Origin of the sequence: Zobellella endophytica (assembly GCF_003012775.1) — a bacterium.
In the GTDB taxonomy this organism is placed as follows: domain Bacteria; phylum Pseudomonadota; class Gammaproteobacteria; order Enterobacterales; family Aeromonadaceae; genus Oceanimonas; species Oceanimonas endophytica.
Map to the genome: position 1 here is coordinate 340,559 of NZ_PXYG01000001.1, position 113,354 is coordinate 453,912.

At 63.1% G+C, this 113,354-nt stretch carries 104 protein-coding genes, 2 tRNA genes, 3 pseudogenes and 2 riboswitches (2 of these 111 running past the window's edge); of the genes and pseudogenes, 69 read left to right on the top strand and 40 right to left on the bottom strand.

What is annotated here, in order from left to right; translation table 11 throughout:
• Positions 1–108, bottom strand: partial view of an ABC transporter ATP-binding protein gene (locus C7H85_RS01485; protein ID WP_106727950.1) — the 5' end (the start) only. 1,026 nt of this gene lie to the left of the window's left edge; 108 of the gene's 1,134 nt are visible here — the first part of the coding sequence; it begins with the start codon at positions 106–108; the stop codon falls past the left edge of the window.
• A gap of 470 nt (positions 109–578) precedes the next feature.
• Between C7H85_RS01485 and malE the strand changes: the two genes are divergently transcribed.
• The 5 genes from malE (at position 579) to C7H85_RS01510 (ending at position 6,647) form a co-directional block, all read left to right on the top strand.
• Positions 579–1,745 carry a maltose/maltodextrin ABC transporter substrate-binding protein MalE gene (malE, locus tag C7H85_RS01490; protein WP_106727951.1) on the top strand — a complete coding sequence of 389 codons (1,167 nt, stop codon included), beginning with the start codon at positions 579–581 and terminating at the stop codon, positions 1,743–1,745.
• A gap of 63 nt (positions 1,746–1,808) precedes the next feature.
• Positions 1,809–3,383, top strand: a complete 1,575-nt coding sequence (malF, locus tag C7H85_RS01495) for a maltose ABC transporter permease MalF (protein WP_210433534.1) — start codon at positions 1,809–1,811, stop codon at positions 3,381–3,383.
• 1 nt (position 3,384) lies between these two features.
• A complete protein-coding gene (gene malG / locus C7H85_RS01500) occupies positions 3,385–4,275 on the top strand; it encodes a maltose ABC transporter permease MalG (RefSeq protein WP_106727952.1) in 891 nt (296 codons plus the stop codon).
• A gap of 194 nt (positions 4,276–4,469) precedes the next feature.
• Complete coding sequence (locus C7H85_RS01505; protein WP_106727953.1) at positions 4,470–5,702, top strand: maltoporin; 1,233 nt, start codon at positions 4,470–4,472, stop codon at positions 5,700–5,702.
• Positions 5,703–5,816: 114 nt separating this feature from the next.
• Positions 5,817–6,647, top strand: coding sequence for a MalM family protein (locus C7H85_RS01510; protein ID WP_106727954.1), 831 nt, complete (start codon positions 5,817–5,819; stop codon positions 6,645–6,647).
• A gap of 90 nt (positions 6,648–6,737) precedes the next feature.
• On the opposite strand, the gene C7H85_RS01515 is transcribed toward C7H85_RS01510, so the two are convergent.
• Positions 6,738–7,430, bottom strand: coding sequence for an aspartate/glutamate racemase family protein (locus C7H85_RS01515; RefSeq protein ID WP_106727955.1), 693 nt, complete (start codon positions 7,428–7,430; stop codon positions 6,738–6,740).
• 208 nt (positions 7,431–7,638) lie between these two features.
• Between C7H85_RS01515 and ovoA the strand changes: the two genes are divergently transcribed.
• Positions 7,639–9,756: a 5-histidylcysteine sulfoxide synthase gene (gene ovoA, locus C7H85_RS01520; RefSeq protein WP_106727956.1), complete on the top strand. Its 2,118-nt coding sequence runs from the start codon at positions 7,639–7,641 to the stop codon at positions 9,754–9,756.
• A 121-nt stretch (positions 9,757–9,877) separates the two neighbouring features.
• Here ovoA and C7H85_RS01525 read toward each other — a convergent pair whose 3' ends face one another.
• The 3 genes from C7H85_RS01525 to ppsR form a co-directional block, all read right to left on the bottom strand.
• Positions 9,878–11,287, bottom strand: a complete 1,410-nt coding sequence (locus C7H85_RS01525; protein WP_106727957.1) for a uracil-xanthine permease family protein — start codon at positions 11,285–11,287, stop codon at positions 9,878–9,880.
• A gap of 77 nt (positions 11,288–11,364) precedes the next feature.
• Positions 11,365–11,499, bottom strand: coding sequence for a hypothetical protein (locus C7H85_RS20200; RefSeq protein WP_281257552.1), 135 nt, complete (start codon positions 11,497–11,499; stop codon positions 11,365–11,367).
• Positions 11,500–11,648: 149 nt separating this feature from the next.
• Positions 11,649–12,461 (bottom strand): posphoenolpyruvate synthetase regulatory kinase/phosphorylase PpsR, encoded by an 813-nt coding sequence (gene ppsR, locus C7H85_RS01530; RefSeq protein WP_106727958.1) that lies wholly within the window; start codon positions 12,459–12,461, stop codon positions 11,649–11,651.
• A gap of 196 nt (positions 12,462–12,657) precedes the next feature.
• Here ppsR and ppsA point away from each other — a divergent pair, with 196 nt between their 5' ends.
• The 7 genes from ppsA to C7H85_RS01565 all read left to right on the top strand — a co-directional run bounded on the left by ppsA (position 12,658) and on the right by C7H85_RS01565 (position 19,662).
• Positions 12,658–15,036 carry a phosphoenolpyruvate synthase gene (ppsA, locus tag C7H85_RS01535; RefSeq protein WP_106727959.1) on the top strand — a complete coding sequence of 793 codons (2,379 nt, stop codon included), beginning with the start codon at positions 12,658–12,660 and terminating at the stop codon, positions 15,034–15,036.
• Positions 15,037–15,194: 158 nt separating this feature from the next.
• Complete coding sequence (locus tag C7H85_RS01540; RefSeq protein WP_106727960.1) at positions 15,195–16,028, top strand: PhzF family phenazine biosynthesis protein; 834 nt, start codon at positions 15,195–15,197, stop codon at positions 16,026–16,028.
• Positions 16,029–16,133: 105 nt separating this feature from the next.
• Positions 16,134–16,841: a 7-cyano-7-deazaguanine synthase QueC gene (queC, locus tag C7H85_RS01545; protein WP_106727961.1), complete on the top strand. Its 708-nt coding sequence runs from the start codon at positions 16,134–16,136 to the stop codon at positions 16,839–16,841.
• Positions 16,829–17,185 (top strand): 6-pyruvoyl trahydropterin synthase family protein, encoded by a 357-nt coding sequence (locus tag C7H85_RS01550; protein WP_106727962.1) that lies wholly within the window; start codon positions 16,829–16,831, stop codon positions 17,183–17,185. Before queC ends, C7H85_RS01550 begins: the two co-directional genes overlap by 13 nt.
• Positions 17,182–17,901 (top strand): 7-carboxy-7-deazaguanine synthase QueE, encoded by a 720-nt coding sequence (gene queE / locus C7H85_RS01555; RefSeq protein ID WP_106727963.1) that lies wholly within the window; start codon positions 17,182–17,184, stop codon positions 17,899–17,901. The genes C7H85_RS01550 and queE overlap by 4 nt, the downstream gene beginning before the upstream one ends.
• A 94-nt stretch (positions 17,902–17,995) precedes the next feature.
• Positions 17,996–18,802, top strand: a complete 807-nt coding sequence (locus C7H85_RS01560) for a MetQ/NlpA family ABC transporter substrate-binding protein (protein ID WP_106727964.1) — start codon at positions 17,996–17,998, stop codon at positions 18,800–18,802.
• Between the two features lie 14 nt (positions 18,803–18,816).
• Positions 18,817–19,662, top strand: a complete 846-nt coding sequence (locus C7H85_RS01565; protein WP_106727965.1) for an alpha/beta fold hydrolase — start codon at positions 18,817–18,819, stop codon at positions 19,660–19,662.
• Here the strand turns inward: C7H85_RS01565 and C7H85_RS01570 are convergent.
• The 3 genes from C7H85_RS01570 to C7H85_RS01580 are packed head-to-tail and all read right to left on the bottom strand — an operon-like array spanning position 19,659 to position 22,627.
• Complete coding sequence (locus C7H85_RS01570; RefSeq protein ID WP_106727966.1) at positions 19,659–19,919, bottom strand: DUF1289 domain-containing protein; 261 nt, start codon at positions 19,917–19,919, stop codon at positions 19,659–19,661. The two genes, C7H85_RS01565 and C7H85_RS01570, sit on opposite strands and share 4 nt — an antisense overlap.
• A 59-nt stretch (positions 19,920–19,978) precedes the next feature.
• Positions 19,979–21,253, bottom strand: a complete 1,275-nt coding sequence (locus C7H85_RS01575) for an NAD(P)/FAD-dependent oxidoreductase (protein WP_106727967.1) — start codon at positions 21,251–21,253, stop codon at positions 19,979–19,981.
• A 15-nt stretch (positions 21,254–21,268) separates the two neighbouring features.
• Positions 21,269–22,627 carry a glutamine synthetase family protein gene (locus tag C7H85_RS01580; RefSeq protein ID WP_106727968.1) on the bottom strand — a complete coding sequence of 453 codons (1,359 nt, stop codon included), beginning with the start codon at positions 22,625–22,627 and terminating at the stop codon, positions 21,269–21,271.
• Between the two features lie 218 nt (positions 22,628–22,845).
• On the opposite strand from C7H85_RS01580, the gene C7H85_RS01585 reads away from it, so the two are divergent.
• From C7H85_RS01585 to C7H85_RS01615, 7 genes are all read left to right on the top strand, one after another.
• Positions 22,846–24,204 carry a glutamine synthetase family protein gene (locus tag C7H85_RS01585; protein WP_425445056.1) on the top strand — a complete coding sequence of 453 codons (1,359 nt, stop codon included), beginning with the start codon at positions 22,846–22,848 and terminating at the stop codon, positions 24,202–24,204.
• 19 nt (positions 24,205–24,223) lie between these two features.
• On the top strand, positions 24,224–25,594 hold the full coding sequence (locus C7H85_RS01590; protein ID WP_106727969.1) for an aspartate aminotransferase family protein: 1,371 nt from the start codon (positions 24,224–24,226) through the stop codon (positions 25,592–25,594).
• A 17-nt stretch (positions 25,595–25,611) separates the two neighbouring features.
• Positions 25,612–26,724 (top strand): extracellular solute-binding protein, encoded by a 1,113-nt coding sequence (locus C7H85_RS01595; protein ID WP_106727970.1) that lies wholly within the window; start codon positions 25,612–25,614, stop codon positions 26,722–26,724.
• 174 nt (positions 26,725–26,898) lie between these two features.
• The gene (gene potG, locus C7H85_RS01600) at positions 26,899–28,020 is read left to right on the top strand and encodes a putrescine ABC transporter ATP-binding subunit PotG (RefSeq protein ID WP_106727971.1); all 1,122 of its coding nucleotides are present in this window, start codon (positions 26,899–26,901) and stop codon (positions 28,018–28,020) included.
• Between the two features lie 6 nt (positions 28,021–28,026).
• On the top strand, positions 28,027–28,923 hold the full coding sequence (gene potH / locus C7H85_RS01605; protein ID WP_106727972.1) for a putrescine ABC transporter permease PotH: 897 nt from the start codon (positions 28,027–28,029) through the stop codon (positions 28,921–28,923).
• Positions 28,924–28,926: 3 nt separating this feature from the next.
• Entirely contained in the window at positions 28,927–29,772 is an 846-nt protein-coding gene (potI, locus tag C7H85_RS01610; protein ID WP_106727973.1) for a putrescine ABC transporter permease PotI, read from the top strand.
• A gap of 17 nt (positions 29,773–29,789) precedes the next feature.
• On the top strand, positions 29,790–30,332 hold the full coding sequence (locus C7H85_RS01615; protein ID WP_106727974.1) for a cupin domain-containing protein: 543 nt from the start codon (positions 29,790–29,792) through the stop codon (positions 30,330–30,332).
• Here C7H85_RS01615 and C7H85_RS01620 read toward each other — a convergent pair.
• Positions 30,329–30,871, bottom strand: a complete 543-nt coding sequence (locus tag C7H85_RS01620) for a cupin domain-containing protein (RefSeq protein WP_106727975.1) — start codon at positions 30,869–30,871, stop codon at positions 30,329–30,331. The genes C7H85_RS01615 and C7H85_RS01620 overlap by 4 nt on opposite strands.
• Before the next feature lie 147 nt (positions 30,872–31,018).
• Here C7H85_RS01620 and ald point away from each other — a divergent pair, with 147 nt between their 5' ends.
• The 5 genes from ald to C7H85_RS01645 are packed head-to-tail and all read left to right on the top strand — an operon-like array spanning position 31,019 to position 35,251.
• Entirely contained in the window at positions 31,019–32,140 is a 1,122-nt protein-coding gene (ald, locus tag C7H85_RS01625) for an alanine dehydrogenase (RefSeq protein ID WP_106727976.1), read from the top strand.
• 11 nt (positions 32,141–32,151) lie between these two features.
• Entirely contained in the window at positions 32,152–32,871 is a 720-nt protein-coding gene (locus C7H85_RS01630; protein WP_106727977.1) for a glutamine amidotransferase-related protein, read from the top strand.
• Positions 32,872–32,882: 11 nt separating this feature from the next.
• A complete protein-coding gene (locus tag C7H85_RS01635; protein ID WP_106727978.1) occupies positions 32,883–33,581 on the top strand; it encodes a glutathione S-transferase family protein in 699 nt (232 codons plus the stop codon).
• The gene (locus C7H85_RS01640) at positions 33,568–33,975 is read left to right on the top strand and encodes a YkvA family protein (protein WP_106728593.1); all 408 of its coding nucleotides are present in this window, start codon (positions 33,568–33,570) and stop codon (positions 33,973–33,975) included. The genes C7H85_RS01635 and C7H85_RS01640 overlap by 14 nt, the downstream gene beginning before the upstream one ends.
• On the top strand, positions 33,968–35,251 hold the full coding sequence (locus C7H85_RS01645; RefSeq protein ID WP_106727979.1) for an MgtC/SapB family protein: 1,284 nt from the start codon (positions 33,968–33,970) through the stop codon (positions 35,249–35,251). The genes C7H85_RS01640 and C7H85_RS01645 overlap by 8 nt, the downstream gene beginning before the upstream one ends.
• Before the next feature lie 160 nt (positions 35,252–35,411).
• Here the strand turns inward: C7H85_RS01645 and lysC are convergent, their stop codons facing one another.
• Positions 35,412–36,749 carry a lysine-sensitive aspartokinase 3 gene (gene lysC / locus C7H85_RS01650; protein ID WP_106728594.1) on the bottom strand — a complete coding sequence of 446 codons (1,338 nt, stop codon included), beginning with the start codon at positions 36,747–36,749 and terminating at the stop codon, positions 35,412–35,414.
• 69 nt (positions 36,750–36,818) lie between these two features.
• A riboswitch (Lysine riboswitch) is annotated at positions 36,819–36,989 on the bottom strand.
• Between the two features lie 67 nt (positions 36,990–37,056).
• Positions 37,057–38,385 (bottom strand): amino-acid N-acetyltransferase, encoded by a 1,329-nt coding sequence (gene argA, locus C7H85_RS01655; RefSeq protein ID WP_106727980.1) that lies wholly within the window; start codon positions 38,383–38,385, stop codon positions 37,057–37,059.
• Positions 38,386–38,742: 357 nt separating this feature from the next.
• Between argA and nhaD the strand changes: the two genes are divergently transcribed.
• Positions 38,743–40,188 (top strand): sodium:proton antiporter NhaD, encoded by a 1,446-nt coding sequence (nhaD, locus tag C7H85_RS01660; RefSeq protein WP_106727981.1) that lies wholly within the window; start codon positions 38,743–38,745, stop codon positions 40,186–40,188.
• 41 nt (positions 40,189–40,229) lie between these two features.
• On the opposite strand, the gene C7H85_RS01665 is transcribed toward nhaD, so the two are convergent.
• The 5 genes from C7H85_RS01665 to nagB form a co-directional block, all read right to left on the bottom strand.
• Positions 40,230–40,787, bottom strand: coding sequence for a TMEM165/GDT1 family protein (locus C7H85_RS01665; protein WP_106727982.1), 558 nt, complete (start codon positions 40,785–40,787; stop codon positions 40,230–40,232).
• A 227-nt stretch (positions 40,788–41,014) separates the two neighbouring features.
• Complete coding sequence (locus C7H85_RS01670; RefSeq protein WP_106727983.1) at positions 41,015–41,332, bottom strand: translation initiation factor; 318 nt, start codon at positions 41,330–41,332, stop codon at positions 41,015–41,017.
• On the bottom strand, positions 41,329–42,543 hold the full coding sequence (locus tag C7H85_RS01675; protein WP_106727984.1) for an ROK family transcriptional regulator: 1,215 nt from the start codon (positions 42,541–42,543) through the stop codon (positions 41,329–41,331). The genes C7H85_RS01670 and C7H85_RS01675 overlap by 4 nt, the downstream gene beginning before the upstream one ends.
• Positions 42,540–43,685 carry an N-acetylglucosamine-6-phosphate deacetylase gene (nagA, locus tag C7H85_RS01680; protein ID WP_106727985.1) on the bottom strand — a complete coding sequence of 382 codons (1,146 nt, stop codon included), beginning with the start codon at positions 43,683–43,685 and terminating at the stop codon, positions 42,540–42,542. The genes C7H85_RS01675 and nagA overlap by 4 nt, the downstream gene beginning before the upstream one ends.
• 9 nt (positions 43,686–43,694) lie before the next feature.
• Positions 43,695–44,495, bottom strand: coding sequence for a glucosamine-6-phosphate deaminase (gene nagB, locus C7H85_RS01685; RefSeq protein ID WP_106727986.1), 801 nt, complete (start codon positions 44,493–44,495; stop codon positions 43,695–43,697).
• A 224-nt stretch (positions 44,496–44,719) separates the two neighbouring features.
• Between nagB and nagE the strand changes: the two genes are divergently transcribed.
• Positions 44,720–46,222 (top strand): N-acetylglucosamine-specific PTS transporter subunit IIBC, encoded by a 1,503-nt coding sequence (gene nagE, locus C7H85_RS01690; RefSeq protein ID WP_106727987.1) that lies wholly within the window; start codon positions 44,720–44,722, stop codon positions 46,220–46,222.
• A gap of 47 nt (positions 46,223–46,269) precedes the next feature.
• On the top strand, positions 46,270–46,689 hold the full coding sequence (locus tag C7H85_RS19450) for a hypothetical protein (protein ID WP_146140395.1): 420 nt from the start codon (positions 46,270–46,272) through the stop codon (positions 46,687–46,689).
• A 79-nt stretch (positions 46,690–46,768) separates the two neighbouring features.
• Here C7H85_RS19450 and C7H85_RS01695 read toward each other — a convergent pair.
• A tRNA-Asn gene (locus C7H85_RS01695) sits at positions 46,769–46,844 on the bottom strand.
• 154 nt (positions 46,845–46,998) lie between these two features.
• Here C7H85_RS01695 and uvrB point away from each other — a divergent pair.
• Positions 46,999–48,999, top strand: coding sequence for an excinuclease ABC subunit UvrB (gene uvrB, locus C7H85_RS01700; protein WP_106727988.1), 2,001 nt, complete (start codon positions 46,999–47,001; stop codon positions 48,997–48,999).
• Between the two features lie 48 nt (positions 49,000–49,047).
• Here the strand turns inward: uvrB and C7H85_RS01705 are convergent, their stop codons facing one another.
• The gene (locus tag C7H85_RS01705) at positions 49,048–49,509 is read right to left on the bottom strand and encodes a CreA family protein (RefSeq protein ID WP_106727989.1); all 462 of its coding nucleotides are present in this window, start codon (positions 49,507–49,509) and stop codon (positions 49,048–49,050) included.
• 228 nt (positions 49,510–49,737) lie between these two features.
• Between C7H85_RS01705 and nrdG the strand changes: the two genes are divergently transcribed.
• Together nrdG and nrdD are read left to right on the top strand one after the other, a co-directional pair.
• Positions 49,738–50,193 (top strand): anaerobic ribonucleoside-triphosphate reductase activating protein, encoded by a 456-nt coding sequence (gene nrdG / locus C7H85_RS01710; RefSeq protein WP_106727990.1) that lies wholly within the window; start codon positions 49,738–49,740, stop codon positions 50,191–50,193.
• A complete protein-coding gene (gene nrdD, locus C7H85_RS01715) occupies positions 50,190–51,965 on the top strand; it encodes an anaerobic ribonucleoside-triphosphate reductase (RefSeq protein WP_106727991.1) in 1,776 nt (591 codons plus the stop codon). The genes nrdG and nrdD overlap by 4 nt, the downstream gene beginning before the upstream one ends.
• Positions 51,966–52,247: 282 nt before the next feature.
• Here nrdD and corA read toward each other — a convergent pair whose 3' ends face one another.
• Positions 52,248–53,195, bottom strand: coding sequence for a magnesium/cobalt transporter CorA (corA, locus tag C7H85_RS01720; protein WP_106727992.1), 948 nt, complete (start codon positions 53,193–53,195; stop codon positions 52,248–52,250).
• 194 nt (positions 53,196–53,389) lie between these two features.
• Here corA and C7H85_RS01725 point away from each other — a divergent pair, with 194 nt between their 5' ends.
• Positions 53,390–53,884 (top strand): DUF922 domain-containing protein, encoded by a 495-nt coding sequence (locus C7H85_RS01725; protein WP_245879531.1) that lies wholly within the window; start codon positions 53,390–53,392, stop codon positions 53,882–53,884.
• A 1-nt stretch (position 53,885) separates the two neighbouring features.
• On the opposite strand, the gene mnmC is transcribed toward C7H85_RS01725, so the two are convergent.
• Positions 53,886–55,907, bottom strand: a complete 2,022-nt coding sequence (gene mnmC, locus C7H85_RS01730) for a bifunctional tRNA (5-methylaminomethyl-2-thiouridine)(34)-methyltransferase MnmC2/FAD-dependent 5-carboxymethylaminomethyl-2-thiouridine(34) oxidoreductase MnmC1 (protein WP_168388226.1) — start codon at positions 55,905–55,907, stop codon at positions 53,886–53,888.
• 76 nt (positions 55,908–55,983) lie between these two features.
• On the opposite strand from mnmC, the gene fabB reads away from it, so the two are divergent.
• Positions 55,984–57,195 (top strand): beta-ketoacyl-ACP synthase I, encoded by a 1,212-nt coding sequence (gene fabB / locus C7H85_RS01735; protein ID WP_106727994.1) that lies wholly within the window; start codon positions 55,984–55,986, stop codon positions 57,193–57,195.
• Positions 57,196–57,349: 154 nt separating this feature from the next.
• On the opposite strand, the gene C7H85_RS01740 is transcribed toward fabB, so the two are convergent.
• Positions 57,350–58,087 (bottom strand): phosphatase PAP2 family protein, encoded by a 738-nt coding sequence (locus C7H85_RS01740; RefSeq protein WP_106727995.1) that lies wholly within the window; start codon positions 58,085–58,087, stop codon positions 57,350–57,352.
• Positions 58,088–58,199: 112 nt separating this feature from the next.
• Here C7H85_RS01740 and C7H85_RS01745 point away from each other — a divergent pair, with 112 nt between their 5' ends.
• The 6 genes from C7H85_RS01745 to dedD all read left to right on the top strand — a co-directional run bounded on the left by C7H85_RS01745 (position 58,200) and on the right by dedD (position 64,933).
• The gene (locus C7H85_RS01745) at positions 58,200–59,303 is read left to right on the top strand and encodes a 4-phosphoerythronate dehydrogenase (RefSeq protein ID WP_106727996.1); all 1,104 of its coding nucleotides are present in this window, start codon (positions 58,200–58,202) and stop codon (positions 59,301–59,303) included.
• Between the two features lie 144 nt (positions 59,304–59,447).
• Positions 59,448–61,187, top strand: coding sequence for a FimV/HubP family polar landmark protein (locus C7H85_RS01750; protein ID WP_106727997.1), 1,740 nt, complete (start codon positions 59,448–59,450; stop codon positions 61,185–61,187).
• A gap of 90 nt (positions 61,188–61,277) precedes the next feature.
• Complete coding sequence (gene truA, locus C7H85_RS01755; RefSeq protein ID WP_106728596.1) at positions 61,278–62,072, top strand: tRNA pseudouridine(38-40) synthase TruA; 795 nt, start codon at positions 61,278–61,280, stop codon at positions 62,070–62,072.
• A gap of 108 nt (positions 62,073–62,180) precedes the next feature.
• Positions 62,181–63,044 carry an acetyl-CoA carboxylase, carboxyltransferase subunit beta gene (gene accD, locus C7H85_RS01760; RefSeq protein ID WP_106727998.1) on the top strand — a complete coding sequence of 288 codons (864 nt, stop codon included), beginning with the start codon at positions 62,181–62,183 and terminating at the stop codon, positions 63,042–63,044.
• Complete coding sequence (gene folC / locus C7H85_RS01765; RefSeq protein WP_106727999.1) at positions 63,044–64,303, top strand: bifunctional tetrahydrofolate synthase/dihydrofolate synthase; 1,260 nt, start codon at positions 63,044–63,046, stop codon at positions 64,301–64,303. The genes accD and folC overlap by 1 nt, the downstream gene beginning before the upstream one ends.
• 9 nt (positions 64,304–64,312) lie before the next feature.
• On the top strand, positions 64,313–64,933 hold the full coding sequence (dedD, locus tag C7H85_RS01770; RefSeq protein WP_106728000.1) for a cell division protein DedD: 621 nt from the start codon (positions 64,313–64,315) through the stop codon (positions 64,931–64,933).
• Between the two features lie 19 nt (positions 64,934–64,952).
• On the opposite strand, the gene C7H85_RS01775 is transcribed toward dedD, so the two are convergent.
• The 3 genes from C7H85_RS01775 to C7H85_RS01785 form a co-directional block, all read right to left on the bottom strand.
• Complete coding sequence (locus C7H85_RS01775; RefSeq protein WP_106728001.1) at positions 64,953–65,282, bottom strand: TusE/DsrC/DsvC family sulfur relay protein; 330 nt, start codon at positions 65,280–65,282, stop codon at positions 64,953–64,955.
• A 60-nt stretch (positions 65,283–65,342) separates the two neighbouring features.
• Entirely contained in the window at positions 65,343–67,487 is a 2,145-nt protein-coding gene (gene yccS, locus C7H85_RS01780) for a YccS family putative transporter (protein ID WP_106728002.1), read from the bottom strand.
• Positions 67,488–67,607: 120 nt separating this feature from the next.
• The gene (locus C7H85_RS01785) at positions 67,608–68,267 is read right to left on the bottom strand and encodes a Bax inhibitor-1/YccA family protein (RefSeq protein ID WP_106728003.1); all 660 of its coding nucleotides are present in this window, start codon (positions 68,265–68,267) and stop codon (positions 67,608–67,610) included.
• A gap of 219 nt (positions 68,268–68,486) precedes the next feature.
• Here C7H85_RS01785 and C7H85_RS01790 point away from each other — a divergent pair.
• The 4 genes from C7H85_RS01790 (at position 68,487) to C7H85_RS20285 (ending at position 69,912) form a co-directional block, all read left to right on the top strand.
• Positions 68,487–68,577: transfer RNA gene (locus C7H85_RS01790), tRNA-Ser, on the top strand.
• Between the two features lie 69 nt (positions 68,578–68,646).
• Positions 68,647–69,300 carry a TIGR01621 family pseudouridine synthase gene (locus C7H85_RS01795; RefSeq protein WP_106728004.1) on the top strand — a complete coding sequence of 218 codons (654 nt, stop codon included), beginning with the start codon at positions 68,647–68,649 and terminating at the stop codon, positions 69,298–69,300.
• 59 nt (positions 69,301–69,359) lie between these two features.
• Positions 69,360–69,650: a hypothetical protein gene (locus C7H85_RS19670; protein WP_106728005.1), complete on the top strand. Its 291-nt coding sequence runs from the start codon at positions 69,360–69,362 to the stop codon at positions 69,648–69,650.
• Positions 69,559–69,912 carry a cytochrome b/b6 domain-containing protein gene (locus C7H85_RS20285; protein WP_342749321.1) on the top strand — a complete coding sequence of 118 codons (354 nt, stop codon included), beginning with the start codon at positions 69,559–69,561 and terminating at the stop codon, positions 69,910–69,912. Before C7H85_RS19670 ends, C7H85_RS20285 begins: the two co-directional genes overlap by 92 nt.
• Positions 69,913–69,914: 2 nt before the next feature.
• Here the strand turns inward: C7H85_RS20285 and cra are convergent, their stop codons facing one another.
• Positions 69,915–70,892: a catabolite repressor/activator gene (gene cra, locus C7H85_RS01810; RefSeq protein WP_106728007.1), complete on the bottom strand. Its 978-nt coding sequence runs from the start codon at positions 70,890–70,892 to the stop codon at positions 69,915–69,917.
• A 173-nt stretch (positions 70,893–71,065) separates the two neighbouring features.
• Here cra and fruB point away from each other — a divergent pair.
• From fruB to C7H85_RS01825, 5 genes and pseudogenes are all read left to right on the top strand, one after another.
• Positions 71,066–72,145, top strand: a pseudogene (fruB, locus tag C7H85_RS19975) (fused PTS fructose transporter subunit IIA/HPr protein); the annotation flags it as partial.
• A gap of 63 nt (positions 72,146–72,208) precedes the next feature.
• Positions 72,209–72,490: pseudogene (locus tag C7H85_RS19980) on the top strand (HPr family phosphocarrier protein); the annotation flags it as partial.
• A 99-nt stretch (positions 72,491–72,589) separates the two neighbouring features.
• A pseudogene (gene ptsP / locus C7H85_RS19985) lies at positions 72,590–74,236 on the top strand (phosphoenolpyruvate--protein phosphotransferase); the annotation flags it as partial.
• Complete coding sequence (pfkB, locus tag C7H85_RS01820) at positions 74,233–75,168, top strand: 1-phosphofructokinase (RefSeq protein WP_106728009.1); 936 nt, start codon at positions 74,233–74,235, stop codon at positions 75,166–75,168. The pseudogene ptsP and the gene pfkB, both read left to right, overlap by 4 nt.
• A 9-nt stretch (positions 75,169–75,177) precedes the next feature.
• Positions 75,178–76,926 carry a PTS fructose-like transporter subunit IIB gene (locus C7H85_RS01825; RefSeq protein WP_106728010.1) on the top strand — a complete coding sequence of 583 codons (1,749 nt, stop codon included), beginning with the start codon at positions 75,178–75,180 and terminating at the stop codon, positions 76,924–76,926.
• A gap of 71 nt (positions 76,927–76,997) precedes the next feature.
• Here the strand turns inward: C7H85_RS01825 and ribA are convergent, their stop codons facing one another.
• Positions 76,998–77,591: a GTP cyclohydrolase II gene (ribA, locus tag C7H85_RS01830; RefSeq protein WP_106728011.1), complete on the bottom strand. Its 594-nt coding sequence runs from the start codon at positions 77,589–77,591 to the stop codon at positions 76,998–77,000.
• A 194-nt stretch (positions 77,592–77,785) separates the two neighbouring features.
• On the opposite strand from ribA, the gene cmk reads away from it, so the two are divergent.
• The 7 genes from cmk (at position 77,786) to C7H85_RS01865 (ending at position 83,303) form a co-directional block, all read left to right on the top strand.
• Positions 77,786–78,466: a (d)CMP kinase gene (gene cmk / locus C7H85_RS01835; protein ID WP_106728012.1), complete on the top strand. Its 681-nt coding sequence runs from the start codon at positions 77,786–77,788 to the stop codon at positions 78,464–78,466.
• A gap of 108 nt (positions 78,467–78,574) precedes the next feature.
• On the top strand, positions 78,575–80,245 hold the full coding sequence (rpsA, locus tag C7H85_RS01840; RefSeq protein WP_106728013.1) for a 30S ribosomal protein S1: 1,671 nt from the start codon (positions 78,575–78,577) through the stop codon (positions 80,243–80,245).
• 39 nt (positions 80,246–80,284) lie between these two features.
• Positions 80,285–80,593 carry an integration host factor subunit beta gene (ihfB, locus tag C7H85_RS01845; RefSeq protein ID WP_483887913.1) on the top strand — a complete coding sequence of 103 codons (309 nt, stop codon included), beginning with the start codon at positions 80,285–80,287 and terminating at the stop codon, positions 80,591–80,593.
• Positions 80,594–80,703: 110 nt separating this feature from the next.
• A complete protein-coding gene (locus C7H85_RS01850) occupies positions 80,704–80,991 on the top strand; it encodes a LapA family protein (protein WP_106728015.1) in 288 nt (95 codons plus the stop codon).
• A gap of 8 nt (positions 80,992–80,999) precedes the next feature.
• The gene (gene lapB / locus C7H85_RS01855) at positions 81,000–82,169 is read left to right on the top strand and encodes a lipopolysaccharide assembly protein LapB (protein ID WP_106728016.1); all 1,170 of its coding nucleotides are present in this window, start codon (positions 81,000–81,002) and stop codon (positions 82,167–82,169) included.
• Between the two features lie 134 nt (positions 82,170–82,303).
• Complete coding sequence (pyrF, locus tag C7H85_RS01860; protein WP_106728017.1) at positions 82,304–83,017, top strand: orotidine-5'-phosphate decarboxylase; 714 nt, start codon at positions 82,304–82,306, stop codon at positions 83,015–83,017.
• A 73-nt stretch (positions 83,018–83,090) separates the two neighbouring features.
• Complete coding sequence (locus C7H85_RS01865) at positions 83,091–83,303, top strand: DUF3820 family protein (RefSeq protein WP_245879532.1); 213 nt, start codon at positions 83,091–83,093, stop codon at positions 83,301–83,303.
• Between the two features lie 322 nt (positions 83,304–83,625).
• Here the strand turns inward: C7H85_RS01865 and C7H85_RS01870 are convergent, their stop codons facing one another.
• Positions 83,626–84,030 (bottom strand): H-NS family histone-like protein, encoded by a 405-nt coding sequence (locus tag C7H85_RS01870; RefSeq protein ID WP_106728019.1) that lies wholly within the window; start codon positions 84,028–84,030, stop codon positions 83,626–83,628.
• Between the two features lie 406 nt (positions 84,031–84,436).
• Positions 84,437–84,611, top strand: a riboswitch (Lysine riboswitch).
• 73 nt (positions 84,612–84,684) lie between these two features.
• Between C7H85_RS01870 and C7H85_RS01875 the strand changes: the two genes are divergently transcribed.
• A complete protein-coding gene (locus C7H85_RS01875) occupies positions 84,685–86,238 on the top strand; it encodes a Na+/H+ antiporter NhaC family protein (RefSeq protein WP_106728020.1) in 1,554 nt (517 codons plus the stop codon).
• A gap of 6 nt (positions 86,239–86,244) precedes the next feature.
• Positions 86,245–86,826, top strand: a complete 582-nt coding sequence (locus tag C7H85_RS01880; protein ID WP_106728021.1) for a thymidine kinase — start codon at positions 86,245–86,247, stop codon at positions 86,824–86,826.
• A gap of 24 nt (positions 86,827–86,850) precedes the next feature.
• Here the strand turns inward: C7H85_RS01880 and C7H85_RS01885 are convergent, their stop codons facing one another.
• The 10 genes from C7H85_RS01885 to C7H85_RS01930 form a co-directional block, all read right to left on the bottom strand.
• Positions 86,851–88,074, bottom strand: a complete 1,224-nt coding sequence (locus C7H85_RS01885) for an EAL and HDOD domain-containing protein (protein WP_106728022.1) — start codon at positions 88,072–88,074, stop codon at positions 86,851–86,853.
• Between the two features lie 121 nt (positions 88,075–88,195).
• Positions 88,196–89,491, bottom strand: coding sequence for an outer membrane protein transport protein (locus C7H85_RS01890; protein WP_106728023.1), 1,296 nt, complete (start codon positions 89,489–89,491; stop codon positions 88,196–88,198).
• 166 nt (positions 89,492–89,657) lie between these two features.
• The gene (putP, locus tag C7H85_RS01895; protein ID WP_106728024.1) at positions 89,658–91,121 is read right to left on the bottom strand and encodes a sodium/proline symporter PutP; all 1,464 of its coding nucleotides are present in this window, start codon (positions 91,119–91,121) and stop codon (positions 89,658–89,660) included.
• Between the two features lie 209 nt (positions 91,122–91,330).
• Positions 91,331–91,564: a hypothetical protein gene (locus tag C7H85_RS01900; RefSeq protein ID WP_106728025.1), complete on the bottom strand. Its 234-nt coding sequence runs from the start codon at positions 91,562–91,564 to the stop codon at positions 91,331–91,333.
• Between the two features lie 104 nt (positions 91,565–91,668).
• Positions 91,669–92,319 carry a glutaredoxin 2 gene (gene grxB / locus C7H85_RS01905; RefSeq protein ID WP_106728026.1) on the bottom strand — a complete coding sequence of 217 codons (651 nt, stop codon included), beginning with the start codon at positions 92,317–92,319 and terminating at the stop codon, positions 91,669–91,671.
• 18 nt (positions 92,320–92,337) lie between these two features.
• The gene (cdd, locus tag C7H85_RS01910) at positions 92,338–93,174 is read right to left on the bottom strand and encodes a cytidine deaminase (protein WP_158260049.1); all 837 of its coding nucleotides are present in this window, start codon (positions 93,172–93,174) and stop codon (positions 92,338–92,340) included.
• A gap of 19 nt (positions 93,175–93,193) precedes the next feature.
• A complete protein-coding gene (locus C7H85_RS01915) occupies positions 93,194–93,883 on the bottom strand; it encodes an LrgB family protein (protein WP_106728028.1) in 690 nt (229 codons plus the stop codon).
• Positions 93,880–94,218 carry a CidA/LrgA family protein gene (locus C7H85_RS01920; protein WP_106728029.1) on the bottom strand — a complete coding sequence of 113 codons (339 nt, stop codon included), beginning with the start codon at positions 94,216–94,218 and terminating at the stop codon, positions 93,880–93,882. The genes C7H85_RS01915 and C7H85_RS01920 overlap by 4 nt, the downstream gene beginning before the upstream one ends.
• A 9-nt stretch (positions 94,219–94,227) precedes the next feature.
• Positions 94,228–95,649, bottom strand: coding sequence for an exodeoxyribonuclease I (gene sbcB / locus C7H85_RS01925; RefSeq protein ID WP_106728030.1), 1,422 nt, complete (start codon positions 95,647–95,649; stop codon positions 94,228–94,230).
• 99 nt (positions 95,650–95,748) lie between these two features.
• Entirely contained in the window at positions 95,749–96,219 is a 471-nt protein-coding gene (locus C7H85_RS01930; RefSeq protein ID WP_106728031.1) for a MarR family winged helix-turn-helix transcriptional regulator, read from the bottom strand.
• Between the two features lie 81 nt (positions 96,220–96,300).
• Between C7H85_RS01930 and C7H85_RS01935 the strand changes: the two genes are divergently transcribed.
• Complete coding sequence (locus C7H85_RS01935) at positions 96,301–97,080, top strand: siderophore-interacting protein (protein WP_158260050.1); 780 nt, start codon at positions 96,301–96,303, stop codon at positions 97,078–97,080.
• Positions 97,081–97,134: 54 nt separating this feature from the next.
• Here C7H85_RS01935 and C7H85_RS01940 read toward each other — a convergent pair whose 3' ends face one another.
• The 3 genes from C7H85_RS01940 to C7H85_RS01950 all read right to left on the bottom strand — a co-directional run bounded on the left by C7H85_RS01940 (position 97,135) and on the right by C7H85_RS01950 (position 98,811).
• Positions 97,135–97,473 (bottom strand): MaoP family protein, encoded by a 339-nt coding sequence (locus C7H85_RS01940; protein ID WP_106728033.1) that lies wholly within the window; start codon positions 97,471–97,473, stop codon positions 97,135–97,137.
• Positions 97,474–97,572: 99 nt separating this feature from the next.
• Entirely contained in the window at positions 97,573–98,484 is a 912-nt protein-coding gene (locus C7H85_RS01945) for a TPR end-of-group domain-containing protein (RefSeq protein ID WP_168388227.1), read from the bottom strand.
• Between the two features lie 117 nt (positions 98,485–98,601).
• The gene (locus C7H85_RS01950; protein WP_106728034.1) at positions 98,602–98,811 is read right to left on the bottom strand and encodes a cold-shock protein; all 210 of its coding nucleotides are present in this window, start codon (positions 98,809–98,811) and stop codon (positions 98,602–98,604) included.
• A 316-nt stretch (positions 98,812–99,127) separates the two neighbouring features.
• On the opposite strand from C7H85_RS01950, the gene ectA reads away from it, so the two are divergent.
• The 11 genes from ectA to hrpA form a co-directional block, all read left to right on the top strand.
• On the top strand, positions 99,128–99,646 hold the full coding sequence (gene ectA / locus C7H85_RS01955) for a diaminobutyrate acetyltransferase (protein ID WP_106728598.1): 519 nt from the start codon (positions 99,128–99,130) through the stop codon (positions 99,644–99,646).
• Between the two features lie 68 nt (positions 99,647–99,714).
• Positions 99,715–100,986 (top strand): diaminobutyrate--2-oxoglutarate transaminase, encoded by a 1,272-nt coding sequence (gene ectB / locus C7H85_RS01960; protein ID WP_106728035.1) that lies wholly within the window; start codon positions 99,715–99,717, stop codon positions 100,984–100,986.
• A gap of 209 nt (positions 100,987–101,195) precedes the next feature.
• A complete protein-coding gene (locus C7H85_RS01965) occupies positions 101,196–101,603 on the top strand; it encodes an ectoine synthase (protein WP_106728036.1) in 408 nt (135 codons plus the stop codon).
• A 121-nt stretch (positions 101,604–101,724) separates the two neighbouring features.
• Positions 101,725–103,161 carry an aspartate kinase gene (locus C7H85_RS01970; RefSeq protein ID WP_245879533.1) on the top strand — a complete coding sequence of 479 codons (1,437 nt, stop codon included), beginning with the start codon at positions 101,725–101,727 and terminating at the stop codon, positions 103,159–103,161.
• A 291-nt stretch (positions 103,162–103,452) separates the two neighbouring features.
• Positions 103,453–103,734, top strand: a complete 282-nt coding sequence (gene ppiC / locus C7H85_RS01980; RefSeq protein ID WP_106728039.1) for a peptidylprolyl isomerase PpiC — start codon at positions 103,453–103,455, stop codon at positions 103,732–103,734.
• Positions 103,735–103,765: 31 nt separating this feature from the next.
• Complete coding sequence (locus tag C7H85_RS01985) at positions 103,766–105,388, top strand: DUF2813 domain-containing protein (RefSeq protein WP_106728040.1); 1,623 nt, start codon at positions 103,766–103,768, stop codon at positions 105,386–105,388.
• Between the two features lie 36 nt (positions 105,389–105,424).
• A complete protein-coding gene (locus C7H85_RS01990; RefSeq protein ID WP_106728041.1) occupies positions 105,425–106,153 on the top strand; it encodes a hypothetical protein in 729 nt (242 codons plus the stop codon).
• A gap of 92 nt (positions 106,154–106,245) precedes the next feature.
• A complete protein-coding gene (locus C7H85_RS01995) occupies positions 106,246–107,382 on the top strand; it encodes an MFS transporter (RefSeq protein WP_106728042.1) in 1,137 nt (378 codons plus the stop codon).
• Positions 107,383–107,637: 255 nt separating this feature from the next.
• Positions 107,638–108,111, top strand: coding sequence for an outer membrane lipoprotein (locus tag C7H85_RS02000; RefSeq protein WP_106728043.1), 474 nt, complete (start codon positions 107,638–107,640; stop codon positions 108,109–108,111).
• Positions 108,112–108,680: 569 nt separating this feature from the next.
• The gene (locus C7H85_RS02005; RefSeq protein WP_106728044.1) at positions 108,681–109,646 is read left to right on the top strand and encodes a helix-turn-helix transcriptional regulator; all 966 of its coding nucleotides are present in this window, start codon (positions 108,681–108,683) and stop codon (positions 109,644–109,646) included.
• A gap of 95 nt (positions 109,647–109,741) precedes the next feature.
• On the top strand, positions 109,742–113,354 hold the 5' portion of the coding sequence (gene hrpA, locus C7H85_RS02010) for an ATP-dependent RNA helicase HrpA (protein WP_106728599.1). The gene runs 263 nt beyond the window's last position; the window shows 3,613 of its 3,876 coding nt (coding positions 1–3,613); the start codon lies at positions 109,742–109,744; its stop codon lies beyond the right edge, outside the window.

Sequence of the window (113,354 nt, forward strand, 5' to 3'; positions counted from 1 at the left end):
GTCCACCGAGACGGACTTGAGGATGTCGGCCCCGCCGTAGCTTTTAATCAGGGCATTGATCGACAGTACCTTGTGGGCCTGCTCCTGCTGGGTTGCTGTGTTCACCATCTGTCTGTGGGCTCCATTCTGACAAAGGGGGCGCCGAGCGCGTCTCCATACCGTTCGCGACCCGCCGCCGGGTGATCTGCATTTAAAGCGCTTTAAAGCTAGCGGATCCAGGCCTCGACGCAAGCCATAAATCGGAGAGTTGTGAACTGGATCGGATTTGGAGGTCGGAACTGGCCGTTATCACCGGTGTTTAAATCGGTTTATTCTTAATTTATGAAAATAAAGAACAATGCAATATCATGTTGTGTGATTTTTATCACAATCAATGATCTTTAAACGTTATAAATGTAAAATTATGCGTCAGATCACAGATCGATATGCGGGTTTTACAGACGTCTTGCACATCAAATTAAAAGCGCTTTAAATTGAGTGATCCACCCGCTCCGGCGTACTCGATTCCGGCCGGGCGGTGCAGAACCTTGGTCAGCCAGACAGGAGTCTGGGTTAAAACACAATGGGAAGGTACAACCATGATGAAAGCGAACGTGACACTGCTTGCCGGCCTGGTAGCCGGGGTGATATCCGGCCCGGCGCTGTCCTTTGAACAGGACAAACTGGTGATCTGGAGCGGCAGCACCAACAGGGGCGTGGTCGCGGTGGCTCAGCAGTTCACCGACGAGCTGGGTATCGAGGTGGTGGTGGAGCATCCCGAGCCGGTGACCGACAAGTTCCAGCAGTCCGCCGCCAACGGCCAGGGCCCGGACATCATCCTCTGGGCTCACGACCGCTTCGGCGAATGGGGTGCCGGCGGCCTGATCACCCCGGTGGCGCCGAGCCGGGAGGTCAGGGAGCGGATGTTTGATTTCAGTTGGGACGCCCTGACCCTCAATGGCCGTACCTGGGGTTACCCGCTCACCATCGAGGCGGTCGGCCTCATCTACAACAAGGATCTGCTGCCCGAGCCGCCGAGCTCCTTTGAACAGATGTTCGAGCTCAGACTGGCCGACGGTGTCAAGACCATCATGTGGGACTACAACAACGCCTATTTCTCCATGCCGCTGCTGATGGCCAACGGCGGCTATGTGTTCAAGCAGGAGAACGGCGTCTACGATGCGCGGGATCTGGGTGTCAACAACGAGGGCGCGGTCAAGGGTGCCAGCATGATCAAGCGGCTGATCGACGAGCAGGTGATGCCGGTCGGGGCCGACTACAACGTGATGGATACCGCCTTCAACAAGGGCGAGCTGGCCATGATGATCAACGGCCCCTGGGCGTGGGACAATCTCAAGACCACCGGCATCAACTTCGGTGTGGTGCCCCTGCCCACCATCGAGAACCAGTCGCCCAAATCCTTTATCGGGGTGATCGCCGCCGGCATCAACGCCGCCAGTCCGAATCAGGATCTGGCGGTGGAGTTCATCGAGAACTACCTGCTGACCGAAGCCGGCCTGGCCGAGCTGAACCAGGCGGTGGCCATCGGCGCGGTGGCGCACAAGGCCTACTCCGAAGTGCTGTCACAGGATCCCAACGTGGCGGCCACCCAGCAGATCGCGGCCGAGGGCGTACCCATGCCCGGCATACCCGAAACCGGCAAGTTCTGGGCGGCGATGAACCCGGCGCTGCAGAACATTACCGGCGGTCAGCAGACGGTGGAGCAGGCGCTGGACGATGCCGCCGCCCGCATACTGGCGAAATAACGGCCATGGCCGGCGCCCGGGGTGCCGGCAGTGTAGGGTAACAATCTTTATTTGGAGGCTGGCATGAGTTCGCCGACGATCTATGCGGAGCCGGTGCTGGCGGCTGACCAGTCCGCGCGGTTTTCCATGGCCAAGATGGCCAAATTCAGTGTTCTCGGGGTGGTGTCGCTGGCACTGCTGTACGCGGTGTGGAGCCTGTACCTGGCCGGTGAGCCGCTGTTCGCGGTGCTGGTGATGGCGGTGCTGGTGGGCGTTGTCCTGATTTACGGCAACCGGCGCTTCTACACTGCCCGCTTCGTGTTTCCGGCGGTGGTGACGGTGGGGTTGTTCATCGCCTTTCCGGTGATTTACACCAGCTACGTCGGCTTTACCAACTACAGCGCCAGCAACCTGCTGTCCTTTCACCGGGTCAACGAAATTCACCTGTCCCGGGTGACGGTAGACAAGCGCAGCGAGCGGCCCTTCTTCCTGCTGCCCGCCGAGGGCGGTTACCGGCTGGTGCTGCGCAATGCCGACGGCGACCTGATAAGCTCCCCCTTCTTCGCCGATGGAACGCCTTTGCAGCTGCCGATGCAGCCGGCCTACGATGTCGAAGCGTTAGCGGGCGAGTTCCTGGCGCCCCGCGACATGGTGCGCCTGCGTGGCGAGCTGGGCGCCGTCACCGCCCTGCTGCCCGACGGCCAGCGCCTGACCACCTCCGGCATCCGCACCATGGCCGATGTCCAGCCGGTGTTCGAAGAGCTCGAGGACGGCCGGCTGCGCAACCGGCTCGACGGCGACATGCTGGTGGCGGATCATTCGGTGGGTTTCTACCGCGACGAAGCCGGCAACCAGGTGGCACCCGGCTGGCGGGTCAACGTGGGCCTGGACAACTTCAAGCGTATCCTGTTTTCCGAGGGCATCCGCGGCCCCATGCTGGAGATTTTTATCTGGACGGTTACCTTCGCCCTGCTGTCGGTGCTGTGCACCTTCGGGGTGGGGGTGCTGCTGGCGGTGATCCTGCAGTGGGAGCACCTGCGCTTTCGCGGCCTGTACCGCATCCTGCTGATTTTGCCCTATGCGGTGCCGGGCTTTATTTCCATCCTGGTGTTCCGCGGCCTGTTCAACCAGAACTTCGGCGAGATCAACCTGATCCTGGAGGCGGTGTTCGGCATCCGGCCCGAGTGGTTCACCGATCCGACCCTGGCCCGCGCCATGACCGTTATCGTCAACACCTGGCTCGGTTATCCCTACATGATGCTGCTGGCCATGGGCTACCTGCAGTCGGTGCCCGGCGATCACGCCAGGGCCGCGGCCCTGGAAGGGGCCAGCCCGGTGCGCACCTTCTTTTCCATCACCCTGCCGCAGATACTGCCGCCCTTCGCGCCCATGCTGATCTCGGCTTTCGCCTTCAACTTCAACAACCTGGTGCTGATCCTGCTGCTCACCCGGGGCCTGCCGGACATTCCGGGCACCCTGATCCCGGCCGGCTCCACCGATCTGCTGGCGTCCTTCACCTATCGCATCAGCTTTATGGACTCGGGGCAGAACTTTGGCCTGGCCGGCGCCATCGCCACCCTGATCTTCGTTATCGTCGGGGCCATGGCCTACGCCAACTTCGTGGCACTGCGCCGTGCCGTGACCGCCAGGGGGAAATAACATGATTGTCGAATATCCACGCAACCTGCTGCTGCGTAAAATCCTGGCCCACGGCTTCCTGTGGATTTTCCTGCTACTGATCCTGTTTCCGTTCGTGATGATACTGTCCATCTCCTTCCGGGAGGGCAACTTCGCCACCGGCAGCATCTTCCCCGACAACCCCACCCTGGAGCACTGGGCGCTGGCCCTGGGGCTGGACCATGTACGTGCCGACGGCACCCGGGTGACGCCACCCTTTCCGGTGCTGCTGTGGTTGTGGAACTCGGTCAAGATCGGCACCATCGCCTCCCTGGGGGTGCTGTCGGTGTCCACCATCGCCGCCTATTCCTTCTCCCGGATGAAGTTCCGCGGCAAGGGCAGCCTGCTGGACTCGCTGCTGCTGATCCAGATGTTCCCCGGTGCCCTGGCGGTGGTGGCGCTCTACGCCATTTTCGACGCCCTGGGCAAGGTGACGCCCGTGCTCGGTATCGACAGCCACTGGTCGCTGATCCTCTGCTACCTGAGCGGGGTGACCATGAACATCTGGATCATCAAGGGCTATTTCGACGCCATCGATCCGGCCCTGGACAAGGCCGCCCAGATCGACGGCGCCACCCCCTGGCAGACCTTCCGCCATGTGTTCCTGCCGCTGGCGGTGCCCATTCTGGCGGTGGTGTTCGTGCTGGCCTTTATCGGCACCGTCACCGACTATCCCCTGGCCTCGGTGCTGCTGCGCAAGACCGAACAGATGACCCTGGCGGTGGGCGCGCGCCAGTACCTGGTGGATCACAAGTACCTGTGGGGCGATTTCGCCGCCGCCGCCATCCTGTCGGGGCTGCCGATCACCCTGATGTTCCTGCTGGCCCAGCGTTACCTGGTGTCCGGCCTGTCCGACGGCGGGGTCAAGGGCTAGCGCCCGTGCCGGCCCCGCGCCGGGCAAGATAACCCGCTGCCACCGCCTGCCTCCGAGGCTGCCGGTGAAGACACTCTCTGTCTTCCGGCGGCCCGGTGACCTGCGTCGTTTTTTTAATGATGAGAAACCCGGCCTGCCGCCAGGGAGCGAGCCCGCACAGGGAAGTGCCCGGCCAGGTCTACAAGGAGTAGAAAATGAAAACAATGCGTGTTCTTCCCGTTACTGCCGCGGTGGCGGCTGCCCTGATGGCCGGCCAGGCCATGGCGCTGGACTTCCACGGCTATGTGCGTTCCGGCATCGGCGCCACCGCCAGCGGCGGCGACCAGCAATGCTTCACCGCCACCGGCGCCCCGAGCAAGTACCGCCTCGGCAACGAGTGCGAGACCTACGCCGAGCTGAATTTCGGCCAGGAGCTGTGGGCCGAAGAGGGCAAGAGCTTCTACCTCGACACCACCTTCGCCTATGCGGTGGATCAGGAAAACAACTGGGAGCAGACCGAGCCCGCCTTCCGCCAGGCCAATATCCAGGGCAAGAACCTGTTCGAATCCCTGCCCGGGGCTACCCTGTGGGCCGGCAAGCGCTTCTACCAGCGCCACGACGTGCACATGACCGACTTCTACTACTGGGACGTGTCCGGCCCCGGCGCCGGCCTGGAGCACATCGACCTGGGCGTCGGCAAGCTGTCGCTGGCGGTGGTGCGCAACACCGAGGCGGGCGGCGTCGACGGCTTCACCGGCGACACCGATGAAAATGTCTACAACAATATCTTCGACGCCCGCCTGGCCGGCCTGCAGACCAACCGGGACGGCAACCTGGAGCTGGGCCTGGGCTATGGCCGGGCCGACACCAGGGACGGGGTGTCCCTGCCCGACGGTGCCACCAAGGACGGCTACATGGTCACCGCCCAGCACACCCAGGGCAATTTCTTCGGCGGTTTCAACAAGTTCGTGGTGCAGTACGCCACCGACTCCATGACCTCCTGGAACATCGGCCAGTCCCAGGGCGCCAGCACCACCAACCACGGCGACATGCTGCGGCTGATCAACCACGGGGTGGTGCAGTTGGGCAACGACTGGGAAACCATGTATCTGGCCCTGTACCAGGACACGGATCTGGACAACAACCAGGGCAGCACCTGGTACTCCGCCGGCGTGCGCCCCATGTACAAGTGGACCAACACCATGAGCACCTTGTTCGAGGTGGGCTACGACAACATCAAGGATCAGGCCAGCGGCCGGCACAACGACCAGATCAAGTACACCCTGGCCCAGCAGTGGCAGGCCGGCAGCAGCATCTGGGCCCGTCCGGCCATCCGCCTGTTCGCCACCTACGCCGACTGGGACGACGAGTGGGGCGGCCGGGTCGGCACCGAGCAGGCCGATGGCAGCGAATTGACCTTCGGTGCCCAGGTCGAGGCCTGGTGGTAACCGTTCAGGCCGGCTCCCGAGCCGGCCTGAACGACCGGATGGGGGGCGCGGGCGGCTCGCCTGCGCTCCAGAACTCGTTCGACCACCGGGCATTACAACGGAGTAGGAAACATCGTGAACAACACCCTGATGGCACTGTGCCTGGGTAGTGCCTTGCTGGCCGCCCAACCCGTGGCGGCGGCCGAGGTGCCGCCGGCCCTGCCCGCCATCGGCCAGCAGCAACTGGCCGCCCTGCACTGGCAGCCGCTGGCCCCGACGGCACATGAACGCATCGTCCTCGATGCCGCCAGCCCCCGGCTCGACACCGGGCTGGGCGAGGGGCCGGTCGCCGCCTTCGCCCTGCCCGCCGACCGGGGCACCCTGGACATCACCCTGCACAGCCTGGTGAGCGAACGCCACCAGGTGTTCGCCCCCAATGTGCTGATCCTGGACGAGCGGCTGCAGCCGGCGGCGTTCTACCCCAGCGAGGCTTTTCCCTTCGCCTCCGGGCGGCTGTTGCAGGCCGACCGGCTGGAAGGACACATCACCCTGACCCCGATGCCGGGGCAGCAGCGGGTCTACATGCTGGTGTTTACCCGGGCAGAGGATCTGGCCCGGGTGACCCTGATGCCGCATCCCGCCAAGGTACATGCGCGGGCCCTGGGCAACCAGCCGCCGGCCATCGCCGATGTCCCCGTGGTCCACCGGCCGGCCGGCACCCTCGGGCTCAGGCTGGTGGCCGAGCAACGGCAGGGGGTCACTCCTCTCGGCGTGTCTCCTTCGGTTGCCGCAGAACGAGCGGCCGTCGCACCCTTGGCCGAGACCGAGAGCTACTTCCTGCGGGCCATCCGCACCGCCGTCGCCGCTGGCGATATCGACCAGGCCCTGAGCCTGCTGGCGGAAGCCGAGCGGCTGGGCGTCACCCGCGCCCGTGCCGGCTTTGTCGAGGCGGTGCAAGCCCGCTGACGGACCGCGTTCCTTGTGTTTGGGTGTGCCTGGCACGCCCTTTTTTGTACCCGCCGGGCCAGAAAACCAGGCTCCGGCTGAAAGTGGCGTCTAGTCCCCGAGGGCCGTCCTGACCGCCGCCCGGGCGTGAATGCGGGTGGTGTCGAACAGCGGCATCCGGGTATGGGAAGGTTCTACCAGCATGCCGATTTCGGTACAGCCCTCGACGATGCCCTGGGCCCCGGCCTGGCGCAGATCCGCCATCATGTACAGCAGCTCCCGGCGGGAGGCGTCGGTGAAGCGGCCCAGGCACAGCTCCTCGAAGATGATGCGATCCAGCTTGTCGCGGGCGGCGGGGCCGGGCAGCCGGACCTCCAGGCCGTGGGCGCGCAGGCGGTCGGCGTAGAAGGGATCCGTCATGGTGGTGCGGGTGCCGAGCAGTCCCACCGAGTCGATGCCCCGGGCCTTGACCGCGGCGGCGGTGGCGTCGATGAGGTGCAGCAGCGGAATGTCGATGGCGGCGGCGATGTCGTCCGCCACCTTGTGCATGGTATTGGTGCCGAGCAGCAAAAAATCGGCGCCGGCGGCTTCCACCTGGCGGGCCTTGGCCGTCAGGTGGCGGCGGATGGCATCCCAGTCGCCGTCCTTCATCCAGGCGGCGAGCGGCGCGAAGTCGACGCTCACCATGGCGATGGGGGCGGAATGCAGTCCCCCCCTGGCCTGCCTGACCCCTTCGTTGAGCAAACTGTAATAATGACCGGTACTCTCCCAGCTCATGCCGCCGAGCAGTCCTATGGTTTTCATCCCGTCCCCTTGGTTGTTGGCCCGATGCTGCTATAAGCCTTGGGGCTAAAATGGAAAAAACAACCGCAAAGGGGAAATTAATGAAGCAATCCGCGCCTGCGCGGGTCTTCTGCCGAGGGTGGCGGTGCCGGCCGCAGGGGCTTTTTCCTTCTCATTGTGCGCCGGTCACGGTAACGTATTCAAAAAACAAGTGGTCAGGGATAACGCCATGGAACAACTCGCTCAGATAGTCACCAAAACACCGCTGCTTACCGGCGCCTCGGCGGAGCAGAAACGGGAAGAAATCAGAGCCTATTTTCACCAGACCTTCAGCCTTTACGAGACCCTGTTCGATTGCCTTGCCCGCGACCAGGCCTATTACCTGCGTGCCGAGCCGCTGCGCCATCCGCTGATCTTCTATTTCGGGCACACGGCGGTGTTTTTCATCAACAAGCTGGTGCTGGGCAAATATATCCAGCGGCGGCTGGACGAACGGCTGGAGTCGATGTTCGCCATCGGGGTGGACGAGATGTCCTGGGACGATCTGGACAGCACCCACTACGACTGGCCCACGGTGGCGCAGACCCGGGCCTACCGGGATCGGGTGCGGACGCAGGTGGACGAGCTGATAGGCTCGATGCCGCTCAGCCTGCCGATCACCCCCGACTCGCCGGCCTGGGTGGTGCTGATGGGCATCGAGCACGAGCGTATCCATCTGGAAACGTCCTCGGTGATCATGCGCATGCTGCCGCTGGACTGTCTGCGGTCCCATCCGATCTGGTCCGCAACCTGCACCGAATCGGGGCCGGCGCCGGAAAACGGCCTGCTGCCGGTGGCCGGGGAGACGATCACCCTGGGCAAGCCGGACACCGCCGCCAGCTACGGCTGGGACAACGAATACGGCCGCAAGACGGTGGCGGTGCAGCCGTTCCGGGTATCCCGCTTCCTGGTGTCCAACGGCGAATACCTGCAGTTCGTGCAGGCCGGCGGCTACCGGAACCCGGAATACTGGACCGAGGAAGGCCGCCGGTGGCTCGCCTTCAGCCGGGCCGCCATGCCCCGCTTCTGGAGCCGGCGCCACGACGAGTATTACCAGCGCAACCTGCTGCAGGAGGTGCCGCTGCCGCTGGACTGGCCGGCGGAGGTCAACTACCTGGAGGCCAAGGCCTTCTGCAACTGGAAAGCCGGGCAAACCGGCACCCATGTGCGGCTGCCCACCGAGGCGGAATGGACCCTGCTGCGCAACCGGCTCGACGCCGATCAGCCCGACTGGGAACGGGCACCGGGCAACCTCAACCTGGAGCACCATGCCTCGTCCTGCCCGGTGGACCGCTTCGCGGTGGACGGTATCCACGATCTGGTCGGCAATGTCTGGCAGTGGACCGAAACCCCGGTCGACGGCTTTCCCGGCTTCGAGGTGCACCCGCTGTACGACGATTTCTCCACGCCCACCTTCGACAACCGGCACAACCTGATCAAGGGCGGTTCCTGGATCTCCACCGGCAACGAAGCCACCCGCTATTCCCGCTACGCCTTCCGCCGGCATTTTTTCCAGCATGCCGGCTTCCGTTACATCGAATCCGACCATGCCGAGGTGCCCGTGGAGCCCGTGAATACCTATGAAACCGACGATCTGGTGGCCCAGTACCTGGAGTTCCACTACGGGTCCGAATACTTCGGGGTGGCCAACTACCCGGTGGCCTGCGTGCAGACCCTGCTGGCGCGGATCCCCGGGCTCAACAGGGGCAAGGCGCTGGATCTGGGCTGCTCGGTCGGGCGCGCCAGTTTCGAGCTGGCCCGCCACTTCGAGCGGGTGGACGGCATCGATTTTTCCGCCCGTTTTATCCAGCACGGCTTCCAGCTGAAGGAAAGCGGCCAGACCCGCTTCGCCATTCCCGTCGAAGGCGAGCTGGTGGAGTTCAAGGAGACCGGCCTGGCCGAGCTGGGCTACGCCGGCCTGGCGCACAAGGTCGACTTCGTGCAGGGGGATGCCTGCAACCTCAAGCCCCGTTTCAGCGGTTATGATCTGATCTTCTGCGGCAACCTGATCGATCGGCTGTACAACCCGGCCCTGTTTCTTGGTCAGGTGCATGAGCGGCTCAACCCCGGCGGCTACCTGGTGCTGACCTCGCCCTATACCTGGCTGGAAGAGCACACCCCCAGGGCCAAGTGGCTGGGCGGGGTCAAGGTCAACGGCGAGAACTTCACCACCCTGGACGGCCTCAGGGCGGTGCTGGGCGAGCGCTTCGAGCTGGCGGGGCAGGAAGACATCCCCTTCGTGATCCGCGAAACTCGCCGCAAGTTCCAGCATACCCTGGCGGAAATGACCCTGTGGCGGCTGAAGTAGCCAGCACCGGGGCCGGCAACGGCCTCCCCGGATAACCCGGATAACCCGGATAAAGAGAAAGCCGGTCAGTGACCGGCTTGCTGTTATTCGGGGGGAGCGGTTTGCCCCGGGGCTGACCCTTTCAGTTGCTGGCTTCCACCTTCATCTGCTTGTTGTGATAATCGGTGGCCGGCTCGTCGCTGTTCATCTCCCGTTCGATCTGTTCCCGCTCGCGGGCTTCGTCCTGCAGGGATTTCTTCGGCAGCAGCATGTTCAGGGTAAAGGCGACGGTGGCGGCCACGATCACCGGCGAGCCTACCAGCATGCGGGCGGTATCCGGCAACTGGGCGATGGCCTCGGGCACGGTATTGATACCCATGGCCAGGGCCACCGACAACGCCACTATGGTGATATTACGGGACGACAGCTCGTCCTTCACCAGCAGCTGGATGCCGGTCATGGTGATCATGCCGAACACGATGATGGTGGCGCCGCCCAGCACCGGGTAGGGGATGGTGGTCATGGCGGCGCCGAACTTGGGCAGCAGCCCCGCCAGGATCAGGAAGGCGGCGGCGATGCCCAGCACATAACGGCTGATCACCTTGGTCATGGCGACGATACCGACGTTCTGGCTGAAGGAGGCGGTGGGCAGGCCGCCGAAGAAGGCGCCGACCAGGGTACAGACGCCGTTGCCGAGCAGGCCGCCGGACAGCTCCTCGTCCTTCAGCTCGCGGTTCATGCCGCCCACGGCGGTGGCGGACAGATCGCCGATGGTCTGCACCGAGTTGACGATGCAGATCACCACCATGGAGATCACGGCGGAGGCGTGGAATTCGATGCCGAGCGCGAAGGGGGTGGGCACCATCACCCAGGGCGCTTCGTGTAGCCGGGAGAAGTCGACCATGCCGAAGAAAAAGGCCATCGCATAGCCCACCAGGATGCCGACGATGATGGCGGCCAGGCGCAGGTAGCCCCTGGCGAACTGGGAACAGCACAGCACCACCGCCAGGGTGGTCAGGCCCACCAGCCAGTTCTGGCCGCTGCCGAAGCCGTCCGCGGTCACGTTGCCACTGCCGGCCATGTACTTGATGGCGATGTCGTAGAGGGAGAGGCCGATCACCAGTACCACGGTGCCGGCCACCACCGGCGGAAACAGGTGGCGGATCTGCTTGATAAAGATGCCCACCACTATCATGGCGACACCACCGGCGATTTGTGCACCCAGAATGCCGGGGATACCGTATACACTGCCGATGGCAATCAGGCTGGGCACATAGGCGAAACCGACCCCGAAAATGGTCGGCATGCCGGCACCGAGGCGGCCGACCGGGTAGAGCTGCAACAGGGTGGAGATGCCGGAAAACAGCAGGGCGATCTGCACCAGCAACATGGTCTCCTGAGCGTTGGCCCCGGCCACGCCGGCCACGATCAGCGGCGGGGTGACCGCCCCCATGATCATCGCCAGTATGTGCTGGAACGACAGCGGCAGCGCCTTGCCGAACGAGGGCTTGCCATAATAATCGAATACTGACTTGCTTTGACTGTGTTTCATTGCGATAAGTCCCTGAGTGTTGCTCAAGTGAGTTTCTGCTTCCTGCTCACGCGTTATTGTCGGGATCATTGCGTGAGTCAGGCCACACCACCGGTATCGGCAATCATGCCGCCGGTCGCCTTGCTGGAACGAACCGGACCCCGACGCCGGCGGGCCTGGCCGGTCCGTACCGGGTCGGCTCGCCGTGGGTCGAACACTGGCCAGACGTCCATGTTCATCATTGGTCTTCCGGTTCCAAAGAACAGGTTAAACATCGAGTGTAATGTATACATTTATGTAAACACTAAATCAACATTTTGTTCTTTTTTGTGTCCAATGGTGAGCGTGGTTTCTCATTTTAAACAGTCAAAGTTGTATGCAATCAGTAGATGCGACGACGGATGCCGGTGCGCTCCAGGATCTTGACCGAGATCTCTTCCACCGAGTGGTAGGTGGTGTCGATAAAGGGAATGGCCTCCATGCGGAACAGCTTCTCCACCTGGGAGAGCTCGTAACGGCACTGGTCGATGGCCGCGTAGCGGCTGTCCGCCCGGCGGCGCTGGCGGATTTCCTGCAGCCGGCTGATGTCGATGGTCAGCCCGAACAGCTTGTGCCGGTTGGCCTTGAGTGCGGGCGGCAGGGTCAGCCGGCTCATGTCCTGGTCGATAAAGGGGTAGTTGGCCACCCGGATACCGAACTGCAGTGCCAGGTACAGGCTGGTGGGGGTTTTGCCGCAGCGGGACACGCCTACCAGTATGATATCGGCTTCGTCGTACTCCTTGGTGTTGACCCCGTCATCGTTGTCGAGGGCGTAGTTCACCGCATCGATACGAGCATCGTAGTGCTGCTTGTTCTCCATGCCGTGGGTGCGGTGGGTGCGCGGCTCGGCCCTGACCCCCAGTTGCTGCTCGATAGGGGCCACGAAGGTGTTGAGGAAGTCGTAGCACATGGCGTCGCTGCCGGTGATGATGCGGCGCAGCTCGTCGTCCACTATGGTGTGGAACACCAGCGGCTGCTTGCCGCTCTGGTGATAGCTTTCATTGATCCTGGCCTGTACCAACCGCGCCTTGTCTGCGTCTTCCACGAAGGGGATGGTAAGTTGCTCAAAGGGCAGGGGAAACTGGCTCAGCACCGCGTGGCCGAACACTTCGGCTGTGATCGCCGTCCCATCAGAAACATAAAAAACCGTGTGCATGGGACCTCCAGATCTCACTTTTAACATTTGTCCCAGGTAAAACGTTTACCTGCTTTTTGGCGCCATTGTAGAATCATTCCGTGTGCAGGCCCACCGTCGCAATCAAATAATAAAGGGCCGGAACAACGCACACGGTCCACCGCGACATACGGTGAGATACGGAAACCCCGAGAACACAACTTTTGGAGACGTGGCAGTGCAGGATTATGTGATTTGGTACGAACAACTCGGTATGCATGACGTGGACCGGGTCGGCGGCAAAAATGCCTCCCTGGGCGAGATGATCAGTCAACTGGCCGGTGCCGGCGTGTCGGTACCCGGCGGTTTCGCCACCACCGCCTTCGCCTTTAATGAGTTTCTGGAGCAGAGCGGGCTGAATGCAAGGATTCACGACCTGCTGGACCGACTCGACGTGGACAACATCAGTGCCCTGGGCGAAGCCGGCCGCACCATCCGCCAGTGGGTGATCGACACCCCCTTCCAGCCGGCGCTGGAAAGCGCCATCGCCGGCGCCTACGCCGAGCTGGCCGGCCAGGGCGGAGATCAGGCCTCCTTCGCGGTGCGCTCTTCCGCCACCGCCGAGGACATGCCCGACGCCTCCTTCGCCGGCCAGCAGGAAACCTTCCTCAACGTGCGCGGCCTGGACGCGGTGATGGTGGCCATTAAGCATGTGTTCGCCTCCCTGTTCAACGACCGGGCCATTTCCTACCGGGTGCACCAGGGTTACGACCACCGTGGCGTGGCGCTGTCCGCCGGTATCCAGCGCATGGTGCGCTCCGACATCGCCGCCTCCGGCGTGATGTTCACCCTGGACACCGAGTCCGGCTTCGATCAGGTGGTGTTCGTCACCTCCGCCTGGGGCCTGGGCGAAATGGTGGTGCAGGGGGCGGTCAACCCGGATGAATTCTACGTGCACAAGCCCACCCTCAAGGCCGGCCGGCCGGCAGTGGTGCGCAAGACCCTGGGGTCAAAGCTGCAGAAGATGATCTACGCCAATGCCGAGGAGCACGGCAAGCAGGTGGAGATCAGGGAGACCAGCAAGGAAGAACGGCGCCAGTTCTCGCTCACCAACGACGAGGTGATGGAACTGGCCAAGCAGGCGCTGATCATCGAGCAGCACTACGGCCGCCCGATGGACATCGAGTGGGCCAGGGACGGGGTCGACGGCAAGCTCTACATCGTCCAGGCGCGGCCGGAAACCGTGCGCAGCCGCCAGGACGCCAACGTGCTGGAGCGTTTCGCCCTGAACGAACAAGGCCGGGTGGTGGCCGAGGGGCGTGCCATCGGCCACAAGATCGGCGCCGGCGTGGCCAAGGTCATCGACAGCATCGAGCAGATGGACCAGATCAAGGCCGGCGACGTGCTGGTGACCGACATGACCGACCCGGACTGGGAGCCGATCATGAAGCGGGCCGCCGCCATCGTCACCAACCGGGGTGGCCGCACCTGCCATGCCGCCATCATCGCCCGTGAGCTGGGTATTCCCGCCGTGGTGGGCTGTGGCGACGCCACCAGCCGCATCGAGGACGGCCAGGAAGTGACCGTGTCCTGCGCCGAGGGCGACACCGGCTTTATCTATGACGGCAGGCTCGAGTTCAATGTGGCCACCTCCGAAGTGGGCGCCATGCCGTTGTCGCCGGTGAAGGTGATGATGAACGTGGGCAACCCGGACCGGGCCTTCGACTTCGCCCAGCTGCCCAACGCCGGTGTGGGCCTGGCGCGGCTCGAGTTCATCATCAACCGCATGATCGGCGTCCACCCCAAGGCACTGCTGGAGTACGACCGCCAGAGCCCCGAGCTCAAGCTCAAGATCGACGAGATGATCGCTGGCTACGACAGCCCGCGCGAGTTCTTCGTGGCCAAGCTGGCCGAGGGCATCTCGACCCTGGCCGCCGCCTTCTGGCCGGAGCGGGTCATCGTGCGGCTGTCCGACTTCAAGTCCAACGAATACGCCAACCTGCTGGGCGGTGACGCTTACGAGCCGGACGAGGAAAACCCCATGCTGGGCTTCCGCGGCGCCTCCCGCTACATTTCCGAGGACTTCCGCGACTGCTTCGCCATGGAGTGCGAGGCGATGAAGCGGGTACGGGGCGACATGGGCCTGACCAACGTCGAGATCATGATCCCCTTCGTGCGCACCCTGTCCGAGGCGGCTTCGGTCATCGACATCCTGGCCGAGAACGGGCTGAAGCGCGGCGAGAACGGGCTCAAGGTGATCATGATGTGCGAACTGCCCTCCAACGCCCTGTTGGCGGACAAGTTCCTGGCCTACTTCGACGGCTTCTCCATCGGCTCCAACGACATGACCCAGCTCACCCTGGGGCTGGATCGGGACTCGGGCCTGGTGGCCGGCTCCTTCGACGAGCGGGACGAGGCGGTGAAGGCGCTGCTGTCCATGGCCATCCAGGCGGCGCGCAAGGCCGGCAAGTACGTGGGCATCTGCGGCCAGGGGCCCTCGGATCACGCCGACTTCGCCGCCTGGCTGGTGGAGCAGGGCATCGACTCGGTATCCCTCAATCCGGACACCGTGATCGACACCTGGCTGTACCTGGCCGAGCAGTTCGGCGAGCAATAAGCCGGTTCGGTTATCCTATAAAAGGGCGCTGCGGCGCCCTTTTTTCGTTTGGCCGGGAGCGGGATGAGAAAAAAGCCAAGGCCGGAGACAGAAAATATCGGTTGTATCCGGCGGTGACCCTGCCATCATCCGGACAGGAACCGAACGGGAGCAACCGTATGAACAGTACCCTTTATCGTTTGTCGGCCTTCAGCGCGGATCCCGCCGGGGGCAACCCGGCCGGGGTCTGGCTGGGCGAACGGCTGCCCGATGCGGCCACCATGCAGCGCATCGCCGCCGAGGTCGGCTACTCGGAGACGGCCTTTATCGCCCCGCTGACCGGCCCGGCGCGCACCGTCCGCTACTACAGCCCGCGGGCCGAGGTCAGTTTCTGCGGTCACGCCACCATCGCCGCCGGCGTGGTGCTCGGCCAGACCGGCGGCGAGGGCACCTATCGGCTGGCCACCCGGGTGGGCGAGGTGCCGGTCGAGGTCGGGGAGGCCGGCGGCCAGTGGCGGGCCACCCTGACCTCGGTGGGACCCCGCCAGCGGCCGGTGGACGACACGCTGCTGCAGCGGGTGCTGGCGCTGCTCGGCTGGCGGGAAGAACAGCTGGATCCGGCCATTCCCCCCATGCTGGCCTATGCCGGTGCCTGGCACCTGGTGCTGGCGGCGGCCGACGCGGGCCGACTGGCCCGGCTCGACTACGATGTCGAGGCGCTGCGGACGCTGATGCTGACGGCGGATCTGACCACCCTGCAACTGATCTGGCGGGAAACGCCGAACCTGTTCCACGCCCGCAATCCCTTTCCGGTGGGCGGGGTGGTGGAGGATCCGGCGACCGGGGCCGCCGCCGCGGCCCTGGGCGGCTACCTGCGCGACGCGGGGCTGGTCCCGGTGCCGGCCCGGTTGCTGATCCGCCAGGGCGAGGCCATGGGCCGGCCCAGCGAGCTGGCGGTCGCGATCCCTGCCGCGGGCGGCATCCGGGTCAGCGGCACCGCGGTCGCCCTGTAGCCCGGGTGCGTACAGATAACAGTGGACAAGGCGGGTCCGGCCGTTAAAATAGCCCCCGCTTTTTATACCCGGTCGCAGCCTACCCGGACAAAACAAGGACACCATATGAAAGCGTTACTGATCTGCTCCGGCGGATTCGACTCCGTGACCCTGGCCCATCGGCTGGCGGCGGAGCAGTCCCTCGGCGCCCTGCTGACCTTCGACTACGGCCAGCGCCACAAGAAAGAAATCGACGCCGCCCGCCGCTGTGCCGAGCGGCTCGCGGTGCCCCACCTGGTGATGGACATCGGCCATATCGGCCGCCAACTGTCCGGCTCGGCGCTGACCGACGACATCGAGGTGCCCCACGGCCATTACAGTGAAGAGAACATGAAGGTGACGGTGGTGCCCAACCGCAACGCCATCATGCTCACCATCGCCTTCGGCGTGGCCGCCGCCCGCGGCCTCGACACCGTGGCCCTGGCGGTGCACGGCGGCGATCACTTCATCTATCCCGACTGCCGGCCCGACTTTATCCGCCTGTTCGGCGAGATGCAGGCCCGCGCCCTCGAAGGCGTGGCCGAGGTGGCCCTGCTGGCTCCCTATGTGAACAGCGACAAGACCGGGATCGCCCGGGACGCGGCGCGCTTCGCGGTGCCGGTGGCCGACACCTGGTCCTGCTACGAAGGCGGTGACCTCCACTGCGGTCGCTGCGGCACCTGCGTGGAGCGCATCGAGGCCCTGGCCCTGGCCGGGGTGGCCGATCCCACCCCCTACCGGGACGAGCAGTACTGGCGGGAAGCGGTGGCGAGGGTGAAAGCATGTACACCATAAAGAAAGAGTTTCATTTTTCCGCCTCCCACCAGCTCAAGCAGATGCCGGATCATCATCCCTGCTCCCGGCTGCACGGCCACAACTACGTGGTGGTGATCGAGCTGAAAAGCGAACATCTCGACCAGTACGGCTTCGTGCGCGACTACCTGGAGCTGGCGGACTTCAAACGCTTTATCGATCACGAGCTGGATCACCGCCACCTGAACGAGGTGCTGGGCGACGAGTGCACCACCGCCGAGCGGCTGGCCAGGTACCTGTTCGACTGGGCCCACGCCCGCTGGCCCGAGGTGAGCGCGATGTCGGTGTCGGAAACCCCCAAGACCTGGGCCGAGTACCGGCCATGAGCATCGCCATCAGTGAAATCTTCGGCCCCACCATCCAGGGGGAAGGGCGGCTTATCGGCATGCCCACGGTGTTCGTGCGCACCGGCGGCTGCGACTTTCGCTGCAGCTGGTGCGACACCCTCTACGCGGTGGAGCCGCGCTTCAAGGCCGACTGGCGGCCCATGGACGCCGGGGGCGTGCTCGCCGAGGTGAACCGGCTGAGTGGCGGCGAGCCCATACTGGTGACGCTCTCCGGCGGCAACCCGGCGCTGCAGCCGCTGACCGAGCTGCTGCGGCTCGGCCACGGGCAGGGCCATGCCTTCGCCATGGAAACCCAGGGCAGCAAGGCACAGGCCTGGTTCGGGATGCTCGACCACCTGACGCTCAGCCCCAAGCCGCCGTCCTCGGGCATGGCGTTCAACCGGGAGCGGTTCGAGGCCTGCCTCGCCGCCGCCGGGGCCGACACCCAAGTCAGCCTCAAGCTGGTGATCGCCGACGAGGCGGACTACCGCTGGGCCCGGGCGCTGGCCGCCGACTACCCGCAACTGCCGCTGGTGCTGCAGCCCTGCAACCCGACGCCGGCCACCCCCGAGCAGCCGGAGCTGACCACCGATCCCGAGCGGCTCAATGCCCGGCTGCGCTGGCTGGTGGAGAAGGTGACCGCCGACCGCTGGTACCGGGCCCGGGTGCTGCCGCAACTGCATGTGCTGATCTGGAATAACGAGCGCGGGGTCTGAGGTGGCAAAGCCATTGCCTGTTTGACTCCTTCTGTTAATATGGCCGTCTAAACGGCCAAGTCTCTCGCCGCGTCATCCGTCACAAGGAGTTATTATGCCTCGCCCCCTGCTCAAGCTGTCCCTGCTGGCCCTGGCCTGCTGCTCGTTTCCGCTGTTGGCGGTGGACCAGGAGAAAAAGGACATCGTCATCGGCACCACGGTCGGCGACTTCGCCGACATGGTCACCGAGTCGATCAAGCCCCAGCTGGAAGCCCTGGGTTACAGCGTGAAGCTGGTGGAGTTCACCGATTACGTGATGCCCAACCTGGCGCTGGCGGAAGGCGCGCTGGACGTGAACTGCTTCCAGCACCGGCCCTACCTGGAGACCTTCAGCAAGGACAGGGGGCTGGAACTCAGTCCCATCACCCAGGTGCCCACCGGCCCCATGGGGCTCTATTCCGGCCGGCTGGACTCCCTCGACCGGGTCAAACAGGGCAGCACGGTGGCCATTCCCAACGATCCCACCAACCAGGCCCGGGCCCTGTTGATGCTGGAAGACATGGGCTGGATCACCCTGAAAGAGGGGATAGATCCGCTGCGCGCCAGCGAATTCGATGTGGCGGAAAACCCCAAGGGCATCCGGCTGGTGCCGCTGGAGGCGGCGCAGCTGCCGCGCTCGCGCCAGGACGTGGACTTTTCGGTGATCAACGGCAACTACGCCGCCTCCAGCGGCATTCCCTTCGCCGAGGGCCTCTTCCTCGAGCGCAGCTACGATTTCATCAACTGGGTGGTGGTTCGCAGCGAGGACCGGGACCAGGCCTTCGTGCAGGATGTGATCGCCGCCTACAACTCCGACGCCTTCAAGGACTATGCCATCAAGCGCTTCGAGGGCTACAAGTACCCCGAGTCCTGGAACCGCTAAGCGCCCGCCTGCCGATGCATCGTTCATGGCAATTCGGACACCAGGGCCGCCGGCTGGCGGTGATGGAGTGGGGCGACCCGCGGGGCGTGCCGCTGGTGGCGCTGCACGGCTGGCTCGACAACGCGGCGAGTTTCACCCTGCTGGCCAGGTTGTTGCCCGAGGTACGGCTGATCGCCATCGATCTGGCCGGCCACGGTCTTTCCGATCACCGGCCCGCCGGCCAGCCCTACTATATCTGGGACAATGTGGCCGAGGTGCAGGCCCTGCTCGATACCCTTGGGCTGGCGCGGGTGGCCCTGCTCGGCCATTCCATGGGCGCCGGGGTGGCCAGCCTGTTTGCCGGCGCCTTTCCCGAGCGGGTCAGTCAATTGTTCCTGCTCGACGGCCTGGCCCCTCTCGATTATCCGGCCGATGAGCTGCCGGCGCAGATGGCGCAGGCGCTGCTGAAGAGTGGCCGACTGCAACGCCGGGCCCTGCGGCCCTATGCCAGCGTCGAGCAGGCGGTGCGGGCGCGTATGGGCGGGCGCTGGCCGGTGAGCCGGGAGGCGGCCACCTGGCTGCTGGCGCGGGGCCTGCGCGAGGAGGCCGGCGGCTGGTACTGGCGCAGCGATCTGGCGCTGACCCAGCCGTCGGTGGTGCGGTTGTGCGAGGCGCAAATCGCGGCCTTTCTGCGCCGGCTGACCATGCCGGTGCTGCTGGTGATGGCGGAATCGGGTATCGGCCTGGCGCGGGTCGAGCCGTTGTCCGGCCTGGTGCCGCAACTGGAGCTCAAGTTATTGGCCGGCGGCCATCATTTGCACCTGGAAGCAGTGCCGGCGGCGCGCATCGCCCGGTGGATAGGCGAACGGCTGCAGGCCTAAAGCGGCAGTGAGTCCTGGGGCGGAGAGTCCTGCTGGACCAGTTCCAGCTCCAGCTGTTTCTTGCGGGCGGCGGCCAGTACCCGGCGCTTGCGGTCCTGGCACAGGCGAATGACCTCGCGCCGCTGCTGGGCGCTCATCTGCAGCCAGTTGAAGCGTTCTTCCCGGCTGCGCAGGCAGCCCTTGCAATAGCCCCTGTTGTTCACCTGGCAGACGCCGATGCAGGGGCTGGGTACGTCAAAAAACTCCAGTTGCTCCATGGCTCACCCCCTCCTTCACCCTGCTCAATGGAGCATATTTCGCCGCCCTCGGCAAGCGGCTAGAGTCTGTCCCGCAGCCGGTACCAGGCCATGGCCAGCACCAGCGCCGGGGTGCGCAGCAGCCGGCCGCCGGGAAAATCGTGGTGCGGGATGCGGCCGAACAGGTCGAAACGCTCGGCGCTGCCGGCAATGGCCTCGGCCATCAGGGTGCCGGCCATGCCGGTGAGGGCGATACCGTGGCCGGAAAAGCCCTGGGCGAAATAGACATTGCCGTTCAGCCGGCCGAAGTGGGGTGCCCGGTTCATGGTAATACCCACATAGCCGCCCCAGGTGTACTGCTGTTTCACCCCCTGCAACTGGGGGAACACCTGGCGCAGCCGCTGGCCCATGGCGTCCGCCAGGTTGAGCGGATCCAGCCGGGAGTAACTGACCCGGCCGCCGAACAGCAGCCGGTGGTCGGCGCTCAGGCGGAAGTAGTCGAGCACGAAGTTGATGTCGGCCACCGCCATGTTGTTGCGGATAAGTTCGCGGGCGCGTTCCTCGCCGAGCGGCTCGGTGGCGGTGATGTAGGTGCCCACCGGCATGATCTTGCGTTCTATCTCGGGGGCGATACCCTCGAGATAGGCGTTGCCGCACAGCAGCAGGTGCTGGCAGCGCACCCGGCCGCGGGCGGTGTGGGCCACCGGCCTGGTGCCCTGCTCGACGCGCACGACCGGGCTGTGCTCGAAGAAGCGGGCGCCGGCCTCGGCCGCGGCCCTGACCAGGCCCAGGGTGTAGTTGAGCGGGTGCACATGGCCGCTGTTGGGATCGTAGAGCCCGCCCAGGTAGGCGTCGCTGCTCATCTGCTGTTGTACCTGCTGCTTGCTCCACAGCTCGAGGGCGTCGTAGCCGAAGTGGCGGCGCAGATCGGCGGCCCAGCCTTCGAGTTCGGTCAGGTGGCGGGGCTTGACCGCCGCGTGCAGGTGGCCGTCGGCCAGATCGCAGTCGATGCGATGTTCCTCGATGCGCCGGCGCATCAGCGTCATGGCCTCGAGCGAGATGTCCCACAGCGCCTTGCTCGTATCCATCCCCACCAGCTGGGTGAGCCTGGACTGGTCGCAGGCGTAGCCGAAGATCATCTGGCCGCCGCTGCGCCCGGAGGCCCCCCAGCCCACCAGCCGGGCCTCCAGCACTGCTACCTTGTAACCTTTCTGCGCCAGGGCCAGGGCCGCCGAGGCGCCGGTGATGCCGGCACCGACGATGCAGACATCCACCTCCAGATCTTCTTCAAGCGGCGGATAGCTCAGGGCCAGGTTGGCCGAGGCGGCATAGTAGGAATCGGCGTGCTGTTGCATAAGGGCTCCAAATGGCTAAACCAGATGTTGATACCACTGGTACTCCAGCGGGGTCACGTGCTGATCGAACTCGGCCAGCTCGTGGCGCTTGTTGATAAGGTAGGCGCGGTGAAAATCCTTGCCCAGGTACTGGGACAACCGGTGCGACTGGGCGAAGCGGTCGAGCGCATCCTGCCAGCGGTAGGGCAGCAGTTGCAAGTCCAGCTTGTTGGCGTCGCCCTGGATGGGGGCCGGCGGGCGCAATTGTTCGCTGATGCCGTGATCCACCGCCGCCAGTATCGCCGCCACCACCAGGTAGGGGTTGGCGTCGGCGCCGGCCACCCGGTGCTCGAGCCGGGTGTTGCTCTTGTCGCCGGAGGGGATGCGCAGCGCCACGGTGCGGTTGTCGAAGCCCCAGCTGGCGTGCAGCGGCACGAACATCTGCGGCTGCAGCCGGCGGTAGGAATTGGCGTTGGGGGCGAACAGCGCCATGCATTCGGGCAGCATGCTGCAGTTGCCGGCGATGGCCTGACGCAGCAGCTCGTGGTTGTCGGAAAACAGGTTGTTGCCGGCCTCGTCGAGCAGGCTGACGTGGATGTGCATGCCCGAGCCGGCCTGGCCGTTGTAGGGCTTGGCCATGAAGGTGGCGTACATGCCTTCCTTGATGGCGATGGCCTTGATCGCCCGCTTGAGCAGTATCGCCTGGTCGCAGGCGGCGACGGCGTCGTTCTGGTGGGTCAGGTTGATCTCGAACTGGCCCGGGGCGTATTCCGCCACCGCGTTGTCGGCGGGGATGTGCTGCATCTCGCACACTTCCGCCACCCGCACCAGGAAGTCTTCCCAGCTGTCGAGATCGTCGAGGGAGTAGACCTGGGTGTCGTGCATGCGCTCGTCGGTGCCGGGCAGTATCGGCGGCTGGGGCAGGCCGTCGGGGCCGACCTTCTGATCCACCAGGTAGAATTCCAGCTCCACCGCCACGCAGGGGCGCAGGCCCTTGTCCAGCAGCCGCTGCACCACCTTCTGCAGCACGTGGCGCGGATCGGCGAAGAAGGGGCTGCCGTCGCTCTCCTCCATGGTCATCAGGATCTGGCCGGAGGGGGTTCTGTGCCAGGGCACGGGCGCCAGGGTATGGGGCAGCAGCCGGCAGACGCGATCGCTGTCGCCCTGGGCGAAGCCGAGCCCGGTTTCTTCCACCGTCTGGCCGGTGATATCGAGCGCGAACACCGAGGCGGGCAGGCTGATGCCGTCGCGCAGGGCATTTTCCAGGGCGCTGGTCTGGATGCGCTTGCCCCGGAGCACGCCGTTGATGTCGCACAGCATCAGATCGACGGACTGGTAGTCCGACCAGGGGTGTCTGGCGCTATGGCCATGTTTGGCACTATGGGCTTTGTTCATGGGCTCATCCTTAAACTCGCGAGTTCGGTACCACCGGTTCAGCTAATCATGACGCCGGTGTTTAATATATGGATATTTTTGTTAATTTTGGTGCTGATCCCGTTTATCTTTCCGGTACTGGATTTTTCCTGCGAATACTGCTATTTCCTATATCTAGCATATTTTTAGGCAAGTATGGACTATGCTTGCCGATGTGTCCCACACCATGAGCCTGGGTTATGAGTGTTCAAGATCCCGAAAAGCGAGATATGGAATGGTTGCGCATCTGGATGCAGCAGCACGCCATTACCGAAGTGGAATGCCTGTTGCCGGACTTTACCGGCAATGCGCGCGGCAAGATCCTGCCCGCCAGCAAGTTCCTGAAGGAGGGGGGCATGCGCCTGCCGGAAAACATCTTCCTGCAGACCGTCAACGGCGACTGGCCGGAAGACGACAACATCGACTGGACCGAGCGCGACATGGAGCTGCACGCAGACATCAATACCCCGCGGCTGGTGCCCTGGGCCAGCGAGCCCACCGCCCAGGTGATCCACGACTGTTTCGACGCCGAAGGCAAGCCGGTGGACATGGCGCCGCGCAGCGTGCTGCGCCGGGTGCTCAAGCTGTACGAGGAGCAGGGCTGGCGCCCGGTGGTGGCGCCGGAGCTGGAATTCTTTTTGGTGAAGAAGAACGAGGACTGGGACTACCCGCTGGAGCCGCCCATCGGCCGCAACGGCCGGCCGGAGACCGCCCGCCAGTCGTTCAGCATCGACGCGGTCAACGAATTCGATCCCATCTTCGAGGAGATGTACGACTTCTGCGAGGCCCAGGAGCTGGAGGTCGACACCCTGATCCACGAGTCCGGGGCGGCGCAGATGGAAGTCAACTTCATCCATGGCGATGCCCTGGATCTGGCGGATCAGGTGTTCCTGTTCAAGCGCACCATGCGCGAGGCGGCGATGCGCCACCACGTGTACGCCACCTTCATGGCCAAGCCGATGAAGAACGAGCCGGGCAGCGCCATGCACATCCACCAGAGCCTGGTGGACGTCAACGGCAACAACCTGTTCGCCAACGCCGACGGCAGCCACAGCGAGCTGTTCCTGCACTACATCGGCGGCATGCAGCGTTATATCCCGAGCGCGGTGGCCCTGTTCGCCCCCAACGTCAACTCCTACCGCCGGCTGGCGTTCGGGGATTCGGCGCCGCGCAACATGGCCTGGGGCGAGGACAACCGCACCGTGGGCCTGCGGGTGCCGCGCTCGGGGCCGGCGGACCGGCGCGTCGAAAACCGTTTCGCCGGCGCCGACGCCAACCCCTACCTGGCCCTGGCCGCCAGCCTGGCCTGCGGCTACCTGGGCATGATGCAACAGCTCAAGCCCACCGAACAGGTGCAGGGCAGCGCCTACAACATGCCCTTCGGCCTGGCCCGCAGCCTGGAAGAGGCGCTGCTGGAGCTGGAGCAGTGCGACGACTTGCGCCAGATCTTCGGCCAGCGCTTCGTCAACGCCTTCATTTCGGTCAAGCGCAAGGAATACGAGGCATTCTTCACCGTGATCAGCGCCTGGGAGCGGGAATTCCTGCTGCTCAATGTGTAACGGATAACGGAGTTCATCTATGGCAGAGCAACACGGACGCAGCCGCAGCCGCCTGCAGGCACTGGATGCCGCCCACCATCTGCATCCCTTTACCGACAGCCAGGCGCTGCACCAGAAGGGCACCCGCATCATCGAGAAGGGCGAGGGCGTCTACCTGTGGGACGCCGATGGCAACCGCATCCTCGACGGCATGGCCGGTCTGTGGTGCGTCAACCTGGGCTACGGCCGGGAAGAGCTGATCCGCGCGGCCGAGCGGCAGTTGCGCCAGCTGCCTTATTACAACCTGTTCTTCCAGACCACCCATCCGCAGGCCACCGAGCTGGCCGCCACCCTGGCGACCCTGCTGCCCGGTGACATGCAGCACCTGTTCTTCACCGGCTCCGGCTCCGAGTGCAACGACACCGTAGTGCGCATGGTGCGCCATTACTGGGCCACTCAGGGCCGGCCGGAGCGCAAGGTGATCATCAGCCGACACAACGCCTACCACGGCTCCACCCTGGCCGGCGCCGCCCTCGGCGGCATGAAACCGATGCATGCCCAGGGCGGCCTGCCGCTGCCCGACATCGTCCATATCGACCAGCCCTACCACTTCGGTGAAGGGCAGGGCCGGGATGAACACGAATTCGGCCTGGAGCGGGCCCGCCAGCTGGAGCGGAAAATCCTGGAGCTCGGCCCCGAGCGGGTGGCGGCCTTTATCGGCGAACCCATCCAGGGTGCCGGCGGGGTCATCATCCCGCCCGCCAGCTACTGGCCCGAGATTAAGCGCATCTGCCGGCAGTACGACATCCTGCTGGTGGTGGACGAGGTGATCTGCGGCTTCGGCCGCACCGGCCACTGGTTCGCCAGCGAATACTACGATCTGCAGCCCGATCTGCTGTGCATGGCCAAGGGCATCACCTCCGGCTACATGCCGCTGGGGGCGGTGGCGGTGGGGGGCCGGGTGGCCGCGGGGCTGATCGGCGGCGGCGAATTCTTCCACGGCTTCACCTATTCCGGCCATCCGGTGGCCTGCGCCGTGGCGCTGGCCAATATCGCCGTGATGCAGGCGGAAAACATAGTCGAACGGGTCCATACTGATACCGGCCCCTACCTGCAGCGGGCCTGGGCCAGCCTGGGGGAGCACCCCCTGGTGGGCGAAACCCGGGGCCTGGGGCTGGTGGCGGCGCTGGAGCTGGTGGCCGACAGGCAGAGCAAGCGGCGTTTTGCCAGCGGCCTCGGGGCCGGCCTGGTGTGCCGCGAGCACAGTTTCGACCTGGGCCTGGTGATGCGGGCGGTGGGCGATACCATGATCATCTCGCCGCCGCTGGTGATCACCCGGGCCGAGATCGACGAGCTGGTCGGCAAGGCCCGCCAGGCACTGGATTTGACTTACCAGACATTGATGAACTGACACGGACGGAGAACACCATGGCGAACAAACTGCAACACGGTTATCGATTGGGTCTGCTGGCGGCAGGCGTGGGCATGGCGCTGAGCGCCCAGGCCCAGGAGCCGGCCCAGGTCAACTTCTATAACTGGTCCGACTATATCGCGGAAGATACCCTGGCCAGTTTTACCACCGACACCGGTATCCAGGTCACCTACGACGTGTTCGACTCCAACGAGGTGCTGGAGGCCAAGCTGCTGGCGGGCAACACCGGCTTCGACGTGGTGGTGCCCACCGGCGACTTCATGGGCCGGCAGATCCAGGCCGGGGCCTTTATGGAGCTGGACAAGTCCAAGCTGGCCAACTACGGCAACCTGGATCCCAACATCATGGCGTTGCTGGCAGACAAGGATCCGGGCAACAAGTTCGGCGTGCCCTACCTGTGGGGCACCACCGGCATCGGCTACAACGTCGACAAGGTGAAGGAAGCCCTGGGCGAAGCGGCGCCGGTGGATTCCTGGGATCTGGTGATGAAGCCGGAAAACCTGGAGAAACTCAGCCAGTGCGGGGTGGCCTTCCTCGATGCGCCCACCGAGATCTTCGCCGCCGCGCTCAACTACCAGGGGCTGGATCCCAACAGCACCAATACCGAGGACTACGACGGCCCGGCCACCGAGCTGATGCTGAGCCTGCGGCCCCATATCACCTACTTCCATTCCTCCAAGTACATCAACGACCTGGCCAACGGCGACATCTGCGTGGCGGTGGGCTGGTCCGGCGACATCCTGCAGGCGAGGGATCGGGCCGACGAGGCAGAGCAGGGGGTGAACGTGGCCTACAGCATTCCCAAGGAAGGGGCGCTGATGTGGTTCGACATGCTGACCATCCCCAGGGATGCCCGGCACCCGGACAACGCCCACAAGCTTATCGACTACCTGATGAAGCCGGAGGTGATCGCCGGGGTGTCCAACTACGTGGCCTACGCCAACGCCAACAGCGCCGCCAGGGAGTTCGTGGACGAGGAGATCCTGAACGATACCGGCATTTATCCCACCGAGGAAGCGGCGGCCAAGCTCTATACCGCCAAGATATTGCCCCAGAGCGTGAACCGGGTGATCACCCGCGCCTGGACCCGGGTCAAGACCGGACGATAAGAGCTTGTTTACGATCTCTGCGAAGAGGCAACAGAGCCACCTCCACCGACACGCTGCGAGCTCGTCCCTGTGGCGCTCGGCACATGGCATCCCTGGCATGTGACGGTCGGTGGAGTAGTGCGCTTTGGCCGAGGACACAAGATCTCAAACAACGATGTTCTCAAGGAGGTGATAATGCCGGAAAACGGTAAAGAAGATCAGGCCGAGGCCCGGCCTTTCCTGGAGATCCGCGGGGTCAGCAAGCTGTTCGACGGCCAGCCGGCGGTGGATGACGTCAGCCTGCAGATCCGCCGGGGGGAAATCTTCGCCCTGCTCGGCGCCTCGGGCTGCGGCAAGTCCACCCTGCTGCGCATGCTGGCCGGCTTCGAGCAGCCGAGCAAAGGCGAGATCCTGCTCGACGGTGTCGACATCGGCGAGGTGCCGCCCTATGACAGGCCCATCAACATGATGTTCCAGTCATATGCCCTGTTTCCCCATATGACGGTGGAGGCCAATATCGCCTTCGGCCTCAAGCAGGACGGCCTGCCCCGGGCGGAGATCGCCGAGCGGGTGGCCCATATGCTCAAACTGGTGCACATGGAAGAGTTCGCCCGGCGCAAGCCCCACCAGCTGTCCGGCGGCCAGCGCCAGCGGGTGGCGCTGGCGCGCAGCCTGGCCAAGCGGCCCAAGCTGCTGTTGCTGGACGAGCCCATGGGCGCGCTCGACAAGAAGCTCAGGGAAGAAATGCAGCTCGAACTGGTCAACATCATCGAGCAGGTGGGGGTGACCTGCGTCATGGTGACCCATGATCAGGAGGAGGCCATGACCATGGCCGGGCGCATCGCCATCATGAACAAGGGCCGGCTGGTGCAGGTGGGCGATCCGCTCGACGTGTACGAATACCCCAACTGCCGTTACAGCGCCGAGTTCATCGGCTCGGTCAACGTGTTCGACGGCATCCTCGAAAACAACGATACCGACAGCGCCCTGATCCGCTGCCCCGAGCTTGAGCGGCCGCTCTGGATCAACCACGGCGTGTCCATCGCCGAGGGGCTGCCGCTGATGATAGCGGTGCGGCCCGAGAAGATGTACCTGAGCCGCGAGCAGCCCGCCGGGGAGCACAACTGGCTGAGCGGCATCGTCGACGAGATAGCCTATCTCGGCAGCCTGTCCATCTACCATGTGCGGCTGGCCGCGGGCAAGCGCATCCTGGCCACCCTGCCCAACGTGGATCGGCACCGCAAGGGCAACCCCACCTGGGGCGACCGGGTGTATCTGCGCTGGGAGGCGGACAGCTGCGCCGTCTTGCTGATCTAGGGGGTGATGATGTACCGCCGTTCCCGTTCGAGCACCGGCCGCCGGCTGGTGATAGCGCTGCCCTACACCTGGTTGCTGCTGTTTTTTCTGATCCCTTTCCTCATCGTGTTCAAGATCAGCCTGTCCGAGGCGGCGCTGGCCATCCCGCCCTATGGCGAAGTGGTGAGCTTCGCCAACGATCAGCTGCAGATCGTGCTGAACTTCGGCAACTACCTGTTCCTGCTGAGCGACAGCCTCTATATCCAGTCCTACCTGCAGTCGCTGCAGGTGGCGGCGGTGTCGACCCTGCTGTGCCTGCTGATCGGCTACCCCCTGGCCTGGGCCATCGTCCACTCCCGGCCGTCCACCCGCAACGTGCTGCTGATGCTGGTGATACTGCCGTCCTGGACTTCCTTCCTGATCCGGGTCTACGCCTGGATGGGTATCCTCGGCAACAACGGCTTTCTCAACAACCTGCTGCTGTGGCTGGGGGTGACAGAAGCCCCGCTGCAGATCCTCAACACCAACACCGCCGTCTATATCGGCATCGTCTATGCGTACCTGCCGTTCATGGTGTTGCCGCTCTATACCGCCCTGATGCGGCTCGACTATTCCCTGGTGGAGGCGGCGGCGGATCTGGGCGCCCGGCCCTGGAAGACCCTGGCCACGGTGATAGTGCCGCTGACCAGGGGCGGCATCATCGCCGGCTCCATGCTGGTGTTCATCCCGGCGGTGGGGGAGTTCGTGATCCCCGAGCTGCTCGGCGGCCCCGATACCCTGCTGATCGGCCGGGTGCTGTGGCAGGAATTCTTCAACAACCGTGACTGGCCGATAGCGGCGGCGGTGGCCAGCATCATGCTGCTGCTGCTGATGGTACCCATCATGTGGTTCCACCGGACCCAACGCAAAGAGCTGGAGGACTGAGCCATGAATGGTATTCCCGTCAGCCGCTCCCGGTTGAGAGCCCTGATCCTGCTGCTGGGCTTCGGCTTTCTCTACCTGCCGATGCTGTTGCTGATCATCTATTCCTTCAACAGCTCGCGCCTGGTCACGGTGTGGGCCGGCTGGTCCACCCGCTGGTACGGCGAGCTGCTGCAGGATCAGATGATGATGCAGGCGGTGGGGCTGAGCCTGACCATCGCCTTTTTCGCCGCCTCCGCCGCCGTGGTGCTGGGCACGGTGGCGGGCTTCGTGCTCACCCGTATCGGCCGTTTCCGCGGCGAGAACGGCTTCGCCTTTATGATCACCGCCCCGCTGGTGATGCCCGAGGTGATCACCGGACTGTCGCTGCTGCTGCTGTTCGTGGCCATGGGCGACTGGCTGGGCTGGCCGGCCCAGCGGGGCATGGGCACCATCTGGATTGCCCACGTCACCTTCTGCACCGCCTATGTGGCGGTGGTGGTCAGCTCCCGGTTGCGCGAGCTGGACCGCTCGGTGGAGGAGGCGGCGATGGATCTGGGCGCCCGGCCGCTCAAGGTGTTCTTCGTGATCACCCTGCCGATCATCGCCCCGGCGATCATCGCCGGCTGGCTGTTGGCCTTTACCCTGTCCCTCGACGATCTGGTGATCGCCAGCTTCGTCTCCGGGCCCAACGCCACCACCCTGCCGATGGTGGTGTTTTCCAGCGTACGGCTGGGGGTCAGTCCCAAGATCAACGCCCTGGCCACCATCATCATACTGATAGTGTCGCTGGTGACCTTTGTCGGCTGGTGGCTGATGGCCCGGGCCGAGAAGCGGCGGAGTCAGGAAGCGGCCGCGGCCCGCGCCAACTGAGCCGGAGGAGGGAATAGATGGAACTGGCGGAACGACTGAAATGGCTGCGTGGCCGTCACGGCCTGTCCCAGCGCGAGCTGGCCCGGCGGGCGGGGGTGAACAACAGCCTGATCTCGCAGATCGAGCAGGCGGCGGTGAACCCTTCGGTGGCCACCCTGAAGCGGGTGCTGGACGGCTTTCCCATCTCCATGGGCGAGTTCTTCAGCCTGGAGCAGGCGCCGCGCCGGCAGCTGTTCTTCCGTGGCCACGAGCTGGTGCCGATGAGCAGCGGCGAGGTGCAGATGTGGTTGGTGGGGCCGCCGCAGCGGGGGCGCCGGCTGGCGTTGCAGCGGGAAATCTACCCGCCCGGCGCCGATACCGGCCCGGAGATGCTGAGCAACGAAGCGGAGGAGGCCGGTCTTGTTCTGAGCGGTGAAATCGAAATTACCGTGGGGGAGCAGCGTTGCGTATTGCGGGCCGGCGATGCCTACTATTTCGATACCCGGCAGCCGCACCGTTTCCGCAACCTCGGCAGCGAGAGCTGCGAGCTGGTGTCGGCGGCGACGCCGCCGACCTTTTAAAAGGTCGGCGGGCTGTTGGCGGAGATCAGCACCAGCTCCTGCTCGCCGATGCTGACGAAGCGATGCGCCTGGGTGCTGTCGAAGTAGTAGCCGTCGCCCGGGCCCAGCTCGAATTCCTGCTCGCCCACGGTGAGCCGCAGCCGGCCCTGGATCACCACGCCGCATTCCTGGCCGGCGTGGCTGAGCAGGTCGGGGCCGGTGTCGGCGCCCGGGGCCATGGTTTCACGCAGCAGGCTGATGGCGCGGCCGGGAAAGTGGCTGCCGATGAGGCGGTAGCTGATGTCGGCCGAGCCCAGCTCGGGCTGATCGTCGAGGCGATAGACCACCGGGCTGCTGCTCTCCGCGGCGTCGGCGAAGAACTCCGCCAGGGACATGGGCAGGCCGTCGAGCAGTTTTTTCAGGGAGCCGATGGAAGGGCTGACCTGGTTTTTTTCCACCTGGGAAATAAAGCCGTTGGTCACCCCCGAGCGCTTGGCGAGTTCACGCTGGGACAATTGGGCCTGTTGCCGGACGGTTTTCAGACGATTGCCAATGTCCATCAGAGCGATCTCTCCTTAGCTACAATTGAATCTTAAAGTGGATGCGAGCAAGATGACAACCGTCTCTTCCAACACCGAAAAGAGTGGCAATGGTGCCGTCGTGGAGCGCATTCTAACTCACAAACCCGCAGACACACAGAGGTGGATATGGATATAGGGATCCCGAAGGAAATCAAGAACCACGAATACCGGGTGGGCATGACCCCGGGCGGGGTGAAGGAACTGGTCCGGGACGGCCACCGGGTGATGGTGCAGGGCGGCGCCGGGGCGGCCATCGGCCTGACCGACGAGCAGTACGCGGCGGCCGGCGCCGAGCTGGTGGCGGACGTGGCCGAGCTGTTCGAGCGGGCCGAGATGGTGGTCAAGGTCAAGGAGCCCCAGGCGGAGGAATACCGGCGGCTCAAGCCCGGCCAGGTGCTGTTCACCTACCTGCACCTGGCGCCGGACCTGCCCCAGACCCAGGGGCTGCTCAAGTCCGGTTGTACCGCCATCGCCTATGAAACCGTGACCGACAGGGCCGGTGGCCTGCCGCTGCTGGCGCCGATGAGCGAGGTGGCCGGACGCATGGCGATCCAGGCCGGCGCCCATTGCCTGGAGAAAGCCCAGGGCGGGCGCGGCGTGCTGCTGGGCGGGGTGCCCGGGGTGGCCCCGGCCCGGGTGTTGGTGCTGGGCGGCGGCGTGGTCGGCATCAATGCGGCCCGCATGGCCCTGGGGCTGGGCGCCGACGTCACCCTGTTCGACAAGTCCCTGCCCCGGCTGAAGGAGCTGGATGCCCTCTATGGTCCCGGCCTCAAGACCCTGTACTCCACCGCCGACGCCATCGAGGAGGAGCTGCCCCGGGCCGATCTGGTGGTGGGGGCGGTGCTGATCCCCGGGGCGGCGGCGCCCAAGCTGGTGACTCGCGAGATGCTGAAACGGCTGCCCAGGGGCGCCGTGCTGGTGGACGTGGCCATCGATCAGGGCGGCTGCTTCGAAACCAGCCAGGCCACCACCCATCAGCAGCCGACCTATGAAGTGGACGGTATCGTGCATTATTGCGTGGCCAACATGCCGGGCGGGGTGGCGCGCACCGCCACCTTCGCGCTGACCAACGCCACCCTGCCGTTTATCCAGGCCCTGGCCAACAAGGGCTGGCGCCGGGCGCTGCAGGACGATGAACACCTGGCCCGCGGGCTGAATGTGCACGACGGCCGGATCACCTACCGGGCGGTTGCCGAGGCCCACGACCTGCCCTTTACCCCGCCGGAAGACGTGCTGGCGAACGCGTGACGAGGAGCCCCATGCAGTTTGGATTGTTGCTTTGTGATCATATCGATGAGGACTTTCGCCGCCGTGGTGGCGACTATCCCGACCTCTTTTCCGAGCGCATCCGCGAGGTGATGCCCGCCGCCCGGCTACAGGTGTTCGACGCCGAGGCCGGTGAGCTGCCGGAGCCGCAGACCCGGCTGGATGGCTGGATCATCAGCGGTGCCCGCCACGATGCCTTCGGCGACTACCCCTGGCTCGAGCGGCTGAAAGCCCGGGTGCATGAGCTGTTGGCGGCGGGAGAACGGGTGGCGGGGGTTTGCTTCGGCCACCAGCTGCTGGCGTTGATGTATGGCGGCGAGGTCGGCCGGGCGCCGGCCGGCTGGGGCATCGGCAACCACGACTATCGCTGGCAGCCGCCCGGGCAGCCGGATTACCGGCTGCTGGTGAGCCACCAGGATCAGGTGCTGCGGCTGCCGGTGGGGGCACGGCTGCTGGCGGGCTCCGATTTCTGCCCGCATGCCGCCTTTACCCTGGGCGAGCAGGTGATGGGGGTACAGGGCCACCCCGAGTTCACCCCCGACTATGCTCGTTTCCTGATGGCGCTGCGCCGGGAGCAGTTCGGCGAGCGCCTGTATCTCCAGGCGATGGACTCCGTCGAACGGCCCCATCACGGCGCCGAGGTAATGCGCCTGATCCTGGACTTTCTGCGGGGAGGCGACCTGCCTTCGCCGACCATTCACTCCGGACTCTGAAGGAGCGCGCCGTGGAACTCTATATTGCCAACAAGAACTACTCGTCCTGGTCGTTGCGCCCCTGGCTGCTGATGCGCACCCTGGGCATCCCCTTCGAAGAGCGGCTGGTACCCTTTGAAACTGGATCCAACTGGGACGCGTTCCGCCGTTTTTCGCCCAACGGCAAGGTGCCCTGCCTGGTCGACGGCGATAACCGGGTATGGGATTCGCTGGCCATCGTCGAATACCTGGCCGAACGCTGGCCAGCGGTCTGGCCGGCCGACCGGGGAGCCCGGGCCTGGGGCCGCTCGGCGGTGGCCGAAATGCACTCGGGATTTACCGCCCTGCGCAGCCAGTGCCCGATGAACTGTGGCCTGGAAGTGACGCTGACGAAGATTGACGCGGCCCTGGAGCAGGACATCAGCCGCATCGGCGAGCTGTGGGAGCAAGGGCTTGGCCGCTTCGGCGGACCTTTCCTGGCCGGTGGCGCCTTTACCGCGGTGGATGCGTTTTATGCGCCCGTGGTGTTCCGGCTCCGCAACTACCGGTTGCCGTTGCCGCCCGTGGCCGCCGGCTATGTGACGGGGATGCTGGCCCTGCCGGAGCTGCAGGCATGGCGCACGGCGGCCCTGCGGGAGCCCTGGCGCGAGCCGGAGCACGAGCGGGAAGCCCTGCAGGCGGGAACCCTGGTGCGGGATCACCGGGCGGAGGTGGCGGATGGGCCTGAGTAAAGCGCAACAAGAGCAGGCCAGGCGCCGCTTTTTCGGTGGTATGGACGAGGTCGGGGACCTCGATCTGGAATTTGCCGCCGGCGAGGGGGAGAGCAAGCTCGGCCGCTTCGGCGACAGGCCGCCCGGTTCGCTGGCAGAATGGTGGCAGGATCTGCGGCTGATGGTGAGCCTGGTCAACGATTATCGCAAGGGCGACTATCGCACCGTGCCCTGGAAGGTGATCGCCGCCATCACCGGGGCGGTCATTTATTTTGTGTCGCCGCTGGATGTGGTGCCGGACTTCCTGCCGCTGGCGGGTTACCTGGACGATGCGTTGGTGATCAAGCTGGCGCTGGATCTGGCCCGTTCGGATCTGGAGCTGTACGCCAAGTGGAAGCAACGGCAGCATGGATGAACTGGCCGGGGAGCTGCTGGCCGGCCATCAGACCCTGGCGCGCCTGGGGCTGGCCCTGCTGCTGGGCACGCTTATCGGCATTCAGCGCGGCTGGCAGAGTAGGGACACCCGGGCCGGCCTGCGGGTGGCCGGCATCCGCACCCATGCGCTGGTGGGACTGCTTGGCGGCCTGGTGGCGCTGCTGGGTACTCATGTGGGCGAGTGGATCATCGCCGTCGGCCTGCTCGGGGTGGTGGCGGTGGTGCTGGTGGCCTACCGGGTGCACAGCCGGGAGCTGGCGGATTACAGCATCACCGGCAGCATAGGGTTGTTGCTGACTTTCTGCTTCGGGGCCCTGGCACTGGTCGACAACCCGGCCATCGCTGCCACCGCCGCGGTGATCACCGCGGTGATCCTAGACAACAAGCGGGAGATCCACGGCCTGTTGCACAAGCTGCGCGAGCACGAGCTGGATGCTGGGCTCAAGCTGCTGCTGATCACCGTGGTGATGCTGCCCCTGTTGCCCAACAAGGACATGGGGCCGGGCGGCGCTATCAATCCCTACGAGATCTGGTGGATGGTGGTGCTGATCGCCTCCATTTCCTTTCTCGGCTATTTCGCCATCCGGGTCGGCGGCACCGAGAAGGGCATCTTCTTCACCAGCCTGTTCGCCGGCCTGAGTTCTTCCACCGCCCTGACCCTGCATTATGCTCGCCTGTCCCGGGAGACGCCGCAGCTCTCGCCCATGCTGGCCGCCGGCGTGTTGCTGGCTTGCGGTACCATGTTCCCGCGCATCCTGGTGTACTGTGCGCTGATCAATCCGGCGCTGCTGGCGACGCTGTGGCTGCCGGTGCTGGCGATGACGCTGCTGCTGTATGGCCCCGCGGCCTGGATCTGGCGCCGGCATCGTACCCTGGCGAACGTGGATCAGCCGAGCCTGCACATGAACCCGCTGGATCTGAAGTCCGCCTTCCTGTTCGGCGGCCTTATCCTGGTGATCATGCTGCTGGGGGAGTGGCTCAAGGAGTCCATGGGCAACGCGGGCATCCTGTTGCTGGCGCTGGCGTCGGGGGTGACCGACGTGGACGCCATTACCCTGTCGCTGACCCGGATGTCGCTCTCGGGCATAGAGCACGGCACCGCCGTGCTCGGCATCGTGCTGGCGGCCTCGGTCAATAACCTGGTCAAGGCGGGTATGGCGCTGGTGCTGGGGGATGCCGCCCTGGGCCGGCGGGTGGGGCTGGCGATGGCCGCCTCGCTGCTCGGCGGCCTGCTGGTGGCCTGGGGGATGAACTAATGTGGTAAGCCGGAAGTGGTACCGCGTTGCCCGGGTGGATGGAGGATTCTGTGTCGACATCCAGCCTGTCTTCGGTAATAAAAAACGGCGCTGTACCTCACAGCGCCGTTTTTTATCTTGCTTCCAGCTTCCAGCTTCCAGCTTCCAGCTTCCAGCCGGCTTACGCCGGCAGCAGTTCCCGGTGCAGATCGGCGATCACCTGGTTGGCGGTGCCTTCTTCCACCAGGATGCACAGGTTGTGGGGGCTGGCGCCGTAGCAGATCATGCGGATATTGACGTCTTCCAGCGCCTGGAATACCCGGGTGCCGGTGCCGTTGACTTCGCTCATGCGGTTGCCGATCAATGCCACCAGCGCCAGGCCATGTTCAACCTTGAGGTGGCAGTGCTTGCCGAGCTCGGCCTGCACCTCCTCGGTCAGCAATTCGGCGCCGGCGTCCAGGGTCAGGGACACGCTGATCTCCGAGGTGGTGATGAGGTCCACCGAAATCTTGTGTTTGGCCAGGATGCCGAACACCTCGGCCAGGAAGCCGTGGGCCTGGAACATGCTCTGACTGGTCAGGGTCAGCAGCACCTGGTTGCGGCGCAGGGCCAGGGCGCGGAACAGCGGCTGGCTGGGGGTGCTGTTGCGGATCCAGGTGCCACCGGCTTCCGGCGCCTTGCTCGAGCCCACGAACACCGGGATCTGCCGGCGTACCGCCGGTTGCAGGGTGGCCGGGTGCAGCACCTTGGCGCCGAAGGTGGCCATTTCCGACGCTTCGCTGAAGCTGATTTCGGGAATGGCGCGGGCCTCGCTCACCAGGCGCGGATCCGTGGTGTAGATGCCGGGCACGTCGGTCCAGATCTCCACCGCCGCGGCGCCGAGGGCTTCGCCCAGCAGGGCGGCGGAGAAATCGCTGCCGCCCCGGCCCAGGGTGGTGGTGCGGCCGTCGTTGGCGGCGCCGATAAAGCCCTGGGTCACCACCAGCTGATGGTCACACAGGGGCTTGAGCTCTTCCTCGGTGGCGCGGGCCAGGGCGCTGAGATCCGGGGTGGCGCGGCTGAAGCGATCGTCGGTGCGCATTACCCGGCGCACGTCGAACCAGACCGCCGGGGTGCCACGGTGGCGCAGCAGCTCCACGAACAGCCGGGTGGACATCAGCTCGCCCTGGGCCACGATTTCGTCGTGCAGGGCCTTGCTCGGGCTGATGGCGGCGCTGTCGGACAGCTCCTTGATGTGGTGCAGTATTTCCTCGATATGCCGGGTCAGCATCTCGGGCCGGTCCAGGCTGTCGAGAATACCGTGCTGGATGTCGGTCAACTGTTGCAGCAGCCGGGCGCGGCTGTCGGGCTGGTGTTCTCCCGAGGCCAGGGCCACCAGCAGGTTGGTGACCCCGGAGCTGGCGCTCAATACCGCCAGGCGGGTATTGGGGTTCTGTTCGAGAATGGCGGCGCAACGGCTCATGGCGTCGGCGTCGGCAACGCTGGTCCCGCCGAATTTGGCAACGGTTAACTCAGTCAAGTGCAGCTCCTTGAAGATGTGCATGCAAAAATGAATAACGAGGGGGAACGACTGCAGAGACGGGAAAGGTCACTTAGAAGCACTCCACCCACAGGTGACAACCCGAAGGATTCAGCCTCCGTAGCCGACGATGATGCGCTGCCCCGCACCACCGCCTCGGCGTTGTTTCCCCTGACCGGCGATCCTGGGAGTGGGAGCTCCTCCTGCCGGCTGCCTGAACAACGCGCCTCTTCTTTTGCCCGAACCGGGCTGCCATATAACTACTGACTCTGCCGGGCAGTGTCAATCATTAAATGGCCAAATTCATTCATACCAGATCTTTCATCATGATTTTCGAGCGCCGCTGGTAGTTGTACAGCTTCTGCTTGCCCATGGGCAGGGCGCTGACGTCCACCGGCGCGAAGCCCCGCTCCTGGAACCAGTGGATGGAGCGGGTGGTGAGGATAAACAGCCGGGTCAGGCCGCGTTTCTTGGCCTGGTCTTCCACCTTATTCAGCAGCATGTCACCCCGGCTGCCCCGGCGGTAATCCGGGTGGATGGCCACACAGGCCATCTCCGCCATGCCTTCCTCCGGGAAGGGATAGAGGGCGCCACAGCCGATGATGGCGCCGTCCTTCTCGATAATGGTGAACTGATCCACTTCCATCTCCAGTTGCTCACGGGAGCGGCGCACCAGTATGCCTTCTTCCTCCAGCGGTCGGATCAGATCCAGGATGCCGCCGATGTCGTCGATACGGGCCTGGCGGGCCTGCTCGGCGCTTTGACTGACGATCTGGGTACCCAGGCCGTCGCGGGTGAACAACTCCTGGATCAACGCCCCGTCTTCCCGGTAGCTGACCAGGTGACTGCGCGGCACGCCGGCGCGGCAACTGGAGATGGCGGCGCGCAGGTAACGGGCGGTACCGGACATGGTATCGCCTTCGGCCAGCAGGCGCTGCAGTGCCTCCTCGGCCTGTTCGGGAAAGAGTTCGGCGATGGCCACGCCCTCTTCGCTCAGCACGCCGCGCTGGGAGCAGAAGCCGATCAGCTTGTCGGCCTTGAGCTCGATGGCCAGCCGGCGGGCCAGCTCCTCGGAAGAGAGGTTGAAGCTCTCGCCGGTCACCGAAAAGCCGATGGGAGAGATCAGCACGGTGCCGCCGTTGGCCAGCTGGTGATGGATGGTATCGGTGTGGATGCGCCGTACCCGGCCCGAATGCATGTAATCCACCCCTTCATCGACGCCCAGCGGCTGGGCGATGACGAAGTTGCCGGTGACCACGTTGATGCGGGCATTCTGCATCGGGGTGTTGATGAGCCCCATCGACAGCCGGGCCATGATGTCCATCTGCAGGCCGCCGCACACGTCCTTGATCACCCGGAAGCTGGCCTCGTCGGTCACCCGGGTATGCTTGTGGAACACCCCCTCCAGACCGGCTTCCACCAGGCCCCGATCGATCTGCGGACGGGCGCCGAACACGATAACCAGGCGGACTCCGAGGCTGGTCAGTAGTGCGATGTCACTGATAATGTTAGGAAAATTTTCCTGAGCTATGGCCTCGCCCCCGAGCATGACCACGAAGGTTGACCCTCGGTGCAGGTTGACATAGGGGCTGGATTGACGAAACGCCTTGACCAGAGCGGCATCATTATCGCGCACGGACAGTCCTTTAAAACGGAAGAAAACAGATGCTAATCATTATGAAAAATCATGCAAAAAACAAGACTAAATATTTATGCCCACTCCGGGCCGGACATTTCTTGTCCAACGGCCGGGGCGGCTGTGAGCTTGATTTCCATCAACACCGGGCGAAGCTGAAACGCGGATACTATATGCAGTTTTAAATCAGGCATCGGGGTCTGAAAACCTCGCCGTTTGCGATGCAAAAATGAGAGCGGGCGCCAAGAATCGAAAATGTCCTGCCCCCGGCTTTATGTTAAGATTTTTGCGCATTTGGCCGCCAGGGCGGGCGGATGCCAGGTAACTATAGCCAAAACAACAAAAGTGAGAACAACAATGCAAAGGAAACTGTGCTTGTCCGTTTTAGGAGGACTGGCGGCGCTGTCGAGCGCGCCCGTGTTCGCTGCCGGTGGTCAACTGGATTTGACCGGCTCCGCTGTCGGCATTTTCGCTGTCGTTATCTTCGTCATCGCCTACCTGCTGGTGATGGGGGAGGAATATCTCCACCTGCGCAAATCCAAGCCGGTGCTGGTGGCGGCCGGCATCATCTGGGTGGCGATCGGCTGGACCTATATCCAGCATGGCATCCCCGGGGTGACCGAAGCCGCCTTCCGCCACAACCTGCTGGAGTACGCCGAGCTGCTGCTGTTCCTGCTGGTGGCCATGACCTATATCAACGCCATGGAGGAGCGCCGGCTGTTCGATGCGCTGCGGGCCTGGATGATACGCAAGGGCTTCAGTTACAAGACGCTGTTCTGGCTGACCGGTTTCCTGGCCTTTTTCATCTCGCCCATCGCCGACAACCTGACCACCGCCCTGCTGATGTGCGCCGTGGTCACCAAGGTGGGGGAAGGGGACAAACGCTTCATCAACTTGTGCTGCATCAACATCGTGATCGCCGCCAACGCCGGTGGCGCCTTCAGTCCCTTCGGCGACATCACCACCCTGATGGTGTGGCAGGCCGGTATCATCAAGTTCAACGAGTTCTTCATCCTGTTCATCCCGTCGCTGCTCAACTACCTGGTGCCGGCGCTGGTGATGAGCTTCTTCATCGAAAACCGCAAGCCTGCCGCCCTCTATGAGGAGATTGAACTCAAGCGCGGCGCCATCCGTATCGTACTGCTGTTCCTGCTGACCATCGCCACCGCCGTACTCTGTCACAGCCTGCTGCACCTGCCGCCGGTGCTGGGCATGATGACCGGCCTGGGCTACCTGCAGTTTTTTGGCTACTACCTGCGCCAGACCCTGCCGGGGTCGCTGGCGCGCAAGCGGGCCCTGGCCCAGAAACGGGGCGACGAGGAAGCGCTCAAGCGCCTCGGCAGCGTGGTGCCCTTCGACGTGTTCAACCGGGTGGCCCGGGCCGAGTGGGACACGCTGCTGTTCTTCTACGGGGTGGTGATGTGCGTGGGCGGCCTGGGTTACATGGGCTACCTGGCGCTGGTGTCCGATCTGCTGTACACCCAGTGGGACGCGGTCTACGCCAACGTGGCGCTGGGGCTGATGTCGGCGGTGGTGGACAACATTCCGGTGATGTTCGCGGTGCTGACCATGCAGCCGGAAATGTCCCACGGCAACTGGCTGCTGATCACCCTCACCGCCGGCGTGGGCGGCAGCCTGCTGTCCATCGGCTCCGCCGCCGGGGTGGCGCTGATGGGCCAGGCCCGGGGCATGTATACCTTCTTCGGCCACCTCAAATGGGCCCCGGTGATCTTCCTCGGCTACGTGGTGAGCATTCTGGCCCACCTCTGGCTCAACGCCGAGAGCTTCAATATCTACGGTTAACCCCGAACACCGCCCCATTACCGGGGCGGCGTGCTTTCAGGCTACCACCACAGGGTGGTGACGCCCAGGATGAGGAAGAGCACCGCGCTGATGCCGTGGATCCACCGCATGGGGATGCGTTCGGCGCCTTGCTTGCCGAGCAGCACCACCGGCACGTTGGCCAGCATCATGCCGAGAGTGGTACCGGCCACCACCAGCCAGAAGTCTTCCACGAAGCGGGCCGCCAGCAACACGGTGGCGAGCTGGGTCTTGTCGCCCATCTCTGCCAGGAAGAACAGCACGAAGGTGGTGATAAAGGGGCCATAACGGCGGAAACGGCCGTCCTCGTCGTCCAGCTTGTCGGGGATCAGCATCCAGACTGCCATGGCGAAGAAGGAGGCGGCCAGCAGGTAGCGCAGCCAGTCCGGATCCAGCCAGTGCTGTATCCATACGCCGACCCAGCCCGCCAGGGCGTGATTGAGCAGGGTGGCGGCGAGGATGCCGAGGATGACGGGTATGGGTGTTCTGAAACGACAGCTCAGCACCAGGGCAAGCAGCTGGGTTTTGTCACCGATCTCGGCGATGGCGACGGCGAGCGTCGAAGTGGTCAAGGCTTCCAAGGTCTATACCAGAGGGGACAGGATTATTATCAACCAATGAGCAAGCCGTGCCGCCCGTCCCCGGTATCGGCATCAGCCTGTCAAAGGTCTCGTCAAACCCCTAAAGGTCACGGGCGCCATGGTGATTTTGCACCAATTATGTTGACGGCCATCTCGCGTAGAGCGACTACTCCCCCTTGTGCAGGAGCGGCCATTCTAGCCGGCGGCGATAAAAAAGCAAGGACGGATTAGCCGCCCACCTTTTTGACCTGGAAGCCGGCCTTGGTCAGCTGGGCGGCCACCTGCTCCAGCCGGTCGCCCTGGATCTCGATGACGCCGTCCTTGATGGCGCCACCGGTGCCGAGTTGGGATTTCAGGCGTTTGGCCTGCTCCTTGAGCTGCTCCATTGGCACGCCGTAGATGCAGATGACGCCGGCGCCCTTGCGCCCCTTGGTCTCGCGGCGCAGCCGTACCAGGCCGTCGGCGGGGAAGGGGCTGTCGGTGCCGGTCGCCTGGCCGTCATCGGCCCGCCAGCCGGGATCCGTGCTGTATACCAGTTTGTTCATACTTTGGGCTCGATAATCAGTTGCAACAATTCCCCTTCCAGCAGGGCGCGTTTGACCAGGGCCAGGCCGCCGATGGTCTGGTCGTCCTGGAAGTGGGCCCGTACGATGGGCAGGCCCTGGTGAAAACTCGGCAGCGACTGGTATTCGATGGCCTTGCCGATCAGCGGAAACACGATGCGTTCGGCATCGCACAGGGCGCCGGTGAGCAGCACCTTCTGCGGATTGAACAGGTTGACCATGATCGCCAGCGCCTGGCCCAGGTGCTCTGCGGCCCGCTCCAGCACGTTTCTCGCCAGCCGGTCGCCGGCCAGCGCCGCCCGGCACAGCTCGGCCATGGTCAGCGCCTGCGGGTCGAGCAGGCTCTGGTAACCCTGGGCCAGCATTTTCTCGGCCTGACGCAGCAGGGCGGCATCGGCCACCATGGTTTCCAGGCAACCGAAGTTGCCGCAGTGGCAGCGATCGCCGAGGGGATCGACCCGGATATGGCCGATTTCCGCCACGTCCCGCCCCAGGCTCTTGAAGATGCGGCCTTCGGTGATGATGCCGGCACCCACGCCGTGGTGCACGCTGACCAGCACCGAGTCCAGGCAGTCGCGGGAGGCGCCGAAATAGTGTTCGGCCAGGGCCAGGGCGCGGATGTCGTTGCCGATGAACACCGGCAGGCCGGTGGCCTGGCGCAGCCTGTCGGCCAGCGGCACGCCGGCCAGCGGATAGCTCGGGTGATAGATCACCTGGCCGCGCAGGGCGTCGGTGAGGCCGGGCATCACCACCGCCAGGGCGATCAGCCGCAGGCCGGCGCCATGACGGCGGACAAAGCGCTGGATCTGCCCGGCCAGATCGGCCAGCAGGGCGTCCTGCTGTTGCCGGGGAAAGGCCAGGGTATCCCGGGCCAGGACCTGGCCGTCGAGATCGTAGAGGGACAGCCTGAGCTCTTCCCGGCCGAGCTTGACCGAGACCAGGTGAAAGTCGCGGGTGACGGTGGTGAGGGAAATCGCCCGCCGGCCACCGGTGGACGCCTGGTGTTCCATCTCCCGGATCAGGCCGTGCTCGAGCAGGGTCCGGGTGATCTTGGTGACGCTGGCCGGGGCCAGGTTGCTCAGCTCGGCGATCTTGACCCGGGAAATGGGGCCCTGGCTGTCGATCAGCCGGTAGACGGCCGAGCTGTTGACCTGCTTGACCAGGTCGACGTTGGCGATTTGTCCGCGGGTCATTGGGCTGTGAAGTGTCCGTTTATCAATGTGGCCCTGACGCGGTAGTCCGCTTCAAACGCCACCAGATTAGCCACCTTGCCGACCGCCACCGAGCCCAGCGTGTCCCCCAGGCCGAGAGCATTGGCCGGATAGAGGCTGGCCATGCGCAGCGCTTCCTCCAGTGGCAGACCGACCCGTTCGACCAGGTTGCGGACCCCTTCCATCATGGTGAGCGCCGAGCCGCCGAGTGTACCATGCTGATCTACGCATTGCCCATCCCGCACGTAGACGGTGGCGCCGCAAAAATCGAAGCGGGTAAAGTCGGGGCCGGCTCCGGCGGCGGCGGTGGCGTCGGTGACCAGGCACAGCCGTTCACCCAGCACCTTGTGGGCCAGCCGCACATTGGCATAGTGCACATGGTGGCCGTCGACGATGATGCCGGCGTAGACCCCCGGGTGGTCGTAGACGGCGCCCACGGCACCGGGCTCCCGGCCGTTGGCGGTGGGGGTCATGGCGTTGTAGAGATGGGTGGCAAAGCCCACCCCGGCATCGAAGCCGGCCATGGCCTGCTCGTAGCTGGCGGCGGTATGACCCATGGACACCAGTATGCCGGCCTCGCGCAGGCGGCGGATATGGTCGGGACTGTTGCATTCCGGCGCCAGGGTGATCTTGGCGATCGCTGCCGCGTTGGCGCAGAAGAACTCCAGCATGGCCTCGTCGAGGGCACGGATCTGCCGCTCGGGGTGGATGCCCTTGCGCCTGATGTTGGTGTAGGGGCCTTCCAGGTGCAGCCCCAGCACCCGGTGCCGGTGGCGGGCCATGTACTCCCGGGTCACCGCCACCGCCTGGCGCATGTCCTGATCGGGAGAGGTGATCAGGGTCGGCAGGAAGCTGGTGGTGCCGGATTCCAGGTTGGCCTGGTGCATGGTGTCCAGGGTCGCCGGGCTGATGTCGTCGTTGAACATGACGCCGCCGCAACCGTTGAGTTGCAGGTCGATAAAGCCGGCGCTGAGCAGGGCGCCGCCCAGCTCGACGCGGGGCAGACCGGGGGCCAGCTCGGACTCGGGCCGGATGGCCACAATCCTCTCCTGGTCGATGACAACGGCGAGGCCGTGATGGCGGCGCTCGCCGTCGAACAGGGTACAGTGGGTCAGGGCAAACATGGGGACCTCTTATAAACGCTTGATATTGTCGGCTTCCAGCTGTTCGAAATAACGTACCGTCTTGACCTTGAGCTCCATGGTGGCCGGGGTGTCGCACACGATCAGGCCGCGCGGGTGCAGCTGCAGCGCCGACACCGTCCACAGATGGTTGACGCTGCCTTCCACCGCCGCCTGCAGGGCCTGGGCTTTGTTGTGGCCGGTCACCAGTATCATGATCTCCTCGGCGTCGAGCAGGGTGCCCACGCCCACGGTCAGTGCCATGCGCGGTACCTGCTCGGGATCGTTGTCAAAGAAGCGGGAGTTGGCCAGCCGGGTATCTTCGGTCAGGGTTTTTATCCGGGTCCGTGAGGATAAAGAAGAAGCCGGTTCATTGAAAGCGATATGGCCATCGCTCCCCACCCCGCCCATGAACAGGTGGATCTTGCCGTATTGCCTGATCTTGTCCTCGTAGCGCCGGCATTCGGCCTCGAGATCCGGGGCGTTGCCGTCCAGCAGATTGATGTTGCCGGGCTGGATGTCCACATGCTTGAAAAAGTGCTCGTGCATGAAGTGATGGTAGCTTTGGGGATGCGTTTGGGGCAGGCCCACATATTCATCCATATTAAAGGTGACCACGTGCCGGAAACTGACTTCTCCGGCCTGGTGCAGCGCAATCAGTTGCCGGTAGGTCGCCATGGGGGTGCCGCCGGTGGGCAGGCCGAGCACGAAGGGGCGCTCGGCACTGGGGCCGAAGGCGTTGATGCGATCAGTGATATGGCGGGCGGCCCATTGGCTGACCTGGGGGGCGGAAGACAGGGGGATCAAACGCATGGCTAAGTACCTCGGATTGGAGTTTGGTCGATAATCATATTTTTTATGATAAAATAAGTGGTCGTTATTAGCCAATGCGCGGCATGAAAAATAACCAAATTAAGTGATTTTTATCACATAAATAGGGATCTTAATTTGTTGTGTGAATTATATCCAGATAGACTGAGTTCAGGCCGGTTTGGACAAAACAGGCTCCCTACAGACAACGCATAAGGAGATCAGCCGTGAACGTGCTGGGTTATTTACAGAAATTGGGCAAGGCGCTGATGTTACCCATCGCGACCCTGCCGGTGGCGGCGCTGCTGTTGCGCCTGGGGCAACCGGATCTGCTGGGCATCGCCTTTATCGCCGAAGCGGGAGGCGCCATCTTCAGCCAGTTGCCGCTGCTGTTCGGCCTGGGCATTGCCGTCGGCTTGTCCCGGGACGATGCCGGCGCCGCGGCCCTGGCCGGTGCCGTGGGCTATTTCGTGCTGACCGGCGCGGCCAAGACCATCAACAGTGACATCGACATGTCGTTCTTCGGCGGCATCATCGCCGGCATCATCGCCGGTCACTGCTACAACCGCTTCCATATGGTGAAGCTGCCCGACTACCTGGCCTTTTTCGGCGGCAAGCGTTTGGTGCCGATCATGACCGGCCTGTTCGCGCTGCTGGCGGCCTTTATCGCTGGTTTCGTCTGGCCGGCCATCCAGCATGGTATCGACAGCTTCGGCATGGCGGTATCGACCTCGGGCGGCGTGGGGCAGTTCTTCTACGGCCTGCTCAACCGGGGGTTGATCCCGGTGGGCCTGCACCATGTGGTGAACTCCATTTTCTGGTTCGGCCTGGGCGAGTGCCTCAAGGTGACTTACGAAGCGGCCGGGGCGGTGCAGAATATCTGCATGGATCCGGCGCTGGTGCGTACCCTGAGCGTGGGCGGTGCCGTGCCCGGGGTGGACGGCGCCACCATCACCCAGATTGCCGGCGAAGTGACCCGGGGCGATCTGCACCGTTTCTTCGCCGGTGATCCCACCGCCGGAGTGTTCATGGCCGGCTTCTTCCCGGTGATGATGTTCGGCCTGCCCGCCGGGGCCCTGGCCATGGTGCTGGCCGCGCCGAAGGACAAGCGGGCCCAGGTAGGCGGCCTGTTGCTGTCGGTGGCGGTCACTTCCTTCCTGACCGGTATCACCGAGCCGCTGGAGTTCACCTTCATGTTCCTGGCGCCGCTGCTGTATGCCATCCACGCGCTGCTGACCGGGCTGTCGCTGGTGGTGGTCAACCTGTTCGGCGTGCTGCACGGCTTCGGCTTCTCTGCCGGCCTGTTCGACATGGTGCTGAACTGGGGCCTGGCCACCAAGCCCTGGACCCTGGTGGCCATCGGTCTGGTGTTCGGCGCCGTTTACTTCACCACCTTCTACTTCGTGATCCGGGCCTTCAACCTGAAAACCCCGGGGCGGGATGAGGAGGGCATCAGCGCCGAACCGCAGGCGGTCACCGACCAGTCCGAGCTGGCGCGCGAATACCTGGAAGCGCTGGGCGGGCAGGACAACCTGGCCAACATCGACGCCTGTATCACCCGCCTGCGGCTGACCCTGAACGATCGCAGCCGGGTCGACGAAGCCAGGCTGAAGGCGCTGGGTGCCAAGGGCGTGGTCAAGCTTGGCGAGCAGAACCTGCAAGTCATCCTGGGGCCGCTGGCGGAGATCATGGCGGCGGAAATCAAGGCGCTGACCGGGCAGGCCCGCTAGCCCAGAAGCGGTTCACTGCCATCAGCCAAGAACGGTGCCAACGAAAGTTGGCACCGTTTTTTTTGTTTTGCCGGTCAATCCGCACCAAGGCGGTGAAAGTGCATGTTTCAGGGCGCCAAAAAGGGGCGGGCGGCGATGCGAAAGCTGATCGGCAACGGGGGGCCGGCCAGGGCGCTGGTGTAACCTTTGTTCCCGCTGTCAATAGCGGGAGTTCGGCGCTGAAAGACTCAAAAGGTTATGCACAACCGGCGCATGCCTTGCGCCCAGTGGGCTTGCCTCACTTATCCACCATTTCTGTGGATAAGGTTGTGGATTGGCTAGATAAAACCGGTGCAAAGCCAGTCGTAGCAGGCATTACGGATAAGTCGGCAAAAAAATCGCCAAAAGCAAAAGTCTTAAAAATCAAAAAGTTAAAAAAAGCCATAAGAAATTTCCGCTCAGTGTTTGAACGGCAGCGGCCAGCTTAGAGCAAAAGCACAAAATGTGGGTTTTTAACGAAGGAGAGTGTTGATTTAGTGGATAAGTCAAGAGAGGCGAAGAAAAATTTGGCTCCCCCTGCTGGACTTGAACCAGCGACATACGGATTAACAGTCCGCCGTTCTACCGACTGAACTAAGGGGGAATCTCGTGAAGAGGCCGCAGATGATACGCAGGCCCCCGGCCGGGGTCAAGGATAAAATCGGCTTTTTCACGACAGCGGGGCGGGGGTAAGTTTTCGCTTAAATTTACCGGTCCGGCGGGGGTAAACTGGGTTTTGACGACAGAGGAGAGCGGCAATGAGTAAAGACTTCCAACTGGTGAGCGACTATCAACCCGGTGGCGATCAGCCCAACGCGATAGCGCAGCTGCTGGAGGGCATCGATGCCGGCCTGGCGCACCAGACCCTGCTGGGGGTGACCGGCTCGGGCAAGACCTTTACCATAGCCAACGTCATCGCCAGGCTGAACCGGCCCACCATGATACTGGCCCCCAACAAGACCCTGGCGGCCCAGCTCTATGGCGAGATGAAGGAGTTCTTTCCCCACAACGCGGTGGAGTACTTCGTCTCCTACTACGACTACTACCAGCCCGAGGCCTATGTGCCGACCACCGATACCTTCATCGAGAAGGACGCCTCCATCAACGATCATATTGAGCAGATGCGGCTGTCGGCCACCAAGGCGCTGATGGAGCGGCGGGACGTGATTATCGTGGCCTCGGTGTCGGCCATCTACGGCCTGGGCGACCCCCAGTCCTACCTGAGCATGATGCTGCACCTGCGTACCGGCGACCGGCTCCAGCAGCGCGACATGTTGCGCCGGCTGGCGGAGCTGCAATACAGCCGCAACGACGCCGCCTTTCAGCGCGGCACCTTCCGGGTGCGCGGCGAGGTGATCGACATCTTCCCGGCGGAGTCCGACAGCGAGGCGGTGCGGGTAGAGCTGTTCGACGATGAAATCGAGCGCCTCAGCCTGTTCGACCCGCTCACCGGCGCCGTGCAGCAGAGCCTAGCCCGTTTCACCATCTATCCCAAGACCCACTACGTGACCCCACGCGAGACCCTGCTGGACGCGATAGAGCAGATCAAGGTGGAGCTGCAGGCACGCAAGGCCCAGTTGCTGGCGGCCAACAAGCTGCTGGAAGAGCAGCGCATCAGCCAGCGTACCCAGTTCGACATCGAGATGATCCAGGAGTTGGGCTACTGCTCGGGGATAGAGAACTACTCCCGCTACCTGTCGGGGCGGGGGGAGGGCGAGCCGCCGCCTACCCTGTTCGACTACCTGCCCGGTGACGGCCTGCTGATTATCGACGAGTCCCACGTCACGGTGCCGCAGATCGGCGGCATGTACAAGGGTGACCGCTCGCGCAAGGAAACCCTGGTGGAGTACGGCTTCCGGTTGCCCTCGGCGCTGGACAACAGACCGCTGCGCTTCGAGGAGTTCGAGGCGCTGATGCCGCAGACGGTGTTCGTCTCCGCCACCCCCGGTCCCTACGAGCTGGACAAGTCCGGTAGCGACATCGCCGAGCAGGTGGTGCGCCCCACCGGCCTGCTCGACCCCGAGCTGGAAGTGCGGCCGGTGGCGACCCAGGTGGATGACCTGCTGTCGGAGGCGAAGATGCGCGCCGAGCGGGACGAACGGGTGCTGGTCACCACCCTCACCAAGCGCATGGCGGAAGATCTCACCGAATACCTGAACGAGCACGGGGTGCGGGTACGCTATCTGCACTCGGATATCGACACAGTGGAGCGGATGGAGATCATCCGCGACCTGCGTTTGGGCCAGTTCGACGTGCTGGTGGGCATCAACCTGCTGCGCGAGGGGCTGGACATGCCGGAGGTGTCGCTGGTGGCGATCCTCGATGCGGACAAGGAAGGCTTCCTGCGCTCCGAACGCTCCCTTATCCAGACCATAGGCCGGGCGGCGCGCAACCTGAGCGGCAAGGCCATCCTCTATGCGGACCGCATCACCCGCTCCATGGCCGCCGCCATCGGTGAGACCGATCGCCGCCGGGAATTGCAGCGGCGCTTCAATGAGGAGCACGGCATCGTGCCCAAGGGGCTCAACAAGCGCATCACCGACGTGATGGATCTGGACGGTACCAAGCGAGTCGGCTCCAAGCGTGCCAAGGAGAAGACCCCGGTGCCGGCGCACCTGCCCACCGCCAAGGAGCTGGCAGCCCAGATCGACGAGCTGGAGAAGCTCATGCTCAACCACGCCCGCAACCTGGAGTTCGAGCAGGCGGCCGCGGCGCGCGATCGCATCCACCTGCTGCGTGAGCAGTTGATCCGCAGCTGAAGTCAGAAGCTAGAAGCTGGAAGTGAAAGCCTGGCTTCCGGCTTCCGGCTAGGGCTTCGTCCGATACGCCGCGGTATCCCACAGCGGCACCGTCGACAGTGAGTGCTTGAAGCTGCCTTCGGTTTCCTTGGTGCTGTAGGCCACGTACAGCAGGCTCTGGCTGGCTTCGTCGTAGATACGGCGGATCTTCAGGCTTTTCAGGAAGATGCTCTTCGACTTCTTGAACACGATATCGCCGCTCTTGGACTTGTCCACCGCCGCTATCATCCCGGGGGTGATCTCCCCGGTCTGGCGGCAGCTGATCGACATGTCGGAAGGATCCGCCAGGCTCAGATCCGCCACCACATTGGAGATATGGCAGGTCACCCCGGTGACCACCGGATCGGTGAGCACCTCTATCTTGATGTCCTTGGTGGTGAACACGCCGAGGGAGACATCGCCCACTTCATTGTTGTCGCAACCGCTGAGGGCGAGGGCGACGAGCCCCGCCATGGTGATCCTGCTCCGCATCCCGGGCTCCTTGTCATCGTATCTGTCATCTCGTTAGCGGATTTGATAACACAAAGCCCCGTCCGGCGCCATCTCCGCCCCTGCATCTTAATATGTGTTTGATATGCGCGTTATTATCCAAAGACTGATCCAGATCAGGGAAAAGGCGGATCCAGAAAACCGCGCATTCCAATATATAGTGTTTGAAATTAGCATTAAGGCACAACATGTAGTGTTTGGTGCCGAGTAATGCTTAATGCTTTCGAACCCAGGGTAGTGCTGCAGGAGGTGCCCGGCGAGGTCAGCCTGGCCTGGCTGGTCACCGGCTGCCCACAGGCGTGCCCAGGTTGCCACAGCCGGGACAGCTGGGATCCCCAGGCCGGGTCTCCGCTCACCCTGAACCGCTTGCAGTGGTGGCTTGAACGTTACCGTGGCCTGCTGACCTGCGTGTTGTTTTTTGGCGGAGAGTGGGACCGAGAGACCCTGCTGGTGCTATTGCGTCATGTGCGGCGACAAGGGCTGAAAACCTGTCTGTACAGCGGGCGGGAGCGGGTAGGGCAAGGCCTGATCGCGGAGCTGGACTACCTGAAAACCGGCCCCTGGCGGGCCGAGCTCGGTGGTCTCGACTCCAGAGACACTAACCAACGGCTGATTTGCCTGAGCACGGGCGAATCGCTGAATCATCATTTTTGGAGACCCTTATGATACGCCTGCAACCAGACCAGTTGAGCGCGAAGGTAGACAGCTTTAATGCTTATATGAAGGCGTCCAATGCGGCGGATGGCTCAAAAATGGATCCCAATGCCAACGTGACCCAGAAGAACATCGCCACCGCCGAGGCGGAGCTGATGAAGGATTTCTTCGTGCAGGTCAACCGGGGCCTGGTGAAGGCCAAGGTAGCCGAATTGTTCGGCGCCGACCTCGCGGCGGAATACGAGCGGCAAATCGATCAGCATGAGATCTATGTGCACGATGAAACCAGCCTCAAGCCCTATTGCGTGTCCATCACCATGTACCCCTTCCTGCTCGATGGCCTGACCCGGCTCGGCGGTGAGAGCAAGGCGCCCCGCCACCTGGAGTCGTTCTGTGGCGCCTTCGTCAACCTGGTGTTTGCCATCAGCTCCCAGTTTGCCGGTGCCGTGGCCACCGTGGAGTTTTTGACCTACTTCGATTATTTCGCCCGCAGGGACTACGGTGACGATTATCTAACCGAGCATGCCCATGCCATCAACAATCATCTGCAGCATGTGATCTATGCCATCAACCAGCCGGCGGCGGCCAGAGGCTACCAGAGCGTGTTCTGGAATATCTCCCTGTTCGATCGCGACTATTTCAACACCATGTTCGAGTTTTTCGTCTTCCCCGACGGCAGCCGGCCTGAGGCTGACTCGGTGTTCCGGCTGCAGGCCCACTTCCTCGACTGGTTCAACGAAGAACGGCGCAAGGCGATGCTGACCTTCCCGGTGGTAACCGCCGCCATGCTGACCCGGAACGGGGCGCCGGCCGACACCGACTTTGCCGGGCTCTGTGCCGAGCAGATGAGCCGTGGCAACAGCTTCTTCATCTACATGTCGGACAGTGCCGATTCTCTGGCTTCCTGCTGCCGGTTACGCAACGAGGTGAACGATCATACCTTTTCCTACACCCTGGGGGCGGGCGGGGTCGCCACCGGCTCGATCAACGTGATCACCCTCAATATGAACCGGCTGGAGCAGGACGGCCGGGATCTGCTGACCGAGATCCACAAGATCCAGCGCTATCAGGTGGCCTACCGCCGGCTGATGGAAGACTTCCTGGCCAACGGCATCCTCACCGTGTACGACGCCGGCTTTATCAGCCTGGACAAGCAGTTCCTCACCATCGGCATCAACGGCATGGCGGAAGCGGCCGAATACCGCGGCATCCGGGTGGGCAACAATACGGGCTACCAGCAGTTCGTGAGCGAGCGGCTAAAGGTTATCTACGACGCCAACCGGGTGGCGCGCCAGGAGTATGGTTACCTGTTCAACACCGAATTCGTGCCGGCGGAAAACCTGGGGGTGAAGAATGCCAAGTGGGACAAAGCCGACGGCTATGTGGTGCCGCGGGACTGCTACAATTCCTACTTCTATGTGGTGGAGGACGAGGAAGGAACCCAGGTGCTCGACAAGTTCGTGCTGCACGGCAAGGATCTGGTGCAGTACCTGGACGGCGGCTCGGCGTTGCACCTCAACCTGGACGAGCACCTGTCCAAGGACGGCTACCTGCAGCTCTATCGCATCGCCGCCAGCACCGGCTGCCATTATTTTACCGTCAACGTGCGCAGCACCATCTGCAACGACTGCGGCCATATCAGCAAGCACACCGACTGGACGTGCGGGCAGTGCGGCAGCGAGGACGTCGACCATGCCACCCGGGTGATCGGCTACCTGAAGCGGGTGTCGGCCTTCAGCGCCGGCCGCCGGGACGAGCACGGCCGGCGCTTTTATCACCGGTAATCCTCTTGCCGCTTTCACGCCCCGGTGCCGTCTGATGGTTGTGCCGGCAGGCAACAACGGCGCGGATGGGGAGGGCAAAGGGAGCTGCTCTGCCGACCTTCTGTTTCAGGGATGAAACAGAGAGCGTACATGGGGCGAGCTTGCTCGCCGTGACGAGCCATTTCGGCCTGACCGAACATCCAGTGAATGTTCGCAGCAGGCCGCAACGGCGAGTGCCGTATTTTATAGCGTGTCGGCAGAGTAGTACACCTTGGTCGAATACAGCAGATCTCAAACAGGCTTTTACAGCCAGCCCTTGCGCTTGAAGAAGTAGTAGGTGCCGCAGGCGGACATCAGCATCATCACCAGCGACATGGGGTAGCCGTAATCGAAGCCCAGCTCCGGCATGATCTCGAAGTTCATGCCGTAGATACTGGCGATCAGCGTCGGCGGCAGGAACACCACCGCGGCCACCGAGAAGATCTTGATCACCTTGCTCTGCTCCAGGCTGGTAAAACCCATGGCCGCTTCCAGCTGGAAGTTGATCTTGTCGAACAGGAATTGGGTGTGGGGCAGCAGCGATTCGATGTCGTAGAGCATCTCGTCGATCCACTTGCGCTGCTCGTCGCTGGCGTTCTGGCGCAACGATCGCTTGAGGAAGCGCAGGGCGCGGCGGGTATCGTACAGCGCCAGGCGGATATGGCCGTTGCCGTCTTCCTGCAGCATCAGATCCGACATGGTCTTGTGCAGATCGTCCACCTGCAGCACTTCCTTGGCGGTGCCTTCCAGGGTCTTGTAGCCGTCCTCGATCAGGTCGGAAATGTACTCTATCTTGAGCTGGAAGATTTCCAGCAGCAGATCCGGGGCGTCTTCCACTTCCAGCCGATCCTGGCGCATGTAGTGGCGCAGCAGTCGCATCAACCCCAGATCGTCCTCGCGAAAGCTGATCAGCAGGTTGTTGCGCAGGGTAAAGAGCACGTTGATGCCGTCGATTTCCTTGCCCAGGCGCTGGGGGAACAGGGAGTGGATATGCAGGCCGTCCTTGTCCCGGTAGAAGCGGGCCGACGCCTCGATGTCGTCCAGCTCGTCGAGCTCGGGTACTTCCTCGACGAACAGCTGTTTCATCCAGTTTTGTTCCTGCTCGTCGGGTTTGAGGATATCCAGCCACAGGGTGTTGGAAGGCAGCTTGTCCTCCAGGTCGAGCGGCTGAATGGCGAGGGATTTTCCGTGCAGTGTATAGGCTGTGATCATGACAGCTCTCCAACCAATAGCAGTTAGCTGCACTATATAGATGCAGGCCGTGGATGTCAGGTGCTCCGTCGCCCGGAGCCCGGTGTTTCCGTGATTTTTACCGGCTCTGGGTTAGACTCAAATGACTTGACCCGGCGGCGCGCCTATAATCACAATGAGCCTCCCCTCGGAGGCCATCAATCGGGAGACAGGTCGTGAAGCGAGTTTACTGTGCACTGTTGCTGATGCTGAGCGCCTCCGCCCATGCCGAGATGACCCTCAAGGCCCGGCAGACGGTGGACGTGTACGGCTCGAGCGCGCTGCAGCCGAGCCTGGCCGATGTGGATTACCGGTTGTCCTGGCAGCTGTCGGGCCAGCAGCACGACAGCGGCTGTCTTCCCGCACAGGTGCTGGTCTCGCTCACCGCCACTGTCACCGAGCCGCTGGAGTGGCCGCAGACCCCGGAATGGCAGAATTACCGCCTGGCGCTGACCGGCTACGAGCGGCTGGTGCGGGAGCGGGCTTTGCTGGCGGCCGAATGGCTGGAGCGCTCCCTGTTCGAGATAGCCCCCCAGCCCAGCTGCGAGCAGTTACAGCGGGTGGCGGACAATGTGGGCTACCATCAGCTCGATATCGCCCAGACTTTGCTGCGCGACTTTCAGCAGCAGAACGATTACGGCCGGCACCTGGGGCTTATCCGCCCGCAATAGTTCAGTCTACCGCCTTGCCCTTTTGCAGCTTGCGCAGCCAGTGCCGGTTGGCATTGAGTGCTTCCAGCAGTTCCCGCGCCAGCGGAAAGGGTTCGTCCAGCAACTGGGCGGCCAGCAGTTCCGCCAGCAGCGGGGCCGAGCACATGCCCCGGGAGCCCAGCCCCGACAGCACATAGAGTCCCGGATGATCCGCCGCCAGCCCCAGGGCCTGACCGGGCTTCCGGTGCATGCCGCCGTACTGCGCCAGTTGGGCGGGCTTGTCCGGGGCGGCGCCGGCCAGCGGCAGGTGGTCCCGGCAGGCGGCACGGATGCCCACCCGGCCGGCACCGGGCTGCGCCGCCAGGCCGTTCAGGACGGGCAGGGTACGCAGCAACTTGTCCAGGTTCTCCTGTTCCTCACCCGGGCGGTAGTCCAGCCCGGTCTGCTGCCGGCCGTAGCTGGCGCCGACACAGTGGACTCCCTGCCAGGCCGGGGTCAGGTAGCCCTCGTAGCAGACCACCGTCCTGAGCGGCGCCAGCTGCGGCGCCGTGGGCTGGTGGTTGACCTGGCCGCGTACCGGATAGAGAGCGAGCTCCCGGGTTTGCGCCAGCGTGGTCAGCTCGTGGCCGTTGGCCAGCACCACGTTGTCGGCATGGAAGTCGCCGCCACTGGTTTTGAGGTGCCAGTGCCGGCCGTCATGGCTCAGCGCGGTAACCCGGGTATCGAAATGGCAGCCGAGCAGGCCGCTGTGCCTCGCCTCGGCCAGCAGGGCCCGGGTCAGCTCGAAGGGGCAGACCCATCCGCCCAGCGGGTAGGCGACCCCGGGCCGGTTGACCCTGATGCCGGTGACGGTATTGGCCTGCTCGGCCGTCAGGGGCTGTACCAGCTCGACCGGGAAATGGCCTGCGAGCAGTTTGTCGATCTTGGCGCCGCTCTTGGCATCGTGGGCCAGTTGCACCACGGTGCACCAGTCGTGGGTAAAGGGTTGGCGCCCGGCCAGGGCCGACAGGGCCCGGCGACCGTAGAGAAAAGCCTGCAGGTAGAAACGGCTCAGGGTATCGTGCTCACCGTTGAGCAGCGGGTAAATGGCGCCCTGGCGGTTGCCCGAAGCGCCGGCGGCGGGCTCGGCGGCCTGCTCCAGCAGGGTGACGCGGTGGCCGCGCCGGGTGAGGGCCTGGGCCAGGGCGGCCCCGGCCACCCCGGCGCCGACGATCAGGGTATGGCCGCCCTGGCCGGGACGCCGCCAGTACCAGGGGCTGGGGTAGGGCTTACGGCGATCGGCACGGCGATACCCGGCCAGCATCTCCCGTTTACGGCCGAAGCCCTTGACCCGGCTGACCTGGAAGCCGGCTTCATTCAGGCCGCGGCGTACAAAGCCGGCGGCGGTAAAGGTGGCCAGGGTGGCGCCGTTCCTGGCCAGACGGGCCAGTTCATCAAACAATTGTGGGGTCCACATCTGCGGATTCTTGCCGGGCGCGAAGCCGTCCAGGTACCAGGCATCCACCTTGCCGGCCAGCCCCGCTTCCATCTGCGGCAGCACCTCGGCCACGTCGCCCAGCCACAAATCCAGGCTGACCTCATCGCTCAGCCAAAGCCGGTGACAGCCGCTTACCGCCGGCGGATATTCAGCTAACAAACGTTCGCCTAAAATGCTAAGCTCTGGCCATCGATCCAGCGCCTGCCGCAGATCGGTGTGGCTGAGCGGAAACTTTTCCACGCTGAGGAAGTGCAGGCGCCGGGCGTTACCTTGCGGATGTTGCCGGCGGTAGTCGACAAAGGCCTGCCAAGTGGCCAGGAAGTTCAGACCGGTACCAAAGCCGGTTTCGGCCACCACGAACAGGGCGCGGTCATGGTCGACAAACCGCTGCGGCAGGTTGTTCTGGCCGAGGAACACATAGCGGGTTTCGGCCAGTCCGTCGTCGTTGGAAAAATAGACGTCATCGAACGCGGCGGCGACCGGCGTGCCCTGGTCATTCCAGTCCAGGCGAGCGGTTGTAACAAAGTGGGGTGACACTGAACCTCCGGGGCCGTATAAAGCGGTCATTTTATGTGAAAGCAGACCAGTTTGACCATGCTTTGTGGTTAGAATTGGCACCAAATCAAGACAGTAGGAAAGATACATGAGAAGAGCAGTCATTACCGGGATCGGTGTGGTTTCCAGCATAGGCAACAATCAGGAAGAGGTCCTGGCTTCTCTGAAAGCGGGCCGTTCCGGCATCACCTTTTCCCAGCAATTCGCCGACTACAACCTGCGCAGCCAGGTGTGGGGAAATGTCAAACTGAACCCGGCCGAGCATATCGATCGCAAGGTGATGCGCTTTATGGGCGATGCCGCCGCCTTTGCCTACCTGTCCATGGAGCAGGCCATCACCGACGCCGGGCTCGACGAGTCCATGGTATCCAACGAGCGTACCGGCCTGGTGGTCGGCTCCGGTGGTGCTTCTTCCAAGAACCAGATCGAAGCCTGCGACACCCTGCGTGAGAAAGGCGTACGCAGGGTCGGGCCCTACATGGTGCCGCGCACCATGTCGTCCACCACTTCCGCCTGTCTGGCCACGCCATTCAAGATCAAGGGCATCAACTACTCCATCAGCTCCGCCTGCGCCACCTCCGCCCACTGCATCGGCCACGCCCTGGAACAGATCCAGATGGGCAAGCAGGACATCGTGTTCGCCGGTGGCGGCGAAGAGGTGGACTGGACCCTGGCGCTGCAGTTCGACGCCATGGGCGCCCTGTCCAGCAAGTACAATGAAACCCCCGAACTGGCCTCCCGCACCTACGACGCCGGTCGTGACGGCTTTGTCATCTCCGGTGGCGGCGGCATCGTGGTGGTGGAAGAGCTGGAGCACGCGCTCAAGCGCGGCGCCAAAATCTACGCCGAGATCACCGGCTACGGCGCCACTTCCGACGGTTACGACATGGTGGCCCCGTCCGGCGAGGGCGCGGTGCGTTGCATGAAGCAGGCCATGGCCACGGCGAACCCGGTGCAATACGTCAACACCCACGGCACCTCCACTCCGGTGGGCGACGTCAAGGAGCTGGAAGCCATCCATGGCTTGTTCGGCACCGAGGCTCCCTACATCTCCGCCACCAAGGCGATGACCGGCCATGCTCTGGGCGCCGCCGGCGTGCACGAGGCGGTGTACTCGCTGCTGATGCTGGAGCACGGCTTTATCGCGCCCAGCATCAACATCACCGAACTGGACGAAAAGGCCCAAGGCCTGCCCATCGTCACCGAATATAAAGAAGCCGAGCTGGACACCGTGATGTCCAACAGCTTCGGCTTCGGCGGCACCAACGCCAGCCTGGTGTTCAGCAAGTACAAGGGTTGATTGAACCCTAAGGGTTGAAATGGAAAAGGGCGCTTCGGCGCCCTTTTCAGCTTGATGGCAAAGCCGTTCCCGTTGTCCGCCTGTTTTGGCATAGGTGTTGTCTGTCTAGATAAACCTGAAGGTTTATCAGTAGGCTGTAAGCGCCCGCTCACAGCTACAGCTTCCGCCGGTCCCAGCGGATAAAGCCCCAGGCGCCGAGGGCGCCGAACAGAAAGCCGAGCAGGCTGCTGGCCAGGATATCGGCGGGCCAGTGCAGGCCGAGCAGCAGCCGGGAATAGCACACCGCCACCGCCCAGCCGGCCAGGATGCCGACAAACCAGGGGGAGGCGCGGCGATAGCCCAGCAGCAGGCAGAAGAAAGCGGCGATGGTCATGGCGGCGATAGCGTGGCCGGAGGGGAAGGAGTAGTTGACTTCCTCCTGCCAGTGCAGCTTGAGCCAGCCGGGGATCTGCTGTTCCGGCACCCGGCTCAGGCCCTCGGCCAGCCATTGCTCGCGAATCGACTCCCGCTGGGCATAGAAACGGTCGCTGTCGGCGATCTGTCCTTGCTGCTCCAGCCAGATCACATAGGGCCTGGGCTCCTTGAAATACAGCTTGGCCACCGTCTTGGTGACGAAGGCGCCGCCCAGGGCGGCCAGCAGGCAGAGAAAAAACACCAGTAACTGGCGGGGCCGGCGGCGCCAGCGATGCAGGGTAAGCGCGCTCAGCGCCAGCAGGGCAATGGCGATACCGGCCTTGCCGACCGACAGGGTCAGACCATAGGCCAGCAACGCCGGGGGTTCGTCCAGCTCGAGCAGCGGAAACCAGCGCCAGTGCCACTGGTAGCCCAGGCTGGCCAGGGCCACCGGCAGCACCAGCACCGTCAGCACGCAAAGCAGTAAACGTAGGGTCATGGGTCGGATCCGGGTCGAAAGAAGCGGCGAGTCTATCAAAACTCCGGGATCATGACAGCTGAAGCGCCGGCCAAGTCGGGTTACAATGCAGCGCCGTTCAAGGAGATAACCGATGAAATTGCTGGCCGATGAAAACATGCCGTTCGTGCAGGAACTGTTTGGCGACTGGGCCGACGTGGCGACCTGTCCCGGCCGGGATATCAGGCCCGAGCAGCTGCGTGACGTGGACGTCCTGCTGGTGCGCTCCATCACCCGGGTCGACGAGGCGCTGCTGGCCCGGGCCGAGCGGCTGGCCTTCGTCGGCACCGCCACCATCGGCTGTGATCATGTCGACACCGCCCTGCTGGCCCGCCGGGGTATCGGCTTCGCCAGCGCGCCGGGCTGCAACAAGGTGGCGGTGGGCGACTATGTGCTGGCCGCCCTGCTGCGGGTGGCGGCGCACAAGGACTGGCGGCTCGGGGAGAAAACCCTGGCGGTGATCGGGGCCGGCAATACCGGTGCCGAGGTGGCCAGGCGGGCCCGGGCGCTGGGCATGAGGGTCATGCTGTGCGATCCGCCCCTGGCCGAGCGGGATCCGACCGATTTTGTCCGTTTTGAACAAGCCATGAGCGCCGACATCGTCAGTTTCCACGTGCCGCTGACCCGGACCGGACCTCATGCCAGCTGGCACCTGCTCGATGAGGCCCTGATCGGGGGGCTGCACCCGGAGCAGGTGCTGATCAATGCCTGCCGGGGCGATGTCTGGGACAATCAGGCGCTCCTGGCCCGACAGCAGGGGCCGGCTCCGCTGACCCTGGTGATGGATGTCTGGGAGCATGAGCCCCGGGTGCTGGCGCCCCTGGTGCCCCATGTGCTGATCGCCAGCCCCCATATCGCCGGTTACAGCCTGGAGGGCAAGGCCAGGGGCACCTTTGCTCTCTACCAGGCGCTGTGCGCCCAGCAGGGACGGGACACCGGGTTCGCGCCCGAACAGCTGTTGCCGCCACCACCGGTGGCAGGGGTGACCCTGACCGGCGTGCCGGATCAGGTGCAGCTCGAACGGCTGGTGCGGCTGGTTTATGATATCGAGCAGGACGACCGGGCCTTTCGCCGCGCCCTGGGGCAGCCCGGTTTCTTCGACCGGTTGCGAAAGGACTATCCGGAGCGGCGGGAGCTGGGGTCGCTGCGGCTGGCTGGCGCTTATCCCGCCATGGCCGGCCTGGGCTTTAAAGTCTGACGACAGGCGGCCGATAGCCCATTAACAGATTAAGCCGACAGATAAGTTCCTATTGGCACTGTTTTTTTCTACACTTGTGCCATGGCGAGCCAAGACCAGCCGGATGGCCCGGTAAGGCGTCAGGAAAAGGATATAACTCACACAATGAAACGACTCAGACCTCCTTTTTATACCGCTCTGGCCCTGTGGATGGCCTGCTCCGAGCCCTTGTCCGCGCAGGAAGAATTCTATATCGAGCTGAGGGGCCCTGAGTCATCATCACCGGCCGAAGCGAGCCCCCAACCGGCACCGGCGACGACCCCGGCGCAAGCCAGCCCCGGGCGCTACGGCCCCATCCGCAGTACCGACACCCTCTGGTCCATCGCCGCCCGCCATACCCGCTCGCCGGTCACGGTGCAACAGACCATGGTGGCCCTGTATCACCTCAATCCCAATGCCTTCGTACGGGGCAATATCAACTACCTGCAGCGGGGGGCGTCGCTGCGCCTGCCCACCCAGAGTCAGGCCCGGCAGCGTTCGGCCCGGGAGGCCGAAGCCGAATTCCGCCGGCTGAGTCAGCAGGGTAACCGGCGCGTGACCCGGGCGGCGACCGCCCCCCGGCCCGCGCCGGCAGCCGCCAGACCGGCCCCCAGCGAGCCCGTGGTCTCGCCCCCCAGGCCGGCACCGGCCCCGGTGGTGGCTTCTGCCCCGCAGCCGGCGGCGGCACCGGCTGCGGGCGCGGCTGTCTCCTCCACCGGCCTGAGCCAACCCAAGGCCGCCGCCCCGGTCGCTGTAGCGCCGGTGGTGCAACCCGTCCCTGCTGCCGAGGCGACCTCTCCCGCCGAGGCGGAAGAAACCGCCCTGGCCCGGCTGCAGACCCAGTTGCTGGATGAGCTGCGTGAGCAGGTCGCCATGTCCAACGAGCAACTGGCCGAGCTTGCCAACAACAACCAGGCGCTCAGGCAGCGGCTGAGCCAGCTGACCGCCGAGGTCGGCGAGCTGAAAATGGCCGGGGCGACCGGCCCCGCAGCCGCCCCGGCGAATACCGGCACCGGGCTGGGCGGCTGGCTGGACGACCTACTCACCAACCCGCTCAACCTGGCCCTGGTGCTGACCCTGCCGGCGCTGCTGCTGCTGGCGCTGTTCACCCTGTGGTGGCGTAGCCGGGTCAAGCGCGAACTGGCGGAGCAGGAGAAGGAGTTATCCGAGTCTGCCTCGGCGTTGATGGACGACGAGCGCAACGAGTTCGACGAGTTGTTCGGTGCCGAATTGACGCCCCGGGACGATGGCGCCCCGGCCGGGCCGGAGCCGGCGGAGCGCGATATCGATGAAGACGCCTTCGCCCGCTTCCTCGAAGAGCAGCAACTGCAGGAAGAGCAAGAAGCGCTGCGCCAGCAGGCACCGGCAAGCGAGCCCGATCCCGCATCCGAGCCGGAGGCGGAGGAGGCGGTGGCGGAGGAAGCGGTGGATTTCGACAATATGCTGTTCGACGATGAAACCCTCGGCGAGCCCAAGGGTGGGGTGAGCAACGATGAAATCGACGAGCTGATGTTCGACGCGGTGGATACCACGGCACCGACCGAGCCGGCGCCCGAACCCGAACCCTATGTTTCCGTGGACCGGCTGATGGCGGAAGCGGAGCGCGGTGAAAGTCCGGAATGGGACAGCGAGCGCAAGCTGGACGTGGGGCTGGATGATTACGCCGATGTGCTCGGCCAGGGCCGTGACGTGGATATCGACTTCGATGAGGGCGGCATGGGGGCCAAGCTGGATCTGGCCCGCGCCTATATCGAGATCGAGGATCTGGACAGCGCCCGCGACCTGCTCAACGAAGCCCTCGAGCAGGGGAACGAGGAGCAGAAAGCCGACGCGGAAAAGCTGCTGCAGCGGCTGGCCAAACGCTAGTGCCTTATCCCGGCCTCGCTCCGAGGCCGGTTCTTCAATTTCCGGGGATAACAGGTATAATTGCCGTCCTTTTTGACCTTGGAACTGATTATGCGCATTGCCCTAGGCATAGAGTATGACGGCAGTCGGTACTACGGCTGGCAGCGGCAACGGGAAGTCCCCAGCATCCAGCAAGAGGTAGAAAAAGCCCTCTCCTACATCGCCGATCATCCGGTGGAGGTGCAATGCGCCGGGCGCACCGATGCCGGGGTGCACGGTACCAGCCAGGTGGTGCACTTCGATACCCATGCCGTGCGTCAGCCCGGGGCCTGGACCCTGGGCATGAATGCCAACCTGCCACCGGATATCGCGGTGCGCTGGGTCAGGGAAGTGCCGGAAGAATTTCATGCCCGTTTCAGCGCCACGGCCCGTCGCTATCGCTATATTATTTTCAACCATAATATGCGGCCGGCCATCCACGGCCCGGGGGTCAGCCACTATGCCGGCGCCATCGATGCGCAGAAAATGCATGAGGCTGGCCAATGCCTGCTGGGCGAGCGCGACTTCAGTGCCTTTCGCGCGGTGCAGTGCCAGTCCCGCAGCCCTCATCGCAATGTCATGCACCTCGATGTGAAGCGCTACGGGGATTATGTGGTGCTCGACATCAAGGCCAATGCCTTTCTGCATCATATGGTGCGCAATATCACCGGCACCCTGCTGCAAGTCGGCATGGGCCACGCCGAGGCCGGCTGGGTAAAGGAGGTGCTGGAAGGGCGGGATCGCAACCTGGCGGGTGTGACCGCCAAGGCGGGCGGCCTCTATCTGGTCGAGGTGGACTACCCGGCGCAATTCGGGTTGCCGAAGACGGTGCCGGGCCCGCTGTGGCTGCCCGACACGCTGTTATGATGGCGGTAGGCTCTGTGTCAGTCGTACCGGTTTTGTTATCAACCCCAGCGCAGTGGCGGGGCATCGGCCCCACTGCGTGACCATTATGCATTTACGCTAAGGATTTCCATGAGTTGGCTTGAGAAAATTCTCCCCAAGAATAAAAACATCGGGGTCCGTCGTCACAATATTCCGGAAGGGGTCTGGACCAAGTGTGGCGGCTGTGAGCAGGTGCTGTACCGGGCCGAGCTGGATCGCAACCTGGAAGTCTGCCCCAAGTGCGATCATCACATGCGCATCGGGGCCCGGGCCCGCCTGGACAAGTTCCTCGACAGCGACGGCCGGGAAGAGCTGGGCGCCGAGCTGGAGCCCCAGGACGTGCTCAAGTTCAAGGATTCCAAGAAGTACAAGGACAGGATCAGCGCGGCCCAGAAGAGCAGCAACGAAAAAGACGCCATGGTGGTGATGAAAGGCACCCTGAAGGGGCTGCCGGTGGTGGCCTGTGCCTTCGAATTCTCCTTCATGGGCGGCTCCATGGCCTCGGTGGTCGGGGCCCGCTTCGTCAGGGCGGTGGAGGCCTGCCTGGCCGAGAATCGCGCCCTGGTGTGTTTTTCCGCCTCCGGCGGCGCCCGCATGCAGGAAGCCCTGTTTTCATTGATGCAGATGGCCAAGACCAGCGCCGCCCTCAACCGCCTGTCCCAGGCCGGCCTGCCCTTTATTTCCGTGCTGACCGACCCGACCATGGGCGGCGTGTCCGCCAGCCTGGCGATGCTGGGCGACGTCAACGTGGGCGAGCCCAAGGCGCTGATCGGCTTCGCCGGCCCGCGGGTCATCGAGCAGACGGTGCGTGAAAAGCTGCCGGAAGGCTTCCAGCGCAGCGAGTTCCTGCTCGAGCACGGCGCCATCGACATGATCATCGATCGGCGCGAGATGCGCGATCGCCTGGCGGGGCTGATCGGCAAGCTGATGAACCAGGAGCCGGCGGAGTTCTGATGAGCACCAGCTGCCACTCTCCGGCGAGCCGATCCCTGGCGGACTGGCTCGCCGTGCTGGAAGGCCTGAACATCGCCCATATCGAGCTGGGGCTCGACCGCATGGCCGCGGTTGCCGGGCGGATGGGACTGCTCAGCCTGCCGAGCCATGTGATCACCGTGGGCGGGACCAACGGCAAGGGCACCACCTGCGCCCTGCTGGAGTCCATGCTGCGGGCCGGCGGCCACAGTGTCGGGGTCTATTCCTCGCCGCACCTGCTCGACTACCGGGAGCGGGTGCGGCTGAACGGCGGGCACCCCGAGCCCGCCGCCTTTTGCGAGGCCTTTGCGGCGGTGGAGGCGGCCCGCGGCGATATCGCGCTGACCTATTTCGAGTTCGGGACCCTGGCCGCGCTCTGGCTGTTCCGTGCCGCGGCTCCCGAGGTGGTGCTGCTGGAAGTCGGCCTGGGCGGACGCCTGGATGCGACCAATGTGGTGGCATCGGATCAGACCGTCGTCACCACCATCGCCCTCGATCATACCGACTGGCTCGGCGACAACCGGGAGGCCATCGGTTTTGAAAAGGCCGGCATCTTCCGGCCAGGCAAGGCGGCGGTGTGCGGCGATCCCCTGCCGCCCCGACGACTGCTGGAGCACGCCAGCGGGCTGGGCACCCCGCTGTATTGCGTCGGTCGCGATTATCGCTGGGCAAGCGACGGCCGGCACTGGTCGTTCTTCGGCCTGGGGCTGGACCTGGCGGACCTGCCGTTGCCGTCGCTGCCGGTGATGAATGCGGCCACCGCCCTGGCGGTGCTGGCCTGCTCCCCGTTCCGGCTGACTCCGGCGCAGATCAAACGGGGGCTGCGGGAGGCCCGGTTGAGCGGGCGGTTGCAGGCGCTGACCCCACAGCTGTGGGTGGATGTGGCGCACAACCCCGAATCGGCGGCGTACCTGGCCGAGCGGCTGGCGGCGCTGCCGGTCAGGGGCCGGCGCCTCGGGCTGGTCGGCATGCTCAGGGACAAGGACATCGCCGCCAGCCTGGCGCCCTTGCGGCCGCTGGTGGATGAATGGTATCTGGCGGGGCTGGCGGGGCCGCGCGGGGCCAGTGCCGACATCCTGGCCCAGTGGCTGCCCGAGGGGCGGCGGTTCGAGACGGTCACGGCGGCGCTGCAGACGGCGCGGGCGGATTGTGGCGAACAGGATATCGTCATCGCCTTCGGTTCGTTTTACACTGTGGCCGAGGTCTTGGCGAACGAGACACGACAACCGGCAAGCGAATAAGAGGCTTCTTTGGCGACACAATTTCAGCATCGATTAGTGGGTACCGTGATACTGGTGGCATTGGGGGTCATTTTCCTGCCCGATGTGCTGGATGGCAAACAGCAGTCCGTCCCCGATGACGCGGTCAGCATTCCGTTGCGCCCCGAGCTGGCTCCGGCCGAGCCGCCGGTGACCGTCTCGGCCGAGCCGCCGGTGACCGTCCCGGCGGAGCCCGAGCCGGCGACACCGGCCAGGCCCGAGGTCTGGACGCTGGAGCAGGCAAAAGAAGCACCGCCGGTGGCGCCCGCCGCCGAGCCGCAGCCCAAACCGGCGCTGCAACCACAACCCAAACCGGTGCCGGTGGTAAAGCCGGCTCCGGTACCGCAGCCGGCACCGGTGATCAAACCGGTCGCACCGCAGCAGGGCGGTTATATAGTGCAGTTGGGCGCCTTCCGTAACGCGGATAACGTCAATGCCCTGGTCAGGAAGCTGCGCGATGCGGGCTACCGGGCCCAGACCACGCCGGCGGTACCGCGGCAGGGCGAGCTCAACCGGGTCTGGGTCGGGCCCGACGCCAAACCCCGGCTGGAACAACAGCTGGCGGCGCTGGAACGGCTGACCGGACTGAAAGGACGGGTGCTGCCCCAGTAAGGCCGGCCCCCGGCCGGGTTCAGATGCACTTCACCGGTTTGGGCAGGCCGGCCAGCTTGGTCGCCTGCTTGGCCGGTCCCTTGGGGAACAGCCGGTACAGGTAACGGCTGTTCCCCTTCTCTTCGCCCAGCTCCTTGGCCATGGCCTTGACCAGGGCGCGGATGGCCGGAGAGGTGTTGTACTTGAGATAGAAAGCCCGTACGAAGTGGATGACTTCCCAGTGCTCTTCGGTCAGCACTATGCCTTCCTGCTCGGCCAGCAACGCCACCATGGCGGGCTGCCAGTCCAGATGCTGTTTTAAATACCCCTGGGCGTCGGTGTCGATGGTGCGCCCTTCAAACTCGAACATAATGACTCCTGCTGTGGTTCGCGCCGATTCTACCCCAGGCGCCCCCCGTTTTTCTCGTCTTTATGGCCCGGCCGCCGGTGCGGCGGGCGTCTGCTGCTGGAAGCCGCGCGCCAGTTGGTAGAGATCGTTGACCAGCAGGGTGATATGGCTCAGCAACTGGCGGGTCAGGATCACCCAGTCGTCATCGCTGTCCGGCGCCGTCGTCTGCAAAGGGGTGTAGGCGGGCAGCTCGTCGCCGCTGCGCAGCGCCTTGGCCGACACCTGCAGCCGTTCGACCAGTTGCTGGATCTGGGCATCGTGCAGCACCTCCGAATGCATGCGATGGGCGCCGAGGGTCGACAGATACGACAACAGCGCATGGTTGCGGTAGGCGATGTCGAAACAGAGGTTGAGCCAGTGCCTGGGCACGGGCTCGACCCGGATGTTCTGCCAGGCCAGCGCCAGCTGGTTGTCCGCCAGATGAGCCTGCTTGCGGGGCAGGCGGTAGTCCAGCTCTTCATCCCGGCCGTGCTCGAACTGGCGGGCGATGGCCGCCAGGTAATCGGCATTGGCCTCCATGGCGTCCGCCATCAGCCGGGGCAGGTGCCGGCGCTGCCAGTCCGGCCAGATGAACCACACCGCCACAAAGGCCAGCAGGCAGCCGGCCAGGGTGTCGAGCAGACGCGGCAGGAAGATGGGTTCCTGGCCGGCGCCCTGCAGATTGAAGGCCAGCAGCACGAACAGGGTGACGAAGCAGACGGCCCAGCTGTAATACACCTTCACCTGGGTGAAGAAGATAAAGTTGCACAGCAGCAGGATCACCAACTGGGCGCCCACCGAGGGGAAGAGATACAGCAACGGTATCCCCGCCAGTATGCCGCCCAGGGTTCCCAGGGTCCGTTGCACCAGCCGCTTGCGGGTGGCGCTGAAGCTGGGCTGGCAGACGAACAGTATGGTCAGCAGTATCCAGTAACCGCGCTCCAGCTCCAGGCTGGCGATCAGGCTGTAGCCGAGGGCAAAGCACAGGCTGAGACGGACACCGTGGCGGAACAGGATGGAGTTGGGGTGCAGCAGCGCCTTGACCTTGGGCCAGAAGGCCTGCCGGGGTGGGCGGGCCAGCTCGATGTTGGGCGGCGGCTCGGGGAGTCGGCCCTGGCGCCGGGTCAGCTGCTCGGCCCGCAGCAGTGCCTGGTGCAGGTGGTGCATGTTGCGGCTCAGGAATTTCATCGGGCTGAGCAGGGTGCTGGGGTAGTGGCGCTTGAGATGGCTGTAATCCAGCTGGTCGCTGAGTGCACTCAGCTCCCAGGCGATGCGCTTGCTGTGTTGGTAGGCGTTGTGGGTCAGGATGGCGTAGCCGAGGCGGTAGCAGGCCTCGCCGAGCTCCAGCAATAGCGTCTGGTAACCGGCCAGCACATTGCCCTGGTTGAGATCGATGTTCATCTGCTGGTAGGAATAATGGCTGGAGGCCGCCCGCTCATGCATGTCCTGCACCAGCAGATACAGTGCCAGCAGGCGCCCGAGCTCCGCATCCTGCTTGTCCCGGCTCTGGATCCGGCGGTTGAGCATCAGCTTGGTGCTCTCCAGGGCGTTGACCAACTGGATATTGAGCTGGGCCAACTGATGGCGCAGGTGCTGGTGCTCCTGCTCGGGGCTGTCGAAGAAACGCGACTTCTCCAGCAGATAGCGGGACAGGGCGAAATAGCACTGGGCCAGCTGCTCGTGCACCTGCTTGTAGGGCCAGGCCAGCAGAATAAGCCAGGACAGCAGGCCGTACCAGGCCGCACCCAGGGTCAGCAACAGCGGCTGATACCAGAAGGTCGGGCTGTCCGCATGGCCCTGCATGGCATAGATGGACACCAGCAGGATGCCGAACCCCAGGGTGCCGGTGGCCGGGCCCCAGGCCCCCATCAGGATCAGGGCGAAGGTACTGAGTACCAGCAGCGGGCCGAACAACAGCGGCTGGTCGATCAGCAGGCTGACGCCGGTGATGGCGGCGAAGAAGCAGAGCAGGCTGAGCAGCAGGTGGCGTAGCCGGCCTTTGGGATCTTGGTCAACCTCGCTCAGGGCGCCGGCCATGGCACCCAGGGCCAGGGTAACGGCGGCGGGCACCTGGCCCAGCCACCAGCCGGGCAGCAGCAGGCTGGACATGGCCAGAAGGACTTTAAGGGCAAAAAAGAAATGACTGTCGGTAAAAACCCGCCTGAGCCACATGATTCCTGGCGACATACACTCGTTTCAACAAACCGGGGGCCGAGCCCTGATCATACCCCAGAGCGGGCCGATGAACAGGTCCGGCGGGCAATAAAAAAAGCCCCGCTCGGGGCTTTTTTTGGCGGCGGGAACGACTTAATCCCGGCTCAGGCCCAGCAACTGCAGCAGGCTCAGGAAGATGTTGAAGATGGACACGTACAGGGTCACGGTGGCGGAGATGTAGTTCTGCTCGCCGCCGTGGATGATGGCGCTGGTCTGCATCAGGATGGCACCGGACGAGAACAGGATGAACAGGGCGCTCAGCGCCAGGCTCAGGGCCGGCAGGGCCAGGAACAGGTTGGCCACGAAGGCCACCAGGATCACCACGAAGCCGGCCATCATCATGCCGCCGAGGAACGACATGTCCTTCTTGGTGGTCAGCACATAGGCGGACAGCGACAGGAAGGTGAGGGCGGTGCCGCCCAGCGCCAGCATCACGGTCTCGGTGCCGGACGCGGTGCTCAGGTAATAGTTGAGGATGGGCCCTATGGTGTAGCCGGTAAAGGCGGTGAAGGCGAAGATGAACAGCAGGCCCAGGCTGCTGTTCTTGTTGCGTTCGGTGAGGAACATCAGGCCGTAGAAACCGACCAGGGTGATGATCAGGCCCGGGTGGGGCAGGTTCATCATGGCGCTGACGCCGGCGGACAGGGCCGCCGCCACCAGGGTCATGCCCAACAGCATGTAGGTATTGCGCAGCACCTTGTTGGTTTCCTGTACCGCCGTCTGGCTGCGGGAAAGGGTGTTGTTGTATCGCATCGTTCAGACTCCTTGTTGTGTCCAAAACTGGGATGGCACGGATAAAGTGATCGACTCATTGTGGACATATTATGACCCGGTTGTCGAGCTTTCCGTTCCCGGATCCGGGGGCTTGCCCCGAGGGCGGGCGTGGCGCTGGCCATTAAATGCCCATTCGCGTCGGGGCCGGTATTTAGCAGTTTACAAGACGGAGCGGCCTGAGTACTATTGTCGCCCGTCGGAGGGGTGGCAGAGTGGTTGAATGCACCGGTCTTGAAAACCGGCGTGGGTTTATAGCCCACCGTGGGTTCAAATCCCACCTCCTCCGCCAGTTCACCGAAAACCCCGCTGCGTTAATCCGCAGCGGGGTTTTTGCATTTGTCGATTCGGAAAATGTCCCATGGATATCCTGTTAGCGCACCGCGATTATTACGTCATCAACAAGGCTGCCGGCATCGGCATGCATCAGGAAGGGGATGCCCCGGGGCTGGTCCGGCTGCTGAGCGAGACCCTGGGGGAGCCGCTCTACCCGGTGCACCGGCTGGATAAAATGACCACCGGGGCCCTGCTGCTGGCCCGGACCCCGGCGGCCAACCGCGAGCTCAGCGTCCAGTTTGCCGAACGCAAGACCCGCAAGCTGTATCTCGCCCTCAGCGATCGCAAACCGGTCAAGAAGCAGGGGCTGGTCCGGGGTGACATGGAAAAGGCCCGGGGCGGTAGCTGGAAGCTGGCCCGTAGCCAGAGCAACCCGGCCAGCACCCGCTTCCACAGTTGCCTGCTGGGCGAGGGACTGCGGGGCTTCGTGCTGCAGCCCTATACCGGCAAGACCCACCAGCTGCGGGTGGCGCTGAAGAGCCTGGGTAGCCCTATTCTCGGTGACGAACGCTATGGCGGTACCCCGGCGGATCGGGGCTACCTGCATGCCTGGCGACTCGGCTTCGACTACCGGGGCGAGGCGGTCGAGGTGCGGGCACCCCTGGCCGAAGGACGGCTGTTCCTCGACCGGGGCGAGGCGCTCGAACACTGGGCCTGGTCACAGATGGTCACCCTTTGACATCTGCTTGCGGGATCAAATGAGTAGTCTCTCCCCGGATTTTCACGGGAGATAACCGCATGCGATGGGCGAATAACACACAAGGGGACGGCATCGTCAGCCCGGCCTTGCACCTGGGCATGGCGCTGCTGATCATGCTGACTGTCGGCCTGGGCTGGTACGGGGGCGGCCTGCCGGGCGGGCCGGAGAAGGGCGACGTCTTCTACTGGCACAAGCGCCTGGGCGCCTTGCTGCTGCGTTGCTGGTGGTCCGGCTGCTGTGGCACCGGCTGTCGGCGGTGCCGCCCGGTGCATTGCGGGGTGGGCAAGCAAAGCTGGCCCGGGCCGGGCATCATCTGCACTACCTGCTGATGGCCCTGATGCCGTTGTCCGGTATCCTGGTGTCGGTGGCCAACGGTCGCGAGGTGGCAGTGTTCCACTGGCTGGTGATCGGCGGCCGGGAACAAAAGGCCGAGTGGCTGGGAGCGATGGCGCTCACCTGCTCGCCGCCAATGTGCTGGTGGCGATCGTGGGACTCCATGTGGTCGCCGCCCTTTATCACCGGCTGGTGGCGAAGGATGGCGTCTGGGAGCGCATGTTCGGCCGCGACATCGGTACCGAAATCCAGCCCTGAATTCAGCGTTTGTGCAGTATCCGCGGTATGGGGTAATGGCCGCTGCGGTAGTTGCCCTTGACCGCATCCAGGGTCAGCGTCAGCACCTGCTGGGTCACGATATGGTGATCCTGGGCGATGGTGTTGACCGGGCTGGCTAAGAAGTCGAGCAGCCGGTGATCGCCGAAGGTGCCGAGCCGCAGGCGGGGCGGCAGCCGGGCTTCGTGCTGATAAAAGTAGTCGAGCACACCCTCCAGCAGCACGAAGGCGGTGGTGACGATGGCCTGGGGCCGTTGCCAGTCGACCTGCTCCAGCTCGTTGAGCAGGCGAAAGGCGGTCTGGCGCTCGAACCGTTCACCGTACAGCACCTGGTAGGGGATGCCGGACTTTTCCAGCGCCTTCACGAACCCCTGCTCCCGCTCCAGGCTGATGCCCAGATCCGGCGCGGCGGCTACCAGCCAGGCCTGCTCCAGTTCGGCACAGGCCAGGGTCTGGGTCAGCCGGAAGGAGGAGGCCTTGTTTTCGCTGCTGACGTAAATCAGCGGCGAGGGCAGGGATCTGTCCACCCCGATCACCGGCAACTCCTGATTGATCTTCAGATAGAAGTCATCGTCCAGTGGCAGGCAGGAGGCGACGATCAGCGCGTCCACCCGCCGGCCTTTCAGCATCAGCGCCAGATCCTTCTCGGTGTCCGTTTCATCGTCGGAGCAGGTGACCAGCAACTGAAAGCCGGCCTGGCGGGCCTGCCACTCCAGCAGCTTGGCCATGCGGGCGTAGCTGGGGTTTTCCAGATCCGGCACTATCAGGCCAAAGGTATGGGAGAGCGCGCCACGCAGGGCGGCGGCCTGGCGGTCGGGCTGGTAATTGTGGGCTTTGACCACCGCCATCACTTTATCCTGAGTGGCCTGGCTTATCCGGTGCTGCTCCGCCTTGCCGTTGATCACGTAGCTGGCGGTGGTGCGCGATACGCCGGCCAGGCGAGCGACTTCGTCAAGTTTCATTATTGGGTAAATCCATCAAAATGTGCACCAGATCATATCATCGCAATCTACTGGTGCAGATAGCTTGCCTGATTTGCTGAAACGATTCAGTATGAATTCAGTTACAAAATAACCCAAGTTTTTTCCATCTTGTTCTAGGGTGTAAATATCCTTGTAAATCAGCAGGTGATGTCATGCTTTCACTGTCCACACAAGACGTAAAAATCGGCGTTGCACTCGCCGACAAATCCTCGGTTATCGCCGCACTGGCCAACTGGCTGGAGCAGGACGGCAACGTGGCCGCCGGCTACGAGGCGGGCATGCTGGCCCGCGAAGCCCAAACCGCCACCTACTTGGGACAGGGCATCGCCATCCCGCATGGTACTCAGGATACCCGCCACCTGGTGAAGAAGACCGGCATCAAGGCCATCCATCTGCCGGCCGGCGTGGAATGGGGCGACGGTGAAAAAGCCTACCTGGTGCTGGGCATCGCCGCCGGCTCCGACGAACATCTCGGCCTGCTGAAACAACTGGCCCGGGCATTGTCCCAGGACGATTTGGCCGAACGGGTCAAGGCGGCCCGCGCGCCGCAGGACATTCTGCAATTATTGCAGGGAGATAGCGAGCCCGAACTGACCCTGACCCGGGAACAACTGGGCATCCGGGTCAAGGCCAGCTCCCTGGGCCAGTTGGCCGAGCATGCGGCCGCGCTGATGCACGCGGACGGCGCCGAACAATCCGCCCTGAACAAGGGCGATGCCAGCCATCTGGGCCAGGGTTGGTGGCTGGCGCAAACCCCGGCCTCGGCCGCGGCCAAGGCCGCGCTGGTCACCGCCGGCGGCAGTGTCGAACATCAACAGCAGCCGGTCAAGGCCCTGCTGGCCCTGGCACCGAAAGGAACCGGCCACAAGGCGCTGCTGGCACAACTGGCCGACTGGCTGGCCGCCGGCAAGGGGGCCGAGCTGGCCGGGCAGGCTTCCGCCGATGCCCTGCTGGCCGCGCTGGCCAAGGGGCCGGGCGAGGGGGCTGGTGCCGATGAGCTGACCGTCGAGGTGCGCAACCCGCACGGCCTGCACGCCCGCCCCGGCGCCATGCTGGTGCAGGCGGCCAAGCAATTCAAGGCCAACATCCAGGTGCGCAATCTGGACGGCGACGGCAAGGCGGTGTCCGCCAAGAGCCTGATGAAGATCATGACCCTGGGCGTCAAGCTCGGCCACACCCTGGCGTTCAGGGCCGATGGTGAAGGTGCCGCCGATGCTGTCAGGGCCATGGTGGCGGCCGTCGAGTCCGGCCTGGGTGAAGAAGTGGTGGCCACGGCGGCACCGGCGGCCGTGGCGCCGGCACTGGCCGCCAACGAGCGGCTGGTGGTGGTGCGCAATCCCCATGGCCTGCATGCCCGTCCCGGTGCCATGCTGGTACAGACCGCCAAGAAATTCGAGGCCGATATCCAGGTGCGCAACCTGGACGGCGACGGCCACAGCGTGTCCGCCAAGAGCCTGATGAAGGTGATCAGCCTGGGCGTCAAGGCCGGCCACCAGTTGGTGTTCAAGGCCGAAGGGGCCGATGCCGAGGCCGCGCTCGGCGGCCTGGTCGAGGCGGTGAATAGCGGCCTGGGCGAAGAGATCGCGCCCGCCGCCGCCCCGGTGGCCGACACCGCGCAGCCGGAAATCCACGAAGTGCATGAGATTGCGGCCAACACCGAAGTACAGGGGGTCGCCGCCTCGCCGGGCACCGCCATCGGCCCGGTCTTCGTCGAAGCGCCCATCCAGTTTGACTATCCGGAAAAGGCGGGCGACGCGGCCACCGAACAGGGCAAGCTGGACGCGGCGCTCAAGCAGGCCCATGGCGACCTGGCCGACAGCGTGGCCAAGGCCACCCAGCCCCAGGCCCGTGAAATCATGGCCATGCATCAGGAACTGCTGGAAGATCCGTCCCTGGCTGAAGGCGCCGCCGAGCGCATTGGCAAGGGGCAGTCCGCCGCCGCCGCCTGGTGGAACGAAATCGACTCCGCCGCCACCCTGCAGGCCGCCAGCGCCGACGCCCTGCTCGCCGAGCGGGCCGCCGACATCCGTGACATCGGCCGCCGAGTGATGGCCATTCTGTGCAACACCAGCCTGCCGCAAAAGCCGGACACCCCCTATATCTGGGTGGCGGAAGACATCGGCCCCTCCGACGTGGTGAACATGGATCCGGCCAAGGTGCTGGGCATGGTGACCGCCGGCGGCGGCGCCTCGTCCCACAGTGCCATCCTGGCCCGTTCGCTCGGCATTCCGGCCCTGGTGGCCATGGGCGGCGCCGTCATGACCCTGAAGCAGGGCACCGAAGTGATACTGAACGGCGACGTCGGCACCCTGTGGGTGGCTCCGGAGGCGGAGCAGCTGGCGCAGGCCAAGGTCCGCCAGCAGCAAGAGAAGGAACTGGCGGAGCAGGCCTGGGCCAGCCGTGACCAGCATGCGACCACCCGCGACGGTCATCGCATTGAAGTGTGCGCCAACCTGGGCGAGACCGCCAAGGCGGTGGACGCGGTGGAAGCCGGCGCCGAGGGCGTGGGGCTGCTGCGTACCGAATTCGTGTTCATGGCCCAGAGCAGCGCCCCCGGCCTGGAGGCCCAGACTGCCGAATACAAGAAAGCCATCGACGCCCTCGACGGTCGTCCGCTGGTAGCCCGAACCCTGGACGTGGGCGGTGACAAGCCGCTGCCCTACTGGCCGGTGCCGAAGGAGGAGAATCCCTTCCTCGGGGTACGTGGCATCCGCCTGTGCATGCAGAAACCGGAGCTGCTTGAAACCCAGCTGCGGGCCCTGCTGATCGCCGCCGGCGACCAGCCCATCCGCATCATGTTCCCGATGGTGGCGGACTGGTCCGAGTGGCGCTGGGCCAAGGACATGTTCGACAAGGTCCAGGCCGAGGTGAAGGCCGGCGACGTGCAGGTGGGCATCATGGTGGAAGTGCCTTCCGCCGCCCTCAACGCCCATGTGTTTGCCGAAGAGGCCGACTTCTTCAGCATCGGCACCAACGATCTGACCCAGTACACCCTGGCGGTGGACCGTGGCAACGGCGAGCTGGCCAGCCTGTCCGACGGCCTCAACCCGGCGGTGCTGCGCCTGATCAAGATGACGGTCGATGCCGCCCATGCCAAGGGCAAATGGGTCGGGGTGTGCGGCGAGCTGGGCTCGGATCCCAAGGCACTGCCGCTGCTGGTGGGGCTGGGCGTTGACGAGCTGTCGGTCAGCCTCAAGCGGGTTCCCCTGGTCAAGGCCCAGGCGCGTGAATGGAGCCTGAGCCACTGTCAGGCACTGGCCGAACAGGCGCTGCTGGCCCAGGATGCCAACGCGGTGCGGGCACTGGTGGGAGAGGCGAAATGAGCATACTGACCCTGACTCTCAATCCGGCCCTGGATCTGACGGTTTCCCTGAGTGAACTGAAAGCCGGCGAGGTCAACCTCGCCAAATCCGGCCACCTGGGGGCGGCCGGCAAGGGCATCAACGTGGCACGGGTGCTGGCCGATCTGGGCCACACGCCGCGCGCCAGCGGTTTCCTGGGGCTGAACAATGATTCGTCGTTCCGCGCCCTGTTCAGCCAGCACGGCATCGAGGATGACTTCGTGCGCCTGTCCGGCGACACCCGGGTCAACGTCAAAATCAGTGAGGCCGATGGCCGGGTCACCGACATCAACCTGCCCGGGCTCAAGGTCAGCGATGTGGACTGGAACCGGCTGCTGGCGCGGCTGGAGTCCCTGGCCAATAACTTCGACACCCTGGTGGTGGCGGGCAGCCTGCCGCCTGGCGTTCACCCCAAGCAGCTCGAAGGCATGATTGAAATGTGGCGCGAGCGGGGCAAGACGGTGTTGCTGGATGCCAGCGGCGACGCCCTGCGTGCCGGTATCAAGGGCCGACCGGCCCTGATCAAGCCCAATATCGAGGAACTGGCCGGCCTGGTCGGCCGGCCCATCCAGGATGATGCGGACCTGGCTGCCTGTGCCCGCGAGTTGCAAGCCCAGGGCATTGAGCATGTGGTGGTGTCGGCCGGTGCCGATGGCGTGCACTGGTTCAGTCCCAATGCCTACTGGCGGGCCCAGGTGCCCAAGGTCAAGGTCATCAGTACCGTGGGCGCGGGAGACTCCCTGGTGGCCGGGCTCTGTGCCGGACTGGTCGAAGAATTGGAAGAGGATGAAGCCCTGCGCCGGGCGGTGGCACTGTCGCTGATGGCGGTGACCCAGATCGGGGTGGGTATTCGTAATCAAAAGGAAGTCAGTGACTATCAAAATGCCATCCTGATCCATCAGGTTGAGGCTTAGGAGAAATACATGAAGACTTTGATCATTACCGCCTGCCCGAGCGGCATGGCAAGCAGTTACATGGCCGCCCGCTTGCTGCGACAGGCGGCGGAAGAGCTGGGCTGGCAGGCGGCGGTCGAATGCCATAGCCAGCTGGAGCCGGTCACACCCTTTACCCAGGCCCAGATCAACGACGCCGAGCTGGTGGTGGTGGCCAGCGGCACCGAGGTGGAGCTGGCCCGCTTTGCCGGCAAGCGGCTCTATAAGAGCGATATCCAGCAGGCGCTAAACGGCCCCAAAGCCTGGTTGCAGCAAGCGGCCGAGCAGGCGGCCACCCAGAGTGGCAGTGCGCCGGCGGCGGCTTCGGGCGGTGTTCGGCTGGTGGCCATTACCGCCTGTCCGACCGGGGTGGCGCACACCTTTATGTCGGCCGAGGCGCTGAATGAAACCGCCAGGGCCATGGGCCACCAGATCAAGGTGGAAACCCAGGGCTCGGTGGGGGCGCAAAATGCCCTGACCCAGGGTGATATTGCCGCCGCCGACTGCGTGATCGTCGCCGCCGATATCGAAGTGGATTTGAGCCGGTTCGACGGCAAGCGGGTCTACCGCACCAGCACCGGCCAGGCGCTGAAAAAGCCGAAAGTCACCATCGAAACCGCCCTCGCCGAGGCCAAGATGTACCAGCATCAGGGTCAGAGCAGCGGCGCCGCTCAGGGAGACAAGGATGACAAGAAACAGGCCGGCCCCTATCAACACCTGCTGACCGGGGTCTCCTTCATGCTGCCGATGGTGGTGGCCGGGGGGCTGATCATCGCCCTGTCCTTCGTGTTCGGCATCGAAGCCTTCAAAGAGGAAGGCACCCTGGCCGCGGCGCTGATGCAGATCGGTGGTGCCTCCGCCTTTGCCCTGATGATCCCGGTGCTGTCCGGCTATATCGCCTATTCCATCGCCGATCGTCCCGGCATTGCCCCCGGCATGATCGGCGGCATGCTGGCCAGCTCGCTGGGTGCCGGCTTTATCGGCGGTATCATCAGCGGCTTCCTCGCCGGTTATGCGGCGCGTTACCTGGCGCGCAAGGTACCCATGCCGAAAAGCCTGGAGTCCCTGAAACCTATCCTGATCATCCCGCTGTTCGCCAGTTTATTTACCGGTCTGGTGATGATCTATATCGTGGGCGGCCCGGTGGCGGCCATCATGAACACCATGACCGATTTCCTCAACAACATGGGCTCCGCCAATGCGGTGCTGCTGGGGATCATCATCGGTGCCATGATGTGCTTCGACATGGGGGGGCCGGTCAACAAGGCGGCCTACGCCTTCTCGGTCGGCCTGCTGGCTTCCGAGACCTATGGCCCCATGGCGGCGGCCATGGCGGCGGGCATGGTGCCGGCGCTCGGCATGGGCATCGCCACCTTCCTGGCCCGGCGCAAGTTCAATACCAATGAACAGGAAGCGGGCAAGGCGTCCTTCGTGCTGGGGCTGTGTTTTATCTCCGAGGGGGCCATTCCCTTCGCCGCCCGGGATCCGCTGCGGGTGATCCCGAGCTGCATGATCGGCGGGGCCCTGGCCGGCGCGTTGTCCATGCTGTTCGGTGCCAAGCTACTGGCGCCTCATGGCGGCATTTTCGTGCTGTTCATCCCCAACGCCATCCAGCAACTGCTGTGGTACGTGCTGGCCATCGCCGTCGGCGCCATCGTCACCGGCGTGCTCTACTCGGTATTGAAGCGCAGCGACGCGGAAATGCTGGCCGCCGGTCAGCAGGCTGCCGCCAAGGCATAATCCGAGACGGAAACAAAAACCCCGGGACGCACCCGGGGTTTTTTTTTGAGCGAAAGGAGAGCTGCCGGCGGCTATTTTTTCAGCATATGACCGAGTTTGCCGGCCTTGGTATCCAGATAGTGCTCGTTAAACGGATTGCGCCCTTCCTGCAACGGCACTCGCTCCACCACTTCGATGCCGAAGTTTTCCATCGCCTTCACCTTGCGCGGGTTGTTGGTCATCAGCTTGAGCTGTTTGACACCCAGGCTGCGGAGCATATCGGCACAGATGGTGTAATCGCGCATGTCGGCGGCAAATCCCAGTTCAACATTGGCTTCCACCGTGTCCTTGCCCTGATCCTGCAGGTGGTAGGCGTGGATCTTATTGAGCAGGCCGATGCCCCGGCCTTCCTGGCGCACATACAGCAGAACCCCGCGACCTTCCTTGGCGATCTTTTCCAGGGCGGCCTGCAGCTGGAAGCCACAGTCGCAGCGTAGGCTGAACAGGGCATCGCCGGTCAGGCACTCGGAATGGATGCGCGCCAGCACCGGCTGCCCCTCATCGACCTTGCCCATGACCAGGGCGGCATGGTCCTTTCCCGTGCCCTTTTCTTCAAACCCGACCAGGGTAAAAGTGCCCCAGGGCGTGGGCAATTTTGAGTTTGCCATCCGGGTAACACTGCTCATGGCGTTCCTCTTGCGTTATCTCGTCAACGAAAAATGGCGGCTATTGTAAAGCGGATGGGCGTACAGGTATAGGCGCAATCTTGCGGAGGGTCATGTTAATTAATTGTATGATATGCCTTTATTGGCCAACTCGGGTATAATACGGGCCGCGCGGCGCCCTGGGTGCCCGGACTCATGATTTACTGGAGGATGCAATGTCTGAACTCGCTCCCGTCATCACCGTCGATGGCCCGGGTGGAGCCGGCAAGGGAACACTTTGTCAGTTGCTGGCCGAAAAACTGGAATGGCATTTGCTGGACTCCGGCGCCATCTACCGCGTGCTGGCGCTGGCGGCACTGCATCACAATGTGGCGCTGGGCGATGAGAGCGGCCTGATGCCCCTGGCCGCCCACCTGGATGTACAGTTCCCGGTGGTCGATGGCCACATCAAGACCATACTGGAAGGGGAGGATGTCTCCCGTTCCATCCGCACCGAGCAGGTGGGTGAAGCTGCCAGCAAAGTGGCGGCCTTTCCCCGGGTGCGCGAGGCGCTGCTGCGGCGCCAGCGGGCCTTTCGGGTCAAACCCGGGTTGATTGCCGACGGGCGGGACATGGGTACAGTGGTGTTCCCCGACGCACAGGTCAAGATCTTCCTCGATGCCAGTGCCGAGGAAAGGGCGAACAGACGGCTTAAGCAGTTGCAAGACAAGGGCTTTGATGTTAGTTTTGACCGCCTTTTAAGCGATATTCAGGCGCGTGACGATCGGGACAGAAACCGGAGCGTAGCGCCCCTAAAAGCAGCCAACGATGCGTTGGTTATCGACTCGACCGCCCTGTCCATCACCGAGGTGCTGGACAAAGTGCTGAGTCATACTAAGGTTATGCTTGGTCGCTGATGCGATTTGGCAATGCCAGCCTTATGGAAGAGGCAGGCCAATGTTAATCACCCCACCGGTGCCGGATTGCCCTGTGGATGTTCAACTTTAAAAGTGTATCCATTAAACATGACCGAATCTTTTGCTCAACTCTTTGAAGAGTCTCTGAAAGAACTGGAAACCCGTCCGGGTTCCATCGTTAAAGGTACTGTGGTTGCCATTGAGAACGGTATCGTTCTGGTTGACGCAGGCCTGAAGTCCGAATCTGCCATTCCTGCCGAGCAGTTCAAGAACGCCCAGGGCGAGCTGGAAATCAGCGTTGGCGATACCGTTGACGTGGCGCTGGACGCAGTGGAAGACGGCTTCGGCGAGACTCTGCTTTCCCGCGAAAAAGCCAAGCGTCACGAAGCCTGGCTGCAACTGGAAAAGGCCTACGAAGATCAGGAAACCGTTGTTGGTGTCATCAACGGCAAGGTCAAAGGCGGTTTCACCGTAGAAGTGAACAGCATCCGTGCCTTCCTGCCCGGCTCTCTGGTCGACGTGCGTCCGGTACGCGACACCCTGCACCTGGAAGGCAAAGAGCTTGAGTTCAAAGTGATCAAGCTGGATCAGAAGCGCAACAACGTAGTGGTTTCACGCCGTGCCGTGATCGAAACCGAAAACAGCGTTGAGCGCGAGCAGCTGCTCGAAAACCTGCAGGAAGGCCAGGAAGTCAAGGGTATCGTCAAGAACCTGACCGACTACGGTGCTTTCGTGGACCTGGGCGGCGTAGACGGTCTGTTGCACATCACCGACATGGCCTGGAAGCGCGTCAAGCATCCGTCCGAGATCGTGAATGTCGGCGACGAAATCAACGTCAAGGTGCTGAAATTCGACCGTGAGCGCACCCGTGTGTCTCTGGGCCTGAAGCAGCTGGGCGAAGATCCGTGGGTCGATATCGCCAACCGTTACCCGGAAGGCACCCGTCTGTCCGGCCGCGTGACCAACCTGACCGACTACGGCTGCTTCGTTGAAATCGAAGAAGGCGTCGAAGGCCTGGTACACGTGTCCGAAATGGACTGGACCAACAAGAACATCCACCCGTCCAAAGTGGTTTCCGTTGGCGACAGCGTAGATGTGATGGTACTGGACATCGACGAAGAACGTCGTCGTATCTCCCTGGGCCTGAAACAGTGCAAGTCCAACCCCTGGCAGCTGTTTGCAGAAACCCACAACAAGGGTGACCGTGTTTCCGGCAAGATCAAATCCATCACCGACTTCGGTATCTTCATCGGTCTGGACGGCGGCATCGACGGTCTGGTTCACCTGTCCGACATCTCTTGGAACGCCAACGGTGATGAAGCCGTACGCGAATTCAAGAAGGGCGACGAGATCGAAGCCGTGGTGCTGCAAGTCGATCCCGAGCGCGAGCGCATCAGCCTGGGCGTGAAGCAAATTGACGAAGATCCTTTCAATAAGTACCTGTCAGATAACAAGAAAGGTGCTATCGTTAAGGGTACCATCACCGCCGTTGACGCCAAGGGTGCCGTGGTAGATCTGGAAGAAGGCGTGGAAGGTTACATCCGCGTTGCCGACATCTCCCGCGACCGCATCGAAGACGCTTCCACCGTGCTGAGCGTGGGCGAAGAAGTCGAAGCGCGTTTCATGGGTGTTGATCGCAAGAACCGTACCGTCAGCCTGTCTATCCGTGCGAAAGACGAAGCTGAAGAGAAAGCCGTAATGGATAACCTGAACCAGCAACAAGAAGAAGTTGGTTTGAGTGCCATGGCCGAAGCTTTCAAGGCTGCGAAAGGCGAATAAGCCTGTCCGAATTCAAAAGGGGGCCTTCGCGCCCCCTTTTTGTTTGGTGCAGAGGAGCAAGACAGCATGACAAAATCTGATCTGATTGAGCGACTGGCAGAGCAATACAACCACCTTTCCGCCAAGGAAGTTGAAAACGCCATCAAGGAAATTCTTGAACAGATGGCGACCTCTCTGCAAACCGGTGATCGTATCGAAATCCGCGGTTTCGGTAGTTTCTCGCTGCATTACCGTGCGCCTCGTCAGGGCCGTAACCCCAAGACCGGTGAACGCGTCGAGTTGACCGGCAAGTATGTGCCGCACTTCAAACCGGGCAAGGAATTGCGTGAACGGGTCAACCCCGATTAATACCAATACTGTATGCGTCCGATATCACTTTTCATGGTAACCCGGCTGGCGACGGCCGTGTTTTTCCGGGATAATGCCAACACGCTAAATCAGGAAGTTGAGAGGGGAAGGTGAAAATTATTCTTGGCCTGGTGATCCTGGCAATCTTATTTGGTGTGGGCCTGACCCTGGGCTCGCAAAACGATCAGTTGATACATGTTAACTATTTGCTGGCGCAAGGGGATTTCCGTCTTTCGTCCCTGCTCGCGGTGGTGTTTGTCGCCGGCTTTCTGCTCGGCTGGTTGGTGTTCGGCTTGGTCATGTTGCGTCTCAAGATGAACAACAGCGGCCTGCGCAAGAAGGTAGAACGTCAGCATAGGGAATTGGAAGAACTCAGGGCTTTGCCTGTTAAGGATTGACGAGCCCGATGCTGGAATTGCTGTTTCTGCTGCTACCGGTGGCCGCTGCCTACGGCTGGTATATGGGGCGCAGGGGAGTCCGGCAGGATGTTCAGAAACAATCCAATAATTTCTCCCGGCAATATGTTGCCGGGTTGAATTTTTTACTGTCCGATGAGCCGGACAAGGCCGTCGACCTTTTTATTCAATTGCTGCAGGTCGACAGTGAAACCATCGAAACCCACCTGGCCCTCGGTAATCTGTTCCGCTCCCGCGGCGAGCTCGACAGGGCCATCCGTATTCACCAGAACCTGATCGCCCGCCCCAATCTGTTGCTGGAGCAGCGTCACCTGGCGATGCTGGAGCTGGCCCGTGACTTTCTGGCGGCCGGTCTGCTGGATAGGGCCGAGCATATCCTGGCCGAACTGAAAGACGATCCGGATTATGAAGAAGAGGCTCTCGGCCAGTTGATGCAGATATATCAGCAATTGCGCGACTGGGAAAAGGCCATCGTGGTTGCCGAGCGGCTGAAGAAGCGCCAGGGTGTCAAGGCGATGACACCCATGGGGCACTTCTACTGTGAACTGGCCGAGCAGAAATGGCGCCAGCAGGATATCAAAGCGGCTATCCATCATTTCAAGAAAGCCCTCAAGGCTGATCCCGGTTGTGTCCGGGCCAATATTCGTTTGGGGGCTCTTTATATTGCCCAGACCCAGTGGTCACCGGCGGTTCATTGTCTGATGCAGGTCACCGAGCAGGATCCGGATTTTATCAGCGAGGTCCTGCCCGACTTGCAGCGCTGCTATCGGGAGCTGGGTAAGGACGGCGACTTTATTCGCCGGCTCGAGCAGTGGGTTACCCAGGACAGCGGTGCCAGCGTGGTGCTGATGCTGGCCGATCGGATCAGCGAAACCCAGGGGACGCTCGGTGCCGAGCAACTGGTACTGACGCAATTGCAGCGCCATCCTACCATGAAGGGCTTTTACCGGCTGATGTCTTACCATGCGGCCAATGCGGAGCAGGGGCGGGCGAGAGAAAGCCTGGAAATGCTCAAGGCGCTGGTGGCGGAACAAATAAAGGCCAAGCCTAGCCATCGCTGCGGCCAGTGTGGCTTCTCGACACATACGTTATTCTGGCAGTGCCCTTCCTGTAAGCAGTGGGGCAGCATAAAACCGGTGCGCGGCCTCGATGGGGAATAGTTTCACAACCGGGATCAGGGATTCGGGACTGGGGAGCGAAGCTGGCACCGCAGACTCCGCCGGTGATAATGGCTTGTCTTTTGTCCCAGCCCTAATTCCTCGAAATATGTAATAAAAGAATTAAAAGGTAACCTATGCAAGATTCAAGAAACCATGATCCCAAGATCCTCATTGCACTCGACTTCGCCGATCGGCAAGAGGCCATGGCGCTTGTTGCCAAGCTGGATCCCAGCTGCTGCCGGCTGAAGATCGGCAAGGAAATGTTCACCCTGTTCGGTCCGGAGTTTGTTCGTTCGCTGGTGAATGCCGGCTTCGACGTCTTCCTCGATCTGAAATTCCACGATATTCCGAATACTGTGGCCAAGGCGGTGGCCGCCGCGGCCGAACTGGGGGTATGGATGGTCAATGTCCACGCCAGCGGCGGCCCGCGGATGATGCAGGCGGCCCGGGAAGCCCTCCGGCCCTACGGTGACAAGGCGCCTTTGCTGATAGCGGTCACGGTGCTGACCAGCATGACCGGCGAAGAGCTGCACCAGGTCGGTGTGTTGCGTTCGCCGGCGGAGCAGGTACTGGCGCTGGCCCGGCTGACCCGGGATTCGGGGCTGGACGGGGTGGTCTGCTCGGCACAGGAGGCCAGCCTGCTGAAAGCGGAGTTGGGCCCCGACTTCAAGCTGGTAACTCCGGGTATACGCCCCGCCGGCAGCGATGCCGGCGATCAGCGTCGTATCATGACACCGGAGCAGGCACTGGCCGCCGGCAGCGACTACCTGGTCATCGGCCGGCCCATTACCCAAGCGGCGGATCCCGCAGCGGTGCTGGCCGATATCAACGGCTCCCTCGCCTGTTGACCATCAGTGTCCCGCAGGCCCGACGACATGGGCCTGCGGGCTATTTTGTCCGTCTCGCATGAGCCTATCGATAATGACCGAGTCCGCCGAGCTGCTGTCTATCGTTCGCCAACCCATGCCTTTTGGTAAGTACAAGGGCATGGCATTGTTGAGGCTGCCCATGGCCTACCTGTGTTGGCTGGAGCGCAAAGGCTGGCCGGCGGGCTCGCTGGGAGAGCGCCTGGCCCTGGTGTACGAACTGAAGTTGAATGGCCTCGACCAGGGGCTTTACCCGTTGTTGGAATAGCCCTGGCGATAACGACCGATATGCGGTCCAGTCAGTGCGTCCGCTCATTGTATCGAGTGATCTACCATTCGAAACGGCTATTCATCATCACGGCCTAAAATCAATTTGAACGACGGGTCAATTCCGCCTTTTTCCATCATTTATTGCTGAGGGCAGAGGCGGACCAATGAGGCGGCTCAGGAAGGACATAGCAACCGAATGATTTGCCGTGGGTATCGGCGAGTACTCTCCGGGAGGGCTTGAATGAGGAGATAACGGCGGACGAATTGAAAGTGCTCTGGAAAAAAATCAGGGCCTGGCGGCCCTGACCAGTATTTACAGTTTACTTGATGAGAAACTCATCGATATTGGCGCCATTGTCCAGTGCCTTCTGGATAACGGCAGGCTTGCGGCCCTGGCCGGTCCAGGTCTTGTATTCACCGTTTTCATCGGTGTAGGCATATTTGGCCGGGCGCTTGCTGCGGCCTGCGGCGGATTTCTTGCTCGGTTCGGCCAGCTCGGCCAGCTCATTGATATCGATACCGTCGGCGGCCAGCATATTGACGTATTCTTTCAGCTTGCGTTCGTGTTCTGCAGCAGCAGCGCGTTCTTCGGCTTCGGATTCACGACGCTCTTCGACGACAGACGTTAATTTGGCCAACCCTTCTTCCAGTTGCTCCAGAGTCAGTTCACGAGCGGCGGCGCGCAAGCTACGGATATTGAGCAGAGTTTTCAGGAATTCGGTCATTGAGTTCACCTGTGGTGTCATTTAGTTTTGTTTTAAGATGTTTTAAATTTACAACGTCCTTTTTGATGTGGCAAGTCAATTAATGTAAACAAAATTAAAAATGTTCTATTCTTAATATTATGCTAGCCGGGTGGGGGTTAATTGTTGCATTGCATTTTGCAAGTGTGGTCGCTTAATAAGAATTTTACCAGATTAAAGCCATGGCGCCGGGCACAGCCTTCATGTAATACCCTATTGGTCAATTCGTATTTTTAACAGTTTTTTGTGAACCGACCAGCATTTATTAATGGTGGTTCCAAATAGTTGATCCCGTATTCGACACTGGCCCCCGGGGGATGGCAGTTAACCAAAAATTTACAGTTTAATCTGTTGATTTTCGCTCACCTGTCAGTAAAATCCTCCAGCTTACCTGCGTAGAGGTGCATATCTCATCAGTAAGCCAGCTCAGGGTGATGCCGTTTATCCTGGTGGAAAGGGAGGTGTGCCGAAGTCGTGTCGCTTACTCCGGCTGCCCGGCTGGGATCGGTTCCGAAAGGGCCGATACTGTCATGAATATCGTTTCATGGTGCGCTACTGCTGGGGAATGAAAGGCAATATTGTTATGAGTGCCTGCTCCTGGCGGTTAATCTTGAACAGTCAAATTCAGGCATTGTCATGGAATCACATCCTTTTATCCAAACCTTCTGGTCTCTGTTGCCTCCGCTGCTGGCTATCGTGCTGGCTATTCTGAGCCGGCGGGTATTGTTCTCCCTTGGCCTCGGTATCGTCCTGGGTTCTTTGCTGCTGCAGCAATTCAATCCGCTTGCCGTCGTCACCCATCTGTCGTCGAGTATCGGCTCCCTGTTCTGGTCAGATAATGCCATTAACGAGTGGAATGTGAACATCCTGCTGTTTCTGCTGCTGTTGGGGTGCATGATCAGCATGCTCAGCCGGGTTGGTGCCACCCTGGCCTTTGCCGAATGGGCGCAGGCTCGCATCAAAACGCGGCGACAAGCCAAGATGATGACCGGGTTGCTGGTGTTTATCTTCTTTATTGATGATTATTTCCATAGCCTTTCCGTGGGCACCATCTGTCGGCCGGTTACCGACAGGTTTCATATCTCCCGGGCCAAGCTTGCCTATCTGCTCGATTCAACGGCGGCCCCCATTTGCGTATTGATGCCGGTGTCGTCCTGGGGTGCTTATATTATCGCCCTGATCGGCGGTGTTCTGGCCAGTTATCAGTTGACCGGGCAAAGTGCATTCAGCGCCTTTATCACCATGGCCGGCATGAACTTCTACGCCATTTTCACCCTGCTGATGGTGTTGTTGGTGATCCGCGGAGGCTGGGATCTGGGAGCCATGGACCGCCATGAGCGGATGGCGATGCAAGGGGAGTTGTTCGATCGCGCCAAGGGAACACCGCCCGGGGTGGCCGACAGCGCGACCCGTGCCGGCCATGTCAGCGATTTGTTGCTGTCGATTGGCGCCCTGACGCTGGTGACGGTGGTGTCGCTGCTGCTGACCGGTGCCCAGGTACTGACCGCGAATGGGGCGACCTTTACTCTGCTGGCGGCTCTTGAGAACACCAACGTGGGTCGTTCCCTGGTGCTGGGTGGCAGCGCCGGCGTGCTGATGTGCGTTTTCGCCATGCTCCGCCACAAGGCGAAAGCCGCGGCCTGGGGACATGCCCTAAAAGTGGGCGTGAAAGGCATGGCTCCGGCCATTTACATCTTGCTGTTCGCCTGGACCATCGCCGGTATGATTTCCGAGCTGGAAACCGGCAAGTACCTGGCTTCCCTGATGCAGCAGAGCATGCCGTTGTTCCTGTTGCCGGCCATTCTGTTCCTGCTGGCCGGGCTGATGGCCTTTGCCACCGGAACCAGCTGGGGCACCTTCGGCGTCATGCTGCCGATCGCGGCCGACATGACCATGGCCATCGATGCCGGGCTCCTGCTGCCCGGCATGTCGGCGGTGATGGCCGGTGCCGTCTTCGGGGATCACTGTTCGCCGATTTCGGATACCACCATACTTTCCTCCACCGGGGCCTCCTGCCACCATATCGATCACGTCATCACCCAGTTGCCTTATGCGTTGTCCATTGCCCTGGTGAGTGTCGCAGGTTACCTGGCGCTCGGTTTCACCGCCTCCCTGACGGCCGGCTTTGTGGCGGCGGCGATGTGCTTTATGCTGGTGCTGGCCCTCTGGGCCTGGCAACAGAGAGGCTGAGCAACGATGGCGTCACTGCACTATAAATACGCGGCCATGAACTCGGGCAAGTCGACCCAGCTTATCCAGGCGCATTTCAACTACCGGGAGCGGGGGCTGAGCCCCTATGCCCTGACGCCACGGCTGGACACCCGTGCCGGGGTGGGGATGATCAAGGCCCGGGTCGGGCTGCAGCTGGAGGTGGACACCTTTTCCCGGGACTGTGATCTCTTCATGCTGGTCAGCGACCGGCTGGCGCAGTACAAGACCGATGTGCTGATCCTGGATGAAGCCCAGTTCCTGATCCGGGAGCAGGTATACCAGCTGGCCCGGGTGGTGGATGAGCTGGATATTCCGGTGATGGCCTATGGTCTGAAAACCGATTTTCGCGGCGAGCTGTTCGAAGGGGCCTACTACCTGTTGTGTCTGGCCGACAAGCAGGAAGAGCTGAAAACCATCTGCTGGTGCGGCAACAAGGCGCACATGAATGCCCGCCTGGGCGCCGATGGCACCGTGTTGCGGGAGGGGGATCAGATTGAAATCGGCGGCAACGAGCGCTATGTGGCGTTGTGCCGCCGGCATTACATGCAGGGCAGGGTCAGGGGCTGAACGAACACCGCAGGGGGCCGCGGCTCAATCCAGCCGGTGCTGGCTGAGGCGGTTGCTCCAGTTCACGGCCTGTTCGTAGCACTGGCTGCTGGTTTCTTCGCTCAGTCCCATAAACGCCAGGCGGCGCTGCAGCTGGGTCCAGTTGGCCTGCTCGTGGTCATGCACCAGTCCCATCAGGAAGCCGAGTTCTCCCTTGTTGTCGAGCAGGGCCTGACTGACCGACTCCGACACCGGCAGTTGGGGCAGGATGTCCGCCATGGGCCGTTCCAGCAGCACATCCAGCAAGGAGAACAGGCCGCACATAAAGGCATCATCCAGCAGGCCGATATTGGTTTTTTCCGCCAGCAACTCACACCACTTGGCACGGATAATCGACAGGCGATAGAGCTCCATGCTCTTGTGCTTGCTGACGTAGGCGGTCATGACCAGGGCGGTGAAACGCTTTAGCTGCTGATGACCGAGATAGACGATGGCATTGCGCAGGTTATCGATACTCTGGTGGCGATAACCCATATGCAGGTTGTTTACATAGCGCAGCAGATTGTAGGAAAGAGACAGATCGCGGCTGAACAACTCGGTCAGGGTGTCGTAATTGACCTCGTGTTCACTGACCACCGCCAGCAACTCGAACGCGGTCATTTCATCGGTAGTCAGAATGCGCTGGCGGATCACCTGGGGTTGCTGAAAGTAATAGCCCTGAAAGAACTCGAATCCTGCCCGCTGGGCGGCGTTAAATTCTTCCCGGGTTTCTACCTTCTCGGCAATAAAGCGCAGCTGCGGGTAACAGCGACAGGCGTCAATAAAGCGGGCGCAGTCCTCAATGGAAATCTGTCGCAAATCCAGCTTGATAAAATCCATATAGGGCAGGAATTCATCCCAGCCGTTGCCGGGCAGGTGATCATCCAGCGCCAGTTTCAGCCCCAGCTGTTTCAGGCGCCTGACGCAGTCCAGCAGGACCTGGTCGGGCATGGCATTTTCCAGAATTTCGATGACCAGGCGATGCTGGTGAAAGGCATCGGCCATGCCCTCGCGCAGCAGGCTGTCCGGAAAATTGACGAAGCACAGGGCGTTGCCGACCAAATCTTCGATTTTCTGGCTCAAGAACTGTTCGGCCATCAATCGGCGGGTAGCCAGCTCGGCTCCGATGTCGGGAAAACGATTTTCCAAACCAAGGCGAAACAACAGCTCATAACCCAGGGGAATTCCGTTTTTATCAAGAATGGCTTGTCTGGCTACAAAACTATGCATGATCGTCCGGCGTACTAAATCAGGCCGAGGAATATACAGTATTTTCATCGGCTTGACAAAGCGTGACCGGATGAAAAAAGCGCCATTCCCGGCGCTTCTCAGTCAAGCCCATCGGCGCTGTTCAGAACTTATAGTTCATCTGCACCCCAAAGAGGTAGGCGTCGCCGCCGGAGGTAAAGGCAAAGCCATCTTCCACCACATCCACTTTCCTGCCATCGAGGAAGGCGAAGGCGGCGTCGACGCTCAGATTCCGGCTGTAGGCGTAGGTGGCGCCCAGGGTATACCAGGTCCTGTCGACATCGGGAATGGAAATGGAACGGTGATCTGCCGGCACCGGCGATTTGTCATAGGCAAGCCCGCCGCGCAGCGTCCATCGATCATTCAACTGGTGAGTGGCGCCGGCGCTGATCCGCCAGCTGTTGTTAAAGTTTTCATCCTTCTGGAACAGGGTGTCGCCCTGATTATTGAGGGCCCTGAGCTCTTTAAAGCTGTTCCATTCGGTCCACATAATGCCGTAATGCAGGGCCCAGTCCGGCCGGAGCTGATGAAAACCGGACAGTTCGGCGATTGCCGGCAAACTGAGGTCCAGGCTGCCGGGGATGGAATTGCCCGCGGTACCCGCAGGGAGGCCCAATGCCTGTGAGCCGGGTGGCAAGGCGCTGGAATAATTGCCTTCGAGCGTTAGATCCACTTCTGAACGATAGGTCAGTGCCCAGCGATTCTCGTCATTGGCTTCAAACAGCAGTCCGATATTCCAGCCATAGCCCCAGTCGTCGCCGGCAAGGCGAACAAATTCCGACGTCGGTTGTATGCCCAGCCCCGGATTCAGGGCGGCAACCCCCGAATGGCGGATCAGTTCCGCATCGGCATAGACGGCGTTAAAACCGGCGCCCAGGGAAAGATGCTCATTCACTTTAAACGCGATGCTGGGATTCAGGTTCAGCGTGGTCAGCGATGTCTTGCCCGCCACCGGGCCGGCATAATGGTTATCCTGAAAGGTCGTCGACAGGCCGTAATTGGTAAAAGCACCGAAGCCGGCCACCCATTGTTCATTGATAGGATGAACGTAATAGAAAAAGGGGACCACGGCGTCATCGGCGATATCCGTGGATTCGGTCGCCAGCCCGGCCAGGGCGGCACCGCCGGCTTGCTGAGGGGTTGGCTTGCCTGTTACATCCACGTCCGGATTGATATAGATGGCCCCGGTTGACAGCGCGGGGCGGTCGAACAGGGTCATGGCGGCCGGGTTGCGCCCCAGCACGGCGGCATTGTCGCCGACGGCCCCTTCCCCGGCATAGGCACGACCGAGACCTGTCGTATTCTGCTCGGCCAGCTGGAAAGCGGCGGAATGGGCTTGCCCCGCCACCACGGCAATGGAAGCGGCGAGCACGGACAGCTTCAACGTCTTTTTGCTCATAGAAGACTCTCTTCTCGTTGTTATGTGAATCGGGCGCGACTATTTTTGCGCTGGCAAGTGGTATGAACTCTTACCAGTTGAGAGCATAAGAAAGTGTAATGAAAAAGTAAAACACTTGTTTACAAAAAAGGAGCCCTCAGGCTCCTTTTGTGAGCGTTATCAAAGCTTAAAGGTCGGACTCCATCCGCCGGAAACCCAGCACTACGGACTTTCCCGGCTCCTTGTCGAGCCGGCTGATCAGGATGCAGGCCAGGCCGCACACGAGGAAACCGGGCACGATTTCGTACAGATCGAACAGGCCGCCGCTGAGCTGTTTCCAGCCGATCACCGTCAGGGCACCGAGCACGATGCCGGCCAGGGCGCCGTTGCGGGTCAGCCGGGGCCAGAACACCGAGAGGATGATCACCGGGCCGAAGGCGGCGCCGAAACCGGCCCAGGCATAGCTCACCAGGCCCAGTACCGTGGTCTGCGGATCCAGGGCGATCAGCATGGCGCACACCGCCACGCCCAGCACGGCAAAACGGCCGACCCAGACCAGTTCGTGATCCTGGGCGTTGGGTCTCAACCAGCGCTTGTAGAAATCTTCGGTAATGGCGGAAGAGCAGACCAGCAGTTGGGAGTCGATGGTGCTCATGATGGCGGACATGATGGCGGCGATCAGCAGGCCGGCCACCCAGGGGTTGAACACGGCGTTGGCCAGTGCCAGGAACACGGTTTCCGGATTATCGAGCGGGGCATCGGCAAAATACACGGCACCGGCCAGGCCGACGCCGAGGGCGCCGATCAGCGACAATATCATCCAGCTCATGGCGATACGGCGCGACAAGGGGACCGAGCGCGGGGAGTCGATGGCCATGAAACGGGCCAGGATATGGGGCTGGCCGAAGTAACCGAGCCCCCAGGCCAGCAGGCTGAGCCCGCTCAGCAGGGAAAAGTCATGGAAGATATCCAGCTTGCTGGCGTCCATGCCCTCCAGGGTGGCAAAGGTCTGCTCCATGCCGCCCAGCTCGGTCATCACCACCCAGGGCATCACGATCAGCGCCAGCAGCATCAGGATGCCCTGGAAGAAATCGGTCCAGGACACCGCCAGGAAACCGCCCATGAAGGTGTAGGCAACGATGACGCCGCCACCGATGATCAGGGCGGTCAGGTAGGGCAGTCCGAACACCTTCTCGAACAGGATGGCGCCACCGACCAGGCCGGAGGCGGTGTAGAAAATAAAGAACACCAGTATGGTGACGGCGGAAATGACCCGGATCAGCCCGGACTTGTCCGCCAGCCGGTTTTCCAGGAAATCGGGCAGGGTCAGGGAGTCATTGGCCTGTTCGGTATACACCCGCAACCGTCTGGCCACGAACAGCCAGTTGAGCCAGGCGCCGATCACCAGGCCGATGCCGATCCAGGCCTGGTTGATGCCGTAGAGAAACACGGCGCCCGGCAGGCCGAGCAGCAGCCAGCCGCTCATGTCCGAGGCGCCCACGCTCAGGGCCGCTACCCCGGGCCCGAGACGGCGGCCGCCGAGGATATAGTCGCTCAGTGAGCTGGTGGCGCGGTAGGCCACCAGGCCGATAAGCATGGTCAGCAGGAGGTAGCCGACAAAGGTGATCAAGATGGGGAGTTCGATGGTCATAAGAGCCTTCCTGTTGTTCCGAACCGTGTTTTCGCTTCCATGTGAGCGAGAGAGCCAAATGTTACACCAATACGCCGGGCAACACCCAGTGGCAGGACCAATTTATTCGCCGGAGATAACGCCGAAACCACCCCGGGCCTCTGGCGAAAGTTTTATTTACCGACAAGGAGTTACGGAAGGGACAAGGGAGCCGCTGGCGGCGGCGGGGTTCAGGGAAAGAAGGTCAGGTTGAGGATGCGCACCAGCACCCCGGCGAACAGCAGCATGCCGCCATAGCGCAGCCACTGGTATTCGCTTATGGTGAGATCTTTTGCCCGGTTGAAGACGATCCTGGGCAGGGCCAGCCAGTCCTTCTTGCGGCTGCCGTAGCGCAGGGTGCCCGCCAGCACCAGGGTCAACCCGGCCAGCAACAGCAACAGTTCGATGATTTTCAGCCAGTGCATGACGCCCCTTCCCGGCACCGCGTTGGCGCCCTTGTGTTAACAGCTTGTTGCGGCCAGTGTAACCGGCCGGGCGCCCACCCGGCCATTAGCCAAAGGTCGCAGGTTCAGCAGGCCCATTCCCGGTACAGGGGCACCCTGGTCATGCGGGACAGCTCGTCCAGGTAGGCATCGAGGGCCGGGCCGAAGTCCAGCCCCTTGACCATGGTCAGGTTGCGCAGGGTAGGGAAGAGGTGGATATCGTCCCAACTGAGGCGCCGGTCCGCACGTCCCGAGGGCGGTAGCAGCCAGTCCAGCTCGGCCAGGGCCTGCCCGGCCTTGGCGATATAGGCCGGGGTGTCTTCCAGGGCGTCTTCGAAACTGCGTTCCAGCAGGGCGCTCTTGTTGCGGGTGAAGTAGTCGATGGCCTCGGGGCTGGCGAATTCCGGCAGTGGCAGACGCACGTTGCGCGGGAACAGCAGTCCCCAGAAGGCATGTTTGTGCTGCTCCTGCCAGCGGCTTATCCGCTCGGCATCGACGGCCGGCGCCAGGCTGTGTGCGCTTTGCTCCATCAGCAGGGCGACGATATCGGCACTTTCGGCCATAAAGCCGCCGTCCGCCTTTTCCAGGATGGGCACGGCGTTGTAGCCCACCATCCGCTCCCGGGCGGTTACGTCGTGGTTGTCCAGGTAGACGTAGTCCGCGGCCAGCTCGCCGTATCCCACGGCCATCATGGCCTTGACGCAGAAAGGGCAGTGATCGAACAGATATAACTTCACGTGTGCTCTCCTTGAGGGTTACAGCACCAGGCTGTAGAGGGCGACCGGGCTCAGCCGTGCCAGGGTCTGGGCAGCGGTGTCGTGCTGGCGGATATCGGCTTCGGCCTCCACCATCACCGCCTGGCGGATCCGGGTCGGTGTCGCGCCCTGCAGCAGCACCTGGCTCAGGGCCAGCTGCATGGGACTCAGGCTCGGGTTAAAGGCGGCGTTTTCCAGGTAGCGGCCCCGGCAGATACGGCCGTCGTCCAGCAGCAGTGCCACCCCGGCCCGGTTCTGGCTGTAGGGGGCATAGCTGGCGTTGGCCTCACTCAGCGCCGCCAGGATCAGCGGATCCTCGGTATCGAAGGCGAGGCTGCCGGCCGGGGCATTGAGCATGCCGCCGTCAATGCCCAGATCCGCCGGGCCGAAGGCGTGGGGCAGCAGCTCGGCCAGGCTCTGGCGCGTCTGGGGAAGAACGATGACCAGCTTGTCCTGGTTCAGTTCGTTCATAAACTGGCGGCAATGGCCGCAGGGGCTGGCGGTGACCACCACCTTGTCGATGGTGGTTTCCCCCCACAGGGCGGCGTGGCCGATGGCGGACTGCTCGGCGTGCAGGGAGTGGTTGAGCGGCAGGCCGTCCACCTCCAGGTTGGCGCCCAGGTACCAGTGCCCGGAGCCGGCGATGGCCAGGGCGCCGACCCGAAAGTTGGAAACCGTCGGCAGCGCCTTTTGCTGAGCCAGAGGCAGCAGGCTCAGGGCCAGGTTATCGTTATCCAGGCCGGTGGTCTGCTGCAAGGCCGCCACCTGCTCCGGGCTGAAGCGGCAGAGGGTGTCGAGTTGCAGTTGTTGCAGTGCCTTGTCGAGGGATTGGGCCATCATAGCCTCCTTGTTGGACTCAGGACATGAACCAAAGGTACAGATGAAACAGCGGCGGGGCCAGCACGGCGGTGGCGATGCCGCACACCACCATGGCCAGGGAAGAAAAGGCCCCCTGCACTGCGCCCACCTCGGCGGCGGCGCCGGTACCGATGGCGTGCGCCCCGGCCCCCATCGCCAGGCCCTGGGCTTCCGGGTGGTGGATGCCCGCCAGCCGCATCAACGGAAAACCGATCACGGCGCCCATCATGCCGACGATGATCACCAGGCCCGCGGCGATGGCCGGAATGCCGCCCATGGCCTGGCTGACGCTCATTGCCAGGGGAGTGGTGATGGACTTGGTGGCGATGGAGGCCAGCAGCTCGGGGCGGGCGTGCATCAGGGCGCCGATCAGCAGGGTGGTGCCCACCGAGATCAGCACCGACAGGCTGCAGCACAGCAGTATGGGCCACAGCTGGCGGCGGATCTTGGCGGCCTGCTGGTACAGGGGCAGGGCAAAGGCCACCACCGCCAGCTCCAGCAGCAGGCTGAGCGGCCGGGTGCCGGCCTGGTAGTCGGCGGGATCCTGGCCGGTGAGCAGCAGGATGCCGATTACCATCAGCGCCGGCAGCAGTATGGGATTGACCAGGGGGCTTTTCAGCCGACGCGCCAGCTTCTTGACCAGCAGGTAGAGCAGGGCGGTGAGCGGGATGGCGAGCCAGAGCATCATGGCTGCATCCTCTGATAAAGCCGGCCCACCACCAGCAGGATCAGCACCAGGCCGCTGAGGGCGGAAGTGATGATAAGCCCCAGTCCCTCGCTCAGCACCTCCACGTACGCCAGCAGGCCGGCGGCCACCGGGATGAACAGCAGCGCCATATGGCGCAGGATCAACTGGCCGCCGTCGTGGACCCAGTCGAGTTTGACCCACTGGGTGCTGAGCAGGACAAACAGGATAAAGAGGCCGATGATGCTGCCGGGAAAGGCGAAGGGCAGCAGGGCGGCGATGCCCTTGCCTGCCAGCAGGCAGGCGAGGATAACCAGAAAATCGCGGATCAGTGTCATGACGGGCTCTTACAGGGATTGCACGTAACGGGCCACCGCCTGCAGCAGGGCCAGCTTGCCTTCATCATCCTGATGCTCGATCACCAATTGTTCCAGTCGGTGCATATAGGACTCGGCCTGCTCGGCCATGACGTCCTGGCAGTGCAGGCGCCAACGCTGCCATTCCGGCTCGCTCAGGGTATGGGGATAGTTGCGCGCCCGGTAGCGGAACAGCAGCTCGGGCAGGCGGGCATCGTTGAACTGCAGCGGCAGGCCGGCCAGCACCTCGGGCTTGCTGTCGCGCACCATGGCCATGGCGGCCTTGTCCGCCTCGCCGAAAAAGCCGCCCTGATAGAGGGCCGCGTCCACATTGCCGGCGGGGGCAAACTCGCGCTCCTGCTGGTACAGCTCCACCACCTTGGCGCGGATTTCCGGATGGCGGCGCAGCAGATCCAGGCTCTGGCGGCAGCGGGCCCGGTCGATGCCGAGCGCGTCGGCGCGGCGTTCGGTCAGCGCCGCCGCCTTGGCCAGCACCGGACACTTGTTGATGTGCACCAGCTTCACCGGCACCGGGGCCAGCTCGCCCAGTTCCTCCCGCCTGGTGTAGAGCCGCTCGCGCAGCTGTTCCGCGTCCAGCTCCACCAGGGGACTCAGGTCCATCGCCAGGTTGACGCAGATCACCGCGTTGGCGTTGTCCGGGTGCCAGGCCAGGGGCGCAATCCAGCTGGCGCAGCCCTGCCAGGCCGAGAACATGCCGGAGACGTGCACCAGGGGCTGGCCGTTGATCACATCGATCAGCGCCTTCACCTTGTTCTTGGCGCGCAGGTCGAACAGGTAGTCGAACAGCTTGGGCTGGGCCCGGCGCAACAGCCGGGCCAGGGCGATGGTGGCGCGCACGTCGGCCAGGGCGTCGTGGGCGTTACCGTGATCGATGCCGTTGGCCTCGGTCAGCCGCTCCAGTCTGAAGCTCGGCTTGCCGTCCTCGTCTTCCGGCCAGTGGATGCCCTCTGGGCGCAGGGCGTAGAAGGCGCGCACCACGTCCAGCAGATCCCAACGAGAGTTGCCCTGCTGCCAGCTGTAGGCGTAAGGGTCGTAAAAGTTGCGATACAGGGTGAAGCGGGTCACCTCGTCGTCGAAGCGGATATTGTTGTAGCCCAGGATGCAGGTGTTGGGCTTGCTGAACGCTTCATGGATGCGGGCGATGAATTCGGCCTCGCACAGGCCCTGCTGCTGGGCCTTCTGCGGGGTAATGCCGGTGATCAGCGTCGCCTCGGGGGAGGGCAGGTAATCAGCGGGCAGACGGCAGTAAAGCATCATCGGCTCGCCGATCTCGTTCAGCTCCGCATCGGTGCGGATGCCGGCAAACTGGACCGGCCGGTCGAGGGCGGGGCTGATCCCCGCCGTCTCGTAATCGTGGAAGAAAAAAGTGGGCTGTGCTGCTTGGTCGCTCATGAGTCGTCGGATCTTTATGTGTTGGTCGTGCCGGGCGCCGCCCGAGGCCTGACAGTATAACACCCCGTCGGGGGCTTGGGGGAAATCGGCACCCTCGGCCTAGCCGTGCTGGTCCTCGTCCGCGGCCGCGGCCGGGGCTTGCAGCAGGCGATCGAGGTTGGCGAGCATCAGGCCGGCAATATGCTGGAACTGTTGTTGTTCGGCCGGGCTCAGGCCCCGGCAGATCTCCCGGCAGACCCGCTCCCTGGTCTGCCCGACCCGCTGCATCAGGGCGCTTCCCGCCGCCGTCGGGTGGAGCCAGTGGCTGCGTTTATCGTCCGGGTTGGCTTGGCGGTGCACCAGGCCCATCGCCAGCAGCTCCTTGAGCAGCCGGGTGACCTGGGCCTTGTCCCGCCGGGTGAGCCGGGCGATGGTATTGGCGGTACAGGGGGCGTTGTCTCCGATGGTGCCGAGCATCAGGATATGCATGGCATTGATGTTCGACTCACCCACGCTCAGATCCTGCTTCATCGCCTGGCGAAAACGGTGCAGCAAGGCCAGCAGTTGTTCCTGCAGGGAAGGAGTATCCATAATAACGCATCCGAAGTAGTTGATTTTATCAATTAAAGCAATATGATTGATATTATCAACTATGTATCGGAGACGCAATCGATGACAAAACAACTGGATGGCGCACCGCCCCGGGCCCGGCTGGCGGAAGTGGTGAAAACGGAAGAGCTGACCCCCCATCTGCGCCGTATCGTGGTGGCGGGGCCGGAGCTGACTACGCTGCCGGAAGATACCCTCGGTCGTTACGTCAAGGTGCTGTTACCCGGCCAGGACGGCGGAAGGCCGAACCTGGCCCTGCGAGGGCCGGCGGCGGCGATCAAGCGTTCCTACACCGTCCAGCACTACGATGCCGCCCGCGGTGAGCTGAGCCTGGATTTCGTGGTCAACCGGCACCGGGGGCCGGCGACCCGCTGGGCCGCCGGGGCCGAGGTGGGCCACGCCCTCGGCATCGCCGGCCCGGGACCACGCAAGCCGATGCCGCTGCAGGCCTCCCATTACCTGCTGGTGGGGGATCTGACTTCGATCAATGCCCTGTGGTACTACGCCGAGCGGCTGCCGGCCGGTGCCCGGGCCGATGTATTGATTGAAATCCCCACGGCGGAAGATCGGCAGGCCCTGCCCTCCCTGCCCGGGGTGCGGGTGCATTGGATAGTGGAACAGCCGGACAGCCGGCGGTTGCTGCAAGCGGTGCAGGCGTGCACGGGGGTTTCGGCGCAAAGCGAAGTGTTTCTCGGCACCGAAGCCGGCAAGGTCAGGGCCGTCAAGGGGTATTTGCTGGAGCGGACGGGCATCAGCAGTTTGATGATGCAGACCACCGGTTACTGGAAACGTGGAGTGGACGCCGAACGGTTCGGCAAGGAGAAACAGCAAAACCCGCTATGACCGGGCCGTGCTGGCAACAAAAAGGCCGGAGCGGATCCGACCTTGATTGGAAGTTTATTCGGCCACGTCTTCCACGGGTTCGAAGTCTTCGTCGTTGTTGCCCGATGCCATGGGGGTACACAGACGGTGAACTCGTTTGGGACCGATGACTTTCAGGTACTTCAGCCAGACTTTGGCATGGCGGCTTTCCGGAGCTGCCCCTTGCTGAACCTGCTCGATAAAACGTTGCTCTTCATCGGTGGCCGGCGCCCGCTGCCCGGTATATAACCCCAGCATGGCGTGACCGCATTGCTCAAGCAATTGGGCTTCCGCCACCGTGAACTCGCCACAACGACGCAACCCGCGAGGGAAGTGGGCGAAGTCCTGAAAAGGCTTGGGTGACTCAAAGCTCATATTCACTCTCACTCTAAGTGGCTCTATAGATCGCGGAAAGTATGGCACCGCGTGCCGGGACGCAAAATCAATTTTTTTCATGAATCGTGAAAAAATACTTTACGACGATTTCCTGCCATCCGGGCCGCCATCCCCCTGGCCCGGCTCGTGCCCGTCGTGGGTCAGTTCGACGAAGCGGGGGTGCTGGCGCAGGGGTTCGAACTCTTCGTCTTCCGCCGCCACATTACGCAGGTGCACATTGCGCTGGATGGCCAGTTCCAGGTCGGCCAGGGCCTGCTCTTCGTGCCCCACGCCCGCATGGGCACAGGCCCGCTGGTAGAGGGCGTGGGCGTTCTGCGGATCGACCTGCATCACTCGGTTGCACAGGCTCAGCGCCCACTGGCGCTCGTTCATCATCAGCGCGGCGTCGGCCTTGTGGGTCAGGGCGTCCAGATCGCCGGGCTTGATGCGCAGGATCTGGTCGTAGATGTCCATCTTGGCCTGGGGGCTCTGCTCCTGGCTGGCCCGCAGCCAGAGCGCGTGGATCTCCTGGAAGCGCTCGATTTCCCGGTAGTTCTCCGCAATCACCTTGGTCTTGCGCTGCAGCTCCCGCTCGATTTGCTTGAGCTTGCGCTCGTAGGTGTCGGTGATCTGCCGCATCTGGGTTTCGGCGTATTCCCGGGCGTTCTTCTTCAGCTCGCGCAAGGACTGCCAGCCGACGATGGCCAGCACCGAGGCGGCCCCGGCCAACAGGTAGAAGAAATAGGTCACGGTGATATTGGCGTAGCTCATCGCCTTGTCGGCCACCGCCAGCTCCTTCTGCACCACCTCTTCCTTCACGCTCACCTGAAAACCGGCCATCTCCATGCGCAGTGCTTTCAACTCATCCAGCATGTAGCGCTCCATAAAGGGAGTCAGCCGGGTTCTGACGTCTTCCGTCGGTTCGCCGTCGTGGGCGGGCTGGTCGGTTACCTGAGCGGAAACGGCGAAGGAAATGATTAAAAAACAAAAGGATAGAAACATCTTGGGCATAAGGTTACCGGATTGAACTGAGAGGAGGTCAGAAAATAACCGGGGCAAGGATACCGTGATGATGCTTCGCTTTCAAACCAGGACATGGGCGGCACTCGCATGCCGCCTGTTTAGGGGTCAAATCAGTTCCACTTCTTCTGCCTGTGGTCCTTTCTTGCCCTGGGTGACCACAAAGCTGACCGGCTGGCCTTCTTTGAGGGTCTTGAAACCATCACCCTGAATGGAGGAAAAATGAACGAACAGATCCGCCCCCGATGAGCGGGAGATAAATCCAAAGCCTTTTTCCTCGTTGAACCATTTGACGGTTCCTGTTTCTTTAGTGCTCATAGTGTATTTCCAGTTTGGCCTGACAAGGTGACGAAAAAAGCTTCGCCACTGCATTGATAGTAGCAGGTGTCGATCAAAACGAGACGCTGGCGCAGGCAAAAGTCGGCCCGGCCCAGTGCCGACAAGGGCCGAGGCCGGCCTGCGACAAGCCGGAGAGCGGGGGCGAGAGAGGGGTTTTTTCGTCGGAATACGATGAGAAAATGTATGCTGTTCAAATTAATTTAACAGAGATTGGCTTGCAATTTATCAATGGTTTGTTAGGTTAATAAAGGATTTTTACTTCGCCTACTAACTAAAACTGATTAGGCTCATAATGATGGATACAGACACGGATACTACTATTGACCTGCAGTTACTGCTGCGTCGCCCCACGTCCACCGACGGTTACGCGATAAACCGCCTGATCGCCCGGTGCAAGCCGTTGGACACCAACTCGACCTACTGCAACCTGCTGCAGTGTCTGCACTTCGCCGATACCTGCATGCTGGCGGAGGACGAGGAAGAAGGGACCCCGCTGGGGTTTATCTCTGCCTACCGCAAGCCCAAGGATCCGAGCACGCTCTTTGTTTGGCAGGTAGCCATAGATAAACGCGCCCGCGGCGAAGGCCTGGCCCGCACCCTGCTCGATACCATACTGGAATCCGAAGCCTGTGCCGGTGTCACCCATATCGAAACCACCATCACTGCCGACAACGCCGCCTCCTGGGCACTGTTCGAGAGTCTGGCGCGCGACAAGGGCAAGGGGCAGGGAATACGCCATGTGCTGTTCGATCAACAGCGCCACTTCAATGGCAACAGCAACAGCGAGATCCTCTATCGCATTGCCCTCGGCTGAGTGAACGGCCGCTTCCCGCTTTATTTTTTCGCTTTTGAGATTTGAACTCAGGACTTTAAGGAGTCGTTATGAGTATTTTTGATGTAATGGAATCCAGTGTACAGACTTACGCCCGCTCTTTTCCGGTGGTATTTAATCAGGCCCGGGGCGTCTGGCTGCACGATAACAAAGGCAAGCGTTATCTGGATTTCCTCGCCGGTGCCGGCACCCTGAACTACGGTCACAACCACCCGGCGCTGAAGGAAGCCCTGATCGAATACATCCAGGCGGACGGCATCGCCCATGGCCTGGACATGCACACCTCCGCCAAGGCGGCGTTCCTGACCGCGCTGCAGGACATCATCCTGAAGCCGCGCGCCATGGAACACGTGGCCCAGTTTACCGGCCCCACCGGTACCAACGCGGTGGAAGCGGCGATGAAGCTGGCGCGCAAGGTAACCGGCCGTAACAATATCGTGGCCTTCACCAACGGTTTCCACGGCGTCAGCCTGGGGGCCCTGGCCGCTACCGGCAACCAGCACCACCGCGGCGGCGCCGGTACCGTGCTGGCCAACGTGACCCGGCTGCCCTACGACGGTTATCCCGGCGCCGGTGAAGACAGCCTGCTGTTGTTCGAGACCATGCTGAACGACAACTCCAGCGGCCTCGACAAGCCCGCCGCCGTGCTGTTTGAGGTGGTGCAGGGCGAGGGCGGCCTCAATGTCGCCTCCGTCGAGTGGCTGCAGCGTCTGGAGCAAATCTGCCGCCGGCACGATATCCTGATGATTGTCGACGATATTCAGGCCGGCTGTGGCCGCACCGGTACCTTCTTCAGCTTCGAGCCTGCCGGCATCAAGCCGGACATCATCACCCTGTCCAAGTCGCTGAGCGGCATGGGCCTGCCCTTTGCGCTGGTGCTGATGCGCCCCGAGCTGGATCAGTGGGAGCCGGGCGAGCACAATGGTACCTTCCGCGGCAACAACCATGCCTTTATTACCGCCCGCAAGGCGCTGGAAACCTTCTGGCAGGACGACAGCTTCGCCGCCGGGGTACGGGCCAAGGGTAAACTCCTGACCCGCCGCCTGCAGGCCATGGCCGACAAGCACCCGCAGCTGTTCGACAAGGTCAAGGGCCGCGGCATGATGCAGGGCATCGCCTGCCGTAGCGGCGAGATTGCCGACGTGATCACCTCCAAGGCTTTCGAGCGCGGCCTGGTGATCGAGACCGCCGGCCCCAACGATGAAGTGGTGAAGTGCCTGTGCCCGCTCGTTATCACCGAAGCCGAACTGACCCAAGGCCTGGACTGGCTGGAAGCAGCCATCGACGAGACCGCCGGCGAGCGCCTGAGCAAGGCGTCTTGAGCCCGGCCCGTCGCCGAGATGTTCATGAACGGATGCCCGCCTGCGCAGGCATGACGACGACAGCATAAGTAGAACAGGGCAACGGGAGAGCTGCTCCCTCTGTCTTTCTTCTGCCTTCGCTGTGCCATTTATTGCACCCGCGGAATGTCGTTCAACAGATTTTTAATGCCTGCCAAGGCAGGTAATTCAGAATAGTAAAAGGAAACGCCATGATCGTACGTACTCTTGCCGAATGTGAACAAAGCGAGCGCCGGGTCGAATCCGAAACCGGTACTTGGGAAAGCACCCGGATGTTGCTGAAAAGCGACAACATGGGCTTCTCGTTTCACATCACCACCATTTATGCCAATACCGAAACTCATATCCATTACCAGAACCACCTGGAGTCGGTGTATTGCATGAGTGGCAACGGCGAAATCGAAACCCTGGCCGACGGCAAAGTGTATCCGATAGAGCCCGGCACCCTGTATATCCTGGATCAGCACGATGACCACCTGCTGCGTGGCGGCAGTGAAGACATGAAGCTGGCCTGTGTGTTCAACCCGCCGATCACCGGCAAGGAAGTGCACAACGCCGACGGCGTCTATCCGCTGGAAGCCGAGGAAGCCAACGGCTGATACCGTGCGGGGGCCATCGGCCCCCGCCCCGGACATTTTCACTGGGCAGGGCATGACCCCAGCCCATTGAAAATGTGCGACCCAAATCTGCCATGTCCAAAATAAGAAACGGGAGTTTATTGTGTCTCACACAGTAGAAAAAATCGGCGGCACCTCCATGAGCCAGTATCGGGCGGTACGGGACAACATTGTGCTGCATAAACGCAAGGCCGGTGAATATTATCAACGCATGCTGGTGGTGTCGGCCTTCGGAGGCATTACCGACGGCCTGCTCGAATGCAAGCGTACCGGCGCCCCCGGCGTGTACGCCACCTACGCGGACGCCGAGGACGACAGCGCCTGGGAGCAGGCACTCGACAACGTCAGCCAGCGTATGGCGCAGATCAATGAAGACATGTTCGGCACCACCCCCGAACGGGTCCTGGCCGACTCTTTCCTCAACGAGCGCATCGCCGGTATCCGCGACTGCCTGCATCACCTGCGTCAGGTCTGTGCCTTCGGCCAGTTCCAGCTGGCCGAGCAGCTACAGACCATTCGCGAGCTGCTGGCCGCCATGGGCGAGGCCCACAGCGCCCACAACATGGTGCTCTACCTGCGCCAGAGCGGGGTCAACGCGGTGCTGATGGATCTCACCGGCTGGCGTACCGACGAGACGCTGCCGCTGGACGAGGTGCTCCGCCAGGCCCTGGCCCGGGTGGATTTGTCCAGCCAGCTGCCGGTGGTTACCGGTTATGCCCACTGCCGGGAAGGACTGATGAGCAGCTTCGATCGGGGCTATAGCGAAATGACCTTCAGCCGGCTGGCGGTGTTGAGCGGCGCCCGCGAGGCTATCATCCACAAGGAATACCACCTGAGCAGCGCCGATCCGCGGCTGGCGGGCGAGGACCAGGTGATCCCCATCGGCCGCACCAATTACGACGTGACCGACCAGCTGTCCAACCTGGGGATGGAAGCCATTCACCCCCAGGCCGCCAAGGGACTGCGCCAGCAGGATATTCCGCTGCGGGTGCGCAACACCTTCGAGCCGGATCACGAAGGCACCCTGATCACCACCGATTACCGCAGCCCTTCGCCCTGCGTGGAAATGGTGGCCGGACGCCGCAACCTGTTCGCGGTGGAGCTGTTCGACCAGGACATGGTGGGGCGGGTATCCCACTACGCCGAGGGCTTTACCGACGAGCTGGACAAGATGCAGCTCAACCTGGTGGCCAAGGACATGAACGCCAACACCCTGACCTATTACCTGGCCGGCAACCGCAAACAGGTACGCCGCTTGGTCAGCTCGCTGCAGCGTCGGTTCGAGAACGCCGACGTCACCACCCACAAGGTGTCGCTGGTCTCGGCGGTGGGCAGCGACATGAGCATCCCCGGCCTGCTGGCTCGCTCGGTGGGCGCGCTCAACAGGGCCGAGGTGCCGGTGCGCGCCGTGCACCAGTCGCTCAGGGCGGTGGAGATGCAGTTTATCGTGGACGATAAATACTACGAGCAGGCGGTGGTGTCCCTGCACGACGAACTGGTGCAGACCCACGCCGACACCGTGGCCCTGGCCGTGGCCTGATCAGAGTGGGGGATGAGGGGTGAGGAGTGCCCCATCCCTGGAGCGCGGGCGGTCCGCCCGCCTTCCTGCACAGCGGGAAGGTAAGCCATATATTTCTACGTCCGCACCGTTAGTCTTCGTCACCTCCGCAAAGGCAGTGATCCATGGCAGGGTGCACCGGGCCTCCGCCTTCACGGGAATGACCGCAAACTCTTCCAGCCTCCAGCCTCCAGCCTCCAGCCTCCAGCTTTCCTCCATCCTCGGTTTTTGGCACACTTGCCCTTTGTTTCCTTATTTATCCGGATACCTTCAATGGCAAAGCGAGCCTGTGCCCTGCATATACTGGTCAAGACCGAAGCCGAATGCCTGGCGCTGAAACAACAGCTGGACCAGGGGGCCGACTTTCACAAACTGGCCAAAAAGTATTCCATCTGCCCCTCGGGCAAGCGCGGCGGTGATCTGGGGGAATTCAACAGGGGCGACATGGTCGGCCCCTTCGACAAGGCGGTGTTCGGCGGGCCAGAGCTGGTGGTGCAGGGGCCGGTCAAAACCCGTTTCGGCTATCATCTGATCAAGGTGCTCTATCGCAACTGAGCGGTACGCCCTTTTTTCCCAAGGATAGCGCATGTACCTTGAGCATATTCAGATACGCAACTTTATGGGCATCAATCAGCTGTCGTTGCCGCTGGATCAGAGCACGGCGCTGATAGGAGAGAACGCCTGGGGCAAAACCAGCCTGTTCCGCGCCCTGTGGCGGCTGCTGGGGCGGGGGGCCTGCTGCTACGGCTTTGTGGAAGATGACTTCTACCGGCTCGATCAGGGGCAGACGGCGGAAGAGCTGCAGATCATCCTCAGCTATCGTGAGCACCGGCCCGGCATCAGCGAGCATTCCGCCCGGCTGGCCCGGCTCGAACCGGTGTGGGTCAGGCACAAGGACAGCTACCACCGGGTGCATTACCGCGCCCGGGCCTGGCGCACCGCCATCGGGGTGGAAAGCCGGCACGACTTCGTCGACGCCGGCGGACTGCCCATCGAGCTCGACAACCCCGCCGCCCTGGTGCATCTGCTGATTGAAATGAACCCGGTGTTCCGCCTGCGCGACTCCCGCGGCGCGCCCCAGGATTTGCCCATCGTCAACCTGAACGGCGATTACGAACAGCTGCTGACCCGGCTGAGCGAGCAACTGGCGGAAGAAGAAGAGCTGAGCCAGCAAGACATCAAGGCCGGGCTGGACGCAGTGCGCCAGCTGTTTGAACACTACTTTACCCCCCAGGGGGCCACCAGCCGGGCGCCGCGCCGGGCGCGGGACATCGCCGTGCACCCGGTGACCCTCAGCCAGTTGGGCAAGCTGAACGATTGGCAGCCGATGGGGGAGGAGAGTGGCCTGTCGCTGGCACTCTCGTCCGTGGCCCGCACCGTATTGCAGGCCCGGGGCGGCCGCCCCATCGAGACGGGCTCCCGCCCGCTGCTGCTGATCGAGGATCCCGAGAGCCGGCTGCATCCCACCACCCTGGCGGTAACCTGGGGCATCCTCGAGCGCTTTCCCGGCCAGAAGCTGGTGACCACCAATTCCGGCGACCTGCTCTCCGCCTTTCCGCTCAATCACCTACGGCGGCTGGTGCGGGCCGAGCACGAAACCCTGAGCTTTCATATCGGTAACGAGCGATACAGCGGGGAGGACATGCGCCGCATCGCCTTTCATGTGCGCATCAACAGGCCCATGTCGCTGTTCGCCCGCTACTGGCTGCTGGTGGAAGGGGAAACCGAGATCTGGCTGCTGTCGGAGCTGGCGCGTATCTGCGGCTATGTGTTGCCCGCCGAGGGTATCCGTATCATCGAATTTGCCCAGTGCGGCCACAGCCCGCTGATCAAGGTGGCGCGGGATTTCGGCATTGGCTGGCACCTGCTGACCGACGGCGATGAAGCCGGGCAAAAGTATGCCCAGGGCGTGCGCAGTATGCTGCGCGGCGAACGCGAGCAGGATCACCTGACGGTGCTGCCCCGCTCCGACATCGAACACTACCTGTTCTACAACGGCCTGGAGCCGGTGTTCCGGCAGGAGGCGCAAATTAACGACAAGCACACCCCGGCCACCCGCATCATCGACCGGGCCCTGAGCCGGCGCAGCAAGCCGGGCATGGCGCTGGCGGTGGTCGAGGCCATCGAGCTGCAGGGCCCGCAGCTGGTGCCGGCGGAATTGCGGCGGATGTTCGCCCGCATGGTCGCGATCGCCCGCCGACAACGGTAGAATGGTCCGGTTTCAAGACTCTGGGAGAACTCACCGATGACAGAACTCTTGCCGGCGCGGTTGTTTGCGCCCCTGGCACTCACCGCCATCGCGGCCCTGGGCCTGCTTGTCTGGGTATTGCGCAACGGCGATCTGTGCCCCGGCCAGCGCCGGCGGATCAGTGATGGCCTGCTCTCGGCCTGGGCGGTGTTCGGCCTGGCGCTGATGCTGGGGGTGGAGGCCGGCGCACCCCAACCGCTACTGTGGCTGGGTGGCCTGGCGCTGGCCACCGGGCTCGGCACCGTGCTGTACCAGGCGCGGTTGCAGGGCAAGCGCAGCCTGGGGCTGAGCTGGCATTACCCGGCCCTGGGTCTGGCCGTATTGTATGGCCTCTGGCTCGGCTGGCGGATGGGGCCGGTGTGGGCGCTGCTGGCGGCTGGCAGTGGTGGTTGCGTGTTCACCCACCTGATCATGGTGCGCGCCAGGCACCGGCTGCAGGCCTTCAACACCCTGCTGCCCCTGGCCGGCTCGGTGTTCGGGGTGCTCTGGCTGCTGGCGCTGCTGGTGCGCGCCCTCGGGGTGAACGAGGCGCAGCTGCAACCCCTGGTCATGCCCTTCGTGCAGGTCAGCGGGGCCGTGCTGATCGGCGCCCTGGTGTGGTTTGCCCCGCTGCTGCGCAAGGAGCAGACCAAACCACCAGTTATTGCCGTTGCCGCCTTGTTGATGATAGGGGCATTGACCCTGGGACAGGGCATCATCTGGCATCTGTCCGGTAACATTAGTTAAACATAAAAATTTTGCGATAAATCACAAATTTTTCTCGTTGTACTTGCCATTTAGCCCCACCTAGAATGCGCGCCTCAAAATCCGGAGGCGCCATGCACTTGATACCCCTGTACACCCACCTGATCCTGCTGACCCTGGGCAATGCCTTCCTGGTGACCCTGGTGGCCGTGTACCTCAATGGCCAGGGGGCACCCGCCGCACAGATCGGCCTGGTGGGCTCGGCCTTCTACCTGGGCATGCTGGGTGCCAGTTTCTTTGCCGACAAATTGATCCAGCGCCTGGGCCACGTACGGTCGCTGATCCTGTGCAGTGCCACCCTGGCCCTGGCGGCGGTGACCCTCACCTGGACCAGCCTGCTGCCGGTTTGGCTGACCCTGCGCATGGTGGCGGGCATGGCGGCGGCGGTGAGTTTTGTGGCGGTAGAAAGCTGGGTGCTGGGCGTGGCGCCGCTGCACCGGCGCTCCAGCGCCATGGCTCGCTACATGCTCATCTATTATTTCAGCTACGGCATCAGCCAGCTGTTTATCGACTGGATCCCCGCCGATCACCATGCCGCCTTCTGGCTGGCGACCGGCCTGTGCGCCCTGGCCATGCTGCCGCTGCGGTGGGCTCGGCGTCCGGATCTGAGTGCCGAAGCGGGCAGCAATGCCAACAGCGGCAAACCGCCCCGGGCCGACCGGGCGCTGGGGCTGGCCGGCTGCCTGGTAGCGGGTATGCTGCTGGGAGCGCTGTACGCGCTGATGCCCATTCAGCTGCAACAGCTGGCCCGGGGCGATGAAATCGGCCTCTACATGGCCTGGCTCATCCTCTGCGGCATGGCCTTCCAACTGCCCAACGGCAGCCTGGCCGACCGCTTCGGCAAACGCACCATGATGGCGGTGCAAACCCTGATGATCGGGGCCGGCTGCCTGCTGCTGTGGGAGTTCAGCGGCAATGGGGCGCTGATCATGGCTTTTATCCTGCTCGGGGCGGGGGTGTTCACCCTGTATCCCACCACCATGTCCTATGCCTGCGGCAAGATGCACGGCCGGGCGCTGGTGAAAATGACCCAGAAGCTGATGTTCGCCTACAGCATCGGCTCGCTTGCCGGCCCGATGATGGCGGGCATAATGCTGGAAAAATTCCAGGCCGGTCTCTTCCTCTTTATTATCCTGCTGGTGGCGGGCTGGGCCCTGTGGCTGCTGCTGGTGCGGCTGGTGCTGGACAAGCCCCTGGGCGACGCCGCCTGAAACTCCTCCGTCGCCGGGCCTGTCCAAGTCCGGTGACAGCCTGTCTCCCGCACCGCGCGGGAAGCGTCCCCGCCGCTCCGCCTTCGGTCAATCTCTGACACTTGATGGCCCGCGCCGATTCCCAATCGTCGGCGAGGGAGTACACTGCTGGAGCATGGTGCCGTTAGAGGCCGAAACCAGGCATGAAAAACGCTGGTCTATACTGTCAGCAGCCAACGATAATGATAAGTATCCCAACCATCACAGGGGGAGCCGATGAAACTGAAAGCATTATCCATCATCACCGTGCTGGGGGCGCTCGGCCTGGCCGGTTGTGCCAATACCGACCTGTATTCCGGTGACGTTTACCGCGGCAGTGATGCCAAGCAGTCCCAGAGCGTGACCTACGGCACCGTGGTGTCGGTGCGCCCGGTGACCATCCAGGCCGGCGATGAAAACCCCAACCTGATCGGCACCGTGGGTGGCGGTGTGGTCGGCGGTATTCTGGGCAGCCAGGTGGGGGGTGGTTCTGGCCGCTCCCTGGCCACCGCCGCCGGCGCCATTGCCGGCGCCATGGTGGGCACACGGGCGGAAGACAAGATAAACCAAGTGAATGCGGTCGAACTGGAGATCCGCACCGACATGGGGGAAAACCTGGTGGTGGTACAAAAGGCCGACCGCACCTGGCAATCGGGCCAGCGGGTACGGCTGGTGGGCTCCGGCAGCAGCATGAGCGTGGCCCCGTACTGAGGCATAACTTGAGAAAACAAAAAGGCGCCCCAGAAGGGCGCCTTTTTATTATCAGGAAATATTATTATTTCTTAGTGTTTTACAGTCCTGTCTTCCCGGGCTCAGTTAAAATTGTGCCAAGGAAGGTGCAGAAACGGCGACCAGGGCCGCGCAGACTGTAAAAATGACGGTTACAACTAACTCTTTCATTTTTTACCTTCCTCAACAGTGGGCTGTCACCACAATATACGAGCATGATGCTGGCTTTTCAATCGGTATTTTGTGATTTTTTCGGGTAATGGTATTTTTTGTTTATGTATCCCATATTTTTACACATTTTTGTCGTGATAATACACCGTTCACGCCCACTTAAGGAGATGGTTGTAGAGTTTTATTTTATTTAAAAAATAAATTAAATCATCATGTTATGTTGTTTTTATGCGTCATTTTTATGGTTGGTGGTCGATGGTGGTGGTTGTTGTTATGGATGGCTCTCTTTCTCGTTCTTAAATCCCGATTGGTCAAAAGGTGGGCTTGTTACTAGCCTTAGTGGTGATAAAAATACCAATAACGAGCACGGAGAGAGCAAAATGAAGCATATGGATATGCTGCTGCCGCTGTTTACGCGGTTGTACGACTGCCGAACCAGCACCACGGACTACAGCCCCATTTTCGACGATATCTGCACCGGCCTGGAGCTGGAAGGCATCACCCTGCTGCTGGCCCCGCCGTCCGTGGCCAACATCCGGACGGATCCCTGCCAGTGTTTCGACGGCGGCACCCCCTATCGCCCCCTGGCCGAGCTGTGGCCGCTGCTGTATGGCCGGCAGAGCCGGCTGACCGCCCGCCATTGGTTTAAAACCCTGTTTGTGCCCGGCGGCCTGTGCCGGGGCGCCCTGGTGGTGGACCACGACGGACGTTACGACCATCTGTCATCCGGCGTGCAATGGCTGGCGCAGCAGTTGCTGGAGTGGCAGCAGCACTACTGGTATCTGTCTCGCCTGCAGGCGTGCAGCCGCTGGCTGGAAACCTGGATCAACCTGTCGGTCCGGCCCCAACTGGTGTGCGACCGGCAAGGCAACATCATGTTGGTCAACCAGGGCGCCCGACTGCTGCTCGAAAGCCGCCAGGGCATGGCATGGGACAATGCCGGCCGGCTGGCCTTTATACCGGGCGTCCCGGAAGGTGAGCTGCTGTCTTTTGCCGAGCTTGGCCGGAGCAGGGCGGACGGCGCCCAATTGATGCTCGCCATGGCCGACAGCGTACAGGTGGCGCACCTGGTGCGGCTGCCCGCCGGAGGCGACTGGCTGGTGGTGATCAAGGATCCCGAATTGCCGCCGGAGCCGGATATCGACAGCCTGGCCAGCCTCTTTGCCCTGAGCCGGGTCGAGCAGGAGCACCTGGCGCTGCTGGCCAAGGGCTGTTGCACCAAGGAGATTGCTCAATATCGCCATATCAGCCTGGAAACGGCGAGAACCACCCTCAAGTCCATTTTCAGGAAAACGGGGCGCCGCCGGCAGACCGATTTATTGCTGTTAATTCAGGCACTAAGTTGATGTCATGCAGGTGCCGGAGCTGCCTTCGTCTCCATTGTTGCCGGATTTCCTGCTAGACTGCGCGCCAGTTTTAACATGAGCAAATGGGGTTGGGTTTGGCGCAGTCGGTTGAACAATTGCAGGCAAGGCTGAAAGAATGCCGGGGCGCACAGCGGGGGCGGTTTCGTCGCCGCTTGCAGGGGCTGGAAAAACTGCCCGAAGCGAAGCGGCAGCCGCTGCTGGAACGCATCGCCCTCGAGATGGCGACTTCCATGGCCGAGCGGGCCCGCCGGCAGCAGTTGCTGCACAGCCCCATCCACTATCCGCCGCAGCTGCCGGTAAGCGAAAAGCGCGAGACCATCAAGGACGCCATTCGCGACCACCAGGTGGTGATCATCGCCGGCGAAACCGGCTCGGGCAAGACCACCCAGATCCCCAAGATGTGCCTGGAGCTCGGCTTCGGCATAGAAGGCACCATAGGCCACACCCAGCCCCGGCGGCTGGCGGCCCGCAGCGTGGCCAGCCGGCTGGCGCAGGAGCTGGAATGCGAGCTGGGCGAGCGGGTCGGCTACAAGGTGCGCTTCAACGACCAGGTCAGCGCCGAGACCCAGGTAAAGCTGATGACCGACGGCATCCTGCTGGCCGAGATCCAGCAGGACCGGATGTTGCGTCAGTACGACACCATCATCATCGACGAGGCCCACGAACGCAGCCTTAATATCGACTTTATTTTGGGCTACCTGAAGCAACTGCTGCCCAAAAGGCCCGATCTCAAGCTGATCATCACCTCGGCCACCATCGATCCGGAGCGTTTTTCCAACCACTTCGAGGGCGCGCCCATTATTTCGGTGTCCGGCCGCACCTACCCGGTGGAGCTGCGCTACCGCCCGCTGGTGGAGGACGACACCGAACGCGACCAGTTGCAGGGCATTTTCGATGCGGTGACCGAGCTCACCAAGGAAGGGCCGGGCGACATCCTGATCTTTATGAACGGCGAGCGGGAGATCCGCGACACCGCCGATGCCCTCAACAAGCTGGAACTGCGCCACACCGAAATAGTGCCGCTGTATTCGCGGTTGTCCAACGCCGAGCAGAACCGCATTTTCGAATCCCACACGGGCCGGCGCATCGTGCTCGCCACCAACGTGGCGGAAACCTCGCTCACCGTGCCCGGCATCCGCTACGTGATCGATCCGGGCACGGCGCGCATCAGCCGTTATTCCTACCGCACCAAGGTACAGCGCCTGCCCATCGAGCCCGTGTCCCAGGCCAGCGCCAACCAGCGCATGGGCCGCTGCGGCCGGGTGGAGGCGGGCATCTGCATCCGCCTCTACGGCGAAGACGACTTTCTGAGCCGGCCGGAATTTACCGACCCCGAGATCCTGCGCACCAACCTGGCCTCGGTCATCTTGCAGATGCTCTCATTGGGGCTGGGCGACATTTCCGCCTTCCCCTTCGTGGAAGCGCCGGACAACAAGAACATCGCCGACGGCATAAGGCTGCTGGAAGAGCTGGGCGCCGTCACCGGCCACCAGGGCGAGCTCAAGCTCACCCCACTGGGCCAGGATCTGTCCCGCCTGCCGGTGGACCCGCGGTTGGCGCGCATGGTGCTGGCGGCGCGGGAGCATGGCTGCGTGACCGAGGTGATGGTGATCACCGCCGCGCTCAGCATCCAGGATCCGCGCGAGCGCCCGCTCGACAAGCAGCAGGCCGCCGCCGAGATGCACCGCCGCTTCGCCGACGGCGATTCCGACTTCGTCGCCTACCTGAACCTGTGGAACTACCTCAAGGAGCAGCAGAAGGCGCTGAGCGGCAACCAGTTCCGCAAGCAGTGCATCAAGGAATTTCTCAACTACCTGCGGGTGCGCGAGTGGCAGGACATCTACAGCCAGCTGCGGCTGGTGGTGCGCGAGCTGGGTTTTGCCCTGAACAGCGAGCCCGCCGACTACAACAGCCTGCACCGGGCGCTGCTGACCGGCATGCTGAGCCAGGTGGGCATGCGCGATGGCGACAAGAAGGACATTCTGGGCGCGCGCAACGCCCGCTTCGTGCTGGTGCCGGGCTCGGTGCTGGCCAAGAAGCCGCCGCGCTGGCTGATGGTGGCCGAGCTCACCGAGACCCAGCGCCTGTACGGCCGTATCGCCGCCAAGGTGGACCAGTCCTGGCTGGAGGAGGCGGGGGCGCATTTGCTCAAGTCCAGCTACAGCGAGCCGCACTGGTCCAAGAAGCAGGGCGCGGTGATGGGCTATGTGAGCCAGAGCCTGTTCGGCCTGCCGGTGGTGGTGCGCCGGCGGGTGAACTATTCCGAGGTGGACCCCACACTGTGCCGCGAGCTGTTTATCCGCCAGGCGCTGGTGGAAGGGGAGTTGGCCACCCGCCACGAGTTCTTCCACCACAACCGGGCGCTGCTGGAGCAGGCCGAAACCCTGGAGCACAAGTCCCGCCGCCGGGATCTGGTGATCGACGACGAGACCCTGTTCCGCTTTTACGACGAGCGGCTGCCGGCGGACATCGTCTCCATCCGCCACTTCGACAAGTGGTGGCAGCAGGCGCGCAAGGACAACCCCGAGCGGCTGCACTTTACCGAAGAGATGCTGCTGAACGAGCGGGCCGGGGCGGTGACGGTGCGCGACTACCCGGACGCCTGGCAGCACGACGGCCTGAACCTGCCGCTGGAGTACCAGTTCGAGCCGGGCAAGGACGAAGACGGGGTGACGGTGCGCATTCCGTTGCCGCTGCTCAACCAGGTGGCGGCCGAGCCCTTCGAGTGGCAGGTGCCGGGACTGCGCCGGGAGCTGTTGATCGCGCTGATAAAGTCGTTGCCCAAGCCGATGCGCAAGCACTTTGTGCCGGCACCCAACTTCGCCGAGGCGCTGCTGGCGGCCATGACCCCCTTCGAGGGCCGGCTGCTCGACCAGATGGAAAAACACCTGCGCCGCATGACCGGGGTGACGGTGCCGCGCGAGGACTGGGACTGGAGCGTGCTGGCGCCGCATCTCATCATGCGTTTTGCGGTGCTGGACGCAGACGGCAAGGCATTGGCCGCCGGCCGGGATCTGGAGCGGATAAAGCTCGCCCTGCAGGGCCAGGTGCAGACCGCCCTGACCCAGGCGGTGGACGACGACCGCTTCGAGCAGGAAGGGCTGACCGCGTTCCCGGCCCGCGCCATTCCGCAGACCTTTGCCGCCAAACGCGCCGGCTTCGAGGTGAAGGCCTACCCGGCGCTCAGCGATCAGGGCGACAGCGTGGCGTTGCAGTTGTGCGAGGATGAAACCAGCCAGGCCCAGACCATGTGGGACGGCCAGTGCAAGCTGCTGCAGCTGCAACTGCCGTCGCCCATCAAGTACCTGCAGGACAAGCTGCCCAACAAGGCCAAGCTCGGCCTTTACTTCAACCCCTACGGCAAGGTGCTGGATCTGGTGGACGACTGCATCCGCGCCGGCATCCACCAGCTGATGCGCCAGTACGGGGCGCCGGCCTGGACACCGGAGGAGTTCGCCGCGCTCAAGGACAGGGTGGCCGGCGAGCTCAACCCCACGGTGGCGGCCATCGCCCTGCAGGTGGAAGAGGTGCTGAGCCGGGCCCAGGCCATCAAGAAGCGGCTGAAGGGCAAGATCGATCTCGCCATGGCCATGGCGATGTCGGACATCCAGGCCCAGCTCGACGGCCTGATCTTCCGCGGCTTCGTCACCGACACCGGCGCCGAGCGGCTGAAAGATCTGAGCCGCT

Excerpts from the sequence above, each read along its gene's own strand:
- malE (WP_106727951.1), top strand. The coding sequence starts at position 579 with ATGATGAAAGCGAACGTGACACTGCTTGCCGGCCTGGTAGCCGGGGTG.
- malF (WP_210433534.1), top strand. The coding sequence starts at position 1,809 with ATGAGTTCGCCGACGATCTATGCGGAGCCGGTGCTGGCGGCTGACCAG.
- malG (WP_106727952.1), top strand. The coding sequence starts at position 3,385 with ATGATTGTCGAATATCCACGCAACCTGCTGCTGCGTAAAATCCTGGCC.
- C7H85_RS01505 (WP_106727953.1), top strand. The coding sequence starts at position 4,470 with ATGAAAACAATGCGTGTTCTTCCCGTTACTGCCGCGGTGGCGGCTGCC.
- C7H85_RS01515 (WP_106727955.1), bottom strand. The coding sequence starts at position 7,430 with ATGAAAACCATAGGACTGCTCGGCGGCATGAGCTGGGAGAGTACCGGT.
- ovoA (WP_106727956.1), top strand. The coding sequence starts at position 7,639 with ATGGAACAACTCGCTCAGATAGTCACCAAAACACCGCTGCTTACCGGC.
- C7H85_RS01525 (WP_106727957.1), bottom strand. The coding sequence starts at position 11,287 with ATGAAACACAGTCAAAGCAAGTCAGTATTCGATTATTATGGCAAGCCC.
- C7H85_RS20200 (WP_281257552.1), bottom strand. The coding sequence starts at position 11,499 with ATGGACGTCTGGCCAGTGTTCGACCCACGGCGAGCCGACCCGGTACGG.
- ppsR (WP_106727958.1), bottom strand. The coding sequence starts at position 12,461 with ATGCACACGGTTTTTTATGTTTCTGATGGGACGGCGATCACAGCCGAA.
- C7H85_RS01540 (WP_106727960.1), top strand. The coding sequence starts at position 15,195 with ATGAACAGTACCCTTTATCGTTTGTCGGCCTTCAGCGCGGATCCCGCC.
- queC (WP_106727961.1), top strand. The coding sequence starts at position 16,134 with ATGAAAGCGTTACTGATCTGCTCCGGCGGATTCGACTCCGTGACCCTG.
- C7H85_RS01550 (WP_106727962.1), top strand. The coding sequence starts at position 16,829 with ATGTACACCATAAAGAAAGAGTTTCATTTTTCCGCCTCCCACCAGCTC.
- queE (WP_106727963.1), top strand. The coding sequence starts at position 17,182 with ATGAGCATCGCCATCAGTGAAATCTTCGGCCCCACCATCCAGGGGGAA.
- C7H85_RS01560 (WP_106727964.1), top strand. The coding sequence starts at position 17,996 with ATGCCTCGCCCCCTGCTCAAGCTGTCCCTGCTGGCCCTGGCCTGCTGC.
- C7H85_RS01565 (WP_106727965.1), top strand. The coding sequence starts at position 18,817 with ATGCATCGTTCATGGCAATTCGGACACCAGGGCCGCCGGCTGGCGGTG.
- C7H85_RS01570 (WP_106727966.1), bottom strand. The coding sequence starts at position 19,919 with ATGGAGCAACTGGAGTTTTTTGACGTACCCAGCCCCTGCATCGGCGTC.
- C7H85_RS01575 (WP_106727967.1), bottom strand. The coding sequence starts at position 21,253 with ATGCAACAGCACGCCGATTCCTACTATGCCGCCTCGGCCAACCTGGCC.
- C7H85_RS01580 (WP_106727968.1), bottom strand. The coding sequence starts at position 22,627 with ATGAACAAAGCCCATAGTGCCAAACATGGCCATAGCGCCAGACACCCC.
- C7H85_RS01585 (WP_425445056.1), top strand. The coding sequence starts at position 22,846 with ATGAGTGTTCAAGATCCCGAAAAGCGAGATATGGAATGGTTGCGCATC.
- C7H85_RS01590 (WP_106727969.1), top strand. The coding sequence starts at position 24,224 with ATGGCAGAGCAACACGGACGCAGCCGCAGCCGCCTGCAGGCACTGGAT.
- C7H85_RS01595 (WP_106727970.1), top strand. The coding sequence starts at position 25,612 with ATGGCGAACAAACTGCAACACGGTTATCGATTGGGTCTGCTGGCGGCA.
- potG (WP_106727971.1), top strand. The coding sequence starts at position 26,899 with ATGCCGGAAAACGGTAAAGAAGATCAGGCCGAGGCCCGGCCTTTCCTG.
- potH (WP_106727972.1), top strand. The coding sequence starts at position 28,027 with ATGATGTACCGCCGTTCCCGTTCGAGCACCGGCCGCCGGCTGGTGATA.
- potI (WP_106727973.1), top strand. The coding sequence starts at position 28,927 with ATGAATGGTATTCCCGTCAGCCGCTCCCGGTTGAGAGCCCTGATCCTG.
- C7H85_RS01615 (WP_106727974.1), top strand. The coding sequence starts at position 29,790 with ATGGAACTGGCGGAACGACTGAAATGGCTGCGTGGCCGTCACGGCCTG.
- C7H85_RS01620 (WP_106727975.1), bottom strand. The coding sequence starts at position 30,871 with ATGGACATTGGCAATCGTCTGAAAACCGTCCGGCAACAGGCCCAATTG.
- ald (WP_106727976.1), top strand. The coding sequence starts at position 31,019 with ATGGATATAGGGATCCCGAAGGAAATCAAGAACCACGAATACCGGGTG.
- C7H85_RS01630 (WP_106727977.1), top strand. The coding sequence starts at position 32,152 with ATGCAGTTTGGATTGTTGCTTTGTGATCATATCGATGAGGACTTTCGC.
- C7H85_RS01640 (WP_106728593.1), top strand. The coding sequence starts at position 33,568 with ATGGGCCTGAGTAAAGCGCAACAAGAGCAGGCCAGGCGCCGCTTTTTC.
- C7H85_RS01645 (WP_106727979.1), top strand. The coding sequence starts at position 33,968 with ATGGATGAACTGGCCGGGGAGCTGCTGGCCGGCCATCAGACCCTGGCG.
- nhaD (WP_106727981.1), top strand. The coding sequence starts at position 38,743 with ATGCAAAGGAAACTGTGCTTGTCCGTTTTAGGAGGACTGGCGGCGCTG.
- C7H85_RS01670 (WP_106727983.1), bottom strand. The coding sequence starts at position 41,332 with ATGAACAAACTGGTATACAGCACGGATCCCGGCTGGCGGGCCGATGAC.
- C7H85_RS01675 (WP_106727984.1), bottom strand. The coding sequence starts at position 42,543 with ATGACCCGCGGACAAATCGCCAACGTCGACCTGGTCAAGCAGGTCAAC.
- nagA (WP_106727985.1), bottom strand. The coding sequence starts at position 43,685 with ATGTTTGCCCTGACCCACTGTACCCTGTTCGACGGCGAGCGCCGCCAT.
- nagB (WP_106727986.1), bottom strand. The coding sequence starts at position 44,495 with ATGCGTTTGATCCCCCTGTCTTCCGCCCCCCAGGTCAGCCAATGGGCC.
- uvrB (WP_106727988.1), top strand. The coding sequence starts at position 46,999 with ATGAGTAAAGACTTCCAACTGGTGAGCGACTATCAACCCGGTGGCGAT.
- C7H85_RS01705 (WP_106727989.1), bottom strand. The coding sequence starts at position 49,509 with ATGCGGAGCAGGATCACCATGGCGGGGCTCGTCGCCCTCGCCCTCAGC.
- nrdG (WP_106727990.1), top strand. The coding sequence starts at position 49,738 with ATGCTTAATGCTTTCGAACCCAGGGTAGTGCTGCAGGAGGTGCCCGGC.
- nrdD (WP_106727991.1), top strand. The coding sequence starts at position 50,190 with ATGATACGCCTGCAACCAGACCAGTTGAGCGCGAAGGTAGACAGCTTT.
- corA (WP_106727992.1), bottom strand. The coding sequence starts at position 53,195 with ATGATCACAGCCTATACACTGCACGGAAAATCCCTCGCCATTCAGCCG.
- mnmC (WP_168388226.1), bottom strand. The coding sequence starts at position 55,907 with ATGACCGCTTTATACGGCCCCGGAGGTTCAGTGTCACCCCACTTTGTT.
- fabB (WP_106727994.1), top strand. The coding sequence starts at position 55,984 with ATGAGAAGAGCAGTCATTACCGGGATCGGTGTGGTTTCCAGCATAGGC.
- C7H85_RS01740 (WP_106727995.1), bottom strand. The coding sequence starts at position 58,087 with ATGACCCTACGTTTACTGCTTTGCGTGCTGACGGTGCTGGTGCTGCCG.
- C7H85_RS01745 (WP_106727996.1), top strand. The coding sequence starts at position 58,200 with ATGAAATTGCTGGCCGATGAAAACATGCCGTTCGTGCAGGAACTGTTT.
- C7H85_RS01750 (WP_106727997.1), top strand. The coding sequence starts at position 59,448 with ATGAAACGACTCAGACCTCCTTTTTATACCGCTCTGGCCCTGTGGATG.
- truA (WP_106728596.1), top strand. The coding sequence starts at position 61,278 with ATGCGCATTGCCCTAGGCATAGAGTATGACGGCAGTCGGTACTACGGC.
- accD (WP_106727998.1), top strand. The coding sequence starts at position 62,181 with ATGAGTTGGCTTGAGAAAATTCTCCCCAAGAATAAAAACATCGGGGTC.
- folC (WP_106727999.1), top strand. The coding sequence starts at position 63,044 with ATGAGCACCAGCTGCCACTCTCCGGCGAGCCGATCCCTGGCGGACTGG.
- C7H85_RS01775 (WP_106728001.1), bottom strand. The coding sequence starts at position 65,282 with ATGTTCGAGTTTGAAGGGCGCACCATCGACACCGACGCCCAGGGGTAT.
- yccS (WP_106728002.1), bottom strand. The coding sequence starts at position 67,487 with ATGTCGCCAGGAATCATGTGGCTCAGGCGGGTTTTTACCGACAGTCAT.
- C7H85_RS01785 (WP_106728003.1), bottom strand. The coding sequence starts at position 68,267 with ATGCGATACAACAACACCCTTTCCCGCAGCCAGACGGCGGTACAGGAA.
- C7H85_RS01795 (WP_106728004.1), top strand. The coding sequence starts at position 68,647 with ATGGATATCCTGTTAGCGCACCGCGATTATTACGTCATCAACAAGGCT.
- C7H85_RS19670 (WP_106728005.1), top strand. The coding sequence starts at position 69,360 with ATGCGATGGGCGAATAACACACAAGGGGACGGCATCGTCAGCCCGGCC.
- cra (WP_106728007.1), bottom strand. The coding sequence starts at position 70,892 with ATGAAACTTGACGAAGTCGCTCGCCTGGCCGGCGTATCGCGCACCACC.
- pfkB (WP_106728009.1), top strand. The coding sequence starts at position 74,233 with ATGAGCATACTGACCCTGACTCTCAATCCGGCCCTGGATCTGACGGTT.
- C7H85_RS01825 (WP_106728010.1), top strand. The coding sequence starts at position 75,178 with ATGAAGACTTTGATCATTACCGCCTGCCCGAGCGGCATGGCAAGCAGT.
- ribA (WP_106728011.1), bottom strand. The coding sequence starts at position 77,591 with ATGAGCAGTGTTACCCGGATGGCAAACTCAAAATTGCCCACGCCCTGG.
- cmk (WP_106728012.1), top strand. The coding sequence starts at position 77,786 with ATGTCTGAACTCGCTCCCGTCATCACCGTCGATGGCCCGGGTGGAGCC.
- rpsA (WP_106728013.1), top strand. The coding sequence starts at position 78,575 with ATGACCGAATCTTTTGCTCAACTCTTTGAAGAGTCTCTGAAAGAACTG.
- lapB (WP_106728016.1), top strand. The coding sequence starts at position 81,000 with ATGCTGGAATTGCTGTTTCTGCTGCTACCGGTGGCCGCTGCCTACGGC.
- pyrF (WP_106728017.1), top strand. The coding sequence starts at position 82,304 with ATGCAAGATTCAAGAAACCATGATCCCAAGATCCTCATTGCACTCGAC.
- C7H85_RS01865 (WP_245879532.1), top strand. The coding sequence starts at position 83,091 with ATGACCGAGTCCGCCGAGCTGCTGTCTATCGTTCGCCAACCCATGCCT.
- C7H85_RS01870 (WP_106728019.1), bottom strand. The coding sequence starts at position 84,030 with ATGACCGAATTCCTGAAAACTCTGCTCAATATCCGTAGCTTGCGCGCC.
- C7H85_RS01875 (WP_106728020.1), top strand. The coding sequence starts at position 84,685 with ATGGAATCACATCCTTTTATCCAAACCTTCTGGTCTCTGTTGCCTCCG.
- C7H85_RS01880 (WP_106728021.1), top strand. The coding sequence starts at position 86,245 with ATGGCGTCACTGCACTATAAATACGCGGCCATGAACTCGGGCAAGTCG.
- C7H85_RS01885 (WP_106728022.1), bottom strand. The coding sequence starts at position 88,074 with ATGCATAGTTTTGTAGCCAGACAAGCCATTCTTGATAAAAACGGAATT.
- C7H85_RS01890 (WP_106728023.1), bottom strand. The coding sequence starts at position 89,491 with ATGAGCAAAAAGACGTTGAAGCTGTCCGTGCTCGCCGCTTCCATTGCC.
- putP (WP_106728024.1), bottom strand. The coding sequence starts at position 91,121 with ATGACCATCGAACTCCCCATCTTGATCACCTTTGTCGGCTACCTCCTG.
- C7H85_RS01900 (WP_106728025.1), bottom strand. The coding sequence starts at position 91,564 with ATGCACTGGCTGAAAATCATCGAACTGTTGCTGTTGCTGGCCGGGTTG.
- cdd (WP_158260049.1), bottom strand. The coding sequence starts at position 93,174 with ATGGCCCAATCCCTCGACAAGGCACTGCAACAACTGCAACTCGACACC.
- C7H85_RS01915 (WP_106728028.1), bottom strand. The coding sequence starts at position 93,883 with ATGATGCTCTGGCTCGCCATCCCGCTCACCGCCCTGCTCTACCTGCTG.
- C7H85_RS01920 (WP_106728029.1), bottom strand. The coding sequence starts at position 94,218 with ATGACACTGATCCGCGATTTTCTGGTTATCCTCGCCTGCCTGCTGGCA.
- sbcB (WP_106728030.1), bottom strand. The coding sequence starts at position 95,649 with ATGAGCGACCAAGCAGCACAGCCCACTTTTTTCTTCCACGATTACGAG.
- C7H85_RS01930 (WP_106728031.1), bottom strand. The coding sequence starts at position 96,219 with ATGGATACTCCTTCCCTGCAGGAACAACTGCTGGCCTTGCTGCACCGT.
- C7H85_RS01935 (WP_158260050.1), top strand. The coding sequence starts at position 96,301 with ATGACAAAACAACTGGATGGCGCACCGCCCCGGGCCCGGCTGGCGGAA.
- C7H85_RS01940 (WP_106728033.1), bottom strand. The coding sequence starts at position 97,473 with ATGAGCTTTGAGTCACCCAAGCCTTTTCAGGACTTCGCCCACTTCCCT.
- C7H85_RS01945 (WP_168388227.1), bottom strand. The coding sequence starts at position 98,484 with ATGCCCAAGATGTTTCTATCCTTTTGTTTTTTAATCATTTCCTTCGCC.
- C7H85_RS01950 (WP_106728034.1), bottom strand. The coding sequence starts at position 98,811 with ATGAGCACTAAAGAAACAGGAACCGTCAAATGGTTCAACGAGGAAAAA.
- ectA (WP_106728598.1), top strand. The coding sequence starts at position 99,128 with ATGGATACAGACACGGATACTACTATTGACCTGCAGTTACTGCTGCGT.
- ectB (WP_106728035.1), top strand. The coding sequence starts at position 99,715 with ATGAGTATTTTTGATGTAATGGAATCCAGTGTACAGACTTACGCCCGC.
- C7H85_RS01965 (WP_106728036.1), top strand. The coding sequence starts at position 101,196 with ATGATCGTACGTACTCTTGCCGAATGTGAACAAAGCGAGCGCCGGGTC.
- ppiC (WP_106728039.1), top strand. The coding sequence starts at position 103,453 with ATGGCAAAGCGAGCCTGTGCCCTGCATATACTGGTCAAGACCGAAGCC.
- C7H85_RS01985 (WP_106728040.1), top strand. The coding sequence starts at position 103,766 with ATGTACCTTGAGCATATTCAGATACGCAACTTTATGGGCATCAATCAG.
- C7H85_RS01990 (WP_106728041.1), top strand. The coding sequence starts at position 105,425 with ATGACAGAACTCTTGCCGGCGCGGTTGTTTGCGCCCCTGGCACTCACC.
- C7H85_RS01995 (WP_106728042.1), top strand. The coding sequence starts at position 106,246 with ATGCACTTGATACCCCTGTACACCCACCTGATCCTGCTGACCCTGGGC.
- C7H85_RS02000 (WP_106728043.1), top strand. The coding sequence starts at position 107,638 with ATGAAACTGAAAGCATTATCCATCATCACCGTGCTGGGGGCGCTCGGC.
- C7H85_RS02005 (WP_106728044.1), top strand. The coding sequence starts at position 108,681 with ATGAAGCATATGGATATGCTGCTGCCGCTGTTTACGCGGTTGTACGAC.